Origin of the sequence: Chryseobacterium candidae (assembly GCF_004916905.1) — a bacterium.
Taxonomy (GTDB): Bacteria; Bacteroidota; Bacteroidia; order Flavobacteriales; family Weeksellaceae; genus Chryseobacterium; species Chryseobacterium candidae.
The window spans coordinates 1-115,343 of the sequence record NZ_SDLV01000006.1 but is presented as its reverse complement, the minus strand read 5'-3'; the positions used below and the strand labels follow the sequence as shown (position 1 = coordinate 115,343).

Here is a 115,343-nt window from a genome sequence, read left to right as displayed (position 1 = left end):
ATTGGCATCTCAAGAGTAGTAGCTTCTTCGATAGCTTTGTTAAGCGCTACCATTTTCTGCTCCTTATTTAATGTAGTATCGTGAGAAAGTGCTTTGTAAGTAGTAAGACCTTCTTTTACTACGTTACCAACAGAACCTTGCTGTCTGTCACACTCTTCGATAGCTTCGTCAATTTTGTTTTGGTTTAGTAAGCTTCTTACCTGTACAACGAAGTTGTCTAAGTTTCCTTTTCCAGCTGCTTTACCAAGAACGAAATATCTTTCAAAAGAGAAAACGATTACAGTAATCATGAAAGTAATCAAGATGGGTACAATAACCCCTCCTTTGTAGATAATACCTAAAAACGATTCTGGGTGAATGTCTTTTCCTTCAACACTTGAAAAAGCTACAGAACCGTTTCCTAGTTTATCTGCATCTTTAAAGTTTCCTGGGCTACCAAGAACAAATAAATAAATACATACTCCTATAGCAAATAGAATAGGAATAATAACAGCTGGATTTAAACCTCCTGCCTTTCTAGCAACTACTTGCTCATCATTTTTTGAAACATTCATTTCCATATTTAACTAAATTATATTGTTTTAAAATTTTACAGGGTGTAAATTAAAGGCAAAATTAATTAAAATGCAAGAGTCTTAATTAAACATTTTGCTTTTTTTTGATAAAGAAATTTTAATACGATTTCGAAATAATAATTATTTTAAATTATTTTATTTATTTTTTCCAAATTTAACATTTGAATTAAAAAATCAAAAAAATAAGACACCCATTTTTTTTAATTTCCCAATGTTAATTTTTTTTTAAATTACGATATTCACAATACGGTGAGGGACTACAATGATTTTTTTAGGGGTTTTACCTTCCAAAATCTGTTGCATTTTCTCGTTCGAAATCACCAAATCTTCCACTTCCTTGGCAGATAATTGAGCTGAAAGTGAAATTTTGAACTTCATTTTACCATTTACACTTACCGGATACTCAATTTCGTCTTCAACCAGATAATCTTCATTTAATACCGGGAATTTTTCAAATTCTATCGATGTACCGTGACCTAATAAACTCCATAGTTCTTCACAGATGTGAGGAGCATACGGAGAAATGATAACGGCCAGTGGCTCTAAAATATTGCGCTTGTTGCATTTTATTTTCTGAAGCTCATTCACAGCGATCATAAAGGATGATACTGAAGTATTGAAAGAGAAGTTTTCAATATCATATACTACCTTCTTTATTAAGGTATGTAAAACTTTGTATTCTGCTTTTGTAGGTTCTTCGTCTGAAATTTCAAATACGTCTCCGTTAAAATACAGGTTCCAGAATTTTTTAAGGAAACCATATACTCCGCTTAGCCCTTGGGTATTCCAAGGCTTGGACTGTTCCAGTGGTCCTAAGAACATTTCATATAATCTTAATCCGTCTGCTCCATACTCTTCACAGATATCATCAGGATTTACTACATTGTACTTTGACTTGGACATTTTTTCTACTTCACGGTCTGTGATGTATTTTCCGTCTTCCAGAATAAATTCAGCATCGGCATAATCCGGTCTCCAAGCTTTGAAAGCTTCAGTATCCAATTCATCAGAAGTTCCTTTTAATAAAGATACGTCAACGTGAATCTGCTGAGTCTGGTAGTCTTTGGCTAAATTTTTAGATACATATTGATTTGTTCCGTCAATTCTGTATACAAATGCACTCATCCCTAAGATCATTCCCTGGTTGATCAATTTCTGGAATGGCTCATCATGGCTGATATATCCTCTGTCTTTTAAGAACATGTTCCAGAAACGGGAATATAACAAATGTCCGGTTGCATGTTCGCTCCCTCCTATATATAAATCTACCTGTCCCCAATAGTCTGAAAGATTCTTTGCACAGAATTCTCCGTCATTTTGCGGATCCATATATCTAAGGAAATACCATGAACTTCCTGCCCAGCCCGGCATTGTAGATAATTCTAACGCGAAAATAGTTTTGTCATCAATTAAATCTGTAGCTACTACTTTCTGATTAGCTTCATCCCATGCAAATTCTTTTGCATTTCCCAGTGGCGGATCTCCGTCTTCTGTAGGTAAATATTTTTCAACTTCAGGAAGTTCCAACGGTAAAGCAGAAGCAGGTAATGTACAAGGCATCCCATCCTTATAATATATAGGAACAGGTTCTCCCCAATAACGCTGTCTTGAGAAAATAGCATCACGCTGTCTGTAGTTGGTAGTTCCATGACCGATACCTTTCGTTTCGATCTCTGAAATTATTTTTGATTTTGCATCGTTATAATTCAATCCGTTCAAGAAATCAGAGTTGACACAAACGGAATCTTTAGAATCAAAAGATTTTTCCTGAACGTCTTCTTCCGTTTCTACAACTTTCTTGATTTCAAGATTAAATTTCTTAGCAAATCTATGGTCACGCTCATCGTGCGCCGGAACTGCCATTACAGCTCCTGTTCCATATCCCATCAATACATAGTCTGAAATATAGACAGGCATTTTTTCATTGCTGAACGGATTAATTGCATAACTTCCGGTGAAAGCTCCGCTCACGTTTTTCACGTCAGACATTCTGTCTCTCTCCGTCTTTTTGGAAGTTTCTTCAATATAAGTATCTACTTCTACCTTTTGAGCATCTGTAGTAATGGTTTCCACTAAAGGATTTTCCGGAGCCAATACCATAAAGGTTGCTCCAAAGATGGTGTCGGGTCTTGTGGTAAATACCTCAACGATTTCATAATGCCCTTCTACCTTGAAACGAACCTGCGCTCCCTGAGATTTCCCGATCCAGTATTCCTGGGAATCTTTCAGCGGCTGCGGCCAGTCTAATGTATTCAATCCTTGTAATAATCTTTCAGAGTACGCAGAAATTCTCATACTCCACTGCATCATTTTCTTTTGAAATACAGGGAATCCTCCTCTTTCAGATTTCCCATCCTTTACTTCATCATTGGCCAGAACAGTTCCTAATGCAGGACACCAGTTTACTGTTGTTTCCGCTCTGTAAGCAAGACGATAATTTAAAAGGATATCTTCTTTATCAATTTCGGAGGCGCTCTTCCATTCTTCTGCTGTGAAATTTAATTCGTCGTTCTGATTAGCATTTAATCCTTCTGTTCCTTTTTCTTCAAAATGGTGAATCAAAGAATCAATAGATTCTGCCTTATCCGTATTTTTATTATACCAGGAATGATACAGCTGGATAAAAATCCACTGTGTCCATTTATAATAAGAAGCGTCTGAAGTTCTTACTTCCCTGCTCCAGTCGAATGAGAACCCGATTTTTTTCAACTGCTCTTCGTATCTGTTGATATTCTGTTCTGTAGTAATAGCCGGGTGCTGCCCTGTCTGGATCGCATATTGTTCAGCTGGAAGTCCAAAGCTGTCATATCCTACCGGGTGGAGTACATTAAACCCCTGATGTCTTTTGTATCTCGCATAGATATCCGATGCAATATATCCCAGCGGGTGACCTACGTGAAGTCCTGCTCCTGATGGGTACGGGAACATATCGAGTACATAAAACTTTGGTTTGTCTGTGTTATTAGAGGTTTTATAGGTTTGATTTTCCTCCCAGTATTTCTGCCACTTTTTTTCTATCTGCTGATGATCGTAAAACACTTGATATATATGTTATATGTTAGACTGAATTATTTTTCTTTTTGACAAGATTCACAAAATTAATGATTTTAAAGTAAATAGAAATGAATTTATGATGAATTACAAATTCTATCCTCCACAAAAAAATCCCATCCGGAGATGAGATCTTTTTTATATCCTGAAGCATATACTATTATTGAGTAACTCTTTTGAAGGTATATGTTCTTGTCTGGAATATCTTAGGATCCTGAGTCTCCTCTCTTACAGCAAGATTGAGCGTTGTAGCATCCAAAGTAATAACCTTTGCATTTTGCGGTTCTACTATTCCCTGGATTTTCATCTGAACGTCTTTCCCTTCCTTATTATAAGTATAATTGAATTTGATATCTGAAAGAATAGCACACTGACCAGGTGTAGCAGTATCTCCCCAGTTCGTTTTCCCTCCTTTGGAGTCTACGCTAAACCACCATCTTGTCTGTTTCTGACAATCTGTATAAGTAATCGTGTTAGAAACCGGGTCTTCACCAACTTCTACAGTGGTAACTACTTCTTTTAACGGTTGCCATGTCCCAACAAGAGGAGCTTCCAGAACAGTATCATTGTCACTACTACAGCCTGTAGCTGCAGCAAACAAAGATAAACCTGCAAATAGTAATGCTAATTTCTTCATAGATCAATTTTTTCAAGCGCTAAAATTATAATTTTTTTGATTTATATTACTATTTTTTATGAAAAATTATTTCATCTCCCTATATTTATATATATTTAAAAATACGAAGACCTCATTTTCCCTTTATTTAACAAATAATGAATATATGAGCATCATTCATTCTATTAAAAAAGTTATTTTTGCAGGAAACAAAATACAGATGCAGGATATAACGAAAAACAATTTTGACTTTATACGTGTTCTCCTCGCCTTTATTGTCTTTCTTGGACATCTTGGCACCCTCAGCGCTTCTCCTGATCTCAAAATTTTTGAGTACAGTCCTATAGAAATTGCCGTTTTCGGGTTCTTCGCTGTGAGCGGATTTCTGATTGCAAGGAGCTATGAAAGGTCTTCAAGCCTGAAAAGTTATTTAAAAAAGAGAATCAGAAGAATTGTTCCCGCTTACTTATTGGTTATTTTTTTATGTGCAATTTTATTAAGCCTGGTAAGTACATATTCTTTCACCGAATATTTCAGCAATACACAGGTTTACAAATACCTTTTCTGGAATTCATTATTTTTAAATTTTAAAGCGCCCTGGCTTCCGGGAGTTTTTGGAAATCAGGCAGTGAACGGTGCCCTATGGACACTGAAAATAGAAATGTGCTACTATTTTGCAGTTCCTCTGTTGTTTTTGCTTTTCGGGAAGAATAATAAGTACAGAAATACCAGTTTGATTATTTTATATTTTTTATCACTTATTTATCTCAACTATTTTGAATCTTTAAATAAAATTTCACTTGCCAAACAGCTTCCAGGAACATTATCCTATTTTATCCCCGGAATGCTGATCTACTTTAATTTTGATAAATTCATCCAACATAAAAATATCATTTTCGTCATTGCTCTTGCCACGGTGTGGATTGATTTATATTTACCTATCCAGCTTTTTTCCCCAATGATGATCGGTGTTATCGTAATGTATATTGCCTATTCATTTAAATTCTTAAATAATTTCGGAAAATATGGTGATTTCACATACGGAATTTATATTTTTCACTTTCCTATCATCAGAACTTTCCAGACTTTAGGATTATTCGAAGATTACAATCCTTTTGTAATGGCTTTGGTATGCATGTTGGTGGTAGTTGCTGTAGGTGTAAGCTCCTGGCATCTTTATGAAAAAAGATTTTTATAATTTTGCAGTATAAAAAACATAAATGAAAAATCTTGTCTCTATTATTACTCCTTGCTACAATTCAGCGGAATTTATCGAGGAAACCATACAGTCTGTTCTTAACCAAACCTATGAAAACTGGGAATGGCTGGTCACAGATGATCTTTCTCAAGATAATACTGTTGAGATCATCAGAAAATATAATGATCCCAGAATAAAACTATTGGTACTGGAGAAAAACGGAGGTGCAGGAAATGCAAGAAACAAAAGTCTGGAAAGAGCACAGGGAAGATATATTGCTTTTCTGGATTCTGACGATTATTGGTATCCTGAGTATCTGGAAACGATGACGGATTATATGCAGGAGCATAAAGCAGAACTTGTTTATTGTAATTATTCAAGATGCAATGAACAGCTTGAGCCTATTCTGAAAGATTTTCTGGCGGAAAAGACAGTTACGTTCTCCAATCTGCTGAAAACATGCCGTCTTGCACCGGTTTCTACGATGTATGATACTAAAAGAGCCGGGAAATTTATGTTCCCTGTAAAAAGTAAGCGTGAAGATCATGTGATGTGGCTGAATCTTTTAAAAGTAATACCGGAAGGGATTCCTGTAAAAAAGACAATGGCAAAATACAGAATGCGTGAAAACAGTGTTTCCAGAAATAAGAAAAATATCATCAAAGATCAGTATCTTGTCTATAAAGACTTCATGGGATTCTCAACAGTAAAATCATTGTATTATACCGCTAACTGGGCACTCAACGGATTCCTGAAGTACTCGAAAATTTTTAATTAATGGAATATTCTAAAGAGTTTAAAGCTGCTCTGAGTGCTTTTTCCGGAGCAGAGAAGGATAAGCTTATTTTCAGACTTCTGAGAAAGGATAAATTATTGTCCAAAAAGCTCTACTTTGAACTGATAGATCCCGAAACTACCGATGATAAAAGAAATGCCATGGAAGAACATATAAAAGAACAGGTTCTTCTGGCTTCAAAATATGTGGGAAATGCCCAATATTTTCTGTCTGCTGTACGAAAAATAAGTGCTGAAATCACAGAACACACAAAAGTTACCACCGATAAATTCGGAGAGATTTCTCTGAATCTTTTTCTCGTTAACAAGGTATTGGAAAACAACAGTGACCTCAGCAGACAAAGGTTTGACAATGTCTACAAACTTTATATTTACATTATCAATAAAATATTTAAATCGTTGACCCTTGTTAAGAAGCTGGATGAGGATTACTGGATAGAAATTGATGAATATCTTCGTGATACTCTGGATAAAATTTTAGAAAATCATTATCTCCAAAAGCTCTGTATCAACAATGGTCTTGACTTCAACTGGTTTGAATGTGACAGGATTCCTGATAACATCGATCAGATCATGAAAGACATTAAAAGCCAGGGATTCTTAAGATAGAATTTTCTGAAGAATAATTTTGGTAGAGTCTGGTTTTTCATCTACAAATTTCCCGGCATTTTCAGACATTGCGATCAGCTCTTCCTTATTATCGTCATTGGCGAGAAATAACACAAATTCTGAGGCAGCATACTCATTCGAGAAAGATTTTCCACCATTAGCAGAGATCAGGTCATCAGCTTCCGGATTCTTTTTATAATGATTCCCAAAAATCACGGGAACACCAAAAGCAGCAGCTTCCAGAATATTATGAAGTCCCGCCTCATGAAATCCACCTCCTACAACAGCTACATCCGCATAAGAATATAGCTTCGATAATAAACCAATACTGTCTATGATCAGAATCTGAGTATTGAAAACTGATATGTGAGTATTTTGTATTTCGCTGTACAGTAAAGCATCTGGGAATATATTTTTCAGATGCTCTACTCTTTTCAGATCATGAGGTGCTATTATAAGTTTTACCGTATTATTTTTACGCGAAACCACTTCTGCTATTTTCTCTTCCGCCTGCCACGAACTTCCGAAAACAACAGCTTTATTCCCTCCGATAAATTCTGTAATATAATCTACATGATTATTTCTTTTGCGGAGCTGTTTTACCCTGTCAAACCTGGTATCACCTGTTACGGAAGACTTCGTTAATCCAACACTTTTCGCCAAAGCCAATGAAAACTGAGTCTGGTGGAAAAACCAATCTACATTTTTCTGAAGCTGTTTTACAAACCATTTTCCGTAGGAAGTAAAGAAAGACTGTCTTTCGTAAAACAATGCTGAGATCACATAGACTTTTGTCCCTTTATTCTTTAATTCTGCAAGGAGGTTGTACCAATAATCATATTTAACCGTAAAAAATAGTTCAGTATTAAACTGATCTGTAAATTCTTTTACGGCCTTTTTATTGTCGAAAGGCAAATAACAGATAACGTCAGCAATGTGTTTCTTCTTAACAACATTTTCATATCCTGATGGGGAAAAGAAGGTTACCAATATTTTGTGCTGAGGAAAATTTTCTTTAAGCCTTTCTAATACAGGTAATCCCTGCTCATATTCACCCAGACTTGCCGCATGCATCCAGATGACTTTATCTGTTTTTGAAAATACAGATTTTACTTTATCCAAAGACTGCTTTCTTCCTTCAACGCCTTTTTTAGTTTTATTATTAACCAATGCGAAGGCCTTCATTCCAAGGGTAAAGAGACTGATCAATATATTGTATAAAAAAGCCATTTTACTTATTCTTTAATTTCAATTCTGTCATGATCTGTACAAGGGTTAGATATGACTAAAAATTCGATTTCTTCAGTCGATTCATTGGAGATAAAATGCTTCGATCCCGGTTCAACAGATATAGATTCTCCCTGGCCAACCAGAAATTTTTCTCCACGAATATACAATACCGCTTCTCCTTTCAGAATGTAAAAAAACTGTTCTGCCACTTTATGATAATGAAGTTTCTCTGAAGTTCCCGCGGGCATTTTCTCCTGCTTTATGGATAAGTCTTGCGTGTTTTTAAGAATCCAGCTGTCACATTGGTTTCCCCACGTATAATGTTCTGAATTATTTTTAGAATGTATCATTTAAATAGATGAGCGATAAAGAGTAATGCAGGAGTAAATAAAATAACTGATAAAAATAGAGTTGCCAATGAAATTCTGGGTTTAGCTTTATCATCAACCGCATATCTGAACATATAGTCCTGAAGATTCAGAAAAACCACTGCCAGCAGAACAAAAAGAATTCTCAGTCCGGTTTTCATAATTAAAAACTGAGTATTCATGTTTTGATCTGTAATTTCTACAGGAAAATTTGTGTCTTCGGGATGTCTTGTTCCATAAGTGAATACAGCATACAATCCCAGAGCAATTACAGGGATCAGAAAGGCATATATTTTCCCACCAAATCCATCCGCTTTTCCTTCCATATCAAAATGGACGGGAATTCTCTCTGGCAAAGTGTTATAGTTCTTCAGAGTAAATACCCATAAGAAAGCGACCCATCCAAAATTTAAAATATCAAAAATTATATAAAGAATATTTTCCATTCCAGATGAGATTGAATGATGATTAAATTACACTTTTCAACACTCTCAATTTGTGAGTATGCTTATTCATCTCTTTATTGAAAATCCCAGTAGAATCCAGCGTGTCTATTCTCACTTTTCCTGAAGCATGGATGATCTTTTGATTCTCCAGCATAATTCCTACATGGATAATTTTTCCTTCTGCATTTTCAAAGAATGCAAGATCTCCAGGCTGTGTTTCTTCTACGAAAGTAAGCGGTTCTCCTACCTCAGCCTGCTGTGACGCATCTCTGGGTATTTTTATGTTGTGAATTTTATAAACCAATTGGGTAAATCCGGAGCAGTCTACTGCAAAAAAGCTTTTCCCTCCCCACAGATAAGGTACGTTCAGGAACTCTTTTGCTGTCAATGCAATACTTTCACGCACATCATGACTTCTTCTGGAAGCAACCACCGGAAACTCTACTTCTGATCCCATAGAAAGTAAAGTTTTCCCATCGTTCATGAGTACAGAAGAAAAATCTTCGGTTACGACAGTCACTTTTCTTTTGGCCAGCTCTTCGTCTGTTACAGGTTTAAGCTGCTTGGTATCCATCCATCCTTCATAGCCATCATAATGCATTTTTATTTTGGTCCAGTTTTTATTTACTTCCAAAATATCTGCACTTTCCCCAAACAATATTTCCGTAACAATTTCAGCTCTGTCAGAATTTTCTGCACGAACCGGCGCTACTGTAACAATACAAACTCCTTTATTCATTAATTTTCAATTTAAAGATTGAATAATTTAAAGGTTACAATACAATGTATATCTCTTTAAATGTTTAATCCTTGAATATTTCAGTTACTTTCTGCGAAGAAAGTTGACTCCATCACGCAAAGGTAAAATAAGATTTTCAAAATCTTCGTCTTTTGCTGCCAAATCATTTAATTCCTGGATAGACTGAGTAGATTTCAGCTTTGGATTTTCTTCCAGCACTTTTCCATACCACAATACATTATCAAATAAAATCACTGTTCCTGATTTTGTATGAGGTTTAATCAATCTGAAATATTCGGCATAATTTTCCTTATCGGCATCTACAAAAATCAGATCAAAAAACTCATCTGTTTCTTTTAAATATTCCTTGGCATCCTGAAGTTTAAAATCGATCTGGCCGGCATATTCGCTGGATTCAAAATATTTTTCAGGAAGATAAGCAAGATCCTCATTCACATCCAATGTGGTAATTTTTCCATCTTTTGCCAATCCTGATGCAAGACATAAAGTAGCATATCCGGTAAATGTTCCTATTTCGAGAATATTTTTCGGCTGCAGCATCTGGGAAATAATTGTCAGCAGTCTTCCCTGCTGATATCCGGAAATCATATGGGGCTGTGTGGTTTTCTGATAAGTCTCTCTTCTCAGCTTTTTCAGAATTTCGGATTCCGAAGAAGCGTGCGCCTCCAAATATCTGTCCATTTCAGGATTCTTTTCTTCAAAAAAACTCATACCATTTTAATTTAAACAAATTTAAGGATTTTAAAGCTACTTTTTTAATTCAGGAAGAAGATACAAAAAAAGAGAGAAATGAATCCCTCTTACATGCATCTGCCATCACTTTAAAAAGTTATTATAAGGCTACACAATATTGTCCTCTTGAAGCACAAACCCATCCCGGGCAGCAGTCAGTGGTTCTTTGACAGATTATCTGAGGATTGCAGTCCAGGACAGCACCTTGTACATTTTTCATAGCTTCTCTTGAGATCTTTTTTAAATTTTTCATAATGATTTTAGTTTAGTATTAATTTCCTACTCTTTAGATTTTCGGATACCTCTTTTATTATTTCCCAATACAGAGATTTAAATATACATATTCTTTTATTAATCAACCCATTATACATTAATAAATTATTTATAAAATGTATTAAAATTTCCATATCAGTGAAAACCCCATATAAAATACCGTGAAAACACGGATGTTATTTTTGTTGTATTAGTTATAAGTTTGTAATAAAAATAAGGGGTAAAAACACTAAGAGAAAACAAGATGATTGCAGGAGAGACACAAACTAACCATGAGAATCACAAAAAAGTTGTACTGAAAAGTAGAACTGATGCTTCTGCAGCAAAAAGTAAGACAGAAATATCCACTTCATTTTTGCAACGAATTATTTCGCTCCTGAAAAAGGAAGAATTAATTTGATTAAGAATAGATCCCGGCCACCTTCGGGATTTATTTTTGTTTTAAACTGTGGAATTTTATTTCCATCATCCCAACATCCATTCAACAGAACTTACTAAGTTCATTCTACAAGTCTTTTATCAGAACTCATCTTTATAAGCCTGCCAAACCGGCTTCAAATATTCATGAGCAGCTAGTACTCTTCAGAAATTCTCACTAAAATTCCTTCCTGAAAAGTCAAAACCCTCATAAAAAACAGGAAAAACACCTGTATTTAAGTGCCCATATGCCTCTACCTTTGAGATAAGTTTTCCAACCATGAAACATTCAAAACAAGGAGGAACCCGAAAATCCTAAAAAGAGTAGGGATATTTTAAAAACAGCAGCATGAAAACAAAGACTTTATTATTAATTGGAGCAATAGTGGGACTTGTTATGATATTTTCCCAGCTAAAACCTCAGGAAATGTCTTTTTATAAAGAAAAAGGCAATTACATTGTAGACAACAATTACCTCCTTAAAGAGGTCAAAAAAATTTCGGATGAAGACATGAAAAATTTATTAAGCCTTCAGAAAATTCATCAGAACAGTTTGGGCACCAATTTCATTGTATACAAAATCAACAGGCAGTATATAATCCGCGGATGTTTAATGAAAGCTAATATCGACTGGAAAAAATATGGTGATCTGAGAGCAAAAGTAGAGGGCATCCTGAAAAAATATGGTGCTAAAGAGCTTGGAACAGATTATTATGCGATTCAAAATAACCAGGTTGCGACCAATGCAGCTTTACTAAGCCAGAAAGATATCGCCTCTTTAAGCAGATTAACGATTAAAGGTGCAGAAGAATATACCATCTGCCCGCCCACGATGGGAAGAAAGAATCTTACCAATGTGATTATAAAATCTTACAAAGTTAATACAGCTATTGATCCCAGAATCAATGTAAAACTGAATAATGTATTGGTGAATTACAAATAAACTCAAAGGCTGTTTTTAGTCTTAAGACAGCCTTTTAAAATTTTCATGCCATGAAAAGAAAGCTACAGTTATCCGGAATTTTCATTATTCTTCTAATAGTCTTCACTATTGGTCTGAAAGGAACATTTGATGGCTATTACGGTTTCTACTATGAAAACAAAAAGTATGACAAGCCTTTGGTTTATGCGATGTCAGAAAATATTGCCCAGTTAAAGCCTGTCAATATATTTACATCATATACAGGTTTTGATACAGGATATGGCTTCTATGCCCCCAATGTTGCCAGTGATTTTGTAATGAGTTTTGAATTACAAGACAAGAATGGAAAAATTTTGGAACAAAAGACACTTCCATATTTTAAAAACAAGGAAAGCAGAGTAAGATTTACTACTGTCTTCAATATGTTTCTAGATAAAATTTCCAGTAAAAATATATACGACAAAAAATATTATCAGTATCTGGATATTATTATCAGACAGATCGCTGAACATGTGATGACAGAGAATTCAAAAGCGGTGAGCGTTACCACAAAACTTTATCTGTATGACTACCCTTCAATTACTGATTTCAAAAAGGGAAAAACGAATGAAAATTTAATTCTTATTGACGAATTTAAACATTAAAGTGATGAAAAATCTGAATGCATTCTATACCCGTATTGAAAATTTCTTTTTCAAACAGGACAACCAGACGGAATTCCTGGGTTTCTTCCGTGTTGCCATAGGAACGGTTATTCTATTACAGTTTATGGCAGTGATGCCGGATTTTGATCAGTTATTTTCAAGCAGCAGTATTATTCCACAGGATATTATGGGTGTTTTTACTCCCGACTGGATGATTACTTTCTCAAAAATTGTAAGTTTCTTACAAAGCTGCGGAATTGAAGAAAGCACAACGATTCTGATGACCAAAGTCTCATTTATCACATTGTGTACTTTTATTATTACTGGATTTTATTCCAGAATTGCTGCCTTTCTTTTACTTATCCTGCAGATTGCATTGCTTAAGGGAAGTTCTTTCTTTGCCTATGGCGCAGATTTTTTTACGAGTATGTCTTTATTCTATCTGATTCTTTTCCCTGCTGATCAGCATTTTTCACTGAGAAATTTTATTTTCCGCAAAAATCCTGTAGATAGCAATTTCACTCCGGTCAAAAGATTATTTCAGATTCATATTTCTATTGCTTATTTCTTTTCAGGACTCGACAAAGCTTTAGGTTTCAACTGGTGGAACGGCGAATCTATCTGGAAAGCGATCCATCTGCCCTACTCCAACAGAGATCTGAATATTGATTTCAGCTGGCTGGCAGAACATTCTTATATTTTAAGCTTTATCGGATGGAGTACGATTATTATCGAGATGTGCTACCCATTTTTTATCTGGTACAAACCGACACAGAAAACATGGCTTTACCTAACGATTTCCATGCACATAGGAATTGCTCTCGTTCTCAATCTATATTACTTCTCAGCAATTATGATCATCTGGAATATCACGAATTTTTACTTTGAACAAACCGCTAATAAAAAAGTCTTCTCCACAAAGAAAACAATATCGGCGCAATATCTTCCCAATCAAATTGATTCATAAAAAAATCCCGAATTGCTTCGGGATTTTTGATGATATAGGGTTTAATCATTATTTCTTAGGAGCGATATCCATCAGTTTCATAAACTCATCAAGTTTAGGCATGATGATGATTTCTGTTCTTCTGTTTTCTGATCTTCCTGAAACGCTCATATTAGTCGCTTTCGGGTTGTATTCAGAACGCCCGCCAGCTGTAATTCTCGCCGGATCTACACCAAACTGAGTCTGAAGAACTTTAGCTACAGAAGTCCCTCTTAATGCAGAAAGATCCCAGTTGTCTCTCGGAAGATTTGGAGAATTCAGCGGAGCATTATCCGTATTACCTTCAATTAATACTGAGTATTTATCGTAATCGTTGATTACTTTTGCTACTTTTCCTAACACTTCCTGAGCTGCAGGCAAGATATTGTAATCTCCGGTTTTGTATAACATTTTATCTGAAAGAGAGATCATTACAACTCCTTTCAATACTTTCACCTGTACATCCTCATCTGATACATTATCCAAAGATCTCTTCAGTTTATTAGACAGTGCAAGGTTCAGACTGTCGTTCTTAGCATTACTGGAGATCAATTGCTTGATATAGGAATTGGAAGCATTGATTTCCCCTACCAGTTTATCAATGTTTGCAGAACTTTTTCCAGTATTGGACAGACATGCATCAAGTGATGATTTTAAAGCATCATGCTGACTTTTCAATAAGTTGTTTTCCCCTGTCAATGCAGAGTTCTGAGATTTCAAATCCTGAATTTCTCTCTGTCTTTCTCCGATATTTTCAATACACTGCTTATAGTTTGTGCTCAAAGCATCATACTGCTTTTTGCTGACACAAGATGTCATCCCCAGCGCCATTGCAGAAACTGCTAAAATTTTTAAAATCTTCATAAATAATCATTTTTAGACTACTCAAAGTTAGGAAAATTCAATTGAATTATATCGGTTATCTTTGCATAAAAGAAATTCTCAACATCTATGTTGAATAAATTAACCTTTACAAATCAATTAAAAAATCTCGTTCACGAGCCGGGAAATCACACCTATCTTTTAGCAGTAAGCGGAGGGGCAGATTCTATGGTTCTGGCCTCTTTATTCAGGGATTTAGCGCTTGAAAATCAAGATCCGTTGTTTCAGTTTCAGGTTGCTCATATCAATTATAAACTTCGGGGAAATGATTCGGATCTGGACCAGAAAACAGTGCAGGATTTTTGTGAGAAAAATCATATAAAATTTCATCTGTATGAAGTTTCGGAAAAAGATCAGAAGCCTGACAATTCAATCCAGCTTTGGGCAAGAGAAATTCGGTACCGTTTTTTTAACGAAATCAGGAAAAAAGAAAAACTGGAATTTCTTGTTACAGCCCATCATCTTAATGATCAGCTGGAAACTTTCATCATCAATTTATCCAAAGCTTCGGGAATCAATGGATTGAGCGGAATCCCATCAAATGATAATGATATTCTGAGACCTTTTTTACAATTTTCCAAAAAAGATATTTATCAGTTTGCCGAGCAGCATACTATTGAATTCCGGGAAGACCTTTCCAATAAGAAGAATGATTATCTGAGGAATAAGATCAGAAATGAGATTGTACCGATGCTGATGGAAACCAACAACCACTTTCTGGAAAACTTCAGAAAGAGTTCTTTATATCTGAATCAAACCAAAGATTTTGTACAACAACAGATCCAGGAAATAGAAAATCGTCTCACGGTATTTAACCAAAACTATAAAATCCTATCAAAGGAAAAGCTGGATAGTGAAAGTGATTTTGTAAAATTTGAAATTTTAAAGAAATACGGATTCAATCAGGAGGAAGAAATTCCGAAAATTTTTAAAGCCGAAAATAACAGTTCTTTTTTTTCAAAGGAATATCAGTTGATTGTTAACCGGGATGAGCTCATTTTTATTGATAAAAGCGAAAAAAAGGCAATTCCGGAAGAAATACTACTGATAGAACACTTTGATTTTTCCAAAAACCAGATGATCCTCGATCTTGTAGATCATATTGAAAGCATTTCCGGAATCAATAAAGAATTTGAATGGGATTTCGATGCCGAAAAGCTTCAGTTCCCTCTTCTTTTGAGAAAACAACAGGATGGGGATGAATTTTATCCAACAGCGTTTTCAGGGAAGAAGAAAGTTTCTAAATTTTTCAGGGACGAAAAATTATCTATTTTAGTAAGGCAAAAAATCTGGATCTTAACAGACCGTGAAAATTCCGTTTTGGGAATTATTCCTTTCAGACAGGATAGAAGATTTATAGCAACAAAAGACACAAAAAAAGTTCTGACGATTACATGAACAGAAGAGCAACAAACACTTTAGCAATTGAAGATTTCCAGAAAGACAACAACGTTGCCTTTGGTATTCTGTATCAAAAATATTTTGGCTACACCCGAAAATTTGTTCTTGCCAACAAAGGGAATCTGGAAGACGCAGAAGATGTTTTTCAGGATGCCTTGATTATTTTGTATGAGAAATTGTATGATGACGATTTCAAAGCCTACACCTGTCTTGCTAATTATGTAACCGGAATTTCTAAAAACCTTTGGCTGAAAAAGCTGCGCAACCGAAATTTTTTTGTGGAAATGCATGAAAGCTATTATTTTGAAAACAAAGAAGAAATCAACCAGGCTATAGAAAATGAAAGAGATTATTGGGATAAACTCAACGATTATATCAATAAAATCTCATCACACTGCCAAAACCTCATTCAGGATATTTTTATGAAGAACAAAAATATAGAAGAAATTCAGAAAAAATACAAGTATTCCAGCAAGCATAATGCCCAAAACCAAAAGCACAAATGTGTAGAGCAGATCCGGAAAATAAAAAAAGACGATAATATTTAAAACTGATTATCAATACTTTAAATAAAATTTAAAAAAAATCACCTTTTCATTGGGTGATTTTTTTTGTTTTGGGGAACTTCTTAATAAATACTTTATCTTATGTTCACAAAAATTATCTATACATTTTTATTTTTAGTCACAATTTCATTTAATGCGCAAAGCACAAAAGGAATCAGCTTTCAGGCTAAAAATGTAGAAGAGGCCAAAATACTGGCAAAACAGCAAAATAAGCTCATCTTTATTGATTTGTATACCACCTGGTGCGGTCCGTGCAAACTGATGAAAAAGAATACGTTTCCGAATCCAGAATTGGGAGAGTTTTTCAACAAAAACTTCATCAGCCTTTACATTGATGCCGAAAAAGAAGGAACAGAACTTGCCAAAAAATTCAAAATTGTGAATTATCCTTCCTTTCTTTTCTTAGATCACAACGGCGAATTGGTGCAGTATGAATATGGATATTACAATGCTGCACAATTTTTAAATGTAGGACAATCGGTCTTAGAAAAAAGAAATACAACAAAGAAAACCCACACATTAAGTGAAGTGAAAGGTAAAATAGTGGGCGAATCCATTCCTGATTTTACGGCAAAAGATCAATTTGAAAAAACATTTTCTTTGTCTCAGGAAAAAAAGAAAACCATTTTGGTTTTCATTCGCGGACAATGGTGCCCATACTGCAATAAGTATTTGGAAAGTCTTCAAAATATCGCACCTGAATTAGAATCCAAAAATGTAAGGCTGGTCATCATTTCCCCTGAAAAACCGGAATTTATAGAAAAAACTGTAAGCAAAACCAAAACCGCATATTCTGTTTTATATGATGAAAACTACAGAATCGCTGAACTTTTTGATGTGCTTTACACGCCTGAGAAAAAAACTCTTGACTTCTACGAAAAACATTTGGGAGACAATTTCAGGAAGAGCCGTTCTGATGAATCCGGAAGACTGCCTGTTTCTGCTACCTACATTTTAGATGAAAATCAGAAAATTGTCTGGAGGCATTTTAATCCCGACTACAAAGAGAGAGCTTCTTTAGAGGACATTTTAAAACAACTTTAATATGAAAAATATCATCATCATACTGTCTTTTTTGTTTTCATTTACAGCATTTTCACAAAAAACCGAACACCGGAATTTAGAAAACAAACTGGCAATTCAGGGATATGATCCTGTTTCTTACATTGAACAGAAAAAGGCCATAAAAGGAAAAAAGGAATTTGCGGTTAATGTAAACGGGGCAATTTATTACACCTCTTCGGAAAAAAACAGAGAGCTCCTGAAAAAAGATCCTGCCAGATACGAACCTGTTTATGGTGGTTGGTGCGCTTTTGCACTGGGAGATTATGGCGAAAAAGTAGAAATTAACCCTACAACTTTTAAAATAATTGACCATAAAACCCATTTATTCTACAATAAATTTTTCAACAATACGCTGAATTCCTGGAATAAAAATGAAACAACACTGAAAAAAAATGCAGACCAAAACTGGAAAAAACTGACAGAAAAATAAACAATTTATCTAAAAAAAACGCTATGAAAATATTTAAAACTTTATTAGGAACAGCGCTTTTACTGCTTCTGCAAAGCAATTACTTATCTGCTCAAGGATGCAGTGATGCCGGATTCTGTACAATTAACAGCCTCCAGCCAAATAATAACGACAGTATAAAAGCGTATCACAATCAGATTAAAACCGGGATTTTCTTTGGAAAAGCAGACAATTCTATTTCTGTTTTTGGAAATTATATTGAATACAACAGACAAATCAACAAAAAATTGGGTGTGGATGCAAAACTTACTACTTTGGCACAAAATGGCAATGATGTTTCCACTTTTGGACTTTCTGATATTTTCCTGAATGCAAATTATCAGGCAAATAAAAACCTGAAATTTACTTTGGGTGCAAAAATTCCTTTGTCAGATGCAGGAAACTCCAGAGAAAATCTGCCTTTGCCAATGGATTATCAATCCAGCTTAGGAACGTTTGATTTAATTGTAGGCGTTGGCTACGAAATAAAAAAACTCCAGCTGGTTGCCGCTCTTCAGCAGCCTTTAACACAAAATGACAATCAGTTTTTGGCATCACAATACCCAGCAAGTTCAGCATTGAGAGGATTTTTATCTACCAACAAATTTAAAAGAAGCGGTGATATTTTGCTCAGGGTTTCTTATCCTTTAATGATTAATTCAAAAATAAGACTTACACCAAGTATCTTGCCGATTTATCACCTGAAAAACGATCGTTTTACTAACCAGAACAATGTAGAACAAGAGATTAACAATTCAGAAGGTCTTACATTAAACGGAAATGCTTATCTGGACTACGAGATCAACAGGAGAAACAGTATTCAGCTCAACGTAGGCGTTCCTTTTCTTGTAAGAAAATCCAGACCCGACGGATTGACAAGAAGTTTTATTGCTAATGTAGAATACAGAATAAAATTCTGATTCCTTTAATTGGAAACTTTACAACAAAAAAACATCAGGAATTATGAAAACAATTATTATGGCATTCTTTACAGCCTTTATTTTGGCTTCCTGCATCAGGGAAAACACATCAACAGAAGATTTAATGGAAATGGTACCGGAAAATGCCATGCTAAAATATTCAGGAGATTTTATGCAGGGTCCTTACGGAAATAACGTGAACGGAAAAGCGGAAATCTATGAAAAAGACGGAATTCAGACCCTGGTTTTTAATAACAATTTCACCATAAGCAACGGGCCGGATCTGTATGTCTATGTAAGTAAAGAACAGCAACCTTCACAATTTATTTCTTTAGGAAAACTGAAATCTGTAAACGGTGGACAAATCTATACTTTTACTGGTTCAGTGAATTTTGACGACTATAAATACGCAGTCGTTCATTGCCAACAGTATAATCATTTATTTTCTTACGCTTTACTTCAGAAACCATAATCACATCATTATGAAAAACTATATCAATTGGGCATTACGGTTAATTCCCGCCATCATTCTACTCCAGACTCTATTTTTCAAATTTACTGCTCATCCTGATTCGGTTGCTATTTTTTCAAAACTACATGCAGAACCGTACGGAAGGATTTTTTCCGGAATTTTAGAACTTATTACAGCAATATTAATTCTGAATCCAAAAACCACTTTTTGGGGAGCTGTTTTAGGATTCTTCACAATGATAGGAGCTATAGCATCACACGTTTTTATTTTAGGAATTGCAACCAATAATGATGGCGGAAAATTATTTTATCTTGCTCTCATCGTTTTTGTCTTTTGTGTGATTCTTTTACTTAAATTAAAAAAAAATAAAGTATGAACAGAGACGAGTCGGTTTATGCCATCTTACGCGAGATTCTTACCGGGCAACAAGAGCTTTTGCAAAAAATTTCTACTGAAATATATACTCACAAAATCCCATCTTTAGACGATTCTACCATTGGTGGTCATACGAGGCATATTATTGAGTTTCTTGAAATCTTACTGAACTCTTATCATATGAGTCAAATTAATTATGATGGAAGACAAAGAAATCTGGAATTAGAAGAAAACCCGGAAAAGGCAATGAAAGTAATTACTGAAATACTTTCTGCCATCGATCTGCCGAATAAAAATTTGACTTTGAAGCAAATTGCAGGAAATATTTCTGTAGAAATTCCCACCAATTTTTATCGGGAACTGCTGTACAACATAGAGCACTGCATTCATCATCAGGCATTGATAAAGGTAGCTTTTAAAGAGATTAAAATGAGTCATTTACTCCATAAAAATTTCGGAATTGCACCTTCTACCATTCAATACAGAGAAACTCAAAATCTAACCTAAATGTGTACCGTAACCTATTTTCCGCATAAAGACAAAATCGTACTGACCTCTAACAGGGACGAAAAGCCCAATCGTGCTGCCCAGAAAATCCATCAGGAAAAAGGTCTTTTTTATCCGAAAGATACCGCCAAAAGCGGAACCTGGTTTGTGGTTTCAGCAAGCGGAAATGCTATCGTTTTACTAAACGGCGCGTTTGAAAATCATCAAAGAGAAACAGAATACAGGAAAAGCAGAGGCCTCATTGTTCTGGATTTAATAGCACAAGAAAATATAACCAGTGCCTTACAACTGATTCAGTTGTTAAATATTGAACCTTTTACGCTGGTTATTGTACAGAAAAATCAATTGGCAGAATTTCGTTGGGACGGCTCGGAAAAACATTTTAAATGGTTAAACATTAACCGTCCTTATATTTGGTCTTCCGCTACTTTGTATGATGAAACTGCAAGAGAAGAAAGAAAACAGATTTTTCAGGAATTTCTGCGGAAAGAAACAATTTCAGAAGAAACAATCTGGAGTTTTCATCATCAGAAAACCAATGATCTGGAAAACGGAATTACCATAAAAAGGCAAAATACGATACAAACCATCAGTACGACACAGGTTGTAATTTCCGAAGAAATTACAATGAAGCATTATGACCGGCTCAACCCACTTTCAAAACCTGAAAAAATTCTCCTTAAAAATGAAACTCAAACATCAACTTCATAAAATTGTACATTGGGAATACTGGTCCACATTTTCCATTTATCTGCCGCTTTTTCCAGTATGGCTTTACTGTGCATGGAAAGCAAGAACGCTCTTATTCTTCCATGGGGCTAATCCTTCTATAAAATATGGAGGTATGGCTATGGAAAGCAAAAAAGAAATCTATGATTTGATTCCCAAAGATTGGATACCGAAAACTATTTTAGTATCTTCAGAGATCTCATTTCAGGAAATTATATCTGAGTTACAATCAAAAAAAATAGAATTTCCCATTATTGTAAAGCCCAATATTGGTTTGAAAGGTTTAGGGGTTACACAGCTTGAAGATTTAAATGAATTAAATAATTATCAAAAAAACAACAATTATGATTTTTTGATTCAGGAAAAAATAAATTATCAAAATGAGGTCGGCATTTTTTATCACAGATTTCCTAACGAGAGCAAAGGAAAAATTACAGGAATGGTGAAAAAAGAATTTCTTTCTGTAAAAGGAAATGGCAAAAATACCTTGAGAGAACTGGTGATGGGAAACCCCAGAAGTGCCTTTCAGATCAAAGCCATAGAACAAAAAATGGGCAGCGAGATGCAGAAAATTCTTCCCGAAAATGAAGAGATTATGCTGATTCCGTTCGGAAGCCACACCAGAGGAGCCAAATTTATTGATATTTCAACCGAGGTTACGGAAAAGTTAGAGAAAAAAATAAATGAAATCTGCACCAAAGTGAATGGTTTTTATTTCGGAAGATTAGATGTAATGTATGAAAATCCATTTTTTTTGCAGGAAGGGGAAAATTTTAAAATCATAGAAATAAATGGCGCTAAAAGTGAGCCTACGCATATGTACGACCCGAAGCACTCTTTATTTTTTGCATGGAAAGAAATTACAAGACATTGGAAAATAATGGCAGAAATCAGCAGAAAAAATCATGAAACAGGTTTCCCTCACTTAGATGTAATAGAAGGGCTTATGGCTCTAAAAAACAATTTGAAAATAGAAAAAAAGCTGAGAAAAGTTTCACTAATTGATTAATCTATAAAAAACAATTACTTTTGTATAACAGTATTTACCTAAAATAAAAATATGAGACTCTCTTCGATTCATAAACTTTCGTTTCTCTTTTTCTTTTTTCTTACTCTTAGTTTTTCTGCACAGATCAAGAATCCTGTAAAGTTTAAATTCACCATCAACGATCTGGGAAACAATCAATACGAAGCGGTATTGAATGCTACCATGGAAAGCGGATGGCATATTTACTCTAAAGATTTACCGGAAGATACCGGAATTCCGACAGAATATAAAGTTACAGGAAAGAATATTGAATTGATCGGAAAATTTTCCGAAGTGGGTAAAAAACATGAAGAATTTTCCGAAGCATTTGGGGGTACCATTGTTTTCTACTCCAATTCGGCTGGATTTAAGCAGAAATTTAAATTAAAAGATCCTACCAAGCCTGCAGATGTCACTTCTGAGATTACCTATCAGACTTGTGATGACAGAGTCTGTCTTGCTCCCAACACATTAGAATTCAATCAAAAAGTTACCCCAAAAGGGGCAACGGAAGTGGTTTCAACCGAGGAAACAGCAGCCCCTGTAAAAGATTCTGTGAAAGTTTCCGAGACCGTTACTGAAAATCCTGCAAAAACAGAAGCTACGATTACAGAGACATCAAAACTGGATCCAAAGCAGCTGAAAATTGCAACCATCGATTTCAAAAAACCATTAACAGATTGTGGGACTGCTTCTACTAAAGTGGATGAAAATTACTGGACGTATTTATTCTTAGGATTTATCGGAGGATTAATTGCTTTGCTTACGCCATGCGTTTTCCCGATGATTCCACTAACGGTTTCTTTCTTTACCAAAGGAAATAAAAACAAAGCAAAAGGAAAAAGAGATGCGCTGATCTATGGGTTTTTCATTCTTCTGATCTTTGTTTTACTAAGTATTCCTTTCCACATTATTGATGGTATTGCCGGAAATATCTTCAACGAAATTTCTACAAGCGTATGGCTGAACATTGCGTTCTTTATCATATTCATCTTCTTTGCCGGAAGTTTCTTCGGGTATTATGATATCACGCTGCCAAGTTCAATTGCCAACAAATCTTCGAAGGCAGAAGAGGCAGGAGGAATTATCGGTATTTTCTTCATGGCATTAACGCTGGTGATTGTTTCTTTCTCATGTACAGGACCTATTTTAGGAAGTTTATTAGGAAGCGCTGTCACAGGTTCATCCAATGTTCCTATGCTCCTGACATTTGCTTTGGCAGGATTCGGGCTGGCATGGGCGATTATTTTTGGATTGCTGGCGTTATTCCCGCAGGCATTACAAAGTCTTCCGAAATCCGGAGGATGGATGAATACCGTAAAAGTAGTTTTAGGTTTTGTAGAACTGGCATTAGCATTGAAATTTTTGTCTAAAGCAGATCTTGTCTCCAAAACATTTTTCTTAAAAAGAGAGCTTTTTATTGCCATCTGGATCATTATTGCATTAGGGTTAGCATTATATTTACTAGGATTCATCAGATTCCCGCATGATGATAAAAAACCTAAAATTTCTGTCACAAGAAAGATATTAGGGGTATTGGGTATTGGTTTTGTGATTTACCTTATTCAAGGTTTAATTCCGTCTGAGCGTCCTAAACTTCAGTTATTAAGCGGGATTTTGCCTCCACTGAATGTAAGCTATTTCCATGATGAAAAAGACGGAATTTTAGGAATGCATCCGGAACACGACTTCTTCAAAGCAATAGAACTGGCTAAAAAAGAAGATAAACCAATCCTGATCGACTTTACAGGATACGGATGTGAAAACTGTAGAAAAATGGAGGAATTTGTATGGAGCGAACCGGACATCTTGCCAATCCTACAGAATGATGTTGTATTAGCATCTCTGTATGTGGATGACAAAGAAGAGCTTCCTGAGGATCAAAAAACCAAAATTGACCTTGGAGACGGTCAGATCAAAAAGGTAAAAACAATTGGGGACAGATGGAGTTTATTCCAGCAGGTTAACTTTAACAATAACTCTCAGCCTCACTATGTTTTAATAACTCCGGACGGAAAAGTAATCAATACACCTGTTTCAGGATATATGCCTAAAGAGGACTTCAAAAAATTCCTTGAATGCGGAGTGAATTTCTATAAAAAGAATAAATAAATTATTCACATATCATTTAAAACTCGCACTTTATCGTGTGAGTTTTTTTATTGGATCTTGAGCTTATTCCATACATATTTACTATCTGTCCCGCAGATAAAAAAACTTAAAAAAACACCACCATGATTAACCGATTATAAAAAATGTATTAAAAGAAACAGAAATGTTTAAAATAAATTACAAAACTATCAATAGATTCATGAATCTATAGATTTATCAATAATCAAGGCATATGTTTTGTATGAATTCTTTAAAAAAATTATAGTCTAACATTCAAAAATTTTAATCATGGCAGAAGTAATTGCACAAGAGAAACAGGGCAGCAAACAAAAGAAAAAAATGATCCGGGTAGACATGACTCCTATGGTAGATCTGGGATTCTTATTGATCACTTTCTTTATGTTCACAACTAATTTTACAAAACCTAACGTAATGGATTTAGGGTTACCAGCAAAAGATCCAAATCCTCATCCTACGGATATTCCCGTAATTGGGGATCAAAACCAGATTACATTTATCCTTGGGAAAGACAACCGGGTATTTTATCATCAGAGTAATCAGAAAGATCTGAATACAGAAAACCTTAAGGAAACCGATTTCAGTGGAATCAAAATTTCAAAGATTATTGCTGATGCCTATAAGAAAGCTCCGGCTCCTAACAAATTCACAGTTATTGTAAAGCCGACAGATGAAGCCAGTTACAAAAATTTTGTAGATATGCTGGACAACCTTGCTATTTCTAAAAAGGAAAGATATGGGGTAACAGACATTAAGCCCTGGGAAACAAAGGTTTACAAGGAATTAGTTCAATAAAAGACAAGGGTATTTTTTTAAATGCTCTTTTTTTGATTAAATTTGAAAGGAGAAACGGATCGGCAGCATCTCACCTGCTGTATTATTTTTAACCTTCTAAATTTTGGAATCATGCTGAACTTTGAAAGAAAAGGAAACGGAAAAGAAACTTTGGTACTTCTTCACGGGTTTATGGAAAATCTATCCATCTGGAGTGATATGGAATCTCATCTTTCCAAAGATTTTTCATTACTCAAAATTGATCTTCCAGGACACGGTCAGTCTGAAATTTTAGCTGAAGTTCATACCATGGAATTAATGGCTGAAGAAGTAAAAAAAGTTCTGGATCATCAGCATGTAGAAAAAGTACATCTTCTGGGGCATTCTATGGGAGGATATACGTCACTTGCTTTTGCAGAAAAATATCCCGGCTCTTTAAAAAGTCTCACTTTATTTTTCTCTACTTACTTTGCGGATGATGAAGAGAAAAAGCAGCAGCGTATTAAAAGCTATAGAATCATTAAAGATGCTTTTGCCCATTATGCAAGAGCCGGAGTTCCTAATTTATTTAATCCCAATGAAAGAGATATTCTGGAAGGGAAAATTGAAATTGCTCTTGAAACTGCCCTTTCCACCAACAATATGGGAGCACTTGCCTGTGTAAAAGGCATGGTGGAAAGAACCGACAAAAAACATGTACTGGAAAATCTGGAAGCTAAAATATTAGTACTGGCAGGCAAACACGACAATGCCGTAAAAACAGATATGATGATCAAACATCTTCCGGACAGAACAAATATCAAGTCTTACATTCTGGACTGCGGACATAACGGACATTGGGAAAAACCCGGTATCTGTGCAGAAATCATCAACACAGAACTTCTTCACAATCTTCCAAAAAAACTGGTTTTATAAAACAGGTTACCTGACAAATTAAACCGTGCATAACAAAAAATCCTGTATATTAGTAGAGGATAATTTTGGTAATGGCTTTATTTTCATTCAAAAAAAAGAAACCACCGGCACCACCGGTTATCGGGCTTACACTTTCAGGTGGAGGAATGCGTGGGATTGCTCACATTGCTGTTCTGAAAGCCCTGGAAGAATATCATCTGAAACCGCACATAATCTCAGGAACAAGTGCAGGCTCTATCATTGGCGCTTTTTATTCTTTTGGAAAAACGCCGGACGAAATGATGGAAATTGTAAAACATACTTCTTTTTTCTCCAGATCATCCTTAAAATTGTCAAAAAACGGAATTTTCAGCTCTAATTTTATTTTAAAACTGTTCAAAGATTATTTTCCGGAAGACAATTTCAGCATTTTAAAAATTCCTATGTATGTGGCTGCAACAGAAATGACTCATGGCATCGTAGATTTCTTTTCTGAAGGAGAACTTTTTGGGCCATTACTGGCATCTTCCAGTGTCCCGTTCATTCTTCCTCCGGTAAGAATTGGAGAGAAAATTTATGTGGATGGCGGCGTTCTTGATAATCTTCCTATTGAACCTATCCTGGATAAATGTAATTTCCTGATTGCTTCTCATGTTAATTCCATCAGCTATGATGAATTAAACAAAATGAGCCTGATGAAGGAATTTGACAGAATCCTTCACTTAGCCATTGCAAAGTCTGTGTATTCTAAAGCGAAATACTGTAATATATTTTTAGATCCTCCCAAAATGACGAAATACAGTCTTTTCAACAAAAGATATATGGATGAAATATTTCAACAGGTTTACGATTATACCTGCCAGGAATTGGAAGAAAAAGGATTCCGGAAAAAGATGTAGGAGTTTTGAGATAAAAAGGATTTACAACCTATTTACCTTCTCACAATTTATTCTTTTGCGCTTCTACAAGGCATCTTCTTTTACCTTCTCTTTAAAGTTTACTATTGTTCCGGCTAAAGAATCTAAAGATTTTCCTCCGGCTGCATTAATGTGTCCGCCACCGTTGAAATATTTTCTTGAGAATTGGTTCACATCCACATCATCCTTACTTCTGAAAGAAATTTTAACGAAATCTTCGTACAAATCTTCCATAAAGAATGCAGACATTTTTACACCGGCAATACTCAAACCATAATTTACAAAACCTTCTGTATCTCCTTTCTGGAAACCAAATTCTTTCAGTTCATTTCTTGTCAGGCTTAAAATGGCTACTGTTCCGTCATTCACCACTTCTATTCTTCCCAGAACCAAAGCCAGTAAATGCAGTCGGGAAACCGTATTGGTATCCCATGTATTGGAAGTAATCATAGCAGGATCTGCGCCGTGTTCAATAAGATTAGCAATAATTCTGTGCGTAGTAGCACTGGTGGAACGAAAACGGAATCCTCCTGTATCTGTCATTATTCCGGTATAAAGACATTCTGCCATATCCTGGTTCACCAGTTTTTCATCATTCATTGCTTCAATAAAATGATAAATCATCTGTGAAGTGGCAGGAATTACTGTATCGGAATAAACAAAATCAAATTGTTCCGGCTGCTGGTGATGATCAATAAGGATTTTTTTTCCGGGAGCTTTTATTAGCCAGTCTCCCAACAATCCGATTCTTGACGGAGAATTAAAATCCAGGCAGAAAATAACATCTGCTCCGGCAATCATATCCGCAGCAAGCTTTCTTTTATATTCTGCAATAATAACTTTTTTAGATTCCGGCATCCATTTCAGAAATTTCGGAAAATCATTAGGTACGATAACCTCTGCATGAATTCCTTTGGCTTTCAGATAATGTTTCAATCCTAAACTTGAACCAATAGCATCTCCATCCGGATTATAATGGGTAAGAATCACTATTCTGCTCTCCTGGGTAAGTAATGTATTGATATCTGAAAGTTCTGTTGGTGTAAACATCCGGTGTTTATTTTTCGTTAAAATTAAAGTTTTCAAAGATAGAGCTTTTATATAAATCATTTAAATATTATTTTTGCACCGGAAAACGGTTTTCCCGTGAGGGTTTGTAAATACCCAACCGAAAAACAATAAATTTTATTTTAAAAAAAGATAATTAAAGTTTGTAACTTATAAAAATTTATATATCTTTGCAACCTGAAAATTAATAGATTAATTACGATTTAAACATATAGTAATGAGTAAAAGAACATTCCAGCCATCAGAAAGAAAGAGAAGAAACAAACACGGTTTCAGAGAAAGAATGTCTACGCCAAATGGAAGAAGAGTTTTGGCTGCGAGAAGAGCTAAAGGCAGAAAGAGATTAACTGTAAGTGCTGCACGCGCTAAGAGATAATTTCTAATTATCATATACAAAACATGCTTGAGAAGTTCCTTTTCAGGCATTTTTTGTTGTTAAAATTTACTAAAATTTAGGCTGAATCAACATCTTTTTTCTATTTTTAAAAGTTGAAATATTTTTATAAGAAACAGCCTTTAAAATTAAATTATGCCACATACCAATATCTCCGGAGACAATATTATAAGTTTACAACACGCAAAGATTGCGCAAAAAAACTTCACTGTTCTTTCTGATGTAAATCTTAACATTAAAAAAGGGAGATTCTGCTACCTTATCGGAAAAACAGGTTCCGGAAAAAGTTCCCTTCTGAAAACGCTTTACGGACACATTCCGTTGGCATCAGGACACGGAGCTGTTGTTGGATTTGATCTGGCAAAACTAAAGCCGTCCGATATCCCAAACTTAAGAAGAAAACTAGGAATTGTATTTCAGGATTTCCAGCTGCTTTCAGACAGAACGGTTGAAAAAAACCTGAAGTTTGTTCTTGAAGCAACAGGATGGAATGACAAAGTAAAAATGGAAGATCGCATCAACGAGGTTTTAGGAAGCGTGAACATGAAAAGCAAGAAGCACAAAATGCCTCATGAGCTTTCGGGAGGAGAACAGCAGCGTATTGCCATCGCAAGAGCTCTTCTTAACCACCCGGATCTTATCTTAGCGGATGAGCCGACAGGAAACCTTGATCCTGAAACTTCCAATGAAATTATGACGCTATTAAAGCAGGTTGCCCTTGAAAATGGTGCTGCAGTAGTAATGGCAACCCATGATTATCACATGATTCAGAACTTCCCGGGTGAAGCGATCAGATGTGAGGACGGAAAAGTTTCAGTATTGGATACTTCAGAATTATTTGAATAAGAATTATTCTCAAACGCCTTACTTAAAGACATGAAACTCTTTCGTGAGTTCAAGATATTGGTCCGAGTATTGTCTCGGACTTTTTTCTATGATAAAATCAGATTCCCTGATTTCTTTTTCATGTGACGAAAACTCAAGAATCAATCTTTTTGCCTTTGCATTTTCAATTCCCCTGATATTAATTTTTCTGTTCAGATGCAGACTGTTTTCTTTACCTACTGAAACAAAAACCTCTCCTGCTTCCACCGGTATAATTACAGAAAAGATTCCGTTTTCAGACAATAATTCTGCCGCATTACTGATTAGCTGTCTAAAGTTGAGCTCTACAGTCTGACGTGCAATCTTATCTTTTTCAGATCCTGATTCTTCAAAATACGGAGGATTGGACACAATAAGATCAAACCGGTCTTTCGTTTCAAAAGTTTTAAAATCCTGATGAGCGTTTTTCAACCTGGCATGAAAAGGAGAATTTTCAAAATTGAGTTGGGTAAGTTTTGCTGCTTCTTCATTAATATCCAATCCTAAAAAGTATGCCTGTGAATTTCTTTGTGCCAGCATAAGAGAAATTAATCCGGTTCCTGTTCCCACTTCCAAAACATTGGACGCATTTTCAATGTCAGCCAAAGCTCCAAGCAGAACTCCGTCTGTTCCTACACGGAAAACGTCTTTAGACTGCTGAATTTCAAATTGTTTAAATGTAAAGGCTTTCACTATAAACTTTCACTATAAATTGGTAGGTAGTGTAATAATGAATGTAGACCCCTTCCCTACTTCTGATTTCACAGAGATCTCACCTTTATAATCCTCGATCATTTTTCTCACCATAGACAAACCAAGCCCCATCCCACTGCTTTTAGATGTAAAATTCGGTTCGAAAATTCTTTCGTACATATTCTCAGGAATCCCGATTCCGTTATCCTGAACAGAGATAATCACTCTTCTCTGGTGCTGTTCCACATCTACATTGATGATCAGTTTTCTCTGGTCACTTTCTGCCTGTTTTGCATTGGTAACAAGGTTTGTGATAATTCTGGAAAGATAAATCCTGTCCATATTAATCATAATATTCGTCTTGTTGGCATGCATGAAAATACTGTCATCATTGAATACACGGAGAATATCTTCAACTTCCGTATTCAGATTGATCACTTCATTATTTTTTTCAGGAAGTTTGGCAAATTCTGAGAATGCGGAAGCTACTGTAGCAATAAGATCAATCTGATCCACAATAGTTTTACTCATTTGCTTTACTCTTTCTCTGATATTCGGATCTTCAGGATCAAATTTTCTTTCAAAATTCTGAATGGTCAGCTTCATTGGCGTCAATGGATTTTTCACCTCATGCGCCACCTGTTTGGCCATTTCTCTCCAAGCTTCTTCCGATGCTTTGAATCTAAGTCTTTCTTTCTGGTCCTGAATCTGTAAAATCATCCTGTTATAAGCCCTGGCCAAAGCATTAAGCTCATCATTCTTATAATATCTGATAGGACGCATTTCGTTTTCAAACAAGGTAATACGGGTAATCATATCAGAAAACTTGGTGATGGTTTTTGCAAGACTGTTAGACGTCACCCAACTGATCCAGATACTGAAAAGAATAAGGAATATATCGACTAAAAGAATATATTTTACATATTGATGAAGAACCTCAAGATAAGCAGATTCATTATGGTATAAAGGGATATAAACAATTCCGATGGGTTCAAGCTCATTGTTTTTAAGCAAAAGGTAGGAAGAGGTAAGTTTAGCATCCTTAGCAGCATCATAATTGACCATATCTACTCTTGCATCAGTAGAGAGGATCTTATTAACGATTTCCAGAGGAATTGTTTTCTGCTCCACCAATCCTTCATCTTTGTTGGAAAGCAAATAGTTTCCTTTCAGATCATAAATAAAAATGTCATGCTGGTTGATATCCGCTATTTCAAAGATTTTATTCCCCAAAACCTCCGGAAGATCTTTTGTTTCTATAAGTTTCTGGCTTACGGCATAGTCCAGATATCGCATTACAGCATTGGTTTTATCCTGCATATCGATATTACTCTGCTGTAAAGAATGATTTCTCAATACAAAGTAAGGAACAAGTGATGTAGCAACCACGCTTAAAAAACATACCAGCAGGAAACCGAAAAACACACGATTCCTTAAACTATATCCTTTATACTTATTTATTGACATTCTACTTTTTAATTAACCTAGCAATATACTTACCAATGATATCAAATTCCAGGTTTACTTTATCACCAATTTTCAAATGTTTCATATTCGTAAATTCCCAGGTATAAGGAATAATAGCTACGGAAAACTGATTATCTTCACTTTTAGCAACAGTAAGACTGATTCCGTTTACCGTAATAGAACCCTGAGGTACCGTTACAAAAGTTCCGTCATTTTCATATTTCATGGTAATAAAATAGCTTCCGTCTTTATTTTCGATACTCACCACTTCACCGGTTTTATCAACATGTCCCTGAACAATATGGCCATCCAGTCTTCCATCCATCTTCATGCATCTCTCAAGATTTACAACAGTTCCCAGTTCCCATTTTCCAAGGTTCGTTTTTTCCAATGTTTCATTGATCGCTGTAACTACATAATGATTGTCTTTTATCTCAACAACGGTAAGGCAGCAGCCGTTGTGCGCAAGACTCTGATCAATTTTCAGTTCGTTTGTAAAAGGACATGTGAGGGTAAAATCTATATTGCTTCCTTTTTCTTCAATCTTCTCAATAACACCAACTGCTTCAATAATTCCTGTGAACATATTATTTTTTGCTAAATTTGTAAATTATAATCTTCAAAGATAATCAAAATGAGCCCAAAAAACCATAAAGTACGAGTAGGAATTTCAATCGGTGATTTCAACGGCATCGGTCCGGAGATCATCATGAAGTCTCTGAAAGACAAAACTATTACAGATTTTTTCACGCCTGTAATTTTTGGCTCGGGAAAATTATTCACTTATCAGAAAAATATTTTTAAGCTGAATCTTAATTTCAACTACGTTAACGAAGCTTCACAGGCTCAGGCAGGGAAACTTAATATGGTTAACCTTACCAAAGAAAATGTGAATGTAGAATTAGGAGTTCCTACTGAAGAATCCACCAAAATGGCGATTGATTCTTTAGAAGCAGCTACTGAAGCTTTGATGAAAGGAGATATTGACGTATTGGTAACCGCTCCCATCAACAAGGATGAAATGGTAAAAATGGGCTTTAAGCATGCCGGACATACAGGCTATTTTGAAGAGAAATTCAATAAAAAGGGACTGATGTTCCTTGTCACTGAAGAGCTTAAAGTAGCCGTTTCCACACATCATATTCCTATTGCACAGATAGCAGAAAATATTTCCAAGGAAAAAATAAAGAAACAGATCAGAGTATTAAATCAGACGCTTATCGAAGATTTCTGTATTCAAAAACCAAAAATTGCCGTATTAGGATTAAATCCTCACGCAGGAGACGGCGGCGTCATTGGTCATGAAGAAATTGAAATCATCAGCCCGGCCATCAAAGAACTTTCTGATAACGGAATACTGGCGTTCGGCCCTTTCCCTGCAGACAGTTTTTTCCAGCCGATTAAATACAAAAATTTCGATGCTGTGTTAGCAATGTATCACGATCAGGGGCTGGCTCCTTTTAAAACATTAGCCTATGAAGAAGGAGTAAATTATACTGCCGGACTTCCTTTTATCAGAACATCTCCGGATCATGGAGTTGCCTACGATATTGCAGGAAAAAATGTGGCCGATGAGCAGAGTTTTACAGAAGCTATCTTCACAGCGATCAAGGTCTTCAAAAACAGAAGTGAATACACCGAACTGATGAACAACCGCCTTCAGCCTAGAAAAATGGCTGTAGACAACGGAATAGATGAAGATCTACCGGAGGAAACTGAAGCATAAATCTTTAAAACAAATTTTAAATTAATTTGTTTCAGATTTTATTTGTTATTATAAAAAAAATGCATATTTTTGCACACTCATTTTATGGACAAGTTAAGAAACTATGACGTAAGCTTTTCCGGACTTAAAAACGGAAGACACGAGTTCAAGTTTGAGATAGATAAAACGTTCTTTCAATTATTTGACACTGAGCAGGAATTTACAAATCCTAGAATAGAAGTGAATGTATCACTTGATAAACACACTACTTTTTTAGAATTTGAGATTAAGATTAATGGATGGGTTGAGTTGGTTTGTGACATCACAAATGAAAATTTCGACTATCCTATTGAGAATGAAATCAAAATTTTGGTGAATTTCGGGGAAGAATATGATGACAGCAATGAAGATGTCATTACCATTCCTACCGCAGAGCATGCTTTCAATGTAGCACATTTGATTTATGAAAATGTAATGCTTTCTATCCCGATGAAAAAGATTTCACCCAATGTAAGTGATGATGATCTTAAAATTCTTGACCAGTTCAGTCCAAAAGATATTGACGTAACTGAAGAAGAAGAACATGAAAGTGACCCTAGATGGGATGCTTTAAGAAAATTAAAAGACAATAATTAAATAGAATAATTTAAATATGATGAGATGATGAATCTCATCGCTCATCAATTAAAAAAGTTATTAGAAAATGGCACATCCAAAGAGAAGACAGTCGTCTACAAGAAGAGATAAGAGAAGAACTCACTACAAAGCTGTAGTTCCTCAATTAGCTAAAGATGCAACAACAGGAGAGCTTCACCTATACCACAGAGCTCACTGGCATGAAGGAAAATTGTACTACAGAGGTAAAGTAGTATTGGAAAAAGAAGTAGCTGCTACTGAAGAAAACTAAGAGTCGCTTTTCGCTGAAAAAGCCTCATTTTAATACAAAAACCGCCCAATTTTGATAAAATTTGGCGGTTTTTTGTTGTTTTTTACGTTTTTTTGGTATCTTTGGCATCAAATCAAATATCAAATTTATGGACATTAAAGACATACAAAATCTTATCAAGTTTGTATCTAAGGCTGAAGTATCAGAAGTGAAGTACAAAACTAAAGATTTCGAAATCACTATTAAAACTCCATTAGCTGGAAGCGATGCTGTTTATGCACAACCTGCAGTATACCACACTGCACCTCAAGCAGTAGCTGCTCCTGCACCTGCTGCAACTCCTGCTGCTGCACCTGCTGCTGAAAAAGCTGAAGTGGCATCTGATGACAGCAAATATGTAACGATTAAGTCTCCAATGATCGGTACTTTCTATAGAAAACCATCTCCTGATAAAGATGTATTTGTAAATGTAGGTGACGAAGTTTCTGTTGGTAAAGTAGTTTGCGTTATTGAAGCAATGAAACTTTTCAATCAGATTGAATCTGAAATCAGCGGAAAAATCGTTAAGATTTTGGTTGATGACGCTACTCCTGTAGAATACGACCAACCTTTATTCTTAGTAGATCCATCTTAAGGAATTTTAGATTAAAGATTATAAATTTTAGATGAATCTTTTTCATTTAAAATAATTTAAAATTCAAAATTTATAATTTAAAATTTCGGAGATGTTCAAAAAAATATTAATAGCCAATCGTGGCGAAATTGCAATGCGTATTTTACGTACTTGTAAAGAAATGGGGATCAAAACCGTTGCAGTATACTCTACTGCTGATAAAGACAGTCTTCACGTAAGATTTGCTGACGAAGCGGTATGCATTGGCCCTGCTATGAGTAAAGACTCATATCTTAAAATCCCTAACATTATTGCTGCTGCGGAAATTACCAATGCGGACGCTATTCACCCAGGTTACGGATTTTTATCTGAAAATGCTAACTTCTCAAGAATCTGTCAGAAGAACGGTATCAAATTTATTGGTGCATCCCCTGAGCAGATTGAAAAAATGGGAGATAAAGCAAACGCTAAGGCTACCATGAAAGCAGCAGGTGTACCATGTGTACCAGGTTCTGACGGGTTGATCGAATCTTACGAACACGCTGTAAAAGTAGCTGAAGAAACAGGTTACCCTGTAATGATCAAAGCTACTGCTGGTGGTGGAGGTAAAGGGATGAGAGCTGTTTGGAAAGCTGAAGACCTTAAAGATCACTGGGAATCTGCCATTCAGGAAGCTGTAGCGGCCTTTGGAAACGGAGGTATGTACATGGAAAAACTGATTGAAGAGCCTAGACACATCGAAATTCAGGTTGCGGGTGACCAATTCGGTAAAGCTTGCCACCTTTCTGAAAGAGACTGTTCTGTACAGAGAAGAAATCAGAAATTAACGGAAGAAACACCTTCTCCGTTTATGACTGACGAACTTCGTGAGAAAATGGGTGACGCTGCTGTAAAGGCTGCAGAATTCATCGGATATGAAGGAGTGGGAACTATTGAATTCCTTGTAGACAAACACAGAAATTTCTATTTCATGGAAATGAATACAAGAATCCAGGTAGAACATCCTATTACTGAGCAGGTAATTGATTATGACCTGATCAGAGAACAAATTCTTCTTGCGGCCGGAACTCCTATTTCAGGAATCAACTACTACCCTAAATTACACTCCATCGAGTGTAGAATCAACGCAGAAGATCCTTATGCAGACTTCAGACCGTCTCCGGGAAAAATTACAGGATTAAACATCCCTGGCGGACACGGAATCAGAGTAGATACTCACGTATATTCCGGATATACAATCCCTTCTAATTACGACTCTATGATTGCTAAGCTTATCACTACTGCTCAAACGCGTGAGGAAGCAATTGCAAAAATGAGACGTGCGCTTGAAGAATTCTATATTGAAGGAGTAAAAACAACGATTCCTTTCCACAGACAACTGATGGATAATGAAGATTACCTTTCAGGAAACTACACTACAAAATTCATGGAGGATTTTGTAATGGATAGAAAATATGATAATCACTAAGATTATTTTTTAATAAAAATGAAACTGCCTCAAAAAGAGGCAGTTTTTATTTTAACCTGTAAATTTTAAATTTTTAATGCAAAGCACGAAGCAGTTCTAACCGTGTTTTATTGCCGAGGAATGAATAAAAATTAATAAACAAACTGAAAATAAAATTTCACCCTTATAAAGATATATTACCTATAACAGTCTGTCAACAGGGAAAATATTTTCTAATCCTCCATTATTCCACCCTAAAATCTACTTCAATTTTCCCCTCAAACGTCACTTGGTAATTGTTTATACATATCATTAATATTGTGTAAATTTGTAAAAAACAACAATATGTCAACAGCAGAACAAACAAAAAACTCACAGTATTTTATTGACCTTGAAGACAAACATGGAGCGCATAACTATCATCCGCTTCCAGTGGTTCTGGACCGCGGAGAAGGTGTCTTCGTTTGGGACGTGGAAGGTAAAAAGTACTATGATTTTCTTTCAGCATATTCTGCTGTGAACCAAGGACATTCTCATCCTAAAATTGTAGGCGCTTTAGTGGAGCAGGCCCAAAAGCTGGCTTTAACTTCAAGAGCTTTCTACAACTCTAAATTAGGAGAGTACGAACAGAAAATAACGACTCTTTTCGGGTTTGACAAGGTTTTACCAATGAACTCCGGAGCAGAAGCTGTGGAAACTGCCGTAAAATTAGCCAGAAAATGGAGTTATGAAGTAAAAGGAATTGCAGAAAATGCAGCGAAAATTATCGTTTGTGAAAACAATTTCCACGGAAGAACAACCACTATTGTTTCTTTCTCTAATGATCCGGATGCCAACCAGAACTACGGACCTTTTACACCAGGATTTATCAAAATTCCTTATAATGATATCGCAGCATTAGAAGAAGTTCTAAACAGAGAAGCTGGAAATATTGCAGCATTCCTTGTAGAGCCTATTCAGGGAGAAGCCGGAGTGTATGTTCCGGATGAAAACTTCCTTAAAAACGCTTCTGAACTATGTAAAAAATACAATGTTCTTTTCATTGCTGACGAAGTTCAGACGGGTATCGCAAGAACAGGAAGATTGATTGCCTGCCACCATGAAAATGTACAACCGGATATCCTGATCTTAGGAAAGGCACTTTCCGGAGGTATGTATCCTGTATCTGCTGTTTTAGCGAACGACAACATCATGAATGTTATTAAACCGGGACAGCATGGCTCCACGTTCGGAGGAAACCCTATCGCCTGTGGCGTAGCAGTAGCAGCATTGGATGTAGTAGCTGACGAAAAACTATCTGAAAGAGCAGAAGAACTAGGGAAACTTTTCAGAGCTGAAATTAACAAGCTTATTGAAAAAACAGATCTTATTACCAAAGTAAGAGGAAAAGGTCTTCTAAACGCTATTCTGATCAATGATACGCCTGAAAGCTCTACCGCATGGAATCTTTGCTTACAATTAAAGGAAAATGGACTTCTGGCAAAACCTACCCATGGCAATATCATCAGATTAGCTCCACCATTGGTCATTACTGAAGAACAACTGCTGGACTGCGTGAAGATTATCGAAAGGACTATTCTTGAGTATAAATAAACGGATATTCATCGGTTATTTCAACACGATCAATATTTTAACTGTTGATTCCGGAAAATATTAATGGGTATGGCAGTCAACAGTCATACCTTTAATGTATCATCAATACGTGTATTACACCATCAGAGGTTACTTTAAAAACATAAAAAAATCATATTTTTTCACTTTTTAAAAATTTAGGAATTGTATTTGCTATATACATCCGGCTACAATAAAGTGTATTCTTCAAAGGTGGTATTTTTCGGAATCTGCATAATAGAGATAAATGACAAAGATTCGTCTATAAAATTCAAATTTAAACTTATCTTTGAAAGATTAAAACTATTTAGAATGACCTTAGGAGAGATAATACATATTTCCTTATCAAACAAATCATTGTGATGAATATAAGTGGTTTGATCATAACATATAATGAAGAAAAAAATATACAGGATATCCTTGAGTCTTTCGATTTCTGTGATGAAATAATAGTGATAGACTCTTTTAGTACGGATAAAACTGTAGAAATTGCGAAAAAATTCGCGCATGTAAAGGTGATTCAGAATAAATTTGAGGATTTTACAAAGCAAAGAAATTTGGCTCTTGATCATGCAACCAACGACTGGGTTTTATTTTTGGATGGTGATGAAAGAATTACTCCGGCACTGAAGCAGGAAATTATTGCAGAGCTTAACAAACCCGGGCAAAAGGATGCCTACTATTTTTACAGGAAATTCTTTTTTGCCCAGAAACCAATTCATTTTTCAGGAACACAGTCTGACAAAAATTTCAGGCTGTTCAGAAAATCGAAGGCCAGATATATGGCAGGAAAAAAAGTACATGAAACTCTTGAGGTAAACGGAACCATCGGGATTTTAAAAAATAAATTACTCCATTACTCCGTTTCAGATTATGAATCTTACAGAAAAAAAATGATTCACTACGGAATTTTAAAGGGGAAAGAACTGGCTGCTAAAGGAAAAAAATACAGTGTTGGGGTTCAATATCTTAAAACTGCTTTTAAATTTTTTAAAGCCTATATAATGAGATTAGGTATTTTAGACGGAAAAGAAGGCTATCAGTTATCCTACCTGCAATCTTTAAGCGTTTACGAAACCTATGAATCATTAAAAAAAGAGCAAAATTAGTTGAATGAAGATTTGTATCATTAGTTATGATTTTTGGAATTATGATAAGTATATTGTTGAAACATTATGCAAAAGAGGTATTGATGCTCATCATATAAAGATCAGTACTGTTACTCATTCCAATTTCAACGAAAGAGCCGTAAATGCTTTAAGTAAAACTTTTTTAAATAAAAATCTTAAGACTGAAAAAAGACAGAAATACGTTCTGGATTCTCTGAAAAAATTAGGACATCAGGATCAGATCCTGGTGATGAATCCGGATACATTTGATCTTTCTACGCTTAAAAAAATCCGAAAATCTACAGACCGTATGGTCACCTATCTTTATGATAATCTTGAAAGAGTTCCGGTGGAAGACAAACTGTATCTTTTTGACAAAGTCTTTTCCTTTGACTATATTGATGTCGAAAAACACGGATTCGAAAAATTAACCAATTACATTTACCTTCCGTACTGTCCAAAAGAAAACCAACAGCCTGAAATGGATCTTTTCTACATCACCTCTTATGATAACAGAAGAGTCTCACTTATAAAATTACTGGCTAAAAAGCTTATTGAACAGGGATTAAAATTCCAGATTATGATTATTGGAAAAAAATCATGGAAACATCAGCTGACCAACATTTTCATGACAGTACCTAAAAATCTTTTCCTGATTTTCAGTATTAAAAAAATTCCGCATAACGATCTTCCAAAATATTATAAAAATTCAAAAGTTCTGCTGGATCTGATGCGTGAAGGGCAATATGGTCTCAGCTTCAGAGTTTTTGAAGCCATGTCTCTGGAAAAGAAAATCATTACTGATAATGAAGCCATTAAAACCTATGATTTTTACAATCCCAATAATATTTTGATTTTAAACAAAAATATTAGTAATCTTGACAAATCTTTTTTTGAAAAACCTTACGAGAAAATTCCGGAAGAGATCTATTACAGATACACTTTGGATAGTTGGGTGAATAAAGTTTTTGAACTTGATACTAAAAACTGACAAATGGGAATCTTAAAAAAAATAAAAAAGCACTTCGAAAGAAAAGAAAAACTTAAATATCTTCAGTCTAAAGATATAGTCAACATTAATCTGTATGACGCTTCCCAAAAAACAATCCTGTTTGCATCAAGAGATTTCCCTGCCCATGATAAAGAATCCGGGGCTAACAGGCTGAAAGAACTTATATTTATTTACAAAGAATTAGGATACAACTGCATTTTATTTGCTCCCCATATGTTTGAAGATGATTCTTATGTGAAGTTTTATCAGCAGCACAATATTATCGTTTATACAGAGAATAATAAGTACAGGAATATCTATGATTTCCTGTCTTCTTTTAAAAAGATAGATTACGTTTGGCTTAACGGCCCTCTCGCTCTGAATCTTTTTTATAAAAAAATGAAAACCATTTTACCTTCTGCCAAATTCATTTATGATATGGTGGATATTCATTTTTTAAGGTTTAAAAGAGCCATAGAACTGGAACCGACGCGTATTTCATTAAAGAAAAATCACAAACATTTTTTCCGCCTGGAAACAGTTGTTGCACCTCAACTGGATTATATAATTGCCATATCTGATAAGGAAAAAGAAATTATGAGCCAGTATGCAGATAAAAATAAGATCATTACGGTATCTAATATTCATTATCCAAAAATTGATATTTCTGAAAGAAAAAATTTCATTGATAGTAAAGGTATTACCTTCATAGGATCTATCCACGAACCGAATATTGATGCGGTAAAGTTTTTATATGAAAAAATAATGCCCATTGTCTGGAAAACCAATCCTGAAATTGAGGTAAGCATCATCGGAAATGTTTCAGAAAAGCTGGATCTTAAATTATATCCTAAGTTTAATTTTTTAGGCTTTGTGGAAAGCATTGAAGAGCATTTTATGAATTCAAAAATTATGGTAGCTCCTCTAAGATTTGGAGCTGGGGTAAAAGGAAAAATAGGACAGGCATTCGAATATTTCTTGCCTGTAATCACAACAGATATCGGAGCGGAAGGTATGAGACTCACTAACCATAAAAATGTATTGATAGCGAATGATGAAAATAGTTTTGCTCAGGCAATTCTACAATTAAATAATGATGAAGAACTTTGGAATACATTAAGTCAAAATTCTATTGACAGTCTGAAACCATTTTCCATTGAGTCCGTCAGTTCTACATTGAAAAAAATTTAATTAAGAGTGGATAATTCTTTTTTTTTAATCAGCATTATTGTTCCGTGCTACAACGCTTCTTATTATATAAAAGAAGTACTCGAAAGTATACAGAGCCAAACTCATTACAATATTGAATGTATTGTTATTAATGATGGCAGTACAGATAATACTCTTGAAATCATCAATTGTTTTTCAGACGAAAGATTCCATATATACAACCAGAAAAACAAAGGTCTTTCAGATACTCGAAATTTCGGATTGGAAAAAGCCTCCGGAGATTTTATTTTTTTCTGTGACAGTGATGATCTTCTCCCTTCTAATGCCTTGGAATCACTCATATCTGAGTATACAGGTAAAGAGGATATTATTGTGGGGAAAACATCAACCTATTCGTGGGAAGAGAAACGAAACGTTTCATTCTTACCTCAGCCTAAAGAAAAACAACACTTAGAAAATAAGAATACGGAAGTCCTGCTTAAGAATATAACGGAAGGCTTAAGTCCAATTGCTCAGAATAAATTATATAAATCTTCTTTTCTAAAAGAAAATAATCTCACATTTTTAAGTGGAATTTATCACGAAGATGAATTATGGTTCTTTGAAACGATGTTCCAGGCAAAGAATGTTGTCTTTATTCCTGATATTACTTATCTTTACACTATCGACAACGCACAGTCCATCACTAAAAAGAACAGTGATAAAAATCTTTTAGGATATCTGAGTGTTATTCAAACGATATATAACAACTACTATTTACAATATCCTGAACAAAGCAATATTGCCTATTATATTGCCTACTTAAAGAAAATTATTATTGGAAATTACAAACATCATTCAAACTATTCCAATACAGCAATTCATAAGATGGAAACGGTATTTAAAGAAGTTAATCCTAAATTCAATGATAATATTTCATTGAAAAGTATTGAGAAAAAATATTTCCGGTATATTAATACCCTCAGTTTAAAAGATGCTGAGACCATAAAAAAAGAATATTTCAACAATCCTGTCAACAGTCTCAGAAAATACTACAAAATATTAAGATTCAGTATCCTTAAATTAAAAAAGTGAAAAAAAGAAAATTTCTTTTGGTAATGCCTGATTATTCCGATTTCCCAAAGCTATTTTTAGATAATTTGGAAAAGGAAGGCTTTGAACCCTATTTAATCACAGACAAAGTTTCAAGATTCAAATATAAAGGCTATGAAAGCATAAAAAATTTTTTCATTAAAAATATTCTTAGAAATAAAAAGTATAAACAAAATCTTATTAAAAAGCACTTTCTCGATGAGCTGAATAAAAACCTTTCGCCCATCACGGAAGAATTGGATTATGTCTTGGTAATTCGTCCGGATAATTTCCCAATTTCATTTATAAAGAATCTAAAAACTAAAACCCGAAGATTAATTGCTTATCAATGGGATGGCATTGAAAAATTTCCAGAGATCAGAAACTATTTCAATTTATTTGATATCTTCTTTTGTTTTGAAAAGGCAGAATCTCACCCCAATATTCAACCTATTACTAATTTTTATTTTGATCACCTTCCTTCATCTGAAAAAAAATATAATGCAGAAAAGCCTAAGCTTTACTTTGTAGGTTTATATTGGAAAAGCCGTGAAGAAAAAATTAACCGGTTTATTGATGAAGTCTCAGGTTTATCTATTGAACTTTCTATTTTCATTCAATATTTTCAGAAACCTGAAACGAAAAATAATAAAATACAGTATATTCAAAACAGAATTAGTTTCCAGGAAAATCTGGATCTTGTAAAAAGCTCAGACATTCTTTTGGATTTTGTTGATCCATTACACAACGGGCTTTCCATTCGTTTCTTTGAAGGAATATACTATAAGAAGAAAGTAATTACGGATAATGTGACGGTTAAAAAATACGATTTTTACCATCCTGATAATATCTTTGTTGTGGAAAATAATAATTATAAAAATATTGAACAGTTTCTAAAAAAACCTTACTTTACATTATCAGATGACATTGTAAAAAAATACGGTTTCAGTAATTGGATCAAAAAAATCATAACATAAAAAATAAGTTTTATTGATAAAAGGCTTCTTTATTTAATCTTTAAATCCTAAATAATTTATAATATTATTGATATTCTTTTCCTGTTGCCTAACTGAGAACTTAGCCAGTGGCAGTGCGCTGTTATTATGAAGAGTTTTCCACAAATTTTCATCGTAATATAATTCCAATATCTTATTTGCGAAATGCTGTGGATCTTCATTTGAAACAAGGGCTGTTTTCTGATCTTCCAAATCCATTCCTTCTGCCCCAATTGATGTAGTGATTACAGGTAACCCAAACTCCAGAGCCTGTCCTATTTTTCCTTTCACCCCAGCTCCATACCTTAGAGGAGCAACAAATATTCTCGAATTTTCAAACCAGTAGTTCACACTCTTCTGATAGCCTAGTATCTGAAACTTCTCAGAATTATATTTTTCTTTAATTTCTTCAGGAAAATATGGCCCCAAAATATATACTTTAATAGAATCATCTTTAGCCCAAACTAAAGGCATTATATCTTCATACAAAAACTTTACAGCGTCCATATTAGGCATATGATAGAAGCCTCCAATAAATAAAACACCTTCCCGAAGAGAATAATCCACATTTTGGCATTCTGCAGGCTCATGAATATTACTAACAGTAAAGATTTTCTCATCTTTAATACCTTGATCAGAGACAATTTTCTTTTCTTCATCACTGATAGAAATAACCACATCTGACTTCTGCATCCCAAAAAATTCCTTTTCCTTAAAAAATTTCACCTCTTTTTTACGGGACTTTGTCACTTCAATATATTTGTTCTCCCTCTCCATTCTTAGGTAATAAAGATCCACCATATCATAAATAATCTTCTTTCCAGAGATATCATTTTTAATTTTCCCATACCAAAAATCAAATCCAATCGGTCTGAAAATCCAAACAATATCAACGTAATGAAGAGCTTCTTTCACTTGATCCAAAACTCTTACAATTTTGTTCTGAGCATTTACATAGTCTTCACAAACTTCCACACCAATGCTCCGAAAAAAATCAACGTAAATCTCATCCTCTTGGTTGGGCTGCTGAATCCCTAAAATAACTCTATGGTTATTTTTTTGCAAAATCTTTACAATCTCAAGAAACCTTCTGGAGCCGGAATCCTTATCAGGCTGCGGCATGCGTTCCTCCAGAATAAGAATATTTGGTTTTTTAAAAAATCTATTAATATTGTTTCTTCCTTCATTATCCAGAAATCTTGCATCAGTAAAATACTGATCCCATCTATTCATAAAGACAGTTCTGTTTTTCTGAAGCAAAAGTTCTTTTCCATTATCTTTTCCGGTATAAGAAATATTTTCAAAATGAACAATTTCCGATTTAGGCTGATAATAAATATGCAGATTCTGCTCATATTTCAAACGTTGGCATAGATCTGTTTCTTCGTAATAGGCAGGTAAAAAAGCTTCATCCAAAAGATTAAGTTTTCCATCAGTGCCAGTTCTATGTAATAACAAACTACATCCTGAACAATAATCTACTTTTCTTAAAAAGTTATATTTTGGAGTATCAATAGCTTCACCTCTTCCTAGATTGACAATTTCCGTATTATTAAAAATAAGACAGCCCGCCTCTTGCAATGTATTGTCTGCAAATACCATTTTAGAGCCAACTGCACCTACATTTTTATTGTTCTTAAAAACCTCCAACAGACTGGACAAATAGTTTTCCTGAACTTCTACGTCATTGTTCAACAAATAAATATACCTTCCTCTTGCCTTCCGAATTCCTTTATTTATATTTCTTAAAAATCCTAAATTTTCAGTATTATTAATAATTGTAATTCCGGGAACTGTATCCAGATACTTTAAAGTTTCATCTGAGCTGTTATCATTGATAATAATAATTTCTTTTGATACGTCTTTATCATACTGTTCAATTGTATATAAACAATTAAGAGTATATCTGATCTGATTGTAAACAGGAATTATGATAGAAACTTCTGGCTCATTTTTATAAATAAAGCCAAATGTATGTTTTTTAAAAAAGTCGAGTTCAAAATGATTGATCTTTAATTTTCTCTTATTATTGATAAAATTCCGATCCTTTATTTTATTTTTAAAAAACCTTTTAATTCCCATTTTAAATTTATTATTTTGTCCTGCCTTTTTAGAAAAACAAAATTAAGCATTTATTGTAAATTATGAGAGTAATAAGTTGGTTATCTTTTGTCCCTGGAGTACAATAAATTCACTTCTGTTTATAAAATTCGATTAATCAACAAAATCATTTAATGCCTAATAAATACCGAAAACTTTAAAGAATATTGATTTCCGCTAATCAAAACATATGTGAAAGCATTGTACTCAAAAACAGTAATCTTATTATGAAAAAAAGAAAGATATATTTTGTTTGCCCATCAGTTTCTGTACCTTTTGGGGGTATAAAACAAATTTATAAATATGTAAATATTTTAAACAACCATGGTTATAATGCCACTGTTTTATTAAAAAAAAAGAGAAAAAGAGATAATATCTGGTATCGTGACACAAAAATATCCTATCATTATGAACTTTTAAAAAACATAGAAAATAGTAATAACTCTAAAGAACGTAAAAATAGTTTTTACGAAAGATTAAAACTGTTCTATAACAATTTATTTTCGCATCCCATAGAGAAAGATGCGCTATTTGTTTTTCCGGAAATATATGGAAAATCATTCCATAAAACTATTCCCAATCATCAGTACGTAATACTTAACCAAAATTGCTACTACACCTTTCAGGGGTATGGATTTGATTATAATGAAAAGAATCCTTATTTAGATAAAAATTGTTTAGGAACTATTATAGCATCAGAAAATGCACAAAAATATTTTAATGTTGCATTTCCTACTCTTGGTCTATATAGAGTCCGTTTAGGGATTGACACCCATATTTTCAGTTTTGAAAATAAAAAAAAGAAAAAAATTGCTTTTATGCCAAGGAAACTTGCTGAGGATTCTTTACAAGTTATTAATATTTTAAAAGCACGAAAAAAGATGGATGACTGGGAGTTTTTCCCAATTGACAATATGGATGAACAGGAGGTTGCAAAACATTTAAAAGAATCCGTATTTTTCTTAAGCTTCAATCATAGAGAAGGCTTTGGTCTTCCTCCTATAGAAGCTATGTCTTGTGGATGTTTTGTAATCGGTTACTCTGGACAAGGAGGAAAAGAATATTTTAAAGAAGAATTTTCTTGCCTAGTGGAACAAGGTAACATTATTGATTTTGTTGAAAAAATAGAAAGCCACGCATTAGAATATTATGAGAATCCGACTCTTTTTTCTGAAAAAGGGAAAATAGCGTCACAATTTGTTATGAAAAATTATTCCTTGGAAAATGAAACACAAGATTGGATCAGTGCGTGGGAAAAAATAATTTCCCAATGCTAGAGTACAATATTTTTTACAAAAGAAACGCTATGTTAGGACGAGACAAACTACATAAAAAAAGCTAACCTTTCGGCTAGCTTTTTTTATACTTAACTTTTTTTATTAAATTATTATTTTTTATTTGCCCAAACAACACTACCGTTGTTGTTGTAAATCACAATATTTCCATCATTCTGAATTGAAAGTCTTTCAATATTTGATGAGCTTATACCTGTACTGTAAACAGGTTTATGCGAAGAATCATAGACTACCAGATTTCCATCTTCCTGAAAAATAGCGCTTCTTCCACTTCCTGCTGTTGCCGAAGACCAGATATCTTTTTTATTTCCGTTACTATACATTACCAAATTACCATCTGTCTGAAAAATTAAATAATAATTATAGTTTTCAGAAAATATCTTTTGTCCTTTTACAAATCTAAATCCTTTGTAAATATTACCATTATTATAACTTCCTGTATTAGAACCTCCGTTTCCACCAAAATTGTTTCCGTTAGAACCTCCCTTGGAAGACCACAAAGCATTTCGTCTTCTGTTATAAATTACAAGATTACCATCATCCTGCATCTCAAGGTTGGCTGCATTCTTGTTGGTGGTGTTGGTACTGAATACGGGCCTATTTGAAGAATTATAAATGACAAAGTTACCATCTTCCTGAAAAATAGCTCTTGAACCTTCACCAGGAGTCTTAGAACTCCATTCCGGCTGATTCTGGTTATTATAAACTACCAAATTTCCATCATTTTGAAAAATCAGAAAGTGCTGATCATTTTGGGAATAGTACCTTCTATCCTTTACCAGATGAGTGCCAAGTGTAATATTTTGAGCCATTAAAGAAATTCCTGCCAGTAGCCCAAACATTGCTAATAAATGCTTTCTCATAAGTTTATGTTTTTATTTCCTTATGTAAAGATAAATAATAAAAATCATACTTCCTATTTCCCCACCCAAATTAGTTGTAAAAGAAAAAAGATTCGAATAAATATAGGTAAAAAACATTTAGCAGGATATTTTACAAACCAATAGTTAAATACATAGAAATAATAAAAATCCAACATCAACTTAACATTTACCTAAGTCCATATATGCACATTATTAACAGCACATTATTATAATCAATGAAAATGAATACAAACAGTAAGGCACTACTATCTTTTAATGGTAAAAAATACATCATATTATTTATCATTAAAAACCGTCTCAAAACTGAGACGGCTTGTAGTTATAGAATATCAATATTTTTAGTTAATAGGCATAGAACTCAATTCCTTCAGCAACATAACCAGATGGTCTTACACTTGATCTTGAATAATAGTGATCTTTACCATTCCAATATCTGTAAATAGGAACCGTATTAGGCTGTTGGGTAGCAAAAGCATTGAACTCAATTCCTTCGTCTACGTATCCTTGGTAATATCCCGGAGTTCTCGTATAATAGTGATCTCTACCATTCCAGTATCTATAGATTGGAATTGTATTTGGAGCTTTATATAAGAATGCATTGAACTCTGTTCCTTCATAAGAATATCCGTTGTAGCTTCCCGGAGTTTTTGTGTAATAATGGTCTACTCCATTATAATATCTGTAAATTGGAATTGTATTGAATTCCATATACACTTTATTATCAATTAAGTATTGATCTACATACGCTTTAAGCTGAGCTTTTTTAGCAGCATCTTTCACTAAGTCATAGATAATAACCAATCCGTTGCTTCCAAAATCAACCAGAACAGAGTTGCTTGCGTTAGAACTGTTTTGCCAGTTGGAAATATTAATTTTAGGATTGGTCTGATCAAGGTTTAAATCTCCAACCAGACCTTTTGACGGATCTCCCCCTCTTGTTTTATAAGCCAATTTTTTAGAGTAGTTCATAGATGATTCCGAAGTATTCACGTCATTGGTTACATCTACATCAAAAATATCTTTCATACCTACTTTTACACCAATTCTTGCTGCACGGTCACGGCTTTGACTTCTTGTTTCTGCCTGGAATAATACATCCATTTTTGCTCCCGTATAGATATCAAGTGTTACGTGAGTTCCATAATCTTCTACAATCTGCTGTGGAGTTTTTGTCTGCAGATCCTGTACAAATTCCGGAGTAAGATAGTCTCCCAACATATCCGTAGTGGCATTGAATCGTACCCTTTTTTGTTTAATCGTAAGGTTATAGCTTCCGTAGATATACTTTCCTTCAAACTTATTGTTGGTTGTTACGGCAGAATTAAAGCCTACTGAAAGTGTTTTTTTGAATAAGGGAATACCTGCAGTAGCATTCACTTTGGTAGAAACCATTTTGGAATAAGATTCGGCATTCTCACCATATTCTTCAGTGTATTCCTGTGAGAATGTGTTTTCACTGATTAATCTGTTGGCCTGCTCCAGTTTAAAACGATCAATATCAATAACTTTAAAACCGGCTGCTGTTGCATTGGCATATTCACCGGCAACATTATAACCATGTCCTAATACATCATAAATTCCGTCTCCTGCAAATTTAGCAGCTGATAATCGGTTATTGGCTTTTGCCGCAGGACTTTCAGGAGTTACCTCGCTGTTCAGTTCCTCCGTTGAACATGAACTCATGAAAAGCATCAGTAAACTACTGAAGCAGAATAAAATTTGTTTTTTCATAGTATTATTTAAAAGTTTTAAACAAATATAAAATTCAATACTATGTAAAATATAAAACAACAGCTGATATATATCATTTATTAGTGATTTTAATACACAATTAAAATATTATTAATAAATACTTTAACAATCACTCATTATGAATTAATTAAAAAACTCAAATTATCAAAATACGCTTACCCTCATTTATAAACAGACTCATAAATAAAACCCAATGATTATTACCTATCAGTATATTATTCATAACCACAGTTCACGGATTGTAATCTATGAATAAAAAATTATTATCCTAAAAATAAAATTGGGAGTTTAAAAACCGTATTTATCGAAAATCTATGGAAATAAGTAAAAAAGTCAGGGTTAAAAAACAATACACCGTCAGAAATCATCTCTTAAACGCATAATTTTAAGTAAATTTGCAAAAATTAAAATTGAAATGGAGAAAGTAAGAGTACGTTTTGCTCCAAGTCCTACAGGACCATTACATTTGGGAGGCGTAAGAACTGCATTATATGATTATCTTTTTGCCAAAAATCAAGGTGGAGAATTTGTATTGAGAATTGAAGATACGGATACGGCCAGATATGTAGAAGGAGCTGAAGAATATATTGAAGAAGCTTTAGAATGGTGCGGAATCATTCCTGATGAGAGTCCTAAGAAAGGAGGAAAATTTGCTCCTTACAGACAGTCTGAAAGAAGAGACATCTACGACAGATATACAGAACAGATCCTAAAGACTGATTATGCTTACATTGCTTTTGATACTGCGGAAGAACTGGATGCAATGCGTGCAGAATATGAAGCGAAAGGTGATGTTTTCTCTTATGATAATAAAACAAGAAACCGTTTAAGAAACAGTCTTGCCCTTTCTGAAGAAGAAGTTCAAAGGTTATTAGACGAAAAGACGCCTTATGTCGTAAGATTTAAAATGCCTGTTGACAGAGTATTGAATCTTGAAGACATCATCCGTGGAAAATTTTCAGTCAATACCAATACTTTAGATGATAAAGTTCTGGTAAAGAATGACGGAATGCCAACTTACCATTTTGCGAATATCATTGATGATCATGAAATGGAAATCTCTCACGTCATCCGTGGTGAAGAATGGCTGCCTTCTTTAGGTCTTCACACCTTATTATATGAAGCAATGCAGTGGGAAGCACCACAGTTTGCCCACCTTTCTTTAATTTTAAAACCTGAAGGAAAAGGAAAATTAAGCAAAAGAGACGGAGATAAATTCGGATTCCCGGTATTCCCTCTAGATTTCAAAGATCCCACTACAGGTATAGTTTCTAAAGGATACAGAGAAAACGGATATCTTCCTGATGCTTTCATCAACATGGTGGCACTATTAGGCTGGTCTCCTGCAGATGATAAAGAAATACTTCCTTTAGATGAAATGATTAAGGAATTCGATCTTCATAAAGTACATAAAGCGGGAGCAAGATTCAGCAAAGAAAAATCTGAGTGGTTCAACCATCAATATATTCAGATGAAATCTGATGAAGAACTTCTTCAGATTCTGAAAAACACAGATCTTGATCTTTCCGGTGCTTCTGATGAAAAACTATTGAAAGTAATTCATCTGATGAAAGAAAGAGCCACTTTCCCGAAAGACATCTATGAAAATGGAAAATTCTTTTTTGAAGCTCCTACTTCATATGATGAAAAAGCATCAAAAAAAGCATGGAATGAAGAAACATCAGTAATTTTAGGTGAATTGGCCGCTGCTTTTGAAACGACAGACTTTGTGGGTGAAACTTTAAAGCAGACAATGCATGATTTCGCCGAAAACAAAGGATTAGGAATGGGTAAAGTCATGATGCCGTTACGATTATCTTTAGTAGGAGAACTGAAAGGACCAGATGTTCCGGACATTCTGGAAACCCTTGGTAAAGAGGAAAGTATCTCCAGAATAAACAATGCTATAAATAATTTTAAATAGAATAACCATAATTTTTCATACATTTGAAAGATTTAATTTACTTCAAGAAATGGAATATTTAAGTTTCGAGCTTCCTATCAAAGAATTGATGGATCAATACCAGACGTGTTCTTTAGTAGGAGAGGAAAGTGGTGTTGATGTAAAATTAGCATGCAGCCAGATTGAGGATAAGATTCTAGAAAAGAAAAAAGAAATCTATGGAAATCTTACACCTTGGCAAAGAGTACAACTGTCCCGTCATCCGGATCGTCCTTATACATTGGATTATATCAATGGAATGGCAGACAAAGGCAGTTTCTTAGAACTTCATGGAGACAGAAATTTCGCTGATGATCCGGCAATGATTGGAGGATTGATTACCCTTGATGGTCAGAAAGTAATGATCATAGGGACTCAAAAAGGAAGAACGACCAAAGAAAGACAGCACAGAAGATTTGGAATGCCAAATCCGGAAGGATACAGAAAAGCCTTAAGATTAATGAAGCTTGCTGAAAAGTTCAATATCCCTGTGGTAACTTTAGTAGATACACCGGGAGCTTATCCAGGGCTGGAAGCTGAAGAAAGAGGACAAGGAGAAGCTATTGCAAGAAATATTTTTGAAATGGTTCAGCTAAAAACTCCGATCTTCACTTACATCATTGGAGAAGGTGCCAGTGGTGGAGCATTAGGAATAGGTGTGGGAAATAAAGTATATATGCTGGAAAATACATGGTATACAGTAATTGCACCGGAAAGCTGCTCTTCTATCTTATGGAGAAACTGGGATCACAAAGAAGATGCAGCCAATGCATTAAATCTTACTCCGGCGGATGCCTTAAGAGAAAAGTTCATTGACGGAATCATTGAGGAACCGCTTGGAGGTGCTCATTATGATCAGGAAACAACCTATTTGAACCTGAAAAATTCAATTTTACAAAACATCAAAGCCTTCTCCAAATTTACAGGACAGGAGCTTGAAACCCAGAGACAGGACAAATTCATTGCAATGGGTCAGTTTAAAGGATAAAAAATAAAACGGTTAAGAATTTCTTCTTAACCGTTTTTCTTTAGTTTTCTTCTGTTTAATCTATTCCGCAACATTCAGGGCAATTTCAATATCCTGGGTGATTTTCTTTAAGGAAGAATATTTTGCATCACACACCGATGTGGTCATTACATACTCCCCTTTATCAACCAGTATAAAATTCTCCCCTTTTGCAGGAACCGTAAGATTATAGTATTTTTTACCGCTTATCTTAACAATAAGGTTACATGAGGATCTGTTCTTGATATTAATATAAGCTTCACTTTTGTTAACATCGTTATTAAACAGATGGGTAAGCATTGCCGCTCTCCTCTTACCTTCTTCACTAGGTTCAGCTTTGGATGCTGTTGAAGCGCCCGCAGTTTTTGCAGTTCCGGCAGAACCTGCTGAAGCAAAAGAGGTAGTCCTTCTTTCTTCTTTTAAAGCTTCAATAGCTGCGGCTGTATTATTAGAAACAGGTTTTCCATTAGCAGTATAAGTTTTATTTGCAGCAATCGTTTTTCCGCTATTCAATTCATTATTCTTAACGATATTTTCAATTTTCTCTTTACTGATGGGTTTAATCGTAGGTTTTGCTTCAGGAGAATTACCGGCCATGATAATATCAATCAGCTTTCTTTTAAAATAGTCTGTTTTTGCGTGTCCCGGGTTCTGTTTCAAAAAACCGGCAATTACTCTTGCCTCCTTTGAGATCTCGGCTTCCTGTTCGGTATAGATAATTACAGTTTCTTTTTCAACAACTGCTCTAGATTTTGTTTTTTTCTTTTTTTGAGAAAAACCCAGGGCAAAAATGCATATAAATAGAAGGAAGAAGATTTTTTTCATTAATCAAACCTTTAAAATAGTATTAAATATATTAATAACGTGAAAAGTCATTTTTTAGTTTATCATTAAAATCATTATCTTTGCACTGCTCTAAAATTAAGCTAAAAATTAATACTAATCTTAAATAAAAAATAATAGATATTATGTCTTATACACCAGTTGCTGCAGACGTAGCTAAATTAAGAAACCAAACAGGTGCAGGTATGATGGACTGCAAGAAAGCTCTAGTTGAAGCTGAAGGAGACTTCGAAAAAGCGGTAGATATCCTTAGAAAAAAAGGACAAAAAGTTGCTGCTAATAGAGCGGACAGAGAGTCTACTGAAGGGGCAGTAATCGCAAGAGTAAACGAAGACAACACTTTAGGTGCTGTAATTTCTTTAAATTGTGAAACTGACTTCGTTGCTAAAAACGAAGCTTTCGTTGAGCTAGCTTACGAATTAGCTGAAATGGCTATCTTCGCTGCTACTAAAGAAGAGCTTTTAGCTACAGATTTCCACGGGATCACTGTTGCTGAGAAATTAGTTGAGCAAACAGGAGTTATCGGTGAGAAAATCGAAATCGGATCTTTCGAAAGAATCCAGGGAGATTTCTTAGGAGCTTACATCCACGCTGGAAACAAAATCGCTGCAATCACGTCTCTTTCTGCTAAAGTAGACGGAGCTGAAGAAGCGGCTAAAGCTGTTTCTATGCAGGTTGCTGCAATGAACCCAATTGCTCTTGATGAAACTGCTGTTTCTCAGGAAACTATCGACAGAGAATTAGAAATCGAAAGACACAAACTTACTGAAGAAGGTAAGCCTGCAAACATTATCGATAACATCCTGAAAGGTAAAATGCAGAGATTCTACAAAGACAACACTTTGGTACACCAGGATTTCATTAAAGACGGAAGTATCTCAGTTGCTGATTACGTAAAATCTGTAAATGCAGACTTAAAAGTAACAGGATTTGTAAGAGTAAGCCTATAAGCTGACTTTTTCAAAAAAAATATAATCCCGGTGAATTTCACCGGGATTTTTTTATTAACATTATTCCACTCATCAATACAACTCCACATTCTTAAAAATTAGCAGAATTAAAAAAATCACCCATTAAAGAACTATCCACAGATAATCACACAGCTCAAGCTTAAAAGTTAATTACCAGTTTCGTATCCAAGATGGCTTTTAGTTAAAAATTGGCGATATTTTTTTAACATTTATTTAAACTTTATTAAAAATATTTCATTTTTTATTTTATTTTTGTAGAAATCCTAATTCCATACACATGAAAAGATTTCTACTCAGTTTGGTATTAATTTTTTTGACAATTAATCCACTCTTTGCACAAAGGGATACCGAGCATTGGATTGCTCCTTATTATGACAGTGTTGGAGGGTATAACAATATGATATACCTTTCTACTGATTCACCAACTCCTTTTGATGTAACTATTTACAACAATAATACCGTGGTTACAACCGTTACAATCAGTAAAGGTAATCCACAAACCTATAAGGTTGCCAATAACCTTATTTCCACAGGAACATCTACCGAAGCATTCAATGTGGGTAATAAAGGGCTTTATTTAAAGGCTGCCAAACCTTTTTACTGCAGCTTAAGACTGGCTCAGAGTGTTCATGGGGAAGTAATCACCAGTAAAGGAAAGGCCGGAATTGGAAAAACTTTTTTCGTTGCTGCTGCTCCCAATACAAATACAAGCAGTATACAGAATTTTACGGCAGGTGTCCTTGCTACTGAAGACAACACGAATGTAACAGTATCATGGAACCCAACCGCTGGAGTAGTGTTTATTAACGGCAGCCCAACTGGAAATACTCAGACTTTTACTTTACAAAAAGGACAATCTTTCATTCTTGCAGGATCCGGATCTCAGTCTGGAAACAAAACAGGTTTTATTGGTGCCAAAATAGTTGCTGACAAGCCAGTAACATTGACCAATGGAAGCTGTAACGCCAATTTCTCTGCTTCAACAACAGGAAGTGACCCGGTTCTGGATCAATCTGTTCCGGTTGACAGACTTGGGAATACTTTTGCCATGGTAAAAACAAGATCTACTGATCCTATCTTAAATATGGAGGGTGGTCTTATTGTGGCCACTGAAGATAATACCGAAGTATATTTAAATGGTGGAGGTACTGCTGTTGCTACACTTGCTGCCGGAGAATGGTACAGAATTAATGAAACCAGCTATGTTGCTCAGGGGACATCAGGACATTCAAATATGTTCATTTCCACAACCAAAAATGTATATTTATATCAATTTATTGGAGTATTAGCAAGTGATGCTACCAATGGATTTAACTATATCCCGCCATTAAACTGTTTCCTTCCAAGAAAAATTGATGAAATCGGGAAGATCAATGAAATGCCTCTTGGGGTAGGAGGAGCCAGCTCAACACCAAGTGACCTGAAAGTAAAATTAAATATTTTAACAGAGGCTGGCGCTACTGTCATGTTAAATGATGCTCCTCTTTTACCTGATGCAGGACCTTATCCACTGGCAGGAAATGCGAACTGGGTAACCTATGCCATCAACAGTGTAACCGGAAACATTAAGATTACGTCTACAAAAGCTGTAACAGCAGGTATCAACGGAGGATATAGCTCTGCGGGATACGGAGGGTACTTTGCAGGATTCTCATCAATCCCTGTCATTGCGAAAAAGACAGGTGAGTGCGTACCGGGAATCATTCTTGAAGTAGACGATGGATATGAAACCTACCAATGGTTCCGTGACGGAGTTGCCATTCCGGGCGCTACCAGTTATACCTATACTCCTACGCAGTCAGGAAATTATACCGTAAAAGTAACGATGGGAACATGCCCTCCTGTGACAACTCCTATCTATAAAGTACAAACTTGTTTAAAAGAAACTACACAGGCACTTAATGCTTGCTCTACTAAAATTATTACTCCAACGTTTACTTCTTCCACCCAAACTGTGGTTCCAAGTACAGTAGTAATTATAACTCCTCCTACCAAGGGAACAGCCGTGGTTAATCCAAACGGAACCATCACGTACACTCCTAATCCCGGATATTTAGGACCAGACAAAATTGTTTATAAATTCTGTGGAAACTCAGTTGAGTTTACAGATTGCGAGCAGGTAACTTTAAACCTTACGGTAGTGCCATTCATTGTAACTGACACTTCTATTAAGGCCTGCTGGTATGATGTGGCTCCTTATGCTTATTTTGACCTTACAAAAGCAAAGGTAACAGACTATAATGCTGTTACGAAAAAATATTACCGCACTCTGAATGACCTTACAGCAGGGATCAACGAAATCACAACACCCGAAAATTTCCCTTCAACAGGAGGATTTGTATATGTGAAAGTAACGACTGCTGAAGGATGTACAGCAAATGCAAAAATTGAATTAATTGTACTTCCAATTAAAAAATCTCCAATCCTTGTAGATCAGTATATCTGTATGGATGCCAAAACCAGCCTGGATGCTGGTCCCGGATATGATTCGTACCAATGGAGTACAGGAGCTACCACATCAGGTATCAGAGACATAGGTGTTGGAGAATACACGGTAATTCTTGGTAAGAACGGATGTTTCCTTACACAGACTGTAAAAGTTAAAAAAGTGGAAGATCCGGTAATCCAGACTATTGAGATTAACAATAATACAGCAACTGTAATTGTAAGCGGCGGTAAAGCACCTTACAAATATGCAGTTGACGGAACTGCTAACTGGCAGGACTCAAGTACCTTTACAGGCTTAACAAGAGGCCAGCATACTTTCTATGTAAAAGATGCTTATAACTGTACTCCTGTTGCTGTAGAAGTCACGATTCCTAATCTGTTAAATGCCATTACACCTAATGGAGATAATGTAAATGATTATATAGATTACAGTGAGCTTGCTTACAAAGAAAATCTGAGCTTTGTAGTGTATGACAGATATGGAAATATGGTGTTTACCGGAAACAGATTCAACAACTACAGATGGGACGGAAAACACTTTGATAAAAAACTGGGAACAGGAACATACTGGTATCATATCAGCTGGAATGAATCCAACAAAGAAAAGACTCCAATAAAATATACAGGTTGGATTCTTGTTAAAAACAGAGAGTAATAATTAGTTTAAAACTATTTTGAACGAGCCACGATCATCAGATCGTGGCTCATTTTTTTAAGCTGTAAAGTTAAATTTGCTTATTATATTATGTTAAAAAGAGAAAAAAGATAACATAAACTTAAATTTTGTTTAACTACAATTTCAAAATCATGTATTTTTTGTTCTATTTTCAACAATTTAATACTTTTTATTACTAAATTTGTGATAAAGACCACCGCTGAATGAAAAAAATTTTATGTTTTTTGTTTATGTTCTGTATTTTCACTTCTGCTTTTGCCCAGTTGGACCGAGAGCATTGGTTTGCTCCCATGATAGACAGATCAGGTGCTTCTTCTCCTTACCAGAAACTTTACTTATCTACTAACAGAACAACCCCTTTTCCTGTAAGCATTTATAACAATAATATTCTGATCGGGACGGTAAATATCAGTAAAAACAACCCTCAAAAGTTTGATGTATTAAGGACTTATATTATTACCAAACTGCAGGCAGATCTATTTACTCCAACATCTAAGGGGTTATATCTTAAAGCTGAATTTCCTTTTTATGCCAATCTAAGGTTCTCTGTGTTCAATCATGCGGAAATCCTTACTTCAAAAGGGATTCCTTCCACAGGACAAAAATTCTATGTAGCTTCTGCTCCTATCACAGTAAGTAATCCTATATTGAACTTTATGACAAGTATACTGGCAACTGAAGATAATACTTCCGTCACGATTTCCGGATACAGCCCTACCGTTCAGTTTTCAAACGGAATGACCGGAGCAACCAACCCGACAATCACTTTCATTTTAAATAAAGGGCAATCTTATATTATTGATGGGATTGGAAATATAGCATCAAACTTTGATGGTTTCATTGGTTCAAAAATTACATCAACCAAACCAATCAATGTTACCAACGGAAATTTTAATGGACAATATGCAGGAAACATCACTTCCAGCTCAGATATTTTAATGGACCAGGCAGTACCTGTCAACAGACTCGGAAATGAATTTGCTCTTGTAAAAGGTAATGGTGCTATTGGTTCCCACATGGAAGGAGCTATTGTAATAGCTACTGAAGACAATACTCAGATATTTGTCAATAATGAAATTCTTCCTGTTTCTACCATCAATGCCGGAAAATACTTTGTAATTCCCGACTCAAAATACATCCTTCAGGGCAACGGACATTATAACTTATATCTCAAAACATCAAAAAATGCTTATGTCTACCAAATTTTAGCAGGAGCTGCAAATACAGGAAATGAAACGGCCACCGGTGGATTTAATTATATTCCTGCTTTGAACTGTTACCTGCCAAAGCAAATTAATGAACTTGGCCTTATCAATGAAAATTTTGTTCATTCCAATGGTAACCCCGGAGGAGTGCTTAATATTCCCACAAAACTAAATATTATTACTGAAAGAGGAGCTAACGTTACAGTGAACGGAGCTAGTCCTCCTGCAATAACCGGCCCTTACAACATGACGGGTACAACGAATTGGGTCACTTATGGAATACCCAACGTGACGGGTACGATTACTGTAGTTTCAGATAAAGCAATTATGGCTGGAATCAATGCCGGAAGTGATGCTGTAGGGTATGGAGGCTTTTTTGCGGGCTTTCCTACACAACCTGTTATTTTACAATCCGGAGGCGGCTGTATTCCGGGAATGATACTTACCGTAGATCCTTTAATCTATGATACCTACCAATGGTATAGAAACGGAATTATTGTTCCGGGAGCTACCACTTCGACAATCACCCCTACATTACCAGGATACTACACATGCTCTGTAACAATGGGAAGTTGTGCACCTTTGGTTACTGAACAATTTAAAGTTCTGAACTGTACAAAACTGACCAATACATCATATAACGTATGTAATGCTAAAACCATAATTCCTACATTCAGCAGTTCATCACAGACTCCCAGTCCAGGTACGGTAGCTATTACAACAGCGCCTTCATTAGGTACAGCTGTTGTAAACCCTGCTACTGGTATTATTACTTATACTGTAAATACTCTGGGCACATCAGGAACAGATACATTCACTTATACATTCTGCGGAAACGACCCCGACTTCCCGGATTGTGAAACAGTAACCGTTACCCTGAATATTCAGCCTCTAACGGTAATGAATGCAACATTATCTGCCTGTGATATCAATGGGCAGGGAACCTTCAATCTGACGACAGCCAATGTTACCAGCAATTCCCCTGTTACCATTACTTATTATCCTACCCTTCTGGATGCTCAGAATGAAAATGCCGCAGCATTGATAAATAACACAACCGCCTATACCGCAACTAACGGAACAATCATATATGCAGTTGTTAATGACCATATTGGCTGTAAAAATATTGCACAAATAACACTATCTCTTTTTAATAAAGCTATCATATTGGATAACTACAATGGTGTTTTCTGTGATGATAATCTGGATGGATCAGTTACTGTTGTGCTTTCCAATATTACCCCTATTGTATTGAATAACCCTAATTACTTTACGAATGTCAGATATTATGCAAATTTAGCAGATGCCAATGCAGGAAATAACAATAGTCTCCCAAACAACTGGAGTTATACAGCAAACACAACCATTTATATCAGAGTAGATTCTCCTGATGGATGTGCTTCCGTAATCAAACCTTTACAATTCAGTATCGGAGCCAAAATAACATTGATTACAAAAAACGTTACTGAAAGCATCTGTGATGATGATTTAGATGGAATAAAAAACATCAACTTAACTCAGTTTATTCCTCAGTTTACATTAGATCCAAATGTAGCCTACACTTTCCATGCAACTTTAGCAGATGCGCAGAATAATGTGAATGCAGTTTCACCCACTGTTAATATTACGACTTCGCAGACTTATTATATCCGTTTTGAAAAAAATGGAATTTGTCCTGAAGTAGGCACTCTGAAAATCAACATTAAAGTTCCTAAGAAATCAGACATTCTAAAAGACAAGGCAATTTGTCCAAAAACAACTACAACACTTAATGCAGGACCTGGTTTTGAAAAATATTTATGGAGCACAGGAGCTACCACTCCTTCCATCACCAATGTCGGCCCCGGAAGTTATTGGGTAGAACTTACCTCCAATGGATGTGTTTACAAGCAATCCGTAAATGTTACAGAACTGCCGCTTCCTATAATAACCTCTATTGAAATTGACGGAACAACTGTAAAAGTTGGAGCAAGTGGTGGTACACCCCCTTATGAATATTCTTTAGATGGTGTAGTATGGCAAAGTTCTAATGTTTTCTACAATGTTCCCAGAGGAGCACACAATATATTTGTAAGGGACTCCAAAATGTGTGAGGATATTAAAAAACCCTTTGCCATTATCAATCTGATCAACACTATTACTCCAAATGGAGACGGCGTTAATGAAACAATAGACTATTCTGCTTTAATGAAGAATGATAATCTTGTATTTCGTATCTTTGACAGGTATGGTGCGGAAGTCTTCAGAGGTACTCCTGAAAACAGATACACCTGGGATGGAAGAATTGGTGGCAGGTATGTTCCTACAGCAAATTACTGGTACTTTATTACCTGGACAGAATATGGTTCCAATCTTCTGGTAAAATACACAAGCTGGCTACTTGTAAAACATAGATAACAACAGAAAGCCGGATGAAACATCAATTGAAGATTCAGCACCTCTTTCTTCCGGTTTTTTATATACATACCCTACTTTTTAAATGAATGGCAGGTTTCTAACACTCCTTAACAATTAAATCCCAAAGTTTAATATAACTTTAACCACTATTCTTCATCTAACTATATATAATTGCTTTATTTCTATGTAATTTTGCGCATTATATGAAGAAACTGTTTACTCTGCTGCTATTGGTTTTTCTGGCAAAAATTAATGCACAAATATATTCCGGGGAGGTATTTCTGAGAGACAACTCTATTTTATATCTCAATCAGGTGTATGTCACAAACTTGAATACACAAAAAACTGTTCTTACGGATTACAATGGTAATTTTAATATTCCGGCCAATACCGGGGATGTGATCCGGTTTACCTCTATTGTAACCGAAAGAAAAGATATCAAGCTTACCCCTCAATCCATGGAACAAAAAAATCTGGTTGAGCTTAAGATTGCCTATTATGAAATTCAGGAAATTGTTCTCAGCAGGTTCAAGCCTACCGGAAATCTTCGGTATGATGTAAATTCTTTAAGAAAAGAAGACAAAGCTTATGCTCTTAAAAAAGTAATTGGTCTTCCTGAACCAAAAGGTGACGGTACGCCTCCAGAACTGCCTGTTGCCGGACTTCGGGATGGAGGTCTTACCTTCAGTCTGGAAAGCATCTATGATATTCTTTCAGGAGAAAGAAAGAAAAAACAGCGTTATCAGGCCTATGAAAGGATGAACAGTTCTGTGGCACAGATCAAAAATTATCTGGGTAAAGATTATTTTGCCAAATTTAAAATACCGGAAAACTTAATTGATAACTTCCTTCAGTTTGTTTATTCCTCAGAAAACATCCAGGCTTATGTGCTGGCAGGCAACTTTGAAGCTGTGAAAGTGCCTATTGAAAAATACCTTCCAATCTACCAGAAAAGACTTAGAAGTTCGCATCTTCAGGAAGTTGTAGGCAGTAACTAGAAAATCAGGTAAAAAACAACTCAAAATATTTTATAACTCATGTATATTACATGGGTTATTTTTTTGTTGAATAGCTGGAAAGACCATCTATCCTTTACTGCTATTCGAAAAATATGAATTATTCAAATTTCACAACACATTATTCTTCAATGTTCAAAAATATGCTTAATTTTATCTCACAAACAAGTGTTTAAAAATAAAAAGCCTTGTATTTCGTTATCAAATAAAAACTAAGCAACCAAAACGCAAATTAAGAGTGAAGCACCGAATTTTTAATTTAATATTAATTAATGAAAAAATTACTTTTACTTCTTTGTTGTATGTTTTTCGTTACCATGTCTTCTCAAAAAAAAGGGAAAGACTACAGTAATATTTTGAAAAGTAAGAATATCTACGAGATTAATGCCTTTTTACGGGACGCCCATCCTGATGATCCCAAAAGATCCGTTCTGAAACCCAGGGTGATGGAAATGATGAAAGAGTATATCAAGAATGCACATCCTGCAGACCAAAAGGTAAAAGACATGCAGGAAATGCTTGCTATGCTGCGGAGAAGACCTTCTACCAAAATTACCTTTGATGAAATGAATGCCATCATCAAACAAAAACAGATTGCAAAATATAAAGCTGAGCTGGCTGCAAAACAATCTACCACTGTGTATACGCCCAGTACTGCCCAAAATACATATGTTGTCAACACTACTGCCAATAGCGCAATTCCCAACACTGAAGCAGAAGAGTTCAACATGTTAATGGCAGTCTCTCCTGTAGAACATAAAAACAGGACTGTAAAAATTTTAAATTCCTTATTTGATAATGATCCTAATGCTAAGGAATGCATTGTTTTGATTCAAAATAAGTCAGACTGCAATATCATTGTAAGAATGGAAGGTGTAGGAACTACCAAATATAGACTGGCAGTTCCTGCTCAGGGCGAAGGCTCCATTGTTATAGAAAAAGGGCAATATCTTTTTACCAGCCTGGTTTGCGGAGCTCAGTATGCTTCACAAAAAACAATTGAAAGACCCATTATGGTGGCTCTGGGAAGTCAATAATACACACCAAAGGCAAATTATCTCTATGTCTTTTACCACCAAAAGACATAGAGACTCCATAAATTTTCACTATTTTTGCACTCATTTTATAACTCAATGGGCAAGAATAAATTAGCAAGATTTGCAGAAAACAAAATATTACCGAATGTAATCCAGCCAACAAGGGAAGATGCTTTAAATGGTTTCGATCTTAAAGGAAAATGGAGAGACAATTTCTTTAAAAATGATAATCCAGTTATACTGGAATTAGGTTGTGGAAAAGGGGAATATTCTGTAGGGCTCGCAAAAACATTTCCTGAAAAAAACTTTATCGGAGTAGATATTAAAGGAGCAAGATTTTGGTTTGGCGCAAAAGAAGCTGTAGAAAACAAGATGAATAATGTAGCGTTTTTGAGAACTCAGATTGAGCTTGTTGATTATTTCTTTGCAGAAAATGAAGTTGACGAAATTTGGATTACATTCCCGGATCCACAGATTAAATACAAAAGAACAAAACACAGATTAACACATCCGGATTTTTTAAACCGATATAAAAAGTTCCTGAAGCCAGGAGGTATCATTCACCTGAAAACCGATTCAGAATTCCTGCATGGGTATACGCTTGGATATCTGCAAGGAGCAGGTTATGAGATCATTTCTGCCCACCATGATATATATGGTGCACCAGAATACGATCCTAATACAGAGCATTTGAGAGATATCAAAACGTATTATGAAGAGCTATTCTCAGCGAAAGGAAAAACCATTACTTATATCAAATTCCGGATAAACTGATGAATTAAACGATATGATGAAAAAAAATTTTTTAACAATTTTATTCTTCACATTTCTTATCTCCAACTTTACACAGGCCCAAAAGAGCAGTAAAGACATTTTAAAAAGCACAAATATTAAAGAAATTGAAGAATACCTGAAGAACGCACACCCTGACGATCCTAAAAAAACCGTGCTGAAGCCCAAGCTTATTGCTTTAAAAAACTCCGAATGGACAAAGGGTGCACTTACTGCCAAACCTATGGAAGCAAGGCCTGTTATTGCGGATATTCCGAAGAACGCGATGAGGAATCCTGATTCTGATGATGCGGAAGAGTTTAGAAAGCTTATTGCTGAAACATCTGCTGAACATAAGGAGAAGACAGTAAAGGTGCTGAACGCTATGTTTAATGAGGATATCAGCCGTAATGAAGCTATTCTCTTATTCAAAAATAATTCTGACTGCAATATTGTATTACGGATAGAAGGAAAAGAGTTTTATAATCTTGCAGTTCCTGCTCGTGCAGAAAACTTCATTGTACTTAAAAAAGATTCATATACGCTTAGCAGCAACATCTGTGATATGAAATATTCCTCTCAGAAAGACATTAAAAAAAGTATATTTGTAACAATAGACAACCCGAAACCCTCCAATGTTGAACTGAAATCAATTCAAAAGGAGCAGATAACGGAGCAATCACAGAAAAAACAAAAGTCAAAAAATAAAATAGGATGAAAAAACTATTAGTTCTTACCGGAACTTCATTGATTCTTGCCAGCTGTAATGTCAATTATGGAGCCTACCCGGGAGGAACTTCCTACCCTTATCCTGCCAACAATTCCGGTAACAGAGCCAATACAGAAAGAGAGTACAATGATCTTATAAAGACTTATAAACCGGAAACAGCCGACGTACTTAATGACCTTCTTAATAGTGATGATCCTAAAAATCCCAGGACCTCTATTTCTGTAGAAAATAAATCCCCATGCAATATGGTGCTTACAGTAAGCGGAGGTAATTTTTTCAAGAAAATTCCTATTGGTGCCGGTAAGATAGGATACACTATGGTTCCTAAAAATCAGAACTACAGATTATCCGGGGTTGTGTGCAACTCTATTTACCAGTCTACAAAGTTTGTCACAACTTCTTATTCTGTAAAACTTTCAAACTAACATACAGCCCGCAGACTTTCTGTGGGTTTTTATTTTAAATAAAAAATTCTGATATTTTCTTGCAATGAATAGTCAAAAGATACTAAACAAGATTATTTTAAACCTTTCAAGGTAAAATTGATCACTAAGTATAAAAATGAGTTTTATACATACTTTTCTAAGAAATAGCTCTTGTATATAAATAAAAAAACGCTGGACCGAAATCCAGCGTTTTTCCTATATTAAAGAAAATCTTCAATTATTCTGCATCGAAATCAGCATCTGTATCAGCAGATACTTTTTCTCCTTCTTCTTTAGATTTTTCTTTATCAGCTTTTCTTTGAGACTGACCTTCTTTGATAGATTCAGAAACTACGCTAAGGATCATATCAATAGACTTAGAAGCATCATCGTTTCCTGGGATAACGAAGTCAACTTTTCTAGGGTCAGAGTTTGTATCAACGATACCGAAAACTGGAATACCAAGTTTCTTAGCTTCAGTTACCGCGATGTGTTCTCTTAAGATATCAACTACAAATACAGCAGATGGAAGTCTCACCATGTCAGCGATAGAACCTAAGTTCTTCTCCAGGTTAGCTCTTTGTCTGTCAACTTGTAATCTTTCTTTTTTAGATAAAGTTTCGAATGTACCGTCTTTTTTCATTTTGTCGATAGCATTCATCTTCTTTACAGCCTTTCTGATAGTAACGAAGTTCGTTAACATACCACCTGGCCATCTTTCTGTAATATAAGGCATATTAAGTTCAGAAGCGTGTTTTGCAACTACTTCTTTCGCTTGCTTTTTAGTCGCTACGAAAAGAACTTTTTTACCTGCAGAAGTTAATTTTTCTAAAGCGCTGCATGCTTCATCTAATTTAACTGCTGTTTTATGTAAGTCTACAATGTGAATACCGTTTTTCTCCATAAAAATGTATGGAGCCATATTTGGATTCCACTTTCTAGTCATGTGACCGAAGTGTACGCCAGCCTCTAAAAGGTCTTTTACATTTGCTTTTGCCATGTTTTCTGTTTTTGTTAGTTTACTTTCCGTCTTTTAAACAATCAACAACTTCTTTAGATGGGAGAAGCGTTTGGATGCTAAACGTAACGGGCAATTGGCGGTCTGCTTTTTGCTTTTGGCAATGGGCTTTTCGCCGAGATTAAGTTTAAAAAAAATTTAATACATTTCTGTAGCCAGTAGCCATAAGCCATCTGCCAACGAGAAATCTTAACGTTTTGAGAATTGGAATCTCTTTCTTGCTTTTTTCTGACCTGGCTTCTTTCTTTCCACCATTCTTGCGTCTCTTGTAAGTAAACCAGCTGGCTTCAATGCTAATCTGAACTCAGCGTTGATTTCGCATAAAGCTCTAGAAATACCTAATCTGATAGCCTCTGCCTGACCTGTATTTCCACCACCGAATACGTTTACGGTAACGTCATACTGACCAACAGTCTCAGAAAGGATAAACGGTTGGTTTAATTTGTAAACCATCACGTCTGTAGAGAAATATTCTTTAGCATCTTTACCGTTTACTGTAATAACACCAGAACCTGGTTTTACATAAACTCTAGCTACAGAAGTTTTTCTTCTTCCGATTTTGTGAACTATAGACATAATTAATTATTTAAATTCGTTAACATTAATTGTTTTTGGCTGTTGAGCTTCATGTTTGTGCTCAGTTCCTTCATATAAATAAAGGTTCTTAAGGATAGCAGCTCCTAATCTGTTTTTAGGCAACATACCTTTTACAGACTTTTCTAATACCTTTAAAGAATCTTTCTTTTGAAGTTCAGCCGCAGTCATAGACTTCTGTCCACCAGGGTATCCTGTATGCCAGATATAAGTCTTATCAGCCCACTTGTTTCCGGAAAGTGTAATTTTCCCAGCATTCAAAACGATTACGTTATCACCACAATCTACGTGAGGTGTGTAGTTCGTTTTGTGCTTACCTCTCAAAATCTTTGCAACCGTAGAAGCTAATCTACCTAACGGCTGTCCTTCAGCGTCTACCACAACCCATTCTTTATTAGCAGTAGCTTTGTTCGCTGAAACAGTTTTGTAACTTAATGTATTCACACGTTTTAGTTAAAGATTAAACATAATTTACCCCTAAAAGGGTGTGCAAAGGTACAAATTATTTTTGTAACCCAAAAACATATTTTATTTAATCTATATAATCTTCTCCCTGTCCCCTTCTATTAATAGATTTTAACACTATTTACAATTTTGGCACAGATCTTGAAAACTCATGAGCCGATGAAAAATACACTTTGAAGATTCTAAAAACACCAATGAAACAGCAAAGAGTTTATTCCCTCAACTCTTTCTTTTATTAAGTTTACTGTAACGATTCTGTAAGATATATTAACATCATCACAATTTCATCGAAATAATTATATTTGTGGCAATCATATTCCATAATCATGAGCCACGGAAAAATAAGAGATGATAAAACCTGCCTCAACTGCGGGCATCAGGTTGAAGAAAGGTTTTGTCCCCACTGCGGACAGGAAAATACTGAAAGACGACAGCCCTTCTACTTTCTTTTCACCCATTTCATTGAAGACTTCACTCATTATGACGGGCAGTTCTGGGGAACAGTAAAAAATTTGTTATTTAGACCCGGCAAACTGACAAACACTTATCTGGAAGGAAAGAGACAGAAATTCGTTCCTCCTGTAAAGCTTTATATTTTTGTCAGTTTCATTACATTTTTCGTTTTTGCTCTGTTTCCTATGGTTAATATAGGCTCTACAAAAGAGGGAAATAGTGGTGAAAATAATAAAACAAACTTTTTAAAAGTCATGAAACCTGTCGGAAAACAAAAGCTTATAGACAGTATAAAAGCAAAAAAACATCTGACTGAAAAAGACTCTCTTGCGATTGAAGGAATAAAAGCAGTTCCTGACTCTTCTGAAATAGAAGATATGATTGACATGGACAAAACAATAGATCCGGATTTTACTTTTGGTGACTACAAAACCAGGAAGGCTTATGATTCTGCTAAAGCCAAAAATCCGTCATCTCTTAGTTTTATTGAAGCCCCTATCATTCACAAATTCTTTGAGCTTAAAGAAAAAGGCGTGAAGAAAAAGGAAATTATTGCCGGTATGGTAGAAAAGTCATTTCATAATCTCCCAAAAGCACTTTTTATCTATCTCCCTCTTTTCGCATTATTTTTATGGATCTTTCATAGTAAGAAAAAATGGTGGTACTTTGATCACGGAATTTTCACGCTGCATTACTTCTCGTTTTTACTGCTTACCATATTATTGATATTCTTACTTACCAAATTGGCAGGTCTCACAGACTTCTGGCTGATTAATACCATTTTATATTTAGCAATATCACTCCTGTCATTATACACTATGGCCTATTTTTTTATTGCTCACAGGCGGGTTTATCGCGCCCATGGTTTGGTAAGCATTATTCTCGGAATGATATTATTCACCATTAACTTTATTGCATTTATGTTTTTGCTTTTAGGCCTTGCCCTAATAAGTTTCCTGATGATTCATTAATAATAAAAGAGGCTTTCAATTGTGAAAGCCTCTTTTATTTATTTTCTTAATGACTTAGTTGCCCTAAAGCTTGCTATTACATAATAGGCTACAAACACCATAGAAAACTTTAGAATGGATGGAATAGCCAGTTCAAGTTTAAAAATTAAAGTACCTGCACCAACCAGAATCGCCATCACTACAAAAGACAGTCCCAGTTTTTTAGCCAGTGTAAAATCTGGAGTATCCAAATAATAAGCAATACCCCAGGCCGCACCAAAAGCAATAGCATAATAGAACTCCAAACCAATGTTTTCTGAACTTAAAAAGAAATAATTAATCAGGAAGCTTACTACAGTTCCCAATGCGAAATATATCAACGCTTTTTGCATGTCTGTAAAAATATGCTGCAAAAATAGAGAATTTAATCGGGGTGTAGAATTGTCGCAAACATTTAATTATTGAAACCAACAATATCACCCAAAAAGGTAATTGACCACAAACATTACAAATTATAAATTTGAAATAGAATCAGGAGCTGAGATATCCTCCTAATCATTTTGCAGGGTATCGAAGAGGAAAGATCTGATTTTTCAAAAATTAAAAAAACAATTACAAACCAAAAAAACAATAGACATGAAAAAGATTCCCCAAAAAACAGTAGAAATTACGGACTTTAACGAAGACAATGTTGAAGTGAATGTAATAATCAGTGCCAATACACAATTTGGTGATCCCCATTTTATCATCAATGGAACCCGGATAGATGACAACAATTTAAAAGATGACGGATTTTCTTTTACTATTCCAAAAGCAGATGTAAAGTCCGGTAATTTACTTTTTGCAACTTCTTTTAATATTAATATGCAGGTAAACCATCTGCAGATCTTAATCAATACATGCAGAATAAAATTCGAGTTTCCTCAAATTCCTAGCAAGAATTTTAATTTCAACCCCTTTAAAGGTAAAACAACCGAAGATTTAGCTGGCAGATTCATCTATGGAGTCTATAAGTACATAAATATTGAGCTATGAAAAAGATATTACTAGTAACTCTGACAGTTGGATCAACATTACTATTTTCTCAAAACAAAGAAATTAGTACAGAGTTAAACAAGCTGGAGCTTTCCAATGCTCCAAGTGTAATGCTTCTCGGCTTGGCAAGTTCTGATCTGGAAACCCCAAAATCGAAAAAAGCATTCATGACCAGTATTGTGAATTCTTTCAGCGAAAATGAAGGTCTTCCCAATGCGTACGCAGTAGAACTTACCCCGACCCATTTATTTCCTCTGACGGAAATGGATGCGTTGAAATACGCTGGCATTAAAACCATCAAAAATGCTGATAATAGAAAAGAGGAGTATAAAAATAACATTTTCAGTGAAGCAAAAAACGTTTCAGTCTCATTTGCCTTTCTGAAAAATTATAAAATTGAAAATCTTGAAACGGAAAATCCTTCGGTATCTTTTTCTTTGCGAACTACAGTAGTTAAAATAAGAAATAAAAAAAATATAGAGGCTATCACAACCTCAAACACGAATATATCAAAGGAATTAACCGATATCCAGGAAGAGTTTAGAAAATCAAAGGAATATAATGATATAGAAGCATCCAATGCCAGCCCAGATGAAAAAAATGAGATGAGGGCAAAAGCGCTAGAAAAGTTCGTCCCGGATTATTACAAGACAGAAACAGAAAATTATAAAAAATACCTTGATGAAAAACCTGCTTTTCAGCTGGATGTAGCTTCAGCCTACAGTACTTTCTTTTTAAATAACCAATTCAAGAATAATCAATTCGGGAAATTTGGGGTTTGGCTGACAATGAGTTCTGGAATCAATCTGGAAAGGAGAAATCAAGAGTCAAAGCCAAAATCAGCTGAAGAACAAAAGTTAGCCGCAAATCAAAAGAACGAAAAGCCCAAAGTAATGATCAAAGAAACCCCTGAAGACCCTTCAAAGATTGAAAAACGATTAAATTTTTATGCCGTTGCAAGATACATGCAGGACAAAACAGTTTATGATGTTGCCAACGGGTTCAGCAAAACCAACAATTATGATTTTGGTGGAAAAATAGAGCTTGTTTATAATAAATTTTCCATTGGGTATGAATTCATTTACAGAAGCAGTGATTTAGACAATACCTATCGTTCTAACGGAATCATTAACTATAAAGTATCCGACAGCGTTTATATTAATGCAGCTTTTGGAAAGAATTATGGTGATAAGGATAATCTGATTTCATTTTTAGGGTTGAACTGGGGATTGGACAGCAAAAGAAAAACACTTTTTTCAGAGAAACAATAAAGGAAGCTTTCTGAAACCAAACTTATGGTTAAAAATGTCGGTAGATTTTGATCTGCCGACATTTTTATTATTACAGAGCAGCGTAATAATCTGTAAAATACTGATTCAGCCTCTGACAAAGTCTACAAAACCAAAAAAAACAATTATTATAAATGTTTAAAAATCAAAACATTAAATTACAAGTCTTGGTTTTCATTTTATTACTATATTTGAGAACTTAGAAACTGTCTAGAATTTTTATGGAAACCCAAAAATATACTCCAACCAACAAGGTAAGAATCGTAACTGCTGCCTCATTATTTGACGGGCATGATGCTGCAATCAATATTATGCGTCGTGTCATCCAGGGAACAGGATGCGAAGTGATCCACTTAGGACACGATAAATCAGCAGAAGAAGTTGTAAATACAGCAATCCAGGAAGATGCTAATGCTATTGCATTAACTTCTTATCAGGGAGGTCATAACGAATATTTTAAATATATTTATGATCTTTTGAGGGAGAAAAATTCACCGCAGATCAAAATTTTTGGCGGCGGTGGCGGTGTAATCCTTCCGGAAGAAATCAAAGACCTGATGTCTTACGGAATCGACAGAATTTATTCTCCGGATGATGGCCGTGAGCTGGGACTTCAGGGAATGATTGATGATCTGGTACAAAGATCAGATTTTGCTACAGGAAAAGATGTTACAGCAAAAGATCTTGATGATATCAGCTTTGAAAATCCGTCAAGCATTGCTCAAATTATTTCAGCTGTTGAAAACTTCTCAGAAGAAAAACCTGAGCTTGTAAAAGCAATCGATGAAAAATCTAAAGATCTGACTATTCCAATCATTGGTATTACAGGTACCGGAGGAGCTGGTAAATCATCACTAACAGATGAATTGGTAAGACGTTTCTTACGTTCAAATACGGATAAAAAAATCGCTATTATTTCCATTGACCCTTCGAAAAAGAAAACCGGAGGTGCTTTATTAGGCGACAGAATCCGTATGAACGCGATCAATGATCCAAGAGTTTATATGCGTTCTATGGCAACCAGAGAAAATAACGTTTCTGTTTCTCCTTTCATTCACTCTGCACTGAATGTATTGAAACTGGCCCGTCCTGATATCATCATTCTTGAAACTTCGGGGATCGGGCAGTCTGGTTCAGAAGTTTCTGATTTTGCGGACGTTTCCATGTATGTAATGACTCCAGAATATGGAGCATCCACGCAGTTGGAAAAAATCGACATGTTAGACTATGCAGATCTTGTCGCATTGAATAAATCTGACAAGCGTGGTGCATTGGATGCACTTCAGGCGGTAAGAAAACAGTTCCAGAGAAACCATTTACTATGGGAAAGCCCGTTAGACGATATGCCGGTATATGCAACCAAAGCATCTCAGTTTAATGATCATGGAACTACAGAATTATACAACAGATTGGTTTCAAAAGTAAATGATAAATTCTCTGAATTAAATCTAAAAACCTTTGTAGAACAGGAAATTACAGAAGAAGTAACCATCATTCCTCCGAAAAGAGTCCGTTACCTTTCTGAAATCGTTGAAAACAATAAACAATACGACATCAATATTGAAAAACAGGCAGAATTAGCCAGAAAAATGTATCATATTGAAGGCGTTAAAAATATCATTTCCAATGACGTTCTGGATGCTGAATATCAAAAAGCAGAAAAAGAACTTCAACAGGATAATATCGACTTCCTAAAGACTTGGGACGACACGAAAAAAGCTTTCCATGCAGAGTTTTATTCTTATTTTGTGAGAGGAAAAGAGATCAAGGTTGAAACTTCTACTGAGTCTTTATCTCACTTAAGAATTCCAAAAATTGCATTACCAAAATACAATGACTGGGGAGATCTGATCAAATGGAAAGGACAGGAAAACCTTCCGGGAAGCTTCCCTTACACTGCAGGTATTTATCCGTTCAAGAGAACCGGAGAAGATCCTACAAGAATGTTTGCAGGAGAAGGAGGTCCTGAAAGAACCAACAGAAGATTCCATTATGTTTCTGCAGAAATGCCTGCAAAACGTTTATCTACAGCTTTTGACTCTGTTACACTATACGGTCAGGATCCGGCTTTACCACCAGATATTTATGGTAAAATCGGAAATGCGGGAGTTTCTATTGCAACACTGGATGATGCCAAGAAATTATATTCCGGATTTGATCTTGTGAATGCATTGACTTCGGTTTCAATGACGATCAACGGTCCTGCACCAATGCTGCTGGCTTTCTTTATGAATGCCGCCATTGATCAGAATGTTGAAAAATATATTAAAGAAAACGGTTTAGCATCTAAAGTTGAAGCTAAGCTTAAAGAAAAATTTGACGATAAAGGGTTAGAAAGACCGAAATACAACGGTGAACTTCCTCCATCCAACAATGGTTTAGGATTACAGCTTTTGGGATTAACAGGTGATGAAGTAATCCCTGCTGATGTCTATGCAGAAATCAAAGCTAAAACGATTGCTACGGTTCGTGGCACCGTTCAGGCTGATATCTTAAAAGAAGACCAAGCTCAGAATACATGTATCTTCTCTACGGAGTTTGCCTTAAGATTAATGGGTGACGTTCAGGAATATTTCATCAGAGAAAAAGTAAGAAACTTCTACTCTGTTTCTATTTCAGGATACCATATTGCCGAAGCGGGAGCGAATCCGGTTTCCCAATTAGCATTCACACTGGCTAATGGTTTCACTTATGTGGAATATTACTTAAGCCGTGGAATGGATATCAATGATTTTGCACCGAACTTATCTTTCTTCTTCTCTAACGGTATTGATCCTGAATATTCAGTAATCGGACGCGTGGCAAGAAGAATCTGGGCAAAAGCCATGAAATTAAAATACGGAGCTGACGAAAGAAGCCAGATGCTGAAATACCACATCCAGACTTCAGGACGTTCTCTGCACGCTCAGGAAATTGACTTCAACGATATCAGAACTACTCTTCAGGCGCTTTATGCAATCTATGATAACTGTAATTCACTTCACACCAATGCGTATGACGAAGCGATCACAACTCCTACTGAGCAGTCTGTAAGAAGAGCGATGGCAATTCAGCTGATCATCAACAAAGAATTAGGATTGGCTAAAAACGAAAATCCGCTTCAGGGATCATTCATCATTGAAGAATTAACGGATCTTGTAGAAGAAGCTGTATATGCAGAATTCGACAGAATCACAGAAAGAGGCGGTGTTCTTGGAGCAATGGAAACGATGTACCAACGTTCAAAAATCCAGGAAGAATCCATGCATTACGAGTGGCTGAAGCATACTGGTGAATATCCGATCATCGGAGTAAATACTTTCTTAGGAAAAGATGGTTCTCCAACCGTTTTACCAGGAGAAGTTATCCGTTCTACTGAAGAGGAGAAACAGGCACAGATTGAATCTCTTCATAACTTCCAGCAAGCGAATGAAGGTAAATCTGAAGAAGCTTTGAAACAACTTCAGCATGCAGCCATCAACCAGCAAAACTTATTTGAAATGATGATGGATGCCGTGAAATATTGTTCTCTTGGACAGATTACCAACGCTTTATTTGAAGTAGGCGGTAAGTACAGAAGAAACATGTAAACCATAATTGGACATACATTTTTTATAAATCAAACCTCAAAGAAATTCTTTGAGGTTTTGTTATTTTTAATGTGAAAAAACACTAAATTTTGATGCGTTTATTTATAATGTTTGTTAAAAATTAAAAATAAAATGATCTGATCCTCTATATTTACCATCAAAAAAAATTGAATGAGAACATATATTAAAATTATTTTGGTGTTGGGTCTTTTTGTAGCGTTAGGTTCCTGTAAAACCTCTAATGTAGATACCTCTCATAAAAGCGATATGGCTAGAAACGCTGAAGAACTACAAAAAAGAGAACAGGCGGAGAAAAATAGAGTTGATGTTACAAGCTCCCTAAACAATTACGGAAAGCCAGCTTCAAAATAAGGAAGTCTCCTTTGTAAATAAAATCTCCTTATTTTTGGGAGATTTTAATTTTACAATGAAACCAAAAGCTTTATTCAACTGGAGCAGCGGAAAAGATTCCGCCCTTGCTCTTTACAAAATACTACAGGAAGATCAATATGAGATTTCTACTCTGCTTACCAGCATCAATCAGGAATTCCAAAGGATTTCTATGCACGGTGTGCCTATTTCTCTTTTAGAAAAGCAGGCCGAAAGTCTTGGAATTCCGTTAATTAAAATGGAACTTCCTAAAGAACCCTCTATGGAAGAATACCAACAGATCATGAGTACAACAATGACTGGAATTAAAGCTCAGGGTATTACCCATTCCATTTTTGGAGATATTTTTCTGGAAGATCTGAGAAAATACAGGGAAGACCAGTTAACGGCCATCGGTATGAAAGCCGTATTTCCTCTGTGGAAACAAGATACAACTAACCTCATTCATGAATTTTTAGATCTTGGCTTTAAAACGATTGTAACATGTGTGAACGGATCTTATCTTGATCAAAGCTTCGCTGGACGAATTATTGATCAGCAATTCATTGATGACCTTCCTGAAAATGTAGATCCATGCGGAGAAAACGGAGAGTTTCATACTTTTACTTTTGATGGCCCTATTTTCAAAAATCCGGTTCAGTTCGAAATAGGAGAAACAGTTAAAAAGACTTATCCTAAACCTAAAACAACTCCTGAAGAAGAAGATGGGGAATATGTTTTCTGGTTCCGTGATCTGCTATTAAAATAAGCCTGTGAATATTCTTTCACAGGTTTTTTAATGTATTATTTTTCAAAAATACTTCCATTCATAGCACTTAAATTTTCCACAAAAGCGGATTACCTCTGCATTAACCTGATCATGCAGGCTATCTTAGCACGCAATTTGCTTCCCATACTGCTCTTTTGGATATTTTGCTATCTTTAAGAATATCAATCATCATTAAAAAATACAACACCTGTGATCAAAAATTTAGTATTCCTGTCCTTTTTTTGTTTTTTATTTTCCTGTACAACAACCGAGGTTCAACAAATTGCCCCTGTTGATAAAAAAGCCATCATTGATTCTACCATTACCGCTTTTCAGAAAACCCTTTTAGAACAACAGATTGATTCTACTTTCAAGAAGTACCATTTCAATGGAAGTATTGCCGTTTTTAAAGATTCTACTCCACTTTACAGACGAGAAAACGGATATTCTGACTTTAAGAAGAAAACTAAAATTGACAGTAATACCATTTTTGCAATAGGTTCGGTTAGCAAGCAGTTCACGGCTGTTTTGATCTTGCTTCAAATGGAAGAAGGAAAACTTAATGTGACAGATAAGGCATCAAAATACCTGAAAGAATTTCAGATCAAAGAATATGAAAACATTACCATTCATCAGCTGTTAAATCATACTTCCGGGTTGAATCTGATGGGCGGAAAACTGATGTTTAAAAGCGGATCAGATTTCTTTTATTCCAACGATGGATTCAATGCACTTGGAAAGATTGTGGAAAAAGTATCCGGAAAATCCTATCATGAAAATGCATTGGAACTTTTTAAAAGATCAGGAATGACTCATTCCTCAACGGGAGATAGTTTTCAAGGAACTCATTTTGCCAGTGCTTATGTTGGAACTCCTGTCAAATTCTCTGAGGTCCCCAATATGCCGAAAAGATTAGGCGGACCAGAAATAGGAACACCTGCCGGTGGAATATTATCTACCATTCAGGATCTTCATTCATGGAATAATGCTCTGTACGGAGGAAAAATTCTAAAACCTGAAACCCTGAAACTCTTTATGGCTAAGAGTGCGGAAAGACACCATGCTATTTTTGGGAAAATGGGTTACGCTTACGGAGTCATGCTTAATATCGGCCACCCCAATTCTTATTTCCACAGTGGTTATGTAAAAGGTTCTCCCTCTTTAAATATTTATTATCCGGACACAAAAACATCCGTAATCATTCTGTCTAATATTGCTGATGAGGAAAGAGGAAAAGGTTTGATCTTCAGACCGCATATTGAAGTAAAAAAGATCACTGATCATCTTGAGAATACGCTTACAGAGCTTAGATCAAAACATTAGTTTTCAGAACTAAAAAAAACTAAATTGCTGTATGAAAAAAATGTACTTCATAGCGATTTATCCTCCACAGGAGATTATTGAAGAAGTAAAAGCCTTTAAAAAAGATCTGGTAATGAATTATGCCAATTCCAAAGCGTTGAAAAACGAGGCTCATATCACACTATTCCCTCCCTTTTCAAGAGAAACTGAACTGGAGGATGATATTCATATTGCTTTTCAGAAGATTAATACGGATATCATCCCTTTTGAAGTAGAACTGGATGGCTTTGGAAGCTTTCCCAATCCTAAAAATCCTGTACTCTATATTCAGCCAAAAGAAAATATTCATTTAACAGAGCTTTATCATAGGGTAAAAGAGTACTTTAATTTTGCCCAGTATTCTTTTCATCCTCATATGACTGTAGGATTCAGAGATCTGACCTGGGAAAATTATCTTAAGGCCTGGGAAAAATATGAAAACAAGGAATACAAAACTAAATTTTTAGTAGATAAAATAATCCTTCTTCGTCATGATGGCCAGTGGATACCTATAGCAGAGAAAAAACTGAAAAAATAAAACCGCTGATGGAGCCGGTTGAGCTTTATTTCTCATTTATAATCTTCTGGATCAGTTTTTCAGAAATATCATGCACACATGTATTTTTTTAAAATCCTGTTTTTCTTTAATAAGGATTCCAGTAACATGAAGAATATTATGATTGTGTACTTTCATATGAATTAAAATCTTTGCGGATACTTTTTTACACTTAAAAGATAGAAAGTCATATCTTTGAAGCAATGATTTCAGAGAAAATAATTTTAGGAATTGACCCGGGGACAACGGTAATGGGATTTGGTATTATCTCCGTAAAAAAAGGAAAAATGGAGATGGTCTCTATTCATGAACTGATCTTAAAAAAATATCCCAATCACGAAACTAAACTGAAGTATATCTTTGAAAGAACACTATCTCTCATTGACGAATTTCACCCTGATGAAGTCGCTCTTGAAGCTCCTTTCTACGGAAAAAACGTGCAGAGTATGCTTAAACTTGGACGTGCTCAGGGCGTTGCCATGGCTGCCAGTCTCTACAGAAATATCCCTATTACCGAATATTCTCCAAAAAAAATCAAGATGGCAATCACCGGAAATGGAAATGCCAGTAAGGAACAGGTAGCAGGTATGCTTCAAAACCTTCTTAAATTAAAGGAATTTCCTACAAAATATCTAGATGCATCGGATGGTCTTGCCGTAGCAGTATGTCATCACTTTAATTCCGGGACGATTGCAGATACGAAATCGTATTCGGGATGGGAGAGTTTCCTGAAACAGAATCCGGACAGACTGAAATAGCTTTTTACAAATTTTCAAAATTAAAAATTAACACCCTTAAAAACAGCACCTTATACAAATACACATAATTACTTGGTAAAACATAATACTATCTTTTACATTGGTATGATTTTTAGTACTACCTTTGTATAAATTTTCAGTTATGAAAACAAACCAACAAACTATAAATCAAGGGACTCATAAAATAAACTGGTTCCAAAAGTTTCTGATGGTATGTTCAGGCGGGAACATCCATATTTTAAGAAAGACTCCGAGTGAATGGAATAAATTTTCCGGCATTGGAGGGATTGTTCTTTTCACTGCAGTATTCGCCACTTTGTCTGCAGGCTATGCTATGTATACAGTATTCGACAATATTTGGGCGGCTGTAGGATTTGGAATCTTATGGGGCCTGATGATTTTCAATCTTGACCGTTATATTGTTTCTTCCATCAAAAAAACAGGAACATGGTGGAATCAGATTCTGATGGCTATTCCCCGTCTCATCCTTGCTACGTTCCTGGGAATTATTATTTCCAAACCTTTAGAGCTTAAAATCTTTGAAAAGGAGGTCAATAAACAGCTGAACACTATCATTCAAAGAAATAAAAAACAGCTTCAGGGAGAAATGAACGGCAGGATTCTTCAACAGAGCGGTCCTTTTGAAACCGAAAAGCAGCAGATTTCAGGAAAGATCGCTCAATATCAGCGGTCGTACGACTCAGCTTCTGTAGAGCTTGAAAAAGAAATCCTGGGTAAACAATCGGGATTAACCAGTGGAAAAGAAGGTTATGGTCCCAATGCAAAACGTAAGCAGCAATTAAAGGAGCAACGCAGACTGGATCTGGAAAATTATCAGAAGCAGGCAGCGCCAAGACTGGAATATTTAGACAAAGAAATATCCAAGGTATACACGAATCTGGAAACGGAAAGAAAATCTACAGAAACATTTGAAGATAAATTCAATGGTTTTGCAGCAAGGCTACAGGCCCTGGACGAACTTGGTAAAAATTCTGCGATCATTGGACTTGCAGCCACTTTTATCATGGGATTGTTTATCTGTCTTGAGATTTCTCCGGTACTGGTAAAACTGATCTCTCATATAGGACCCTATGATTATCTTTTAGAAAAAACAGAAAACGATTTCAGGTTATATTCCAAAGAAAAAATTGAAAAAGGAAATGCACTGACTGATTTCAGAATCGATGATTTTAAAGATAATCTGAAAAATTAAAGTGATCTTTTCATATACTATCCAATCTTAAACATTAGAGAAAAAATCTATAATAAATCATTTTCTAATAAATAAAACCTAACCTTTTGTTATATAACGAAAGGTTTTTCTTTTAATTAAGCGTTTTATGTAAAATATTTTCTAATTTTATACTACATAAAATCCTTATTATCATGAAAAACTTAATTTTTGCATGTACACTGCTGATAGGCAGCGCATTTTCTCCTGCTCTGAAAGCACAGGCATCAGAACCATTTTTAGGCCAAATAGCCTTTGTACCTTATAATTTTGCTCCAAAATACTGGGCAGAATGTAATGGGCAGCTTTTGCCCATCGCACAAAATCAAGCATTGTTTTCATTGTTAGGAACTACCTATGGAGGAAACGGAATTACCACATTTGCTTTACCTGATATGAGGGGAAGAGTAGTTGTTCATAACGGACAGGCTCCGGGAGGACCTACAACATACACAATGGGACAAACCGGCGGAGCTGAAAGTGTAACATTACTGATAACACAAATGCCGGCTCACAATCATACTATAAATGCAGTAACGGCGGAAGGGAATCAAAATTCTCCAACTAACAACCTTCCGGCAGATACCAAAATTCTTGATAAAGAATATTCTGATGCATCAGCAAACACTACTATGAAGAGTACAATGGTAAACAACGCCGGAGGAAGCCAGCCCCATGAAAACAGACCTCCCTTTATTACCCTGAAATGCATCATTGCATTAGCTGGAGTATTTCCATCGCAAAACTAATAATTATGAAAATTCTTTACTTACTATGTCTTGCTATAGGAAGCTCAGCTTTCACGCAGACAATAACTTTCAGTGGATGTCCTAATCTGTTTGACAGTCCACCTAATACTTTTGTATTTAACAAAACTGGAGTAGATGCCTTTAGTAAGAACATCTATATGACTACTCCTATTGATGGCGGACAAGATTGTAGCGGATTAGGTACCTGCGAATTTAAAATCCAATGGAACAATACGCTTACAAGATGGGAGTTTCTTGGAGATGAAGGAAACGGAACATTTACCACTCCGTCTTTGCTTTATTATAATTCAACAGGAAATAATTCTCTTCCTATCCCTCCTGGTAATATTGTTGGAACCTGGGTAGAGAATACAGCAATTACAAACGGACAGTGTGGAGGAAACCTTACTGCTGTAAATTCTACTATGACAGGTGATGTACAGAGCACCACATTAGGAACTTCAGATCTTTCAAAAAATAAAATACAGATCTTCCCTAATCCAGTGGTTGATTTTATACATATTTCCGGTATTGACAACGGATTGTCTGTCCAAATCTATAATATGGACGGACGTTTGGTAAAATCGGAATCGTTTGATTCAATGATTGATGTTTCTCAACTTGTCCCCGGTGGATATGTACTGAAAATAAATACCCGAAATTTTCAGACTCATCAATTTAAATTTGTAAAAAAATAAATTATTAAAGCTTTCGAAATTTCCGGAGGCTTTTTTTATGAATAGAACTTTCAATATAGAACATAAAAAAAATGTCCCCATTAATATGAGGACATTTTATATTGAATATTTCTTAGTTTTTATAAAGAATAATTCGGGGCTTCCTGTGTAATAATTACGTCATGCGGGTGAGATTCTTTCAATCCGCTTCCGGTAATCATAACTAATTTTGAGTCTCTTTGAAGGGTTTCAATATCTTTTGCACCACAATATCCCATTCCGGCTCTTAAACCTCCTGTCAGCTGGAAAATAACATCCTCCAGCTTTCCTTTATGCGGAACTCTTCCTTCAATTCCTTCCGGAACGAATTTTTTAGCTTCACTTTGGAAATATCTTTCTTTACCACCTCTCTTCATTGCTGAAAGACTTCCCATTCCCTGATAAGATTTGAATTTTCTTCCCTGGAAGATAATTTCTTCTCCCGGAGCCTCATCTGTACCTGCTAAAAGTGAACCTAACATTACAGCACCTGCACCGCTAGCGATAGCTTTTACAATATCTCCGGAAAGCTTGATACCTCCGTCGCCAATTACTGCTACATTTTTAGACTTAGCATATTCGTAAACATTATAGATGGCAGATAGCTGAGGAACTCCTACTCCGGCCACTACTCTGGTGGTACAGATAGATCCTGGCCCCACTCCTACTTTCAATACATTTGCTCCTGCTGCAATAAGATCTTTTGCAGCATCTGCGGTTACAATGTTTCCTCCTACAATATCAAGGTTAGGATATGCTTTTCTGATCTCTGAAATTTTATCTAAAACTCCTTTAGAATGACCATGTGCAGAATCAATCGCTACGATATCAACTCCTGCCTGTACTAAAGCCTCAATTCTCGTTAACGTATCTTCTCCTACGCCTACTCCTGCTCCTACGATAAGACGGCCATTTTCATCTTTATTAGCATTAGGATACTCCAACTGATTATCGATATCCTTGATGGTAATTAAACCTACAAGTTTATTGTCTTTATCTACGATAGGAAGTTTTTCAACTCTGTTCTTAAGAAGGATTTCTTTTGCTTTTTCAAGATTGGTATCTTTGTCTGAAGTGATCAGATTTTCTTTGGTCATGATCTCTTCCACTTTCATATCAAGATTTTCCTGATATTTTACATCTCTGTTGGTAATAATTCCAATAAGGATATTATCAGGATCTACCACAGGAAGACCAGAAATCTTATATCTTGACATAAGATCTCTAGCTTCACCTAAGGTATGATCTTTAGATAGAGTTACCGGATCAGAGATCATTCCGTTTTCGGAACGTTTTACACGGTTTACCTGAGCTGCCTGCTCAGCGATTGTCATGTTTTTATGGATAAATCCTAAACCTCCAACTCTTGCTAAAGCAATGGCCAGATCAGCTTCAGTAACAGTGTCCATCGCAGCGGAAACTATCGGAACATTCAGCGTGATTTTGTCGGTAAGTCTTGATTTTAATGAAACCTGGTTAGGTAAAACTTCTGAATAAGAAGGGACTAGAAGAACGTCATCGAAAGTGATGGCTGTCTCTACAATTTTGTTATGAATAGACATCTTTACTTTCTTTGCAAAATTAGGTTATTTTAGTGAGATATGAAAATCCTTTTTAATAGTTTAAATAAAAATTAATAATCAATAACTTAAATCAAAAAACCGTTCTTTTGTCGGAACGGTTACGGTACAAAATAATTGAATGAGTATGAAACTACTTTATTATATGTTAAATAGGAAAATCAAAGGTCTATTTCACCAGGTTTCCATTTTCATCGATATTTTCAATGTGGGTCTGATTATTTTTATCAATGTATAATTTTAATCTTACTTTCCCATTGGTATCACGGATAAAGATTCCTACATCACCATTGGCTGTCTTGCCTGCGAAGAAGCGCTCACTTCCTAACCTACGTTTCTCCTTCAATTGTGCAAATGCTTTTCTGGAGGCTTCCGGATTGTTCAGTTTCTTGATGGAATCAGCTGCTTTAATAAGATACTCCATAGGAAAATCATCAGGTCGGTCCCAAAGTTTCAATCCATATACTCTCTTTTTATCCTTACCCGCTGATTCAGAATATTGCAGCTGCATAATCTGATCTGTATTTCTCTGATCCACGGAATATGCCATCCCGGATTCCTTTTCATTGCCATCATACACAAGACCTCCGCATTCGTCTCCCATGGAGTTGAAAAAAATAAGTCCCGCTTCTCTCTCCCGTGGATTCATCTCTTTATGGTTCACCAAACCGGGGTGCTGACGTTCTTTATTGCTGATGACCATCTTTAACGTTCCGTCTTTTTCAACAATATTGATACGTTCCACATCTATTTCTTTAAAACGTTCGTTGGAAGACTGATTTTTAAAGGCGAGAAAGAAAAACATGGCACATAGTACGGTAAGTACAACTGCATAGATTTTAAGGATTCGGACTTCTCTTATTAATTTTTCCATGCTGCGAATATTTGAGGGGGTATGATTATTTACCGGAAACAGAATTAATCATTTTTGAGATATCATTGGCGGTAAAGTTTCCTTTCACATCTACGAATACTATTTCATTTTTCTTAGAACCTACGGTGATCAGCATATTTTTTATAATCTCTCCATCCTGTTTTACCCTAATGTTGATATCATCTCCATCATGTTTTATGCTGGCCCACTCTTCATAATGATTATGATTCAAAAACTGAGCGTAATCATTTAGCATTTTCTCATTCCCATTGGTTACAGTAAGAACCTTTATTTTAGAAGCTTTTTTAACCAGTTCTATGGTCTCTTCGCTTTCCCCTTCTTCTCTCAGAGCTTTCTTAATATAAGATTTAGCCAAAACCATGGGTACATTAATACTTGCAAACTGCGCTCCTCTGAAATCATATTTTGAATTCTGAAAAAAATCAATGTTCGGCTTTTCTGAAACAATACATGATTGAAGCACACCCATTATCAGAATAGAAAGAAAAATGTTTTTAAGAGTTTTCATCGTTTAGTTTTTTTATTTGATTTGTCTTAAGCTGCCTCCCGAAATTTTGTCCACTTTGGCATCCAGCTCAGGGTTTCCTCTCAGTTTTACATCAGCTCCTGAAGAAACACTTACTTTCAACTTGTCTGTAACAAGTAAGGAAAGACTTGCTCCTGAAGTAGATTCTGCTACTGCTGTGGTAATCTTTAGGTCATCGGCTTTACACGAAGCTCCACTGCTCGTTTCTATTACTGCGGAAACAGCTTCTCCGGATAAGCTTACACTTGCTCCGCTAGAGGTATCCAAAGCCAGTTTCTGTGTGGTGAGTTCAGCATTCACAACAGCTCCGGAACTTACTGTAACAGCTGCTGACTGTCTCGCATTGAAAGTTCCTTTAATAACAGAACCAGATTCTGCATCAATCTCCATATTATTTTCATTAACAGGATTCACTGCTGTAAAAATACTTCCGGATGAAGTTTTTATACTTTGAAGATTAGGAGCAGAAACGTTAACATTAAGATTTTTAAATCTCAGATTACGGACTCCTTTATTATCCACGTATATTTTTAACACTCCGCTTTCCACTCTGGTGATAACATATTGAAGTTTATCTGCATCTGCAATCACCTTTACACTTCTGGTATTTTCCTGTTTGAAGGTAACATTTACCCCAACGCTGGCATCTATTTTTGAGAATTCACCTACATTTCTGTTATCTCCGTTCAGGTAAGAAGAAGTATTATCTGATGTAAGGCTGCTTCTCGTGGTACTAGTCATAGTAGAAGTACTTGTTTCACCAGAATTAATGATTTTATTGACATCTGATAATTTCATTTTTCCGTTGAGAATAAAAATAATATTCTCTTCCTTGGAATCAACGTTGAAAACAAGATTTTCCAGATAATTATCTCTTTCTTCTTCAGCCAGGAACTTCATAGAGGTTCCATCACTGCTCATGGACATCAGTTCATTGAAGTTAAGAGACTTTAAAGCTTTGTTCACTCTTTCTGTCTTATCTTCATTCATTTTTATATTGGCAAGATTCTCATCTTTTAAACGGTCTGGGAAAGTGATTTTAGGGATAATCAGAATTTTAAGACCATCTACCTCATTCAAGATAGGTTTTATTTTTCCAATATAAGCATCATTCACATCAATGGTATTCAATAGTTTGAACATTGGCTTCTTGATGTTGATAGATGTTACTCTTCCATTTTTTTCAAAATCCTGAAAAAGCTTATCCAATTTCTCAGTCTGTGCAGAATAAGTTGCAAAGCTGCTTAGCATTATGGCTATTATAAAAAATATTTTTTTCATGAGATTGATCTGATTTTTAGTATTCGCTGTCAAGATTTTCATTTTTTTGGGAAGATGCTACTGTTTTTTTAAACTCGTTTCCTAATTTCATAAAAGAATATCTGGTAACATCCAGGGCTTCTTTTTCACTGCTGATTCTCTTACCGTTTACAATGACATATGAGTCATTGTATGCAGAAGCAGAATCATTTGTATTTTTATTCGGGAAGGAAGAATTATCTACATATCTGGGTTTTCTTTCCTTTTTAAGTCTTCCTCTTTTAGGCAGAATTTCGTCCATAACATCTTTTTCTGCCACCTGGTTATCCTGAAAAACAGAATCTTTTTTCACTCCGGAAATAGAGTCTGTGTGATTCACGGCAACCTGTTCCTGATGATCGCTGTTTTCTTCAATGAACCCGGACTTCTGTTTTAAGATCTCGTCTTTTACCAGTTTTTCCCTGTCCTGTACATCTGCTGTACCGGAATTATTAGAGTTGAGAAATAAACCGATCCCGAAAATCAATATTACACCGGCGGCCATCCAGAACCATTTGGGAAAGGAGGGCTTTTTCTGTTCTTCCAATGGAATAACAGGTGCTGTATTCTGTTCAGGCTCCGCACCTTCTGCAGTCTGAAGAAAGTCTTCAAAACTCCAGTCCATTTTTTCTTCCTTAATTTCCCGGAAGACTTCGTTGTATTTATCTTGTAATTGATCTTTTTTCATAGCTCATCAGTTGTGAGATTTGTTCTTTTACTTTTTGTCTCGCACGCATCAGGTTTACCCTTACTGCATTTTCCTCCATTTCCAGCATTTCAGAAATTTCGGAAACATCATATTCTTCTACATCTTTCAAGTGGATGACCATCTTCTGTTTTTCAGGGAGCTGATTGATAAATCCTACAATATGTTCCTTAAGGTTATCAACTTCCATACTGTAAAGCTCCGAGCGATGAAGCTGCATATCCGCAAAGCCGATTTTTACATCGTGATGCTTCAGACGGTTCAGGCATTCGTTCCGGACCGACTTCAGCGCATAGGATTTAAAATTCCCGAATTGCTCAAGCTCATCCCTCTTCTGCCAAAACTTCATCATGAGATCCTGTACTACATCTTCCGCTTCATCACTGCTCATGACAAACCGCTTCGCAAAACGATACATCTCGTCTTTGAGAATAAACACCGTATTCTTGAAAGTTTCTTGGGTCATGAGTTTTGTTTCTTATAGGTAAGACAATTGCCATTACTTATCTATTACATCAAAAATAAAAAAACTTCAAAAAAATTTGAAGTTTTTATTATAATCGAATTAATACGTATCAAAAATATGTTTCAGAATCGCTTTATCTTCTTCTGTTAACGCTACTTTCCTTCTCGCCATGGCTCTTTCTGCTACTTCGTATACTTTATCAAGTTTGAATCTTTCATCATCTTTCAGTCCGCCCCATGAAAAGTTTTCCACAAGGTTAGGTGGAAAACCTGGTTTGAAGATATTGGAAGCAACACCAATTACCGTTCCTGTATTCAATTGGGTATTGATAGCCGTTTTGGAATGATCACCTACAATCAATCCCGCAAACTGCAATCCTGTATCTTCAAAAGTTTTGGTTCTGTAATTCCAGAATTTAACGTTTCCATAATTATTTTTCATGTTTGAAGAATTGGTATCTGCTCCAAAATTACACCACTCCCCAATCACAGAGTTTCCTACAAAACCTTCGTGCCCTTTACTGGAATATCCGAAGATAATGATATTATTCACTTCTCCTCCTACTTTACAGTGAGGACCGATTGTGGTAGCCCCATAAATTTTAGCTCCAAGATTCAATTTGGAATCATCACAAAGAGCGATTGGCCCGCGAAGATGACAGCCTTCCATAACCTCTGTATTTTTACCAATATAAATTTTTCCGGTTTTAGTATTCAGGGTGGAAAATTCAATTTCAGCTCCTTCTTCGATAAACAGATCTTTTTTATCTCCTAAAAATCCATTTGTGGAGGATAATTCCTGCGAAGTTCTTCCTTTGGTAAGCAGATCAAAGTCAAAATCAATCGCATGATGATTATAGGTAAACAGATCTTTGGGTCTTTTAAAGAAAACAAGATCCTCCTTAATGTCTGTCATTTTCTCAATCTGGTTCAGAGAAAAACCTCTCATATTGATTTTTGCAGCGATTAATTCGTCTTCATAAACCAAAGCTTCTCCTTGCTTAAGATCTTTAATCTGTTGAATTACAATCTCTGTGGGAAGAAAATTTGGAACTAAAAAGAGGCTTTCTTTTTCCTCCGGGCTTTTAAATTTCTCCTGAAGATACATTTCTGTGAAGTATGAAACCTCTGTGTTTTCGAGAATTTTCTGCCATCTTTCTGAAAATGTAAGAATTCCACATCGCATTGCAGCAACCGGACGGGTAAAAGTAAGCGGAAGAAAGTCTTCCCAATATTGTGCATCTGAAAATACTAATTGCATCGTTCAGTTTTGATTTAAAGTTTAAAATTCAAGGTTAACAAATTTACAATAAAAAAAGTCTTCCAAAGAACTGGAAGACTTTAATATTTTTAAGTACAAAAAATTATTTAGCGAATTTTTTGTATTTGTTCATGAACTTATCAACTCTACCTGCAGTGTCAACTAGTTTTACTTTACCAGTGTAGAAAGGGTGAGAAGTTGAAGAGATCTCCATTTTGATTAGAGGATACTCTTGTCCTTCGTACTCGATAGTGTCTTTTGTTTCTGCAGTAGACTTGCAAAGAAACACCTCGTCGTTACTCATATCTTTGAAAACAACAAGTCTATAATTTTCTGGGTGGATTCCGTTTTTCATAATACTATTTTTAAAAAAATTAAGTTTGCTTTCGAAATAGTAATGGATATTTCTCTGCTAAATTTTAGGTTGCAAAAATACAACATTTTTTTAAATTTCCAAATACTGAATTCAATATTTTTTTATTGATAAGAAATTCAAAGTATTTTCGTTAAATTTGGAACTTACTTAAACTTTAATTTCAATGAAATTCAAATTATTACTGGCTTTTTCCTTCTGGATGTTACTTGTAGCAGTATCATGTAATAAAGATGACATAACGTTTGACAGTCCCACGCAGGAGCTTCGTTTCTCAAGAGATACAGTATTCTGTGATACGGTATATCATCAGGTACGTTCAGAAACTTATGTTGTGAAAGTATATAACAATGAAGATAAGGACATTATGATCCCAAGAGTGAACCTTGAAAAAGGAGCTGCTTCATTATATAGAATCAATGTAGATGGAAAACCGGGATATGATTTTAAAAATGTTCCTTTAAGAAAGAAAGACAGCCTTTATATTTTTGTTGAAATTGCTCCGGAAGCTACAGGACCGGAAGCGATTGCAGAAGACAAAGTTCTTTTCACCAGCCCTGGCGGACAACAGCATGTGACTTTATTTTCTGTGGTTCAGGATGCTGAATTTTTCATCCAGACACCAGGCAATCCGAATGTGATTACCAATTCCACCACATGGAATAACAATAAAGCGAAGATCATCTATGGAAATCTGACTATCAATCCCAATGTGACTCTTGATATCAATGCCGGAACTAAAGTGTACTTCCATAAAAACAGTGGAATGAAAGTTTCTTCGGGAGCCTTTTTAAATATCAACGGTACTCAGGCAGATCAGGTTATTCTTCGTGGTGACAGAAATGATCCTTATTATGATACGATTCCTAAAAACTGGAATTCTATTAAAATGGAAGCCAATTCCACCCTTAAGATGAACCATGCAAGACTTTTCGGAGGCACAAGAGGACTGGATATGAAGCAGACCAATGCTACCATCACCAATTCCTTCATCCATACTTTCTTTGAATATGGAATTTATGCTGTAGGTTCTACAGTAAATGCCAACAATCTTGTAATGAACAACTGCGGTTTATCCTGTGTAGGGATTTTCCTGGGTGGAAAACATAGCTATACTCATGCTACGATTGCGAATTACTCCAAGACCATGAGTTCTTTCGACAGAGCAGGAATTTTTGCCGCCAATGAATGGAAAAATGATGCCGGGCAGACACAACAAGGTGCTTTGCAGCAGCTTGACATCAAAAATAGTATTATATATTCTGACAGGGATGATGCTGTTCATTTTGAACAAACTCCGGGACAGCAGTTTGAATTTTTACTTCAAAATTCATTAATCAAATATACCAGTGCCACCGGAGCAGGTTTCACTTTTGAGAACAATCCGAATGTGATACAAACGGTAAAAAATGCAGAGCCTCAGTTTGTCAATTATTTTATGGCTAAAATGAATTTAAGGGTAAAACCAGGTTCTCCAGCCCTTGGAAAAGGAAATGCGGCTGTTGCAGCAACGGTACCTTTTGATATTGTGAATGTTTCCAGAACTACCAACCCAACTTTAGGAGCTTATCAATAATGGAAATTACGCAGTTACAACAGCAGGTGGATGAATGGATCAAGACCATTGGGGTAAGGTACTTTAATGAACTTACCAATATGGCGATGCTGACAGAGGAAGTAGGCGAAGTAGCAAGAATCATTGCCCGAAGATATGGTGAACAAAGCGAAAAGGAAAGTGACAAGACTAAAGATCTTGGTGAAGAACTGGCAGATGTGCTTTTCGTAACATTATGTTTAGCCAATCAAACCGGAGTCAACCTACAGGACGCTTTCGACAAAAAAATGAAAATTAAAACTGACCGTGATAAAGACCGGCATCAGAACAACGAAAAATTGAAATAATGATAAATGATGAGTTATAAATAATACATGCATTTATAACTCATCATTTTAAAGATAATGTAGATCATAATGAAGCTAGAAAAATCAAAATTATTAGGTGATACAACAGTACAGATCAGCGGTTCGAAAAGTATTTCGAATCGTTTATTGATTCTGGAAAGTCTGTTTAGCAATATAAAAATCGGGAATCTATCCAATTCCCAGGATACTCAGTTGCTGAAAAAAGCATTGTCTGAAAATACTGATGTGGTAGACATTCATCATGCAGGAACGGCAATGCGTTTTCTTACTTCTTATTATTCTATTCATGAAGGAAAGACAACCGTTCTTACAGGTTCGGGAAGAATGAAGGAAAGACCTATCAAAAATCTGGTAAGTGCTTTAAGGGATCTTGGAGTGGAAATTGAATATATGGAAAATGAAGGTTTTCCCCCTTTAAAAATTACAGGAAGAAAGATTACTCAGACTTCGGTGAATGTTCCGGCCAATATATCAAGCCAGTTTATCACATCACTCCTTCTTATTGCAGGAAAGCTAGAAAATGGTTTGGTCATTAATCTTGTGGGCGATGTTACTTCAAGATCATATATTGAAATGACCCTTGATATTCTGACCAGATTTGGCATTCAAAGCAGTTTTGAAGGAAATACCATCAAAGTAAAACCTTTTAATCCTGACAATTCTGAGGTTGTACATTATGAAGTGGAAAGCGACTGGAGTTCGGCTTCTTACTTCTACTCCATCTGTGCGTTAGGAAGAAAGACGATTCACCTGAAGAGTTTTTATAAAGAGTCTACGCAGGGAGATTCCGCCATTGCTGATATCTATGAAAAGTTTTTCGGGATTAAAACAACATTTTCTGAAGATGAGCATCAACTAACACTTGAACCTCTGCCTGATTTTTCTTTCCCGGAAAAAATTATGCTGGATATGAACGACTGTCCGGACATTGCACAAACTCTTTGTGTAACAGCAGCCGCTTTAAAAATTCCTTTTGAGATTTCCGGACTGGGGACCTTAAGAGTAAAGGAAACCGACAGGCTTCTTGCTTTATATAATGAGCTTAAAAAACTGGGTACTGAAACAGAGATCACAGATTTGACGATTAAATCAATCAGTTTTGGAGAGCCACAAGATGATATTTCAATCAAAACGTATCAGGATCATAGAATGGCGATGAGTTTTGCTCCGTTCTGCCTTATTAAAGAACTCAATATTGAAGATGAAGATGTAGTAGAAAAGTCTTATCCAATGTTCTGGAAAGATCTTGAAAGCATATTGGCTCATTAATTAATATTATAAAATGTGGTCATTTGAAAATAATTGCTGTTTTCGGATGACCACATTTTAATTTTATATCATAACCATGAAACATTTCTTTTCCTTTTTGTTTGTTTTATCTGTTTCAGGCGTATCTGCCCAGAATCTGAAAGCCTTTTCGGTTCCGAAAGGATACATCCAAATAGCAGAAACCAAAGGGGATCTTGACAAAGATGGTAAAGATGAAGTAGTATTGGTTTTTGACACCAATATAAAAGCATCAGACACGCAAAACCCGGAAGGTACAAGTGACTATAAAAGGATTTTTTATATTCTGAAAAAGGAAAACAGCAGTCTAAAAGTATGGAAAGAAAATTCTGCCATTATTTTTTCAAGCGGATTCGGGTTTTATCCTTCAGATAATACTCTTACAATCAATATAAAAAATAACGGTCTTATTATTGAACAGCTATTTTTTACCAACTCAAGGCATGCCCAGCAATATAAACATATCTTCAGATTTCAGAACGGAGATTTTTATCTGATAGGTTTACACGATCATTTTGAAGATACCTGTGATTTCAGCTTTACAAACGAAATCAATTTTTCTACAGGCAAGGTGATTATTGACAGAGAATATTCTTCCTGTGATGATGAAACTAAAGTACCCGAAAACTTACACAAAGAATTTACTTATAAATTCCCGGCTCTTATTAAAATGAATGATTTCTTTATCGGAGATCACAACTTCAAAATTCCCGGACTGAAAGAGGATTTTGTTTTTTAGGATGGAAGATTGAAGCTGGATACTGGAGGTTACTGTTTGACAGTGAGCTTCAACACTCATTTATTATGATTTTTTACAGCTACATTTCTTTAATGCAAAGTAAAATTAATTCTAATGTTATAGTAAAGTGGGCAAAGAGGCCGACATATGTCGGTTATGAAGCTTTCTTTTATACACCAGCTTAGAAAAAATCAAATTCATTGATTTCATCTTTGCTTACTCGATATTTCCGAAACTAAAAATAAACTTTGAGTTAAGAAAAATCAGTTTTCCAATTTACTTCTTCCAACTTCAAGTTCCCGGACTTTATACCAACTTAATTATCTCTTAAAGTTAAATTAACTCCTTATGCTTTGATATATTCTTATTTTTAAGCTACCTTAAAAAATAAAAAAACTATGTTCAAACAAAGCATGAAACGTATGACAGCTATCACACTTGGGGTGGTTACTGCATCTATCTTTTTTTCCTGTTCCAATGACAGTCTTATGGAAAGAGACTCTAATGAAAACAGTTTAACTTCTTTAGCAAAAACAACGGGTAAAGCTTCATTATTGCCTGTTTCCATGAACAGCTGGATGTCTGGTCTTCAGGATAATATTTCCATTTCAAAAATCTCAATTCCCGGAACTCATGATTCAGGAGCACGTGTAGATGCTCCTGTTATATCAGGTACGGCTAAAACTCAAGACCTCAGCATTGCTGAACAACTGAATGCCGGAGTCCGTTTTCTGGATATACGCTGCAGACATATTGACAATGCTTTCACCATTCATCACGGAGCGATTTACCAAAATCTGAATTTTGATGATGTCTTGAATGCTTGTTATGCCTTTCTTAACAGTCATCCTTCTGAAACGATTATCATGTCGGTAAAAGAAGAATACGATGCTTCCAACACAACCAGAAGTTTTGAACAGACATTTGATTCTTATGTACAGAAGAATCCTTCTAAATGGGATCTTGGCGCAAATATTCCTACGCTGGGTGCTGTTAGAGGAAAGATCAAGTTATTAAGAAGATTCTCTTCGGGAACAACCAAAGGAATCAACGCTTCACCATGGGCGGATAATACCACTTTTGACATCAACAATTCGGGCGTACAGCTGAAGGTTCAGGATTACTACAAGGTGACCAATAATGATGATAAGTGGAACGGAATTTCAAGCCTGCTTAATGAAGCAAAAAATGATACGAATGGTAAACTTTTTGTAAATTTCACGAGCGGTTATAAGCCTGGAATTTTTGGAATCCCAAGTATTCCTACAGTATCCAACAATATCAATCCAAGGCTTAAAACATTCTTCCAATCCAATACTCACGGATCTTTCGGAATAATGCCGATTGATTTTGTGAATGCTGAACTTTCCCAATTGATCGTTAACACCAATTTCTAAATTGTTATTTGTTAGATTTATTCAAAGGCCGTCTCTCTTTCTAAGGCGGCCTTTTTTGAAAAAAAAGGCCGCTCCAAAAATGAAGCAGCCTCTCTTTGTAAAAGTATAAATTAAAAGCTATTTCTGGATTCCGTAAGCTCCCAGTATTTTGCTGAAGATCTCAGTGTTTTCAAACAATCCTGTGAATTCTTTTGAATTCGGTCCGTACGCAAATACACTTGAAGGAATAGAAGTATGATCATTCGTACTGAAGTTTCCAAATATCCAGCCTTCTTTCAGGCTTCCGTCTAAAAGGGTTAAGCCTCCTGTTTCATGATCTCCCACCACAATTACTAAAGTTTCTTTATTTTCGTCAGCAAATTTCATCGCCTTCCCTACAACATGATCGAAGTCCAGTAATTCTGTAACCAGCTGTTCAATATTATTGCTGTGGCCTCCACCATCCGTCTGGGAAGCTTCAATCATCATAAAGAATCCCTTTTTATTATTCTTTAAATCATTTAAGGTAAGATCAAAAGCATCAGCCAGCCAGTTTCCTCTTCCACTGGTTACTCTTTGTGAAGCCAAAGGATCAATAACCAATATACGATTATTAATTTTCGTTACTGATTTCAAATCCTGATACAAATCTATTTTTGCTTCCTTAAATTTCTGAAGATTACCCTGAGACAATCCGCTTGTAGGACCTCCGATCAATATTTTTGTTTTTGAAGCGGCAAAATCTTTCAGAATAGACTCCGAACTGTTTCTGTTATCTGAATGGGCGTAAAAATCAGCAGGCGTAGCATCTGTAACATCTCCTGTGGAAATCAATCCGGAAACCATTCCTTTTTCAGCGATGATATCAGGAATTTGTGCGAGTGCTTTTCCCATATTGTCAACGCCTACAAACGTATTTTTGGTTTTCACACCGGTTGCAAATGCTGTAGAACCCGGTGCCGAATCCGTAATATAAGCATTGGATGAATTGGTTTTGGAAAGTCCGGTGGATTTCATGTTGAAAACATTCAGCTTTCCTTTATTGGCTGTGAAAGCAGCATAATATTGTGGTAAAGAAGTTCCGTCCGGAATAAGAAGAATCACATTCTTTACTTTTTTCTCCACACCATCTGATTGATAAGTTGGCGTATAAGTGGAGTATTCTTTTGTATTCTTATAAAAGTTTTTCGGAATACTATTCATGAATTTTTTAAGATCCGGAATATGATCGGTATTGATATAATCCACCCCTAAATCCATCAGATTTACCCATGCATTAGGAAAATCCGGCGCTCCATAAAAACGAACCGGCTTCTGCTGAGCATGAGCTTTGTCTACTGCAGTTTTGATTTTTTGCGTTTCTTCATCCCTTGGAATTCCTTTTCCATTCCATTTTACCAACCCCGGAAGGTCTGCACTGAACATTCCTATTCTTTTCAGCTGATCTGCAGAATAGTTTTTGTCAAGATCTCCGTCGAAATAAAAATAGCTTGGATAGTTTTTAAAATCTTCAGGCTGAGGTCTTCCTCCGGTAATAACAATTTTAATTCCCGGATTTCCTGTGATCTCCGGATATTTCTTTAATGTACTGACCAAAGCAGCCAATGATGTTTTGTAATCCTGTTTAATATCAATCAGCAGCTGAAGCTTTTTATTGGCATCGGGATAAATATTTCCTTTGTTAAGTTTAATCTGTTTCGAAATATTGTCTAGATAAAGATTTTCCAGTGTTCTGTCTGCCGAAAGTTCTTTTTCGGTATGTGCAACCCAAAGTTGCCCTTTTACCAGAAAAACATCTGCCTCAATAGAACCGAAGTTAGCATAATAAGCCTGCCAAAAGGGAATTTCCTGCATATAATCATTATGCGAATGGGCATTCCCAACATTATATTTTAAATAATTCTGCGCCTGGTTTTCTGAAAAAACAGCCAGTGCCAGTACAGCTAATATTTTTGATAGTTTCATTTGTTTATCGTTATTATTTTATAGGTGGCATAAAACGGTCTATCCCTACTCCTTTGAAAAAACTATATCATCACAGAATGTTCTGCAATGATATAGCGACTTGTAGATAAAGATTAAATTTTACCAGCCTTCATTTTGTTTAATGATTCCGTGACTGTTTACAATTTCAACCTGTGGAACTGCCCAAACGTTATGCACAGCCGGATTAAAGTTTCTTGCTGCCCAGACTACCTGTCCATTGATACCGTGAAGAGGCTTCGCATAAGCTGCCTGTGCATCTCCCCAACGTACAAGGTCTCTGTGTCTGTCTGCCCATTCACCTGCCAGTTCGCAACGTCTTTCATGTTTTAGATCTGCCAATGTACATCCGTTTTTAGCTGATAAGCCTGCACGCATTCTGATCATATTGATTTCCTGATCTGCAGATTTTCCCTGCATCAATAAAGCTTCTGCTTTGATCAGGATCACCTCAGCGTAACGCATAATGGGAACAGCAAGATCTGTACACGGATAATCTCCGTTGGAACTTACATGACCGCTGTTCAGCTGATATTTGAAGGCATCCATATATTTATTAAACTGGTATCCGGTAAGGGAATTGGAAGAAGCGTATGTTCTTTCTTTTCCGTTAAAGGTAAATTTGTCTCCTATTTTAAGAATGGTAGTACTTCTTCTAAGGTCTCCTGCTTCATATTCATCAAATAACTCTTTCGTTGGCTGGAAATATCCCCATCCATTATATTCTCCCCATCCTTTGTTTTCAAGCATTACCCCCGGAAGAATACTTCCCCACGCTGTAAACTTCGGAGTTCCGGGGATTGACCAGATATATTCTGAGCTGTAGTTATTTTCAGCCTTGAAAACATCTGAAAAATTACTCAACAAAGCTCTGTTTCCTTTAGTCATTACTTCGTTGGCCCAGAATTCTGCATTCTTCCAGTCTTTCATAAACAAATATACTTTGGCCAACAATGCCCATGCTGCGGCCTTATGAGGTCTTCCATAGTCTTTTGCAGGAAGTTCTGCCTGAGTAGGTAATAATTCTGCTGCTCTTTTCAGGTCATTCACAATGTAAGTGTAGTTTTCCATTACATTGGCGGCTCTTGGGATCGGGTTGGGATCAGGATCTTTTGCACGGTCAATAATCGGAACTCCGGCTTTTTCATTTCCGTAAGAATAAGCAAGCTCAAAATACATTCTGCTGCTCATGAAAAGGGCTTCTCCAAGATATTTATTCTTAATAGCCTGCGAAGTCTGAATATTATCAACGTTACGGATCACACGGTTGGCCACTCCGATCACATTGTATCTTTTGTTCCACTGGGTTTCAAGATCACCTGCTGCGATGTAATTGCTGCTGAAGTTTTTGGCGTTATCCGCCTCACTTTTTGCTCTTCCGGTTACCATATCATCACTGGCATTGATAAACCAGAAAAGTCCTCTTCCATAAAATTCACCATCGAATAAAGGCTTGTACATGGCATTTGCTCCGGTAACCAGATCGTTTTCTGTTTTCCAGAAACTGGCTTCCGTAGGGGTTCCTTCCGGCTGAACATCAAGTTCTCCTGTACATGAAAGAAGCATCACTGATATTCCTGATACTAATAATATTTTATTGAAAAATTTCATTTCTTTTACTTTTTGTTGGTTAAAAATTATAATCCGACCTCTATTCCAAAGATGAATGAGCGTGCCTGAGGATATCTTCCGGTATCAACTCCATAAGAGTTCATTCCTACTTCAGGATCAAATCCTGTATATTTCGTTATGGTAAACAGGTTGTTGGAGGTCATATAAATTCTCACTTTGTTTACATCCAGCTTTCTGTACAATTCTTTTGGTAATGAATACCCGATGGTAAGGTTCTTCAGTCTTAAATAAGATCCGTCTTCCACATAGAAATCTGATACTTTGGAATAGTTTCCGCTTGGGTCGCCGTGTACCAGTCTTGGAATATCAGTATTGGTATTCTGAGGTGTCCATGCATTCAGGATATCTCTGTCCATATTATAGTTTTGTCCCGTTCCGCCCGGATTCAAAGAAATAAACTTCATTCCGTTAAATATTTTATTTCCGTAAACGCCCTGGAAGAATAGATTCAGATCAAAGTTTTTCCAGGTCATGTTGTATGAAAAGCCATAGGAGAACTTAGGGTATGGACTTCCAAGATTGACAAAGTCATTATTATTAAGCACTCCGGTATCTCCTTCTTTTTTGAGGAATTTGATATCTCCCGGCTTGGCATTGGGCTGGATAAGATTTCCGTTGGCATCTTTATAATTGTTGATTTCTTCCTGACTCTGGAAAATTCCTCCTGTCTTATAACCATAGAAAGAATACAGAGGATCACCTACTTTTACGCGGGTTGGTTTCAATACGCCTCTTACTCCATTGTCATTGATAAAGATCTCATCTACATTGGCAAGCTGCTTCACCGTATTTTTAAGTTGACTCATCGTAGCTCCCACTGAGAAAGTAAAGTCATCGGAAACTATTTTGTTGTAATTGATCCCTAATTCGTATCCCTTATCCTGAAATAATCCTGCATTCACATACTGATTATTATACGTTGCCGTACTGGGTAAGCTTACATTGAAGATCTGATCTTTAGAATTCTTCACAAAATAATCGAACTGTAAAGAAAGACGGTTGTGAAGGAATGAAGCATCCACTCCAAAGTTGGTCTGCTCAGATTTTCCCCATTTCAGATCCGGGTTCGGACGTGTGGTAGCATAATACGCAATATTCTGAGAAGGATCCTGACCGAAAATAATATTATTGTCTCTGGTCATCAAAGGATTTACAGCCTGTGGTGAAATCCCTCCAAGGTTACCCAGAATACCATAACTTCCTCTTAATTTCAGACTGGAAAGCCAAGAAATATCCTGCATGAAATTTTCTTTCGAAACTACCCATGCACCGGAAACCGCATAGTAATTCGCAAATCTGTTTTGTTTTGCTACGAGTGAAGAACCATCACGTCTTCCCAATAAACTTACAATATACTTCCCCGCATAATCGTAGTTTACTCTCGCCAGATAAGAAACCAAAGACTGTTTGAATCTGTAACTGGAAACATCTTTATTGGTATCTGCAGCATTCTGAAGGTGTTGGAAAACCTCAGCTTCACTTCTGAAGTCATACGATTTTGCCACAAACCCATCATCAATTGTTTTCTGGAATGTAAAACCTCCAAGGAAATCAAAATTATGCTGTCCCGCTGAAATTTTATAAGTCAACAACTGCTCTGCAAGTGCTGTAGATGAATTATTGGACTGGTATTCTAAATTATTGGTATCAAAAATTTTCCCGACTTCCAAAACTCTGTAGGTAAAGTTTTTTACAGTACCCAATTTAAAAGTCTGTGAAAAATTGGAACGGAATTTTAAATTTTTTGCCAGTGTAATTTCAGCATAAGGATTAATTAAAATCTCGTGGGTAGGATTTCTGATGCTGATCCTTTTAAGATAAGCTACCGGGTTAATCATATCTCCATAGCCACCTGCCACATCAATCGGCAACCCTGAAAAAGCACCGCTGGGTGTATATACCGGAACATTGGGCGGATAGTACATAGCCGCCACCAAAGCACCTGTATATCCACTTTTGGTATCAGCTGTATTGCCGTCTGAGTAATTATAATACATATTTTCTCCGATGGTCAGCCAGTCTTTTACTTTATGTTCAGAATTGACTCTGAAATTGTATCGTTTTGCCTGAGTATTGAGTAAGATTCCTTCAAGGTTTCTGTGGTTCATACCCACAAAATATCTGGATTTTTCACTTCCTCCGCTCAGGTTCACATTATATTCCTGAATGGTTCCTGTTCTGAAAATTTCTTTCATCCAGTCTGTTCTGGTAATTCTTCCGTCCGGATATTGATTAGGATTAAAAGCCATCGGTAAACTTCCCAATTTCCCTGCATTTTCGTAGGCTTTGTACATCACGTCCTGAAATTCTGCCGCATTCAGGGATTCTTTCAATCTCCAAGCCTGGTTTACTCCATATTTAACATCAAAATCTACGGTAAGGTTTCCTTTTTTGCCTTTCTTAGTGGTAATAAGAATAACCCCACCGGAAGATCTTGCTCCATAAATGGCTGCAGAAGCATCTTTCAGTACAGAAATATCCTGAATATCATTTGGATTGATAGATGGTGTTCCGTTGAAAACCACTCCATCCACCACATACAAAGGTGTTTCTCCATTGATTCCTCCCAGACCACGAATATTGACCTTAGGTGCTCCGTTGGGATCTCCACCTTCGTTCACTACAGTTACTCCGGGAGCTTTCCCCTGAAGAACTTCTCCTACTCCGGATAAAGATCTGGAGGTTAGCTTATCCAGCGAAGCCTCCGAAACGGCTCCGGAAACTTTACTTTTTTTCTGTGTTCCATAGCCGATAACAACAATCTCGTCGATGGATTTTTCTTTTAAGCTGTCTTTTTTCTGAGCGAGGAACACCGGTGAAGCCGATATTGCACCAATAAGTAATACCCTTCCCGTTAAATACGTTACGGATAAAGGGATTTTAAATACATTCATGATCTCCTTTTTGATTAGGTGCAAAATTAGATCAGTCTGCTTCCATGCCTCATTAAGGTTTTCTTATGTTTTTATTAAGAAATTTTAGATTTTTTCAGGTACCATCTACCACAAAACAAAATTAAACGCCTGTTTTTCAGAAACATATGTAATTAAAAGTAATCATTCCTCAAATATTACATGCAGGATTGAGATTAAGTTTGTCTTAATTTTATTATCAAATCGGGACAATAGATCAAGAAATCATTAAAATTATTTCAGGAATAATAAATAACTGAGTTCATTTTTCTTTTTTTACATTTGCTGAAAATAGATTTTACTTTTGAACACAGACCTTTAAAAATGTCTCATTGGTATCAGAAGAGAAATTAAAACATTAAAAATCATACAAATTCAATGACCATCATTATAACAGGAACCTCATCAGGAATCGGGTTTGCATTGGCAGAATATTTTGGTAAAAAAGGACATAAAGTATATGGACTAAGCCGAAAGCATACGGAAAGTCAGTATTTCAAATCTATCCCTACTGATGTGACAGACAATACTGCAGTTCAAAATGCTGTAGCTGAGGTTTTAAAAACAGAACCCAAAATTGATGTTCTGATCAACAATGCCGGAATGGGAATGGTAGGTGCAGTGGAAGATTCTACGAAAGAAGATATTCTGAAGCTTTTCAGCCTGAATCTTGCCGGGCCTGTACAGATGATGAGTGCCGTTCTTCCGAACATGCGCAACCATCAATTCGGAAAAATCATTAATATTTCCAGTATCGGAAGTGAAATGGGTCTGCCTTTCCGCGGATTTTATTCGGCTTCAAAATCTGCTCTGGATAAAGTAACAGAGGCAATGAGATATGAAGTATACCCATGGAATATTGATGTATGTTCTCTACACCTGGGAGATATTAAAACCAATATTGCAGACAACAGAGTGATTGCACAGGTTTCCCAGCCCTACAAAAATGTTTTTGACAAAGTATATGCGCTGATGAATTCTCACGTAAATGACGGAACAGAGCCTTTGGAAGTCGCAGAATACATTGAAAAACTTTTAGCAAAAAATAAATGGAAAGCGCATTATTATTTTGGTAAATTCGGGCAGAAAATCGGAGTTCCTTTGAAATGGATTCTTCCGCAGGGAACTTATGAAAATTTGATGAAGAAGTATAATAAACTGGATAAAAATTAGTTGATTGATAAGGCGCATTGTCATTCTGAACACTGACGGAAAGTCTGCGAACATAGTTCAGAAATGCAGTGAAGAATCTTTTGTATTTTTATAGAGATTCCCCTTCATATTCAGAAGAATAAATTGAAATTACTTTTAAAAATATTTTTTGTACTGTTCTGCGTTTTTACACAAGCGCAGAAGAAGCATTATTGGCTGATTGATACGGAAACCAAAGTCAGAAAAAAGGTAAAAGATTCCACTTCCGCAGTAAAGTTTCTGGATTCATTAGCCCAAAATAATTATTTCTTCACCCAACTGAAAGATGTTAAAGTAAAAGGCGACAGCACTGAAATTTTCTACGATAAAGGCAGGAATTTCAATGAAACATATGTCAACCTTACGGATTCTCTTGTTCAGAAATTAAAGATCCAGAAGGATTTTTTCACTAAAAATCTAGACTCCACCAAGAAGAATATCAACAAAACTTATATTGATGAAGGCTATTCTTTCAGCAGAATCAAATCTAAATACAAAGGGCAGAAAAACGGCTATCCCATTGTAGAACTCGACATCAACAAAAATGATAAAAGAACAATCAACGGATTTGTAGTAAAGGGATACGAAAAAGTTCCCAAAAGGTTCATCAAAAATATGGAAAAGGAGTTCAAAGGTAAAAACTATGATGACAAAAACCTTTTAGCCATCAACAAAACCTTTCAGAGCCATCCTTTTCTGATCCTCGAACGGCAGCCACAAACTTTATTCACAAAAGACTCCACCAGTATTTACCTCTTTCTGGAAAAGAAAAAGACCAATACGTTTGATGGGGTGATTGGTTTTGGAAATGATAAAACCTCCAAGTTTACCTTAAACGGAACGATGAATGTCAATTTCAGGAATATGTTCAATGGTTTTGAAACCGTCAATTTATACTGGCAGAGAAACCCGGATAAAGGGCAGACTTTTGATCTTCGGGTAGATATTCCTTACCTGTTCAAATCAAACGTCGGAATGGATACAAAAGTAAATATCTACAGACAGGACTCAACGTTTGCCAACGTAAAATTCCTGCCTGCTTTTTATTACCATATCAACAACCGAAATAAAATAGGTCTTAGAGGAACTTTGGAAACTTCAACAATTATAGATGAACTCTACACCCAGGGAAAAGACTATAACAAAAAAGGAATAGGGATATGGTTTGAAATGGTAGAACCTACTGACATTGACCTTTTCCTTTATAAAACAAGGATCAATGCCGGATATGACTTTTTGACAACCACTTACTCAAAAGATAATATCAAAGCCAACCAAAATCAGTTCTATTTTTTCGGAGAACACAATTATCATATTTCGGGAAACCACTTTCTGAACATCAAAGCGGAAGGTGCCATGATGGATTCTAAAATAGCATTCTCGGCCAATGAATTATACCGTTTCGGAGGCTGGAATTCCATGCGGGGATTTAATGAAAACTCTCTTGCTGCCGATTTCTTCTATTATGGAAGTCTGGAATACCGGTACCTTATCGGGAATCAGGCCTTCTTTGACGTCTTTGGACAATATGGCCAGCTCAATAATAAATCTTTGAATGTAAAACCCAAACTCTATAGTGTGGGGCTTGGTTTTAATTTCTTCATTCCTATCGGATTGATGAGCTTTCAGCTGTCTAACGGAAATGAGTTTGGAAATCCTTTTAAGTTTAATGATATTAAAATCCACTGGGGAATTCTGAGTAGGTTTTAAAAATAGAAAGGAAGAGGGAAGCTGGAGGCTGGAAGCTATCGAAGTCACAGTTTTACTATCCTGTTGTTTTTATAGAAAAGTTTCTCATCAAAAATCTATTACTGAGGGCTTCAAGAAGTTGGCAACACCAAAATAACTTCCATCTTCCCTCTCCCAGCATCCCTCCTTATATTAATATCTATAAAATAAAGCAAAAGTCTCTATACAAAGAATATTTCCCATTTTACTTATTTATTAATTTTTAATGTTAAAAAATATTAAATCGTATTCTTATTTTAATACATCATTAAAGAACAGGTAACAGTACTCTGCTAAATTTGCCTTCAAAAAAATGAAGAAAACTCTAGCCACTTTTGCCGTTTTTTTACTTCCCCTTTATTTTTCCGCTCAGGAAATTACTATCTCCGGAAATGTAAAATCTGAAAACGGTTCTAGTGTTTCCGGTGTGAACATCACCGACAAAAACACAGGAAAGACTGCTACTACAGATGAAAATGGTAATTTCACCATTTCTGCAAACCCAAAAGATATTCTTGAATTTTTTGCTCCTGATTTTTCTGTTTATACCGTTGAGGTTTCTTCCAAAAAACAGTATTCTGTTGTCTTAAAAAAGCAAAACGAAAAGCAGATTGAAGGCGTTGTTATTACCGCATTAGGTATTGCCAAGAAGAAAGAAAAGATTGGTTATGCCACTCAGGAAGTGGGAACGAAACAGTTTGAAACCATTACTACGCCAAGTATCGGGAATTTATTCTCAGGACAGGTTGCTGGGCTGAATGTTTCCAATCCTACAGGAATGCAGCAGGCTCCGCAGTTTACTTTGAGAGGAAATTCCAATCTCGTTTTTGTGATTGACGGTGTGATTGTTGAAAAAGAGGTTTTCCAGAATTTGGACCCTAACAATATTGAAAACATCAACGTGCTGAAAGGAGCTACCGCTTCTGCTCTCTATGGTTCAAGAGGACGTTACGGAGCTGTTTTGATCACAACAAAAAATGCTAAGAAGAAAGGTTTTTCTGTAGAATTTTCTCAGAATACCATGATCACTGGTGGTTTTACCAATCTTCCGAAAACCCAGACTGAATACGGAAACGGCTCTCATGGCAAATATGAATTCTGGGACGGAGCTGATGGCGGAGTCAACGATGGGGATATGATCTGGGGGCCAAAATTCGTTCCCGGCTTACAGATTGCCCAATGGAACAGTCCAATCAGAGATAAAGTAACAGGACAGGTTGTTCCGTGGTATGGAGCTGTGACAGGAACTCAGTATGATGATAAATCAAGGTATGAAAGAGTTCCGATCGACTGGAAATACCATGATAACTTAAATACATTCTTAAAGCCCGCTGTCATCAACAATAATAATTTTGCGATCAGCTATAGAAATAACAAAGACGTATACAGATTCTCCGGAAATTTCATGAATTATGATGACAGAGTTCCAAACTCTTATCTTCAGAAATACGGAATCAACTTTTCTTCTGAAAATCATCTTGGTGAGAAATTAATCTTTGACACAAAATTCAACTTCAACCAGGCCTTTACGCCTAACATTCCGAACTACGATTACAACCCAAGCGGACATATGTACACCATCCTTATCTGGATGGGAGGTGATGTGGACGGAAAAGCATTGAAAAATCATATGTGGATTCCCGGAAAGGAAGGAAGAGCACAGGCCAACTGGAACTATGCATGGTACAACAACCCATGGTTCGGAGCTGAGTATTACAAGAATCAGAACAGAACCAATATTATCAATGCACAGACAGGTTTAGAGTATAAAGCTACGCAGGATCTTTCGGTAAAAGGGAAAATATCTTTAGTGGAAAACCACAGCAAAACAGAAATATTGAGTCCTTATTCTTACTTCAATTATAGTGCACCGAGAAGCGGAGGTTATATTTTGAAAGATAATAAAACATGGAACCTTAACTACGATGTCCTGGCGACTTACAAGAAAAAAATATCTGAAAACTTTGATTTCACCATCAACGCCGGAGGTTCAGCTTTTTACTATAAAAACAACAAAAATGAAAGATCTACGGACGGATTGAAAATTCCTGAAGTGTACACTTTTGAAAACTCTATCGGAGCGCTTAAAAATTATATGTATTTGAAGGAAAAGTTAATTTACAGTGCTTATTCAACCATTGATATCGGATTATACAATGCTTTCTTCATCAATATTTCCGGACGTAACGACTGGTCTTCTACACTGCCTAAGGCCAACAGATCTTACTTCTACCCTTCTGCTTCCATCAGTGCCGTTATTTCAAACCTGGTAAAATTACCGGAGTCTGTCAATATGCTGAAACTTTCCGCATCATGGGCCAAAGTAGCGTATGACTTCCAGCCCTATTCCATAAGAAATTATTACCTGAACAATGGGGGAATCACATTCAATGGAAATCCTACTTATTATTTTCCAACAACGCTGAATGTTGAAAATATGCTGAAACCTGAGCAGACAAAATCTTATGAATTAGGATTAAGTGCCGGTTTCCTTAATAACAGAATTACTTTCGATGCCACGTATTTCAGAACATTAGATTATAATAATATCCTTCAGTTCCCGGCTGCTGAATCATCAGGCTTCACCTCACAATATGTAAACGGAAATGAATATACTACGAAAGGATTTGAAGTTTCCCTTGGTTTAGTTCCGGTAAAAACTGCTGATTTCAGTTGGAAAACATTGATCAACTGGAGTACTTATGAGCAAAAGCTGACTTCCATTTATGATAATATGCCGAACTACAACAACATTAAGTTGGGAGAAAGAATGGACAGCTATTATGACTATACATGGCAAAAATCTCCGGATGGAAAAGTTATTCTTGATGCTAATACAGGAATGCCGACAAGAGCTAATACCCCAAGTAACCTGGGACACTTCAACCCAGACTGGACTTTCGGTTTCAACAACACTTTTAAATATAAAAAGTTTACTTTAAACATCGGAATTGACGGAAGCATCGGTGGGGTGATGAGGTCTCAGGTGGTGGAAAAAATGTGGTGGGGAGGAAAACATCCTAATTCTGTAGCATACAGGGATCTTGAGTATGCGAATCCGGGAACGTATTATTTTGTACCGGATGGAGTTAACTACAATCCCGCAACCGGGCTTTATACACCACACACAAAAGCAATCAGCTATCAGGACTGGGCACAAAATTATCCCTACCGTGCAAGAGTAACGCAGGATGAGAGTGAAGAATTTGCCAACGTTTTCGACAGAACCTTCGTTAAGTTGAGATCTGTTGTTCTGGAATATGATTTCTCGTCATTACTGAATCCGAAAGGAATGGTAAAAGGCTTCACTGCCAATATTTCTGCCTATAATTTAGCCATGTGGAAAAAATCAAAGAATCTTTACTCCGATCCTGATTTCCAGATCAAAACAGGAAGAGAAGGTGATGTAAGCAATGATATTCAGGATCCTTCCAGCAGATGGTTTGGAATAGGTTTTAATCTTAAGTTTTAACTAAAAAGTACGTCTAGAAAATGAAAAATACTATAAACAAAGTGAAAAGGCAAAAAGGTAAAACAGCATTATGGATGATGAAATCTATATTTGCAGCCGGGCTTCTGACGTTAGCATCATGTGAATCCAACCTTGATACAATTAATGAAAACCCGAATGACCAGGCCAGTATTGATCCCAAAAATCTTCTGACCTATGTTTCACAATACACCTTCAAAGTGGATGGAGATAATATGTACGCTTCAAGAATGATGATTGGTACTGATGGCGAAAATTCTTATCAGTATATGAAATGGAATGATTTATCCTTTGAAGTTTACACAAAAGGACTTCTGAATACAGGGAAAATGATGCAGGAAGCAGAGAAAAGAGGAAACAAAAATTATCTGGCTATCGGAAAATTTCTTAGAGCCTATCATTTCTTCAACATCAGTTTGAAAGTTGGAAGTGCTCCGTATTCTGAAGCGGCAAAGGGTGAATCCGGGATTACACAACCCAAATATGATACTCAGGAAGCGATCATGGCCGGGATTTTATCAGAACTCAAAGAAGCCAATGATCTTATTAATACCAACGATAAAATTGAAGGAGATATTGTCTACAACGGAGATGCTTTAAAGTGGAAAAAACTGATCAATTCATTCCGCCTGAAAATACTGATCACTTTATCTAAGAAAACTACAGTAGGAAGTTATAATATTGCTGCAGAATTTGCTTCAATTGCAGGAAGCCAGTCTATAATGACCTCCATTGCAGATAATGGTGAACTTAAGTTTGCTGATGCTGCTGACAGCAGATACACCATGTTTAATAATAGCGGATATGGTTCGGGTTTGTACATGGCAGATTATTTCATTAATATGTTTAAAGACAGACATGATCCGCGTTTGTTTACATTTGCGGCACAAACTACCGGAGCAAAAGAAGCCGGAAAAGCGATCACAGATTATACAGCTTATAACGGAGGAAATCCTACGTCACCTTATTCTGATAATGCTGCTTTGATCACAGCAAAAAATATCTCTAAAGTAAACGACCGTTTTTATAAAGATCCTACCAATGAGCCTGCTTCTGTATTGAGTTATTCAGAACTTGAGTTTATTCTGGCCGAAGCTGCGGCAAGAGGCTGGATTTCCGGATCTGCAAAAACACATTATGACAACGCAATCAAAGCGAGTTTCAGTTTTTATCAGACCTATGTAAAAAATCCGGGACAATATTTCTCAGGCTTTGATGTGAATCAATATCTGGCAACTCCTTTAGTGGTTTATAATAATGCTGATCCACTACAAACACAGCTGGAGAAGATCATGACCCAAAAATACATGACCATGTTCCATCAGGCACAGTGGACTTCATATTATGACTATTTAAGAACAGGTTATCCTAACTATCCTTTAAAAGCAGGAGTTGCAGCACCTTTCAGATTCAGATATCCGCAGTCTGAGTATAATTACAACAGCAATAATTTAAAGGCTGCATTAGCCGCTCAGTATGGAGGGAATGATAATATCAATTCCAAACCCTGGTGGCTGCAATAAAAACATGATTATTTTTATATAAAACAAAGAAATCGCAGGAAAATCCTATTAACTTGCGGTTTCTTTCTTATTACGATTGAACATGAACAGAAGAGAATTTTTAGAGAAATCAAGTCTTTTATTAGCTGGATTAGGAACTTCAAATGTTCTGCATCCTTCTATTTTAAAAGCTTTAGCCATTGATCCTGCTGCGCAGTCTACGTTTTATGATGCAGAACATGTTGTCATCCTGATGCAGGAGAACCGTTCATTTGATCACGCTTTCGGGGCCCTTAAAGGAGTAAGAGGCTTTTTGGATAAAAGAGCTTTTGTAAAACAGGATGGACATTCTGTTTTCTTTCAAAAAAATGACGAAGGGAAATATGCTTCTCCTGCCCGACTGGATTTAAGAAATACAAAATCTACCTGGATGAGCTCACTTCCACATTCATGGGCTGATCAGCAAAAAGCATTGAACAAAGGAAAATTTGACCAATGGCTTCAGGCGAAAGCCTCAGGAAATAAAGATTACAAGAATATTCCGCTTACCTTAGGATATTACAACCGTGAAGACCTTCCGTTTTATTATCAGCTGGCAGATGCATTTACCATATTCGATCAGTATTTCTGCTCTTCACTTACCGGAACTACTCCCAACAGATTATTCCTTTGGTCCGGAACTTTGAGAGAACAGCAAAACGGAAAAGTAAAGGCCAATGTTGTTAATGAAAACATTGATTATGACAAGGCAAAACAGGCAAAATGGAAAAGCTTCCCGGAGATTTTAGAGCAGCAAAATGTTTCGTGGAGAATTTATCAGAACGAGATCAGTCTTCCAAAGGGAATGTCCGGCGAACAGGAAGCCTGGTTAAGCAATTTTACAGATAACCCGATTGAGTGGTTTTCAAAATTCAACGTTAAGTTTTCAAAAGGATACCATCAGAATATTCCTAATATCATTACCTATCTGAAAGGGGAAATTGAAAAAAATCCTGGTCAGAAACAAAGGCTGGAGGCTATGCTGGCGGAAGTACAGGAAGATCAGGTGAAATACCATCCTGATAATTATTCCAGGCTTTCAAAGGAAGAAAAAAACCTTCACGAAAAAGCATTTACAACCAATTCCCACGATCCGGATTACTGGAAACTTGAAATCGGAAAGGATGAAAACGGAGAAAGACTGGTTGTTCCTGAAGGAGATGTACTTTTTCAGTTCCGAAAAGATGTGGAAGAGAAAAAGCTTCCATTGGTTTCCTGGCTTGTGGCTCCTGAACATTTCTCAGATCATCCAGGATCGCCTTGGTACGGAGCCTGGTATATTTCTGAGGTTTTAAATATTCTTACCAAAGATCCTGAAACATGGAAAAAAACCATATTCATCATCAATTACGATGAAAACGATGGATATTTTGATCATGTGCTGCCTTTCGCACCACCGGTGAATCCAAACCAGCCCGTTGACATGAATGGAAAAGAAGGAGTGGAATATGTAGATCAGTCTCAGGAATACATGAGCAATCCTTCTTTAAAAAGCTATGAAAAAGTGGAAGGAACTGTTGGTTTAGGCTATAGAGTTCCTATGATCATTGCTTCACCATGGACCAAAGGAGGTTTTGTCAATTCCGAAGTATCGGATCATACTTCTGTGCTGCAGTTTCTGGAGAAATTCATTATGAAGAAATTCAAAAAGAATGTACATGTTGATAATATCAGTGACTGGAGAAGGGCGGTATGTGGGGATCTTACATCAGCTTTCAATTCTTCCAGCGTGAAAGTTCCGAAAATGGATTATCTGAATCAGAAGGATTACGCTAAAACCATCAATGCAGCTAAAAATAAACCAGTTCCTGATCTGAAATGGTATTCTGAAGATCAACTTAATGATAGTTTGCTTGACATTCAGGAAAGAGGGCTGAAGCCATCCAACCCGCTGCCTTATCATTTCCATGTCAATTTGGAAGGCGATCATATAAAAATGACTAATCTGAAAGAAAATGGAGTCCCTTTGCTTGTTTATGACAGGACTCAGTTTAACAGTAATAATTATCATTTTTCATATGCCTTATATTCCAGACAAAATTTATCCCATGCTGTGCATTCCGGAGCCTATGACTATGAAATTTTCGGTCCCAATGGCTTTTTCAGGAAATTTCAGGGAAGTATTTCTCCGGAAATAGAGATAATTTTAGAAAATATAACAGCAAAAAACCAGGTTGAGCTGACTGTAAGAAGTAACAAAAAGAAAAATTTCTCCATCAGCCTGGAAAATTTGTACACAAAAAATAAAAAAACAATTCCTGTAGAAAAATCAGAAGAAAAAATAATTATCGATCTTGATAAATTTAAAGGGTGGTATGATTTGAAAATCTCGTCAAACGAGCATCTGTGGCACTTTGCCGGACGTATTGAGACCGGAAAAGCTTCTGTTTCTGATCCGCATTGGGCGTAAAAAATTCTTTTAATATTGATAAAAACCTGTACAAATTTGTATAGGTTTTTTTTGACTTATCCTGTTAAAGAATATTTCAATTAAAATACATTACGCAATGTAAATACTTATTAATATAAAAATTATTATATATTTTATTCAATGTATTCCGAATTTCGTTATATTCACTCTACTAATTATCACCATCATGAAAAAATTAAATTTGACTATTGCAGCGTCTTTATTTGCGTTTGCTCTATCCGGGAATCTGAGCGCACAGGACATCAATACAGACAACCATACGGTTACCATTTCTATTCCCGAAGTTGCATTGGTAGATATTGAACCGGCAGCGACAAAAAACATCACTCTTGGATTCACGGCTCCTACTGAAGCAGGAAGTCCTATTATTCCGGATGCAGCCAACACTACTTTATGGCTTAACTATTCTTCTATTAAATCTGTTGCAGACCCTACACGTAATGTAAGTGTAAAAATGAATGCCATTATTCCTGGAGTAGATCTTAACGTAACTGCTGCTGCTGCTACCGGATCCGGAGCAGGAACACTGGGAACATCTGCAGGCCTTCTGACATTAAGTGCAGCCGACCAGACTATTATTTCCGGAATCGGAAGTGCTTATACCGGTAACGGAGCCAATAACGGACACAATCTTACCTACGCTCTTGCTGCAGGAAGTGGTCCTGGAGGAGTAGCAGCTTATGCCGATTTACAAGCTACAGCTACGGTTGCTGCCACCGTTACCTATACGATATCAGACAATTAGAATTTAACTAAAATTCAATTTTGCCTTTCAAAAACAAGAAGAAGCTGTTATTCAGTTTCTTCCTGGCTTTGTATTATTAATGATTTAACTTCAAACTTTACATCATGATAAAGCGTATCCTTATTTTGATCACCCTGATTTTGCAGTTCAGCCTTTTACATGCCGGTATTGTGATTCTCAACGGGCTTACGCATTCTTACAAAATAGAAAACGGAAAGGTGTATAAAGGAAAAGTTGCTATTGAAAACACAGGCAGCATCCCTCAAAGTGTAAAAATATTTTTACAGGATTATACCTACCATGCAGACGGAACCATCAATTATACAGCATTACGTACCAATAAACGCAGTAATGGAGAATGGCTAAAGCTCAATACCAATCTTGTTACTCTTAAAGGTAAGGAAAAGACTGAGATATTTTATGAAATAACAGTTCCCAATCAGGCAATGGATCCGGGAAGCTATTGGAGTGTGATCATTGTAGAACCGGTAGAAGAGATAAAACCCAGCGACAATAAACCGGGAGTGAGCATCACTTCTGTTATACGATATGCCATTCAGGTCATTACAGATGTTGAAGCAGAAAAGGGCCAACCGGACCTTAAGTTTGAAAATGTAAAAGTGGAAAAACAGGAGGGAAAGCAGACAGCAAAGATAGCAATAGCCAATCATGGTAATCTTTACTGTAAACCGACAGCTTCTATTGAAATCTATAACCGGAAAACGGGTGAAAAGATGGGAACTTATTCAAGTTTAACGATGGGACTTTTGCCAGATACCTCCAAGACATTTTACATTGATATCAGTAGATTACCCCCTGACAAATACAAAGCAACTATCATAGCGACGGATGAAGAAGAGAATGCTTTTGCACTCAATGTGGAATTAGAAGTAAAAAATGATTAGAACTTGGACTTTATTTATTATCATATCAATATTCCCGGTATTTATTTTTTCCCAAGAGCAATCCGACAGATTGGTCAGTAAAAAAGATAGTTTAATGCCGGGAATGTCTACTTCTATTCCCTTCACTTTAGAAAATAATTCGACGGAAACCAAAATATATGATATTTCAGTTGTCACTTCAAGTTCTTCAATAAATCCTATTTTAGCAAAGGGAGAATTTCAGATTCTGCCTTATGAAACATCGGTATATCTGGTTCCTTTACGGATCGGTACTGAAACAGGACAGGGTATTTATTCTGTCACTCTGAACATTACAGACCGTAATAATGGAACAGCTTTTACACAAAGTTCAAAAATTGTAGTTTCCGGAAGCAGAAAGCTTATGGTTACGGTTTTAAATATACCTGAATTTGTAAGAGCTGGAGAAACGGTCCGTGCATCTTTTCTTTTAAAAAACAATGGTAATATAACGGAAAGTATCGTTATTGAAAGTAAAAATGCTGTTATTGATAATGAATCATCTCTTGTTCTTGCACCCAATGAATCCAAAATCATTACGATTCACAAAGTAACAAGTTCTGAACTTGCTCAGAATGAATTTCAGAACCTAAATCTTTCGGTACATCCGAGGAATAATCCCAAAGAAACTCAGGATGTCTATGCAACCACTCAGGTGATATCAGTAAAACCCTCTGAAAACGATATTTATCACAGACTGCCTGTTGCTTTCTCTTTATCTTTCATTGGAATGCAGAATATGGGCGTTTATAATGATGGTTTTCAAGGTGAAATTTACGGAAAAGGAACACTTGATAAAGACAATAAGAATCAGATTGAATTTAGGGCTGTCACTCACAATCCGGTAGAGCTTAATACATTCACCCAATATGAGGAATATTTTGTGAATTATAAACGGGATAAGTTTTTTCTTCACCTTGGCGATAAAACCTACTCTTCTTCTTATCTTACAGAATTTGCAAGATATGGACGCGGGGCAGAAATCCGATATGATTTTAATAAAGTAAGCTTAGGCGGCTTCTATAATCATCCCAGATTCTTCCGAGATATTAAAGATGAATTTAATATTTTTTCAGCGTTTAAAATCCGAAAAGAATCTGAAGTATCTGTAGGATATCTTTACAAAACTCCTAGGAAAGAAGAAATCCGATCTGGAGATGTAAAACTTGACTCAGATGCTCATCTGCCTTATGCTAAAGGGAAATTTAAAGTTTCAAAAAATATTAATCTTTCCGGGGAACTGGCATACAGTACAACACAAAAAACAAATGGAACAGCTTATTTATTACAGGCAGAAGCCATTTTAAAAAAATTGAACGGAAGTCTGATGTACATGAGAGCCAGTCCTGATTTTGCAGGATATTTTACCAATACAAATACCTTTAACGGTAATATTTATTACAATATCACCAAAAAGATCAGCATATTTGCCAATTACATGCAGGATGCCAAAAACTTCCAGAGAGATACCCTGTTACTGGCAGCCCCCTACAGAAAGTATTTTCAATATGGAGTACAGTACAAATATCTGCCTAGTGGTTTCATTATTCTTAATAACGGGTATCAAACCTATAAAGATCGTTTAGAACCTAAACAGTTTGATTATTATGAACGTTATTTCAAAGTGAGTATTAATCAACAGATAGGAGTATTTCAGGTAAATGTAGATGGACAATTCGGGAAAACAGATAATTATCTGACTGGATTTAGTGGAAATTCGAGTTTCTATTCTGCCAACCTTTCATTTCAAAAATTCAAAACATCTTTTAACATCTTCGGAAGCTATGCTATAAGCTCAAGATATCAGCTTCAGAATCAGAAAAGCCTTTACTACGGAGCAAGAATTTATAGTCAGCTTTCTGATAAAACCAGCTTAAGCATCTTTTATCAGAACAATTATATGCCTGAGGAATATTTCAAAGACAGAAATCTGTTTGAACTTCTTTTTCATCAGCAATTATTTCCTGGAAACGAACTTGACCTTTCCGGAAGATATTCATTGCAAAGAGGAGAAATTGGAGATAAAGATTTCATATTCTCTATGCGCTATACATGGCGGCCTAACATACCTGTACAGAAAATTGCCGATTATATTTCACTCTCTGGAAATGTAAGCAACTTAGGTATAAAAAAAACTGAGGGAATAAGATTAATACTTGGAAGTTACCTATCCGTTACCGATAAGGATGGAAATTATATGTTTAAAAATGTTATCCCGGGTAATTATTTTCTTGAAATAGACCGTTCCACCACAGAAATCAATGATATTCCAACCCAAACTTTTCCAGCCTCCCTTTCATTGATGAATAAAGAGCATACTTTTAATTTCGGATTAACAACCGCAGCAAATGTTAAGGGCCAGGTTAATTTCCTGGAAACCGGAGAAAAAGACCAGCCAGATTCCGGGCAACAATTATCTTTAAAAGGAAAGAAGAAAAGGGAAAGTATCATTGTAGAAGCTAGCAGCCATGATCAGACTTTTCGTAAGGTATGCTACATCGGAGAAGATTTTGATTTCACTTATCTACGTCCGGGAGACTGGATTGTAAAAGTTTATCGTAATGGGTTGGATAAACGCTATAAAATCTCAACAGACCAATTTCTGTTTACTTTACAACCATCAGAAACAAAGAAATTAAACATCAATATTATTAAACAACAGATAGAGATCAAATATCAAAAGGAATCCTTGAAAGTAGGATATAATGAAATAAAAAAGAAGAAATGATTCTGATCCGTTCCATATTATTAATTGTATTTTGTACTGTATACAGTTCAACCTATTCCCAGACTGCAAGTACTACCGTTACTTTGACTTTACCCAAAGTAACTTTAATGGATATTGAACCTACAGGAAGCATAACTTTAAATTTTACACGCCCTACCGAGGCCGGAAATGCTCTGGTAGCTCCAGCACCCAATACGTCAAAGTGGATCAACTATACATCTGCTATCGCTTCCGGAGGACTTACCAGAAGAATTACAGCATCAGTAAATACAGTTATTCCAGGTGTTAATATAAGAATTCAGGCAGCTGCAGCTTCCGGAGCCGGAGGTGGAACATTGGGAACATCTGCAGGGCAGGTTATCCTTACAACCACTCCAACTACGATTATTAGTGGTATTGGAGGAGCATATACAGGAAATGGAGCGAATAACGGCCATGCCCTCACCATTTCACTTGCCACTAGTACTTATGGCAATTTACAGGCACAGACCAATACAGCTATTGTTATCACCTACACCATTACAGAATAAAATTAAAAAATGAAAATTAAAAGTCCTTTTCTCAAAGAACAGTTCTTAAAAAGACATCTATACATTATTGCTTTAATAATGGGAAATTACCTTGAGGGGCAAACCATAAATATTACAGGATCTAACTGGAATGCAAGTGCACCCACCATCACTGAAGCGGGAACCAACTATACCGGAACTTACGATAATCCTGGCTTACTCACATTGTCGGGTCATTTACCAGGATCTTTCCTGAATCTTCTTGGTAGCTCTGGTGCCAAAATCAGTATGCAATATCTTCCTACCAACTGGAACAGCTCTCTGAAACTTTATGCAAAAAGAAGTGGTGGATCAGCAACTATCAACGGGCTTTGTTTGCTTTGTTCCGTTACATTTTCTGGAGGAACGGCGAATTATATAGAAATACCTCAGTCCAGTGCAGTAACACTTTCTACAATTACATTTGGTGGAGTATTAGGCGTTAACAACAGTGTAGACTACTCAGCTATAAATGTACAATTACAAATAGGTGGTGTATCTGTAACAATTCCTGCGGCAACGTATAGCGCACAAATAGTTTTTACAATCGCAGCAAACTAAGTGTCTTTTGTAAATTCAAAATCAAAATGCTGTAAATGGAACCACTTCTTTACAGAGGTGGTTTTTTATTTCTTTTGGGTTTAAATAAAGTATATTTGAGCTACGCGGACATATTTATCAGGAAATTTTGTACTTCTTATTCGTGATAATCTATTTATGAGCTTAAAAAAGGGAGGGATATCATTCTGCCAATAGAATTAGATAAACTTCTTTTTTCAATGGTGCTATTGCTATTCCAATGGTGTTTTTCTTTTTCATTTGCGCCGTTTCTTTCTACTGTATCATTCCGCAGGAATCCAGGCTTGTTTATTAGAAGCTTATATTTTGT

The 115,343-nt window shown here is 35.8% G+C and carries 104 protein-coding genes (1 of these 104 running past the window's edge); 71 read left to right on the top strand and 33 right to left on the bottom strand.

Features of this window, described 5'->3' with window-relative positions; all coding sequences use genetic code 11:
* The 3 genes from EK417_RS04090 to EK417_RS04080 all read right to left on the bottom strand — a co-directional run.
* Positions 1 to 560: the 5' portion of a MotA/TolQ/ExbB proton channel family protein gene (locus EK417_RS04090; RefSeq protein WP_136521403.1), read on the bottom strand. 304 nt of this gene lie to the left of the window's left edge; only the first 560 of its 864 coding nucleotides appear in the window; the start codon lies at positions 558 to 560; its stop codon lies off the left edge, out of view.
* Positions 561 to 800: 240 nt separating this feature from the next.
* The gene (leuS, locus tag EK417_RS04085) at positions 801 to 3,614 is read right to left on the bottom strand and encodes a leucine--tRNA ligase (protein WP_136521402.1); all 2,814 of its coding nucleotides are present in this window, start codon (positions 3,612 to 3,614) and stop codon (positions 801 to 803) included.
* A gap of 172 nt (positions 3,615 to 3,786) precedes the next feature.
* Positions 3,787 to 4,263 carry a lipocalin-like domain-containing protein gene (locus tag EK417_RS04080; protein WP_034693028.1) on the bottom strand — a complete coding sequence of 159 codons (477 nt, stop codon included), beginning with the start codon at positions 4,261 to 4,263 and terminating at the stop codon, positions 3,787 to 3,789.
* A 145-nt stretch (positions 4,264 to 4,408) separates the two neighbouring features.
* Here EK417_RS04080 and EK417_RS04075 point away from each other — a divergent pair, with 145 nt between their 5' ends.
* From EK417_RS04075 to EK417_RS04065, 3 genes are read left to right on the top strand one after another with little or no spacing between them, the layout of a single operon-like run.
* A complete protein-coding gene (locus tag EK417_RS04075; RefSeq protein WP_168801924.1) occupies positions 4,409 to 5,440 on the top strand; it encodes an acyltransferase family protein in 1,032 nt (343 codons plus the stop codon).
* A gap of 22 nt (positions 5,441 to 5,462) precedes the next feature.
* On the top strand, positions 5,463 to 6,218 hold the full coding sequence (locus EK417_RS04070) for a glycosyltransferase family 2 protein (protein WP_136521401.1): 756 nt from the start codon (positions 5,463 to 5,465) through the stop codon (positions 6,216 to 6,218).
* Positions 6,218 to 6,844 (top strand): deoxyuridine 5'-triphosphate nucleotidohydrolase, encoded by a 627-nt coding sequence (locus EK417_RS04065; protein ID WP_076594926.1) that lies wholly within the window; start codon positions 6,218 to 6,220, stop codon positions 6,842 to 6,844. Before EK417_RS04070 ends, EK417_RS04065 begins: the two co-directional genes overlap by 1 nt.
* On the opposite strand, the gene EK417_RS04060 is transcribed toward EK417_RS04065, so the two are convergent.
* The 6 genes from EK417_RS04060 to EK417_RS04035 form a co-directional block, all read right to left on the bottom strand.
* Positions 6,836 to 8,074 (bottom strand): 3-deoxy-D-manno-octulosonic acid transferase, encoded by a 1,239-nt coding sequence (locus EK417_RS04060; RefSeq protein WP_136521400.1) that lies wholly within the window; start codon positions 8,072 to 8,074, stop codon positions 6,836 to 6,838. The genes EK417_RS04065 and EK417_RS04060 overlap by 9 nt on opposite strands.
* Positions 8,075 to 8,079: 5 nt before the next feature.
* A complete protein-coding gene (locus EK417_RS04055; protein WP_136521399.1) occupies positions 8,080 to 8,424 on the bottom strand; it encodes a cupin domain-containing protein in 345 nt (114 codons plus the stop codon).
* Positions 8,421 to 8,888 carry a DUF1648 domain-containing protein gene (locus EK417_RS04050; protein ID WP_136521398.1) on the bottom strand — a complete coding sequence of 156 codons (468 nt, stop codon included), beginning with the start codon at positions 8,886 to 8,888 and terminating at the stop codon, positions 8,421 to 8,423. The genes EK417_RS04055 and EK417_RS04050 overlap by 4 nt, the downstream gene beginning before the upstream one ends.
* A gap of 22 nt (positions 8,889 to 8,910) precedes the next feature.
* Positions 8,911 to 9,627 carry a C40 family peptidase gene (locus EK417_RS04045; protein WP_076594922.1) on the bottom strand — a complete coding sequence of 239 codons (717 nt, stop codon included), beginning with the start codon at positions 9,625 to 9,627 and terminating at the stop codon, positions 8,911 to 8,913.
* A gap of 84 nt (positions 9,628 to 9,711) precedes the next feature.
* Complete coding sequence (locus tag EK417_RS04040) at positions 9,712 to 10,359, bottom strand: O-methyltransferase (RefSeq protein ID WP_110368150.1); 648 nt, start codon at positions 10,357 to 10,359, stop codon at positions 9,712 to 9,714.
* 121 nt (positions 10,360 to 10,480) lie between these two features.
* Positions 10,481 to 10,633: a CCPGW family putative bacteriocin gene (locus EK417_RS04035; protein ID WP_136521397.1), complete on the bottom strand. Its 153-nt coding sequence runs from the start codon at positions 10,631 to 10,633 to the stop codon at positions 10,481 to 10,483.
* Between the two features lie 786 nt (positions 10,634 to 11,419).
* Between EK417_RS04035 and EK417_RS04030 the strand changes: the two genes are divergently transcribed.
* The 3 genes from EK417_RS04030 to EK417_RS04020 are packed head-to-tail and all read left to right on the top strand — an operon-like array spanning position 11,420 to position 13,603.
* Positions 11,420 to 12,013, top strand: coding sequence for a hypothetical protein (locus tag EK417_RS04030; RefSeq protein ID WP_136521396.1), 594 nt, complete (start codon positions 11,420 to 11,422; stop codon positions 12,011 to 12,013).
* Positions 12,014 to 12,063: 50 nt separating this feature from the next.
* Positions 12,064 to 12,636, top strand: coding sequence for a hypothetical protein (locus EK417_RS04025; RefSeq protein ID WP_136521395.1), 573 nt, complete (start codon positions 12,064 to 12,066; stop codon positions 12,634 to 12,636).
* A 4-nt stretch (positions 12,637 to 12,640) separates the two neighbouring features.
* On the top strand, positions 12,641 to 13,603 hold the full coding sequence (locus EK417_RS04020; RefSeq protein ID WP_110368146.1) for an HTTM domain-containing protein: 963 nt from the start codon (positions 12,641 to 12,643) through the stop codon (positions 13,601 to 13,603).
* A gap of 48 nt (positions 13,604 to 13,651) precedes the next feature.
* Here EK417_RS04020 and EK417_RS04015 read toward each other — a convergent pair whose 3' ends face one another.
* Positions 13,652 to 14,485 carry an OmpA family protein gene (locus tag EK417_RS04015; protein ID WP_076594917.1) on the bottom strand — a complete coding sequence of 278 codons (834 nt, stop codon included), beginning with the start codon at positions 14,483 to 14,485 and terminating at the stop codon, positions 13,652 to 13,654.
* A gap of 87 nt (positions 14,486 to 14,572) precedes the next feature.
* On the opposite strand from EK417_RS04015, the gene tilS reads away from it, so the two are divergent.
* From tilS to EK417_RS03945, 14 genes are all read left to right on the top strand, one after another.
* Positions 14,573 to 15,901 carry a tRNA lysidine(34) synthetase TilS gene (gene tilS, locus EK417_RS04010; RefSeq protein WP_076594916.1) on the top strand — a complete coding sequence of 443 codons (1,329 nt, stop codon included), beginning with the start codon at positions 14,573 to 14,575 and terminating at the stop codon, positions 15,899 to 15,901.
* Complete coding sequence (locus EK417_RS04005; protein WP_076594915.1) at positions 15,898 to 16,452, top strand: RNA polymerase sigma factor; 555 nt, start codon at positions 15,898 to 15,900, stop codon at positions 16,450 to 16,452. The genes tilS and EK417_RS04005 overlap by 4 nt, the downstream gene beginning before the upstream one ends.
* 99 nt (positions 16,453 to 16,551) lie before the next feature.
* On the top strand, positions 16,552 to 17,514 hold the full coding sequence (locus tag EK417_RS04000; protein WP_136521394.1) for a redoxin domain-containing protein: 963 nt from the start codon (positions 16,552 to 16,554) through the stop codon (positions 17,512 to 17,514).
* A gap of 1 nt (position 17,515) precedes the next feature.
* Positions 17,516 to 17,965, top strand: a complete 450-nt coding sequence (locus EK417_RS03995; RefSeq protein WP_076594914.1) for a YHS domain-containing (seleno)protein — start codon at positions 17,516 to 17,518, stop codon at positions 17,963 to 17,965.
* Between the two features lie 23 nt (positions 17,966 to 17,988).
* Entirely contained in the window at positions 17,989 to 18,903 is a 915-nt protein-coding gene (locus EK417_RS03990; RefSeq protein WP_136521393.1) for a hypothetical protein, read from the top strand.
* Positions 18,904 to 18,946: 43 nt separating this feature from the next.
* Complete coding sequence (locus EK417_RS03985; protein ID WP_076594912.1) at positions 18,947 to 19,375, top strand: DM13 domain-containing protein; 429 nt, start codon at positions 18,947 to 18,949, stop codon at positions 19,373 to 19,375.
* A gap of 10 nt (positions 19,376 to 19,385) precedes the next feature.
* The gene (locus EK417_RS03980) at positions 19,386 to 19,751 is read left to right on the top strand and encodes a DoxX family protein (protein WP_136521392.1); all 366 of its coding nucleotides are present in this window, start codon (positions 19,386 to 19,388) and stop codon (positions 19,749 to 19,751) included.
* Positions 19,748 to 20,257: a hypothetical protein gene (locus tag EK417_RS03975; protein WP_076594910.1), complete on the top strand. Its 510-nt coding sequence runs from the start codon at positions 19,748 to 19,750 to the stop codon at positions 20,255 to 20,257. The genes EK417_RS03980 and EK417_RS03975 overlap by 4 nt, the downstream gene beginning before the upstream one ends.
* Positions 20,258 to 20,968, top strand: a complete 711-nt coding sequence (locus EK417_RS03970) for an NRDE family protein (RefSeq protein ID WP_136521391.1) — start codon at positions 20,258 to 20,260, stop codon at positions 20,966 to 20,968.
* Positions 20,943 to 21,995 (top strand): ATP-grasp domain-containing protein, encoded by a 1,053-nt coding sequence (locus EK417_RS03965; RefSeq protein ID WP_136521390.1) that lies wholly within the window; start codon positions 20,943 to 20,945, stop codon positions 21,993 to 21,995. The genes EK417_RS03970 and EK417_RS03965 overlap by 26 nt, the downstream gene beginning before the upstream one ends.
* Positions 21,996 to 22,046: 51 nt before the next feature.
* Entirely contained in the window at positions 22,047 to 24,125 is a 2,079-nt protein-coding gene (locus tag EK417_RS03960) for a protein-disulfide reductase DsbD family protein (protein ID WP_136521389.1), read from the top strand.
* Positions 24,126 to 24,413: 288 nt separating this feature from the next.
* Positions 24,414 to 24,938, top strand: a complete 525-nt coding sequence (locus tag EK417_RS03955) for a biopolymer transporter ExbD (protein WP_136521388.1) — start codon at positions 24,414 to 24,416, stop codon at positions 24,936 to 24,938.
* A 111-nt stretch (positions 24,939 to 25,049) separates the two neighbouring features.
* Complete coding sequence (locus EK417_RS03950) at positions 25,050 to 25,832, top strand: alpha/beta fold hydrolase (RefSeq protein ID WP_110368138.1); 783 nt, start codon at positions 25,050 to 25,052, stop codon at positions 25,830 to 25,832.
* A 71-nt stretch (positions 25,833 to 25,903) separates the two neighbouring features.
* Positions 25,904 to 26,710, top strand: a complete 807-nt coding sequence (locus EK417_RS03945) for a patatin-like phospholipase family protein (protein ID WP_136521387.1) — start codon at positions 25,904 to 25,906, stop codon at positions 26,708 to 26,710.
* Between the two features lie 63 nt (positions 26,711 to 26,773).
* Here EK417_RS03945 and EK417_RS03940 read toward each other — a convergent pair whose 3' ends face one another.
* Positions 26,774 to 27,778, bottom strand: a complete 1,005-nt coding sequence (locus EK417_RS03940) for a DHH family phosphoesterase (RefSeq protein ID WP_076594904.1) — start codon at positions 27,776 to 27,778, stop codon at positions 26,774 to 26,776.
* Between the two features lie 235 nt (positions 27,779 to 28,013).
* Between EK417_RS03940 and rpmH the strand changes: the two genes are divergently transcribed.
* Complete coding sequence (gene rpmH, locus EK417_RS03935; protein WP_002976260.1) at positions 28,014 to 28,172, top strand: 50S ribosomal protein L34; 159 nt, start codon at positions 28,014 to 28,016, stop codon at positions 28,170 to 28,172.
* Positions 28,173 to 28,325: 153 nt separating this feature from the next.
* Entirely contained in the window at positions 28,326 to 29,036 is a 711-nt protein-coding gene (locus EK417_RS03930; protein ID WP_076594903.1) for a cell division ATP-binding protein FtsE, read from the top strand.
* An 18-nt stretch (positions 29,037 to 29,054) separates the two neighbouring features.
* On the opposite strand, the gene EK417_RS03925 is transcribed toward EK417_RS03930, so the two are convergent.
* From EK417_RS03925 to EK417_RS03915, 3 genes are read right to left on the bottom strand one after another with little or no spacing between them, the layout of a single operon-like run.
* Positions 29,055 to 29,747, bottom strand: a complete 693-nt coding sequence (locus tag EK417_RS03925; protein WP_076594902.1) for a tRNA1(Val) (adenine(37)-N6)-methyltransferase — start codon at positions 29,745 to 29,747, stop codon at positions 29,055 to 29,057.
* 12 nt (positions 29,748 to 29,759) lie between these two features.
* On the bottom strand, positions 29,760 to 31,214 hold the full coding sequence (locus tag EK417_RS03920; protein ID WP_076594901.1) for a sensor histidine kinase: 1,455 nt from the start codon (positions 31,212 to 31,214) through the stop codon (positions 29,760 to 29,762).
* Position 31,215: 1 nt separating this feature from the next.
* Entirely contained in the window at positions 31,216 to 31,800 is a 585-nt protein-coding gene (locus tag EK417_RS03915) for a riboflavin synthase (RefSeq protein ID WP_047435612.1), read from the bottom strand.
* A 48-nt stretch (positions 31,801 to 31,848) separates the two neighbouring features.
* Here EK417_RS03915 and pdxA point away from each other — a divergent pair, with 48 nt between their 5' ends.
* The 11 genes from pdxA to EK417_RS03860 all read left to right on the top strand — a co-directional run bounded on the left by pdxA (position 31,849) and on the right by EK417_RS03860 (position 42,794).
* Positions 31,849 to 32,940: a 4-hydroxythreonine-4-phosphate dehydrogenase PdxA gene (gene pdxA / locus EK417_RS03910; RefSeq protein ID WP_110368136.1), complete on the top strand. Its 1,092-nt coding sequence runs from the start codon at positions 31,849 to 31,851 to the stop codon at positions 32,938 to 32,940.
* Positions 32,941 to 33,024: 84 nt separating this feature from the next.
* The gene (locus EK417_RS03905) at positions 33,025 to 33,555 is read left to right on the top strand and encodes a YceD family protein (protein ID WP_136521386.1); all 531 of its coding nucleotides are present in this window, start codon (positions 33,025 to 33,027) and stop codon (positions 33,553 to 33,555) included.
* Between the two features lie 67 nt (positions 33,556 to 33,622).
* Entirely contained in the window at positions 33,623 to 33,826 is a 204-nt protein-coding gene (gene rpmF / locus EK417_RS03900; protein WP_002976251.1) for a 50S ribosomal protein L32, read from the top strand.
* Between the two features lie 127 nt (positions 33,827 to 33,953).
* Positions 33,954 to 34,439 (top strand): acetyl-CoA carboxylase biotin carboxyl carrier protein, encoded by a 486-nt coding sequence (gene accB, locus EK417_RS03895; protein WP_136521385.1) that lies wholly within the window; start codon positions 33,954 to 33,956, stop codon positions 34,437 to 34,439.
* Between the two features lie 91 nt (positions 34,440 to 34,530).
* Complete coding sequence (accC, locus tag EK417_RS03890) at positions 34,531 to 35,886, top strand: acetyl-CoA carboxylase biotin carboxylase subunit (RefSeq protein ID WP_034692971.1); 1,356 nt, start codon at positions 34,531 to 34,533, stop codon at positions 35,884 to 35,886.
* Between the two features lie 324 nt (positions 35,887 to 36,210).
* Positions 36,211 to 37,458 (top strand): ornithine--oxo-acid transaminase, encoded by a 1,248-nt coding sequence (rocD, locus tag EK417_RS03885; protein WP_136521384.1) that lies wholly within the window; start codon positions 36,211 to 36,213, stop codon positions 37,456 to 37,458.
* A gap of 380 nt (positions 37,459 to 37,838) precedes the next feature.
* Entirely contained in the window at positions 37,839 to 38,585 is a 747-nt protein-coding gene (locus tag EK417_RS03880) for a glycosyltransferase family 2 protein (protein WP_076594896.1), read from the top strand.
* 4 nt (positions 38,586 to 38,589) lie between these two features.
* Positions 38,590 to 39,576, top strand: a complete 987-nt coding sequence (locus tag EK417_RS03875; protein WP_136521383.1) for a WaaS/CpsH family glycosyltransferase — start codon at positions 38,590 to 38,592, stop codon at positions 39,574 to 39,576.
* A gap of 3 nt (positions 39,577 to 39,579) precedes the next feature.
* Positions 39,580 to 40,767, top strand: a complete 1,188-nt coding sequence (locus EK417_RS03870; protein ID WP_136521382.1) for a glycosyltransferase — start codon at positions 39,580 to 39,582, stop codon at positions 40,765 to 40,767.
* Between the two features lie 6 nt (positions 40,768 to 40,773).
* On the top strand, positions 40,774 to 41,820 hold the full coding sequence (locus tag EK417_RS03865) for a glycosyltransferase family 2 protein (protein ID WP_136521381.1): 1,047 nt from the start codon (positions 40,774 to 40,776) through the stop codon (positions 41,818 to 41,820).
* Positions 41,817 to 42,794: a WaaS/CpsH family glycosyltransferase gene (locus tag EK417_RS03860; RefSeq protein WP_136521380.1), complete on the top strand. Its 978-nt coding sequence runs from the start codon at positions 41,817 to 41,819 to the stop codon at positions 42,792 to 42,794. Before EK417_RS03865 ends, EK417_RS03860 begins: the two co-directional genes overlap by 4 nt.
* Positions 42,795 to 42,827: 33 nt before the next feature.
* Here the strand turns inward: EK417_RS03860 and EK417_RS03855 are convergent, their stop codons facing one another.
* A complete protein-coding gene (locus tag EK417_RS03855; protein ID WP_136521379.1) occupies positions 42,828 to 44,894 on the bottom strand; it encodes a glycosyltransferase in 2,067 nt (688 codons plus the stop codon).
* A gap of 245 nt (positions 44,895 to 45,139) precedes the next feature.
* Here EK417_RS03855 and EK417_RS03850 point away from each other — a divergent pair, with 245 nt between their 5' ends.
* Entirely contained in the window at positions 45,140 to 46,189 is a 1,050-nt protein-coding gene (locus tag EK417_RS03850; RefSeq protein ID WP_136521378.1) for a glycosyltransferase, read from the top strand.
* 110 nt (positions 46,190 to 46,299) lie between these two features.
* Here EK417_RS03850 and EK417_RS03845 read toward each other — a convergent pair whose 3' ends face one another.
* On the bottom strand, positions 46,300 to 47,070 hold the full coding sequence (locus tag EK417_RS03845) for a hypothetical protein (RefSeq protein ID WP_136521377.1): 771 nt from the start codon (positions 47,068 to 47,070) through the stop codon (positions 46,300 to 46,302).
* A 363-nt stretch (positions 47,071 to 47,433) separates the two neighbouring features.
* Positions 47,434 to 48,822, bottom strand: coding sequence for an MAC/perforin domain-containing protein (locus tag EK417_RS03840; protein WP_136521376.1), 1,389 nt, complete (start codon positions 48,820 to 48,822; stop codon positions 47,434 to 47,436).
* Positions 48,823 to 49,258: 436 nt separating this feature from the next.
* Here EK417_RS03840 and gltX point away from each other — a divergent pair, with 436 nt between their 5' ends.
* Positions 49,259 to 50,767: a glutamate--tRNA ligase gene (gene gltX / locus EK417_RS03835; protein ID WP_076594885.1), complete on the top strand. Its 1,509-nt coding sequence runs from the start codon at positions 49,259 to 49,261 to the stop codon at positions 50,765 to 50,767.
* Positions 50,768 to 50,816: 49 nt separating this feature from the next.
* On the top strand, positions 50,817 to 51,773 hold the full coding sequence (locus tag EK417_RS03830) for an acetyl-CoA carboxylase carboxyltransferase subunit alpha (protein ID WP_062675714.1): 957 nt from the start codon (positions 50,817 to 50,819) through the stop codon (positions 51,771 to 51,773).
* Between the two features lie 60 nt (positions 51,774 to 51,833).
* Here the strand turns inward: EK417_RS03830 and EK417_RS03825 are convergent, their stop codons facing one another.
* Complete coding sequence (locus EK417_RS03825; protein WP_076594884.1) at positions 51,834 to 52,616, bottom strand: DUF6759 domain-containing protein; 783 nt, start codon at positions 52,614 to 52,616, stop codon at positions 51,834 to 51,836.
* A gap of 143 nt (positions 52,617 to 52,759) precedes the next feature.
* On the opposite strand from EK417_RS03825, the gene tsf reads away from it, so the two are divergent.
* The 8 genes from tsf (at position 52,760) to EK417_RS03785 (ending at position 64,310) form a co-directional block, all read left to right on the top strand.
* Positions 52,760 to 53,584 (top strand): translation elongation factor Ts, encoded by an 825-nt coding sequence (tsf, locus tag EK417_RS03820; protein WP_034692936.1) that lies wholly within the window; start codon positions 52,760 to 52,762, stop codon positions 53,582 to 53,584.
* Between the two features lie 298 nt (positions 53,585 to 53,882).
* Positions 53,883 to 56,708, top strand: coding sequence for a T9SS type B sorting domain-containing protein (locus tag EK417_RS03815; protein ID WP_110368127.1), 2,826 nt, complete (start codon positions 53,883 to 53,885; stop codon positions 56,706 to 56,708).
* 224 nt (positions 56,709 to 56,932) lie between these two features.
* On the top strand, positions 56,933 to 60,331 hold the full coding sequence (locus tag EK417_RS03810) for an FIDD domain-containing protein (protein ID WP_168801923.1): 3,399 nt from the start codon (positions 56,933 to 56,935) through the stop codon (positions 60,329 to 60,331).
* Positions 60,332 to 60,534: 203 nt separating this feature from the next.
* The gene (locus EK417_RS03805; RefSeq protein ID WP_110368126.1) at positions 60,535 to 61,329 is read left to right on the top strand and encodes a hypothetical protein; all 795 of its coding nucleotides are present in this window, start codon (positions 60,535 to 60,537) and stop codon (positions 61,327 to 61,329) included.
* A gap of 290 nt (positions 61,330 to 61,619) precedes the next feature.
* Positions 61,620 to 62,384, top strand: a complete 765-nt coding sequence (locus EK417_RS03800; protein WP_110368125.1) for a DUF6759 domain-containing protein — start codon at positions 61,620 to 61,622, stop codon at positions 62,382 to 62,384.
* Between the two features lie 96 nt (positions 62,385 to 62,480).
* Positions 62,481 to 63,158 (top strand): tRNA (guanosine(46)-N7)-methyltransferase TrmB, encoded by a 678-nt coding sequence (gene trmB / locus EK417_RS03795; RefSeq protein WP_076594878.1) that lies wholly within the window; start codon positions 62,481 to 62,483, stop codon positions 63,156 to 63,158.
* Between the two features lie 13 nt (positions 63,159 to 63,171).
* Positions 63,172 to 63,873, top strand: a complete 702-nt coding sequence (locus EK417_RS03790; protein WP_228457884.1) for a DUF6759 domain-containing protein — start codon at positions 63,172 to 63,174, stop codon at positions 63,871 to 63,873.
* Entirely contained in the window at positions 63,870 to 64,310 is a 441-nt protein-coding gene (locus tag EK417_RS03785; RefSeq protein WP_076594877.1) for a DUF6759 domain-containing protein, read from the top strand. The genes EK417_RS03790 and EK417_RS03785 overlap by 4 nt, the downstream gene beginning before the upstream one ends.
* A 238-nt stretch (positions 64,311 to 64,548) precedes the next feature.
* On the opposite strand, the gene rpsB is transcribed toward EK417_RS03785, so the two are convergent.
* The 3 genes from rpsB to rplM all read right to left on the bottom strand — a co-directional run bounded on the left by rpsB (position 64,549) and on the right by rplM (position 66,366).
* Positions 64,549 to 65,310, bottom strand: coding sequence for a 30S ribosomal protein S2 (gene rpsB, locus EK417_RS03780; RefSeq protein WP_062675707.1), 762 nt, complete (start codon positions 65,308 to 65,310; stop codon positions 64,549 to 64,551).
* Between the two features lie 207 nt (positions 65,311 to 65,517).
* Complete coding sequence (rpsI, locus tag EK417_RS03775) at positions 65,518 to 65,904, bottom strand: 30S ribosomal protein S9 (protein ID WP_002976218.1); 387 nt, start codon at positions 65,902 to 65,904, stop codon at positions 65,518 to 65,520.
* Positions 65,905 to 65,910: 6 nt separating this feature from the next.
* Complete coding sequence (gene rplM, locus EK417_RS03770) at positions 65,911 to 66,366, bottom strand: 50S ribosomal protein L13 (RefSeq protein ID WP_002976217.1); 456 nt, start codon at positions 66,364 to 66,366, stop codon at positions 65,911 to 65,913.
* Positions 66,367 to 66,713: 347 nt separating this feature from the next.
* Here rplM and EK417_RS03765 point away from each other — a divergent pair, with 347 nt between their 5' ends.
* Positions 66,714 to 67,811 (top strand): DUF3667 domain-containing protein, encoded by a 1,098-nt coding sequence (locus tag EK417_RS03765; protein ID WP_076594876.1) that lies wholly within the window; start codon positions 66,714 to 66,716, stop codon positions 67,809 to 67,811.
* Positions 67,812 to 67,849: 38 nt separating this feature from the next.
* Here the strand turns inward: EK417_RS03765 and EK417_RS03760 are convergent, their stop codons facing one another.
* The gene (locus EK417_RS03760) at positions 67,850 to 68,182 is read right to left on the bottom strand and encodes a hypothetical protein (protein WP_076594875.1); all 333 of its coding nucleotides are present in this window, start codon (positions 68,180 to 68,182) and stop codon (positions 67,850 to 67,852) included.
* 244 nt (positions 68,183 to 68,426) lie between these two features.
* Between EK417_RS03760 and EK417_RS03755 the strand changes: the two genes are divergently transcribed.
* The 11 genes from EK417_RS03755 (at position 68,427) to EK417_RS03705 (ending at position 80,154) form a co-directional block, all read left to right on the top strand.
* Positions 68,427 to 68,825, top strand: coding sequence for a hypothetical protein (locus tag EK417_RS03755; protein ID WP_076594874.1), 399 nt, complete (start codon positions 68,427 to 68,429; stop codon positions 68,823 to 68,825).
* Complete coding sequence (locus EK417_RS03750) at positions 68,822 to 70,096, top strand: hypothetical protein (RefSeq protein ID WP_136521375.1); 1,275 nt, start codon at positions 68,822 to 68,824, stop codon at positions 70,094 to 70,096. The genes EK417_RS03755 and EK417_RS03750 overlap by 4 nt, the downstream gene beginning before the upstream one ends.
* A 239-nt stretch (positions 70,097 to 70,335) precedes the next feature.
* Positions 70,336 to 73,683: a methylmalonyl-CoA mutase family protein gene (locus EK417_RS03745; RefSeq protein WP_136521374.1), complete on the top strand. Its 3,348-nt coding sequence runs from the start codon at positions 70,336 to 70,338 to the stop codon at positions 73,681 to 73,683.
* Positions 73,684 to 73,854: 171 nt separating this feature from the next.
* Positions 73,855 to 74,055, top strand: a complete 201-nt coding sequence (locus EK417_RS03740) for a hypothetical protein (protein WP_136521373.1) — start codon at positions 73,855 to 73,857, stop codon at positions 74,053 to 74,055.
* A 55-nt stretch (positions 74,056 to 74,110) separates the two neighbouring features.
* A complete protein-coding gene (locus EK417_RS03735; protein WP_076595069.1) occupies positions 74,111 to 74,821 on the top strand; it encodes a Dph6-related ATP pyrophosphatase in 711 nt (236 codons plus the stop codon).
* Positions 74,822 to 75,031: 210 nt separating this feature from the next.
* Positions 75,032 to 76,144, top strand: coding sequence for a serine hydrolase domain-containing protein (locus tag EK417_RS03730; RefSeq protein ID WP_136521372.1), 1,113 nt, complete (start codon positions 75,032 to 75,034; stop codon positions 76,142 to 76,144).
* Between the two features lie 31 nt (positions 76,145 to 76,175).
* Complete coding sequence (locus EK417_RS03725; protein ID WP_076594867.1) at positions 76,176 to 76,700, top strand: 2'-5' RNA ligase family protein; 525 nt, start codon at positions 76,176 to 76,178, stop codon at positions 76,698 to 76,700.
* Positions 76,701 to 76,921: 221 nt separating this feature from the next.
* On the top strand, positions 76,922 to 77,476 hold the full coding sequence (gene ruvC, locus EK417_RS03720) for a crossover junction endodeoxyribonuclease RuvC (protein ID WP_034692903.1): 555 nt from the start codon (positions 76,922 to 76,924) through the stop codon (positions 77,474 to 77,476).
* Between the two features lie 142 nt (positions 77,477 to 77,618).
* Positions 77,619 to 78,689: a DUF4407 domain-containing protein gene (locus tag EK417_RS03715; RefSeq protein ID WP_076594866.1), complete on the top strand. Its 1,071-nt coding sequence runs from the start codon at positions 77,619 to 77,621 to the stop codon at positions 78,687 to 78,689.
* A gap of 173 nt (positions 78,690 to 78,862) precedes the next feature.
* On the top strand, positions 78,863 to 79,456 hold the full coding sequence (locus EK417_RS03710; protein ID WP_110368116.1) for a phage tail protein: 594 nt from the start codon (positions 78,863 to 78,865) through the stop codon (positions 79,454 to 79,456).
* Between the two features lie 5 nt (positions 79,457 to 79,461).
* Entirely contained in the window at positions 79,462 to 80,154 is a 693-nt protein-coding gene (locus EK417_RS03705) for a T9SS type A sorting domain-containing protein (protein WP_136521371.1), read from the top strand.
* Between the two features lie 119 nt (positions 80,155 to 80,273).
* Here the strand turns inward: EK417_RS03705 and guaB are convergent, their stop codons facing one another.
* From guaB to EK417_RS03665, 8 genes are all read right to left on the bottom strand, one after another.
* On the bottom strand, positions 80,274 to 81,734 hold the full coding sequence (gene guaB, locus EK417_RS03700; RefSeq protein ID WP_076594862.1) for an IMP dehydrogenase: 1,461 nt from the start codon (positions 81,732 to 81,734) through the stop codon (positions 80,274 to 80,276).
* 187 nt (positions 81,735 to 81,921) lie between these two features.
* The gene (locus tag EK417_RS03695; protein WP_136521370.1) at positions 81,922 to 82,626 is read right to left on the bottom strand and encodes a hypothetical protein; all 705 of its coding nucleotides are present in this window, start codon (positions 82,624 to 82,626) and stop codon (positions 81,922 to 81,924) included.
* Positions 82,627 to 82,651: 25 nt separating this feature from the next.
* Positions 82,652 to 83,155 (bottom strand): DUF4252 domain-containing protein, encoded by a 504-nt coding sequence (locus tag EK417_RS03690; RefSeq protein WP_110368111.1) that lies wholly within the window; start codon positions 83,153 to 83,155, stop codon positions 82,652 to 82,654.
* Between the two features lie 12 nt (positions 83,156 to 83,167).
* Positions 83,168 to 84,454: a DUF4252 domain-containing protein gene (locus tag EK417_RS03685; protein ID WP_228457883.1), complete on the bottom strand. Its 1,287-nt coding sequence runs from the start codon at positions 84,452 to 84,454 to the stop codon at positions 83,168 to 83,170.
* A 16-nt stretch (positions 84,455 to 84,470) separates the two neighbouring features.
* Positions 84,471 to 85,160, bottom strand: coding sequence for a hypothetical protein (locus EK417_RS03680; RefSeq protein ID WP_076594859.1), 690 nt, complete (start codon positions 85,158 to 85,160; stop codon positions 84,471 to 84,473).
* Positions 85,135 to 85,644, bottom strand: coding sequence for a GFO_1088 family ECF-type sigma factor (locus EK417_RS03675; protein ID WP_002976192.1), 510 nt, complete (start codon positions 85,642 to 85,644; stop codon positions 85,135 to 85,137). The genes EK417_RS03680 and EK417_RS03675 overlap by 26 nt, the downstream gene beginning before the upstream one ends.
* Positions 85,645 to 85,743: 99 nt before the next feature.
* Positions 85,744 to 86,904 carry a putative sugar nucleotidyl transferase gene (locus tag EK417_RS03670; RefSeq protein WP_136521369.1) on the bottom strand — a complete coding sequence of 387 codons (1,161 nt, stop codon included), beginning with the start codon at positions 86,902 to 86,904 and terminating at the stop codon, positions 85,744 to 85,746.
* Between the two features lie 103 nt (positions 86,905 to 87,007).
* Positions 87,008 to 87,259, bottom strand: a complete 252-nt coding sequence (locus EK417_RS03665; protein WP_002976190.1) for a type B 50S ribosomal protein L31 — start codon at positions 87,257 to 87,259, stop codon at positions 87,008 to 87,010.
* Between the two features lie 184 nt (positions 87,260 to 87,443).
* Between EK417_RS03665 and EK417_RS03660 the strand changes: the two genes are divergently transcribed.
* From EK417_RS03660 to EK417_RS03640, 5 genes are all read left to right on the top strand, one after another.
* Complete coding sequence (locus EK417_RS03660; RefSeq protein WP_076594857.1) at positions 87,444 to 88,853, top strand: hypothetical protein; 1,410 nt, start codon at positions 87,444 to 87,446, stop codon at positions 88,851 to 88,853.
* Positions 88,853 to 89,179, top strand: a complete 327-nt coding sequence (locus tag EK417_RS03655) for a nucleotide pyrophosphohydrolase (protein WP_076594856.1) — start codon at positions 88,853 to 88,855, stop codon at positions 89,177 to 89,179. Before EK417_RS03660 ends, EK417_RS03655 begins: the two co-directional genes overlap by 1 nt.
* A gap of 69 nt (positions 89,180 to 89,248) precedes the next feature.
* On the top strand, positions 89,249 to 90,469 hold the full coding sequence (locus EK417_RS03650; protein ID WP_136521368.1) for a 3-phosphoshikimate 1-carboxyvinyltransferase: 1,221 nt from the start codon (positions 89,249 to 89,251) through the stop codon (positions 90,467 to 90,469).
* A 76-nt stretch (positions 90,470 to 90,545) separates the two neighbouring features.
* Positions 90,546 to 91,226, top strand: a complete 681-nt coding sequence (locus EK417_RS03645) for a hypothetical protein (RefSeq protein ID WP_136521367.1) — start codon at positions 90,546 to 90,548, stop codon at positions 91,224 to 91,226.
* A gap of 398 nt (positions 91,227 to 91,624) precedes the next feature.
* Positions 91,625 to 92,623 carry a phosphatidylinositol-specific phospholipase C gene (locus EK417_RS03640; protein ID WP_136521366.1) on the top strand — a complete coding sequence of 333 codons (999 nt, stop codon included), beginning with the start codon at positions 91,625 to 91,627 and terminating at the stop codon, positions 92,621 to 92,623.
* A gap of 117 nt (positions 92,624 to 92,740) precedes the next feature.
* On the opposite strand, the gene EK417_RS03635 is transcribed toward EK417_RS03640, so the two are convergent.
* The 3 genes from EK417_RS03635 to EK417_RS03625 form a co-directional block, all read right to left on the bottom strand.
* Positions 92,741 to 94,567 (bottom strand): alkaline phosphatase, encoded by a 1,827-nt coding sequence (locus tag EK417_RS03635; RefSeq protein ID WP_136521365.1) that lies wholly within the window; start codon positions 94,565 to 94,567, stop codon positions 92,741 to 92,743.
* Between the two features lie 120 nt (positions 94,568 to 94,687).
* Complete coding sequence (locus tag EK417_RS03630) at positions 94,688 to 96,196, bottom strand: RagB/SusD family nutrient uptake outer membrane protein (protein ID WP_136521364.1); 1,509 nt, start codon at positions 96,194 to 96,196, stop codon at positions 94,688 to 94,690.
* Positions 96,197 to 96,222: 26 nt separating this feature from the next.
* Positions 96,223 to 99,111 (bottom strand): SusC/RagA family TonB-linked outer membrane protein, encoded by a 2,889-nt coding sequence (locus EK417_RS03625; RefSeq protein ID WP_136521363.1) that lies wholly within the window; start codon positions 99,109 to 99,111, stop codon positions 96,223 to 96,225.
* A 396-nt stretch (positions 99,112 to 99,507) separates the two neighbouring features.
* On the opposite strand from EK417_RS03625, the gene EK417_RS03620 reads away from it, so the two are divergent.
* The 10 genes from EK417_RS03620 (at position 99,508) to EK417_RS03575 (ending at position 115,015) form a co-directional block, all read left to right on the top strand.
* On the top strand, positions 99,508 to 100,302 hold the full coding sequence (locus tag EK417_RS03620) for an SDR family oxidoreductase (RefSeq protein ID WP_136521362.1): 795 nt from the start codon (positions 99,508 to 99,510) through the stop codon (positions 100,300 to 100,302).
* 123 nt (positions 100,303 to 100,425) lie between these two features.
* Entirely contained in the window at positions 100,426 to 102,030 is a 1,605-nt protein-coding gene (locus tag EK417_RS03615) for an autotransporter assembly complex protein TamA (protein WP_136521361.1), read from the top strand.
* 331 nt (positions 102,031 to 102,361) lie between these two features.
* Positions 102,362 to 105,520 carry a SusC/RagA family TonB-linked outer membrane protein gene (locus EK417_RS03610; RefSeq protein ID WP_110368097.1) on the top strand — a complete coding sequence of 1,053 codons (3,159 nt, stop codon included), beginning with the start codon at positions 102,362 to 102,364 and terminating at the stop codon, positions 105,518 to 105,520.
* 20 nt (positions 105,521 to 105,540) lie between these two features.
* A complete protein-coding gene (locus EK417_RS03605) occupies positions 105,541 to 107,061 on the top strand; it encodes a SusD/RagB family nutrient-binding outer membrane lipoprotein (protein WP_228457882.1) in 1,521 nt (506 codons plus the stop codon).
* An 82-nt stretch (positions 107,062 to 107,143) separates the two neighbouring features.
* The gene (locus EK417_RS03600; RefSeq protein ID WP_136521360.1) at positions 107,144 to 109,489 is read left to right on the top strand and encodes a phosphocholine-specific phospholipase C; all 2,346 of its coding nucleotides are present in this window, start codon (positions 107,144 to 107,146) and stop codon (positions 109,487 to 109,489) included.
* A 187-nt stretch (positions 109,490 to 109,676) separates the two neighbouring features.
* Complete coding sequence (locus tag EK417_RS03595; protein ID WP_076594846.1) at positions 109,677 to 110,255, top strand: hypothetical protein; 579 nt, start codon at positions 109,677 to 109,679, stop codon at positions 110,253 to 110,255.
* A gap of 104 nt (positions 110,256 to 110,359) precedes the next feature.
* Complete coding sequence (locus EK417_RS03590; RefSeq protein ID WP_136521359.1) at positions 110,360 to 111,160, top strand: WxL protein host-binding domain-containing protein; 801 nt, start codon at positions 110,360 to 110,362, stop codon at positions 111,158 to 111,160.
* Entirely contained in the window at positions 111,153 to 113,906 is a 2,754-nt protein-coding gene (locus EK417_RS03585) for a COG1470 family protein (RefSeq protein WP_136521358.1), read from the top strand. The genes EK417_RS03590 and EK417_RS03585 overlap by 8 nt, the downstream gene beginning before the upstream one ends.
* Positions 113,903 to 114,436: a hypothetical protein gene (locus tag EK417_RS03580; protein ID WP_076594843.1), complete on the top strand. Its 534-nt coding sequence runs from the start codon at positions 113,903 to 113,905 to the stop codon at positions 114,434 to 114,436. Before EK417_RS03585 ends, EK417_RS03580 begins: the two co-directional genes overlap by 4 nt.
* A gap of 9 nt (positions 114,437 to 114,445) precedes the next feature.
* Positions 114,446 to 115,015 (top strand): hypothetical protein, encoded by a 570-nt coding sequence (locus EK417_RS03575; RefSeq protein WP_136521357.1) that lies wholly within the window; start codon positions 114,446 to 114,448, stop codon positions 115,013 to 115,015.
* The last annotated feature ends 328 nt before the right edge of the window (positions 115,016 to 115,343 follow it).

What these genes read in the sequence shown, in the direction of transcription:
- EK417_RS04080 (WP_034693028.1), bottom strand. Translation starts at nt 4,263, where the DNA reads ATGAAGAAATTAGCATTACTATTTGCAGGTTTATCTTTGTTTGCTGCA.
- EK417_RS04075 (WP_168801924.1), top strand. Translation starts at nt 4,409, where the DNA reads ATGAGCATCATTCATTCTATTAAAAAAGTTATTTTTGCAGGAAACAAA.
- EK417_RS04070 (WP_136521401.1), top strand. Translation starts at nt 5,463, where the DNA reads ATGAAAAATCTTGTCTCTATTATTACTCCTTGCTACAATTCAGCGGAA.
- EK417_RS04065 (WP_076594926.1), top strand. Translation starts at nt 6,218, where the DNA reads ATGGAATATTCTAAAGAGTTTAAAGCTGCTCTGAGTGCTTTTTCCGGA.
- EK417_RS04060 (WP_136521400.1), bottom strand. Translation starts at nt 8,074, where the DNA reads ATGGCTTTTTTATACAATATATTGATCAGTCTCTTTACCCTTGGAATG.
- EK417_RS04055 (WP_136521399.1), bottom strand. Translation starts at nt 8,424, where the DNA reads ATGATACATTCTAAAAATAATTCAGAACATTATACGTGGGGAAACCAA.
- EK417_RS04050 (WP_136521398.1), bottom strand. Translation starts at nt 8,888, where the DNA reads ATGGAAAATATTCTTTATATAATTTTTGATATTTTAAATTTTGGATGG.
- EK417_RS04045 (WP_076594922.1), bottom strand. Translation starts at nt 9,627, where the DNA reads ATGAATAAAGGAGTTTGTATTGTTACAGTAGCGCCGGTTCGTGCAGAA.
- EK417_RS04040 (WP_110368150.1), bottom strand. Translation starts at nt 10,359, where the DNA reads ATGAGTTTTTTTGAAGAAAAGAATCCTGAAATGGACAGATATTTGGAG.
- EK417_RS04035 (WP_136521397.1), bottom strand. Translation starts at nt 10,633, where the DNA reads ATGAAAAATTTAAAAAAGATCTCAAGAGAAGCTATGAAAAATGTACAA.
- EK417_RS04030 (WP_136521396.1), top strand. Translation starts at nt 11,420, where the DNA reads ATGAAAACAAAGACTTTATTATTAATTGGAGCAATAGTGGGACTTGTT.
- EK417_RS04025 (WP_136521395.1), top strand. Translation starts at nt 12,064, where the DNA reads ATGAAAAGAAAGCTACAGTTATCCGGAATTTTCATTATTCTTCTAATA.
- EK417_RS04020 (WP_110368146.1), top strand. Translation starts at nt 12,641, where the DNA reads ATGAAAAATCTGAATGCATTCTATACCCGTATTGAAAATTTCTTTTTC.
- EK417_RS04015 (WP_076594917.1), bottom strand. Translation starts at nt 14,485, where the DNA reads ATGAAGATTTTAAAAATTTTAGCAGTTTCTGCAATGGCGCTGGGGATG.
- tilS (WP_076594916.1), top strand. Translation starts at nt 14,573, where the DNA reads ATGTTGAATAAATTAACCTTTACAAATCAATTAAAAAATCTCGTTCAC.
- EK417_RS04005 (WP_076594915.1), top strand. Translation starts at nt 15,898, where the DNA reads ATGAACAGAAGAGCAACAAACACTTTAGCAATTGAAGATTTCCAGAAA.
- EK417_RS04000 (WP_136521394.1), top strand. Translation starts at nt 16,552, where the DNA reads ATGTTCACAAAAATTATCTATACATTTTTATTTTTAGTCACAATTTCA.
- EK417_RS03995 (WP_076594914.1), top strand. Translation starts at nt 17,516, where the DNA reads ATGAAAAATATCATCATCATACTGTCTTTTTTGTTTTCATTTACAGCA.
- EK417_RS03990 (WP_136521393.1), top strand. Translation starts at nt 17,989, where the DNA reads ATGAAAATATTTAAAACTTTATTAGGAACAGCGCTTTTACTGCTTCTG.
- EK417_RS03985 (WP_076594912.1), top strand. Translation starts at nt 18,947, where the DNA reads ATGAAAACAATTATTATGGCATTCTTTACAGCCTTTATTTTGGCTTCC.
- EK417_RS03980 (WP_136521392.1), top strand. Translation starts at nt 19,386, where the DNA reads ATGAAAAACTATATCAATTGGGCATTACGGTTAATTCCCGCCATCATT.
- EK417_RS03975 (WP_076594910.1), top strand. Translation starts at nt 19,748, where the DNA reads ATGAACAGAGACGAGTCGGTTTATGCCATCTTACGCGAGATTCTTACC.
- EK417_RS03970 (WP_136521391.1), top strand. Translation starts at nt 20,258, where the DNA reads ATGTGTACCGTAACCTATTTTCCGCATAAAGACAAAATCGTACTGACC.
- EK417_RS03965 (WP_136521390.1), top strand. Translation starts at nt 20,943, where the DNA reads ATGAAACTCAAACATCAACTTCATAAAATTGTACATTGGGAATACTGG.
- EK417_RS03960 (WP_136521389.1), top strand. Translation starts at nt 22,047, where the DNA reads ATGAGACTCTCTTCGATTCATAAACTTTCGTTTCTCTTTTTCTTTTTT.
- EK417_RS03955 (WP_136521388.1), top strand. Translation starts at nt 24,414, where the DNA reads ATGGCAGAAGTAATTGCACAAGAGAAACAGGGCAGCAAACAAAAGAAA.
- EK417_RS03950 (WP_110368138.1), top strand. Translation starts at nt 25,050, where the DNA reads ATGCTGAACTTTGAAAGAAAAGGAAACGGAAAAGAAACTTTGGTACTT.
- EK417_RS03945 (WP_136521387.1), top strand. Translation starts at nt 25,904, where the DNA reads ATGGCTTTATTTTCATTCAAAAAAAAGAAACCACCGGCACCACCGGTT.
- EK417_RS03940 (WP_076594904.1), bottom strand. Translation starts at nt 27,778, where the DNA reads ATGTTTACACCAACAGAACTTTCAGATATCAATACATTACTTACCCAG.
- rpmH (WP_002976260.1), top strand. Translation starts at nt 28,014, where the DNA reads ATGAGTAAAAGAACATTCCAGCCATCAGAAAGAAAGAGAAGAAACAAA.
- EK417_RS03930 (WP_076594903.1), top strand. Translation starts at nt 28,326, where the DNA reads ATGCCACATACCAATATCTCCGGAGACAATATTATAAGTTTACAACAC.
- EK417_RS03920 (WP_076594901.1), bottom strand. Translation starts at nt 31,214, where the DNA reads ATGTCAATAAATAAGTATAAAGGATATAGTTTAAGGAATCGTGTGTTT.
- EK417_RS03915 (WP_047435612.1), bottom strand. Translation starts at nt 31,800, where the DNA reads ATGTTCACAGGAATTATTGAAGCAGTTGGTGTTATTGAGAAGATTGAA.
- pdxA (WP_110368136.1), top strand. Translation starts at nt 31,849, where the DNA reads ATGAGCCCAAAAAACCATAAAGTACGAGTAGGAATTTCAATCGGTGAT.
- EK417_RS03905 (WP_136521386.1), top strand. Translation starts at nt 33,025, where the DNA reads ATGGACAAGTTAAGAAACTATGACGTAAGCTTTTCCGGACTTAAAAAC.
- rpmF (WP_002976251.1), top strand. Translation starts at nt 33,623, where the DNA reads ATGGCACATCCAAAGAGAAGACAGTCGTCTACAAGAAGAGATAAGAGA.
- accB (WP_136521385.1), top strand. Translation starts at nt 33,954, where the DNA reads ATGGACATTAAAGACATACAAAATCTTATCAAGTTTGTATCTAAGGCT.
- accC (WP_034692971.1), top strand. Translation starts at nt 34,531, where the DNA reads ATGTTCAAAAAAATATTAATAGCCAATCGTGGCGAAATTGCAATGCGT.
- rocD (WP_136521384.1), top strand. Translation starts at nt 36,211, where the DNA reads ATGTCAACAGCAGAACAAACAAAAAACTCACAGTATTTTATTGACCTT.
- EK417_RS03880 (WP_076594896.1), top strand. Translation starts at nt 37,839, where the DNA reads ATGAATATAAGTGGTTTGATCATAACATATAATGAAGAAAAAAATATA.
- EK417_RS03875 (WP_136521383.1), top strand. Translation starts at nt 38,590, where the DNA reads ATGAAGATTTGTATCATTAGTTATGATTTTTGGAATTATGATAAGTAT.
- EK417_RS03870 (WP_136521382.1), top strand. Translation starts at nt 39,580, where the DNA reads ATGGGAATCTTAAAAAAAATAAAAAAGCACTTCGAAAGAAAAGAAAAA.
- EK417_RS03855 (WP_136521379.1), bottom strand. Translation starts at nt 44,894, where the DNA reads ATGGGAATTAAAAGGTTTTTTAAAAATAAAATAAAGGATCGGAATTTT.
- EK417_RS03850 (WP_136521378.1), top strand. Translation starts at nt 45,140, where the DNA reads ATGAAAAAAAGAAAGATATATTTTGTTTGCCCATCAGTTTCTGTACCT.
- EK417_RS03845 (WP_136521377.1), bottom strand. Translation starts at nt 47,070, where the DNA reads ATGAGAAAGCATTTATTAGCAATGTTTGGGCTACTGGCAGGAATTTCT.
- EK417_RS03840 (WP_136521376.1), bottom strand. Translation starts at nt 48,822, where the DNA reads ATGAAAAAACAAATTTTATTCTGCTTCAGTAGTTTACTGATGCTTTTC.
- gltX (WP_076594885.1), top strand. Translation starts at nt 49,259, where the DNA reads ATGGAGAAAGTAAGAGTACGTTTTGCTCCAAGTCCTACAGGACCATTA.
- EK417_RS03830 (WP_062675714.1), top strand. Translation starts at nt 50,817, where the DNA reads ATGGAATATTTAAGTTTCGAGCTTCCTATCAAAGAATTGATGGATCAA.
- EK417_RS03825 (WP_076594884.1), bottom strand. Translation starts at nt 52,616, where the DNA reads ATGAAAAAAATCTTCTTCCTTCTATTTATATGCATTTTTGCCCTGGGT.
- tsf (WP_034692936.1), top strand. Translation starts at nt 52,760, where the DNA reads ATGTCTTATACACCAGTTGCTGCAGACGTAGCTAAATTAAGAAACCAA.
- EK417_RS03815 (WP_110368127.1), top strand. Translation starts at nt 53,883, where the DNA reads ATGAAAAGATTTCTACTCAGTTTGGTATTAATTTTTTTGACAATTAAT.
- EK417_RS03810 (WP_168801923.1), top strand. Translation starts at nt 56,933, where the DNA reads ATGAAAAAAATTTTATGTTTTTTGTTTATGTTCTGTATTTTCACTTCT.
- EK417_RS03805 (WP_110368126.1), top strand. Translation starts at nt 60,535, where the DNA reads ATGAAGAAACTGTTTACTCTGCTGCTATTGGTTTTTCTGGCAAAAATT.
- EK417_RS03800 (WP_110368125.1), top strand. Translation starts at nt 61,620, where the DNA reads ATGAAAAAATTACTTTTACTTCTTTGTTGTATGTTTTTCGTTACCATG.
- trmB (WP_076594878.1), top strand. Translation starts at nt 62,481, where the DNA reads ATGGGCAAGAATAAATTAGCAAGATTTGCAGAAAACAAAATATTACCG.
- EK417_RS03790 (WP_228457884.1), top strand. Translation starts at nt 63,172, where the DNA reads ATGATGAAAAAAAATTTTTTAACAATTTTATTCTTCACATTTCTTATC.
- EK417_RS03785 (WP_076594877.1), top strand. Translation starts at nt 63,870, where the DNA reads ATGAAAAAACTATTAGTTCTTACCGGAACTTCATTGATTCTTGCCAGC.
- rpsB (WP_062675707.1), bottom strand. Translation starts at nt 65,310, where the DNA reads ATGGCAAAAGCAAATGTAAAAGACCTTTTAGAGGCTGGCGTACACTTC.
- rpsI (WP_002976218.1), bottom strand. Translation starts at nt 65,904, where the DNA reads ATGTCTATAGTTCACAAAATCGGAAGAAGAAAAACTTCTGTAGCTAGA.
- EK417_RS03765 (WP_076594876.1), top strand. Translation starts at nt 66,714, where the DNA reads ATGAGCCACGGAAAAATAAGAGATGATAAAACCTGCCTCAACTGCGGG.
- EK417_RS03760 (WP_076594875.1), bottom strand. Translation starts at nt 68,182, where the DNA reads ATGCAAAAAGCGTTGATATATTTCGCATTGGGAACTGTAGTAAGCTTC.
- EK417_RS03755 (WP_076594874.1), top strand. Translation starts at nt 68,427, where the DNA reads ATGAAAAAGATTCCCCAAAAAACAGTAGAAATTACGGACTTTAACGAA.
- EK417_RS03750 (WP_136521375.1), top strand. Translation starts at nt 68,822, where the DNA reads ATGAAAAAGATATTACTAGTAACTCTGACAGTTGGATCAACATTACTA.
- EK417_RS03745 (WP_136521374.1), top strand. Translation starts at nt 70,336, where the DNA reads ATGGAAACCCAAAAATATACTCCAACCAACAAGGTAAGAATCGTAACT.
- EK417_RS03740 (WP_136521373.1), top strand. Translation starts at nt 73,855, where the DNA reads ATGAGAACATATATTAAAATTATTTTGGTGTTGGGTCTTTTTGTAGCG.
- EK417_RS03735 (WP_076595069.1), top strand. Translation starts at nt 74,111, where the DNA reads ATGAAACCAAAAGCTTTATTCAACTGGAGCAGCGGAAAAGATTCCGCC.
- EK417_RS03725 (WP_076594867.1), top strand. Translation starts at nt 76,176, where the DNA reads ATGAAAAAAATGTACTTCATAGCGATTTATCCTCCACAGGAGATTATT.
- ruvC (WP_034692903.1), top strand. Translation starts at nt 76,922, where the DNA reads ATGATTTCAGAGAAAATAATTTTAGGAATTGACCCGGGGACAACGGTA.
- EK417_RS03715 (WP_076594866.1), top strand. Translation starts at nt 77,619, where the DNA reads ATGAAAACAAACCAACAAACTATAAATCAAGGGACTCATAAAATAAAC.
- EK417_RS03710 (WP_110368116.1), top strand. Translation starts at nt 78,863, where the DNA reads ATGAAAAACTTAATTTTTGCATGTACACTGCTGATAGGCAGCGCATTT.
- EK417_RS03705 (WP_136521371.1), top strand. Translation starts at nt 79,462, where the DNA reads ATGAAAATTCTTTACTTACTATGTCTTGCTATAGGAAGCTCAGCTTTC.
- guaB (WP_076594862.1), bottom strand. Translation starts at nt 81,734, where the DNA reads ATGTCTATTCATAACAAAATTGTAGAGACAGCCATCACTTTCGATGAC.
- EK417_RS03695 (WP_136521370.1), bottom strand. Translation starts at nt 82,626, where the DNA reads ATGGAAAAATTAATAAGAGAAGTCCGAATCCTTAAAATCTATGCAGTT.
- EK417_RS03690 (WP_110368111.1), bottom strand. Translation starts at nt 83,155, where the DNA reads ATGAAAACTCTTAAAAACATTTTTCTTTCTATTCTGATAATGGGTGTG.
- EK417_RS03685 (WP_228457883.1), bottom strand. Translation starts at nt 84,454, where the DNA reads ATGAAAAAAATATTTTTTATAATAGCCATAATGCTAAGCAGCTTTGCA.
- EK417_RS03680 (WP_076594859.1), bottom strand. Translation starts at nt 85,160, where the DNA reads ATGAAAAAAGATCAATTACAAGATAAATACAACGAAGTCTTCCGGGAA.
- EK417_RS03675 (WP_002976192.1), bottom strand. Translation starts at nt 85,644, where the DNA reads ATGACCCAAGAAACTTTCAAGAATACGGTGTTTATTCTCAAAGACGAG.
- EK417_RS03670 (WP_136521369.1), bottom strand. Translation starts at nt 86,904, where the DNA reads ATGCAATTAGTATTTTCAGATGCACAATATTGGGAAGACTTTCTTCCG.
- EK417_RS03665 (WP_002976190.1), bottom strand. Translation starts at nt 87,259, where the DNA reads ATGAAAAACGGAATCCACCCAGAAAATTATAGACTTGTTGTTTTCAAA.
- EK417_RS03660 (WP_076594857.1), top strand. Translation starts at nt 87,444, where the DNA reads ATGAAATTCAAATTATTACTGGCTTTTTCCTTCTGGATGTTACTTGTA.
- EK417_RS03655 (WP_076594856.1), top strand. Translation starts at nt 88,853, where the DNA reads ATGGAAATTACGCAGTTACAACAGCAGGTGGATGAATGGATCAAGACC.
- EK417_RS03650 (WP_136521368.1), top strand. Translation starts at nt 89,249, where the DNA reads ATGAAGCTAGAAAAATCAAAATTATTAGGTGATACAACAGTACAGATC.
- EK417_RS03645 (WP_136521367.1), top strand. Translation starts at nt 90,546, where the DNA reads ATGAAACATTTCTTTTCCTTTTTGTTTGTTTTATCTGTTTCAGGCGTA.
- EK417_RS03640 (WP_136521366.1), top strand. Translation starts at nt 91,625, where the DNA reads ATGTTCAAACAAAGCATGAAACGTATGACAGCTATCACACTTGGGGTG.
- EK417_RS03635 (WP_136521365.1), bottom strand. Translation starts at nt 94,567, where the DNA reads ATGAAACTATCAAAAATATTAGCTGTACTGGCACTGGCTGTTTTTTCA.
- EK417_RS03630 (WP_136521364.1), bottom strand. Translation starts at nt 96,196, where the DNA reads ATGAAATTTTTCAATAAAATATTATTAGTATCAGGAATATCAGTGATG.
- EK417_RS03625 (WP_136521363.1), bottom strand. Translation starts at nt 99,111, where the DNA reads ATGAATGTATTTAAAATCCCTTTATCCGTAACGTATTTAACGGGAAGG.
- EK417_RS03620 (WP_136521362.1), top strand. Translation starts at nt 99,508, where the DNA reads ATGACCATCATTATAACAGGAACCTCATCAGGAATCGGGTTTGCATTG.
- EK417_RS03610 (WP_110368097.1), top strand. Translation starts at nt 102,362, where the DNA reads ATGAAGAAAACTCTAGCCACTTTTGCCGTTTTTTTACTTCCCCTTTAT.
- EK417_RS03605 (WP_228457882.1), top strand. Translation starts at nt 105,541, where the DNA reads ATGAAAAATACTATAAACAAAGTGAAAAGGCAAAAAGGTAAAACAGCA.
- EK417_RS03600 (WP_136521360.1), top strand. Translation starts at nt 107,144, where the DNA reads ATGAACAGAAGAGAATTTTTAGAGAAATCAAGTCTTTTATTAGCTGGA.
- EK417_RS03595 (WP_076594846.1), top strand. Translation starts at nt 109,677, where the DNA reads ATGAAAAAATTAAATTTGACTATTGCAGCGTCTTTATTTGCGTTTGCT.
- EK417_RS03590 (WP_136521359.1), top strand. Translation starts at nt 110,360, where the DNA reads ATGATAAAGCGTATCCTTATTTTGATCACCCTGATTTTGCAGTTCAGC.
- EK417_RS03585 (WP_136521358.1), top strand. Translation starts at nt 111,153, where the DNA reads ATGATTAGAACTTGGACTTTATTTATTATCATATCAATATTCCCGGTA.
- EK417_RS03580 (WP_076594843.1), top strand. Translation starts at nt 113,903, where the DNA reads ATGATTCTGATCCGTTCCATATTATTAATTGTATTTTGTACTGTATAC.
- EK417_RS03575 (WP_136521357.1), top strand. Translation starts at nt 114,446, where the DNA reads ATGAAAATTAAAAGTCCTTTTCTCAAAGAACAGTTCTTAAAAAGACAT.